Annotated in this window: 99 protein-coding genes, 1 tRNA gene and 3 riboswitches (2 of these 103 running past the window's edge); of the genes, 67 read left to right on the top strand and 33 right to left on the bottom strand. The window is 68.3% G+C overall.

Features of this window, described 5'->3' with window-relative positions; genetic code table 11:
• A protein-coding gene (locus tag ABD848_RS01460; RefSeq protein ID WP_344966432.1) for a beta-N-acetylhexosaminidase crosses the window boundary here: on the bottom strand, positions 1–701 show its 5' end (the start). It extends 886 nt beyond the left edge of the window; 701 of the gene's 1,587 nt are visible here — the first part of the coding sequence; it begins with the start codon at positions 699–701; its stop codon lies beyond the left edge, outside the window.
• A gap of 534 nt (positions 702–1,235) precedes the next feature.
• On the opposite strand from ABD848_RS01460, the gene ABD848_RS01455 reads away from it, so the two are divergent.
• The 4 genes from ABD848_RS01455 to ABD848_RS01440 all read left to right on the top strand — a co-directional run bounded on the left by ABD848_RS01455 (position 1,236) and on the right by ABD848_RS01440 (position 6,566).
• Positions 1,236–2,222: an NAD(P)-dependent oxidoreductase gene (locus ABD848_RS01455; protein ID WP_344966430.1), complete on the top strand. Its 987-nt coding sequence runs from the start codon at positions 1,236–1,238 to the stop codon at positions 2,220–2,222.
• Between the two features lie 59 nt (positions 2,223–2,281).
• Positions 2,282–3,754 (top strand): fused MFS/spermidine synthase, encoded by a 1,473-nt coding sequence (locus tag ABD848_RS01450; RefSeq protein WP_344966428.1) that lies wholly within the window; start codon positions 2,282–2,284, stop codon positions 3,752–3,754.
• Positions 3,755–4,350: 596 nt separating this feature from the next.
• Entirely contained in the window at positions 4,351–5,265 is a 915-nt protein-coding gene (locus ABD848_RS01445; protein WP_344966426.1) for a DMT family transporter, read from the top strand.
• Positions 5,262–6,566: a glycosyltransferase gene (locus tag ABD848_RS01440; RefSeq protein ID WP_344966424.1), complete on the top strand. Its 1,305-nt coding sequence runs from the start codon at positions 5,262–5,264 to the stop codon at positions 6,564–6,566. Before ABD848_RS01445 ends, ABD848_RS01440 begins: the two co-directional genes overlap by 4 nt.
• Positions 6,567–7,048: 482 nt before the next feature.
• Here ABD848_RS01440 and ABD848_RS01435 read toward each other — a convergent pair whose 3' ends face one another.
• Positions 7,049–8,005 (bottom strand): LysR family transcriptional regulator, encoded by a 957-nt coding sequence (locus tag ABD848_RS01435; RefSeq protein ID WP_344966422.1) that lies wholly within the window; start codon positions 8,003–8,005, stop codon positions 7,049–7,051.
• Positions 8,006–8,144: 139 nt separating this feature from the next.
• Here ABD848_RS01435 and ABD848_RS01430 point away from each other — a divergent pair, with 139 nt between their 5' ends.
• A complete protein-coding gene (locus ABD848_RS01430; protein ID WP_344966421.1) occupies positions 8,145–9,455 on the top strand; it encodes a pyridoxal phosphate-dependent aminotransferase in 1,311 nt (436 codons plus the stop codon).
• An 80-nt stretch (positions 9,456–9,535) separates the two neighbouring features.
• Here the strand turns inward: ABD848_RS01430 and ABD848_RS01425 are convergent, their stop codons facing one another.
• Complete coding sequence (locus tag ABD848_RS01425; RefSeq protein WP_344966419.1) at positions 9,536–10,717, bottom strand: glycosyltransferase family 4 protein; 1,182 nt, start codon at positions 10,715–10,717, stop codon at positions 9,536–9,538.
• A gap of 415 nt (positions 10,718–11,132) precedes the next feature.
• Between ABD848_RS01425 and ABD848_RS01420 the strand changes: the two genes are divergently transcribed.
• On the top strand, positions 11,133–11,381 hold the full coding sequence (locus ABD848_RS01420) for a DUF6457 domain-containing protein (RefSeq protein ID WP_344966417.1): 249 nt from the start codon (positions 11,133–11,135) through the stop codon (positions 11,379–11,381).
• A gap of 363 nt (positions 11,382–11,744) precedes the next feature.
• Complete coding sequence (locus tag ABD848_RS01415; protein WP_344966415.1) at positions 11,745–13,166, top strand: alanine/glycine:cation symporter family protein; 1,422 nt, start codon at positions 11,745–11,747, stop codon at positions 13,164–13,166.
• 73 nt (positions 13,167–13,239) lie between these two features.
• Here the strand turns inward: ABD848_RS01415 and thiD are convergent, their stop codons facing one another.
• The gene (thiD, locus tag ABD848_RS01410; RefSeq protein WP_344966413.1) at positions 13,240–14,058 is read right to left on the bottom strand and encodes a bifunctional hydroxymethylpyrimidine kinase/phosphomethylpyrimidine kinase; all 819 of its coding nucleotides are present in this window, start codon (positions 14,056–14,058) and stop codon (positions 13,240–13,242) included.
• A 207-nt stretch (positions 14,059–14,265) separates the two neighbouring features.
• Positions 14,266–15,936 carry an AMP-binding protein gene (locus ABD848_RS01405; RefSeq protein WP_344966412.1) on the bottom strand — a complete coding sequence of 557 codons (1,671 nt, stop codon included), beginning with the start codon at positions 15,934–15,936 and terminating at the stop codon, positions 14,266–14,268.
• Positions 15,937–16,349: 413 nt separating this feature from the next.
• Here ABD848_RS01405 and rocD point away from each other — a divergent pair, with 413 nt between their 5' ends.
• Positions 16,350–17,630, top strand: coding sequence for an ornithine--oxo-acid transaminase (rocD, locus tag ABD848_RS01400; RefSeq protein ID WP_344966410.1), 1,281 nt, complete (start codon positions 16,350–16,352; stop codon positions 17,628–17,630).
• A gap of 109 nt (positions 17,631–17,739) precedes the next feature.
• On the opposite strand, the gene ABD848_RS01395 is transcribed toward rocD, so the two are convergent.
• Positions 17,740–18,843, bottom strand: coding sequence for an SGNH/GDSL hydrolase family protein (locus ABD848_RS01395; RefSeq protein ID WP_344966408.1), 1,104 nt, complete (start codon positions 18,841–18,843; stop codon positions 17,740–17,742).
• 130 nt (positions 18,844–18,973) lie between these two features.
• The gene (locus tag ABD848_RS01390; protein ID WP_344966407.1) at positions 18,974–20,143 is read right to left on the bottom strand and encodes an 8-amino-7-oxononanoate synthase; all 1,170 of its coding nucleotides are present in this window, start codon (positions 20,141–20,143) and stop codon (positions 18,974–18,976) included.
• Between the two features lie 207 nt (positions 20,144–20,350).
• On the opposite strand from ABD848_RS01390, the gene ABD848_RS01385 reads away from it, so the two are divergent.
• From ABD848_RS01385 to ABD848_RS01360, 6 genes are all read left to right on the top strand, one after another.
• Positions 20,351–21,709 carry an adenosylmethionine--8-amino-7-oxononanoate transaminase gene (locus ABD848_RS01385; RefSeq protein ID WP_344966405.1) on the top strand — a complete coding sequence of 453 codons (1,359 nt, stop codon included), beginning with the start codon at positions 20,351–20,353 and terminating at the stop codon, positions 21,707–21,709.
• A complete protein-coding gene (bioD, locus tag ABD848_RS01380) occupies positions 21,706–22,440 on the top strand; it encodes a dethiobiotin synthase (RefSeq protein WP_344966403.1) in 735 nt (244 codons plus the stop codon). Before ABD848_RS01385 ends, bioD begins: the two co-directional genes overlap by 4 nt.
• A gap of 215 nt (positions 22,441–22,655) precedes the next feature.
• Positions 22,656–24,635, top strand: a complete 1,980-nt coding sequence (locus ABD848_RS01375; protein WP_344966401.1) for an acetoacetate--CoA ligase — start codon at positions 22,656–22,658, stop codon at positions 24,633–24,635.
• Between the two features lie 89 nt (positions 24,636–24,724).
• Positions 24,725–25,957, top strand: a complete 1,233-nt coding sequence (locus tag ABD848_RS01370) for a heparan-alpha-glucosaminide N-acetyltransferase domain-containing protein (RefSeq protein ID WP_344966399.1) — start codon at positions 24,725–24,727, stop codon at positions 25,955–25,957.
• 247 nt (positions 25,958–26,204) lie between these two features.
• Entirely contained in the window at positions 26,205–27,311 is a 1,107-nt protein-coding gene (locus tag ABD848_RS01365; RefSeq protein WP_344966397.1) for an aromatic acid exporter family protein, read from the top strand.
• 79 nt (positions 27,312–27,390) lie between these two features.
• Positions 27,391–29,517, top strand: a complete 2,127-nt coding sequence (locus tag ABD848_RS01360) for a catalase (RefSeq protein ID WP_344966395.1) — start codon at positions 27,391–27,393, stop codon at positions 29,515–29,517.
• Positions 29,518–29,567: 50 nt separating this feature from the next.
• On the opposite strand, the gene ABD848_RS01355 is transcribed toward ABD848_RS01360, so the two are convergent.
• Positions 29,568–30,254 (bottom strand): hypothetical protein, encoded by a 687-nt coding sequence (locus tag ABD848_RS01355; protein ID WP_344966393.1) that lies wholly within the window; start codon positions 30,252–30,254, stop codon positions 29,568–29,570.
• A 345-nt stretch (positions 30,255–30,599) separates the two neighbouring features.
• Between ABD848_RS01355 and ABD848_RS01350 the strand changes: the two genes are divergently transcribed.
• Both ABD848_RS01350 and ABD848_RS01345 read left to right on the top strand, forming a co-directional pair.
• Positions 30,600–31,160: a GNAT family N-acetyltransferase gene (locus tag ABD848_RS01350; RefSeq protein ID WP_344966391.1), complete on the top strand. Its 561-nt coding sequence runs from the start codon at positions 30,600–30,602 to the stop codon at positions 31,158–31,160.
• 206 nt (positions 31,161–31,366) lie between these two features.
• On the top strand, positions 31,367–32,164 hold the full coding sequence (locus ABD848_RS01345) for a purine-nucleoside phosphorylase (RefSeq protein WP_344966389.1): 798 nt from the start codon (positions 31,367–31,369) through the stop codon (positions 32,162–32,164).
• Between the two features lie 43 nt (positions 32,165–32,207).
• On the opposite strand, the gene ABD848_RS01340 is transcribed toward ABD848_RS01345, so the two are convergent.
• Complete coding sequence (locus ABD848_RS01340; protein ID WP_344966387.1) at positions 32,208–32,612, bottom strand: cytidine deaminase; 405 nt, start codon at positions 32,610–32,612, stop codon at positions 32,208–32,210.
• A 178-nt stretch (positions 32,613–32,790) separates the two neighbouring features.
• On the opposite strand from ABD848_RS01340, the gene ABD848_RS01335 reads away from it, so the two are divergent.
• The 12 genes from ABD848_RS01335 (at position 32,791) to ABD848_RS01280 (ending at position 45,160) form a co-directional block, all read left to right on the top strand.
• Positions 32,791–35,172 (top strand): phosphoketolase family protein, encoded by a 2,382-nt coding sequence (locus ABD848_RS01335; RefSeq protein WP_344966386.1) that lies wholly within the window; start codon positions 32,791–32,793, stop codon positions 35,170–35,172.
• Positions 35,173–35,278: 106 nt separating this feature from the next.
• Positions 35,279–36,364 carry an acetate/propionate family kinase gene (locus tag ABD848_RS01330; protein ID WP_344966385.1) on the top strand — a complete coding sequence of 362 codons (1,086 nt, stop codon included), beginning with the start codon at positions 35,279–35,281 and terminating at the stop codon, positions 36,362–36,364.
• A 240-nt stretch (positions 36,365–36,604) separates the two neighbouring features.
• The gene (gene egtA, locus ABD848_RS01325) at positions 36,605–37,810 is read left to right on the top strand and encodes an ergothioneine biosynthesis glutamate--cysteine ligase EgtA (protein ID WP_344966384.1); all 1,206 of its coding nucleotides are present in this window, start codon (positions 36,605–36,607) and stop codon (positions 37,808–37,810) included.
• Positions 37,807–39,159 carry an ergothioneine biosynthesis protein EgtB gene (egtB, locus tag ABD848_RS01320; protein ID WP_344966383.1) on the top strand — a complete coding sequence of 451 codons (1,353 nt, stop codon included), beginning with the start codon at positions 37,807–37,809 and terminating at the stop codon, positions 39,157–39,159. Before egtA ends, egtB begins: the two co-directional genes overlap by 4 nt.
• 151 nt (positions 39,160–39,310) lie before the next feature.
• Complete coding sequence (egtC, locus tag ABD848_RS01315) at positions 39,311–40,072, top strand: ergothioneine biosynthesis protein EgtC (protein ID WP_344966382.1); 762 nt, start codon at positions 39,311–39,313, stop codon at positions 40,070–40,072.
• A gap of 11 nt (positions 40,073–40,083) precedes the next feature.
• Entirely contained in the window at positions 40,084–41,061 is a 978-nt protein-coding gene (egtD, locus tag ABD848_RS01310) for an L-histidine N(alpha)-methyltransferase (protein ID WP_344966381.1), read from the top strand.
• Positions 41,062–41,429: 368 nt separating this feature from the next.
• A complete protein-coding gene (locus ABD848_RS01305) occupies positions 41,430–42,038 on the top strand; it encodes a DUF4178 domain-containing protein (protein WP_344966380.1) in 609 nt (202 codons plus the stop codon).
• A 4-nt stretch (positions 42,039–42,042) separates the two neighbouring features.
• Complete coding sequence (locus ABD848_RS01300) at positions 42,043–42,612, top strand: DUF2617 family protein (protein ID WP_344966379.1); 570 nt, start codon at positions 42,043–42,045, stop codon at positions 42,610–42,612.
• Positions 42,613–42,618: 6 nt separating this feature from the next.
• Positions 42,619–42,864 carry a hypothetical protein gene (locus ABD848_RS01295; protein ID WP_344966378.1) on the top strand — a complete coding sequence of 82 codons (246 nt, stop codon included), beginning with the start codon at positions 42,619–42,621 and terminating at the stop codon, positions 42,862–42,864.
• Between the two features lie 27 nt (positions 42,865–42,891).
• Positions 42,892–43,110 carry a hypothetical protein gene (locus tag ABD848_RS01290; RefSeq protein WP_344966377.1) on the top strand — a complete coding sequence of 73 codons (219 nt, stop codon included), beginning with the start codon at positions 42,892–42,894 and terminating at the stop codon, positions 43,108–43,110.
• A 38-nt stretch (positions 43,111–43,148) separates the two neighbouring features.
• Positions 43,149–43,577: a DUF350 domain-containing protein gene (locus tag ABD848_RS01285; protein WP_344966376.1), complete on the top strand. Its 429-nt coding sequence runs from the start codon at positions 43,149–43,151 to the stop codon at positions 43,575–43,577.
• Positions 43,577–45,160, top strand: coding sequence for a polyamine aminopropyltransferase (locus ABD848_RS01280; protein WP_344966375.1), 1,584 nt, complete (start codon positions 43,577–43,579; stop codon positions 45,158–45,160). The genes ABD848_RS01285 and ABD848_RS01280 overlap by 1 nt, the downstream gene beginning before the upstream one ends.
• Positions 45,161–45,191: 31 nt before the next feature.
• On the opposite strand, the gene ABD848_RS01275 is transcribed toward ABD848_RS01280, so the two are convergent.
• From ABD848_RS01275 to ABD848_RS01240, 8 genes are all read right to left on the bottom strand, one after another.
• A complete protein-coding gene (locus ABD848_RS01275) occupies positions 45,192–45,992 on the bottom strand; it encodes an oxygenase MpaB family protein (RefSeq protein WP_344966374.1) in 801 nt (266 codons plus the stop codon).
• A gap of 139 nt (positions 45,993–46,131) precedes the next feature.
• On the bottom strand, positions 46,132–46,557 hold the full coding sequence (locus tag ABD848_RS01270) for an Hsp20/alpha crystallin family protein (protein WP_344966373.1): 426 nt from the start codon (positions 46,555–46,557) through the stop codon (positions 46,132–46,134).
• Positions 46,558–46,652: 95 nt separating this feature from the next.
• Positions 46,653–48,299 carry a BCCT family transporter gene (locus ABD848_RS01265; RefSeq protein ID WP_344966372.1) on the bottom strand — a complete coding sequence of 549 codons (1,647 nt, stop codon included), beginning with the start codon at positions 48,297–48,299 and terminating at the stop codon, positions 46,653–46,655.
• Positions 48,300–49,358: 1,059 nt separating this feature from the next.
• Positions 49,359–49,586, bottom strand: a complete 228-nt coding sequence (locus ABD848_RS01260) for a DUF397 domain-containing protein (RefSeq protein ID WP_344966371.1) — start codon at positions 49,584–49,586, stop codon at positions 49,359–49,361.
• 694 nt (positions 49,587–50,280) lie between these two features.
• The gene (locus ABD848_RS01255) at positions 50,281–50,874 is read right to left on the bottom strand and encodes a hemerythrin domain-containing protein (protein WP_344966370.1); all 594 of its coding nucleotides are present in this window, start codon (positions 50,872–50,874) and stop codon (positions 50,281–50,283) included.
• Between the two features lie 182 nt (positions 50,875–51,056).
• A complete protein-coding gene (locus ABD848_RS01250) occupies positions 51,057–51,716 on the bottom strand; it encodes a TetR/AcrR family transcriptional regulator (protein ID WP_344966369.1) in 660 nt (219 codons plus the stop codon).
• A gap of 105 nt (positions 51,717–51,821) precedes the next feature.
• Positions 51,822–52,589, bottom strand: a complete 768-nt coding sequence (locus ABD848_RS01245) for a thioesterase II family protein (protein WP_344966368.1) — start codon at positions 52,587–52,589, stop codon at positions 51,822–51,824.
• A gap of 108 nt (positions 52,590–52,697) precedes the next feature.
• Positions 52,698–53,213 (bottom strand): anthrone oxygenase family protein, encoded by a 516-nt coding sequence (locus ABD848_RS01240; protein ID WP_344966367.1) that lies wholly within the window; start codon positions 53,211–53,213, stop codon positions 52,698–52,700.
• Positions 53,214–53,333: 120 nt separating this feature from the next.
• Here ABD848_RS01240 and ABD848_RS01235 point away from each other — a divergent pair, with 120 nt between their 5' ends.
• From ABD848_RS01235 to ABD848_RS01175, 13 genes are all read left to right on the top strand, one after another.
• Positions 53,334–54,320, top strand: a complete 987-nt coding sequence (locus ABD848_RS01235; protein WP_344966366.1) for an AraC family transcriptional regulator — start codon at positions 53,334–53,336, stop codon at positions 54,318–54,320.
• Positions 54,321–55,867: 1,547 nt separating this feature from the next.
• Positions 55,868–57,046 (top strand): aminotransferase class I/II-fold pyridoxal phosphate-dependent enzyme, encoded by a 1,179-nt coding sequence (locus ABD848_RS01230; protein WP_344966365.1) that lies wholly within the window; start codon positions 55,868–55,870, stop codon positions 57,044–57,046.
• A gap of 15 nt (positions 57,047–57,061) precedes the next feature.
• Positions 57,062–58,297 (top strand): beta-ketoacyl-[acyl-carrier-protein] synthase family protein, encoded by a 1,236-nt coding sequence (locus ABD848_RS01225; protein WP_344966364.1) that lies wholly within the window; start codon positions 57,062–57,064, stop codon positions 58,295–58,297.
• Positions 58,294–59,187 carry a MaoC/PaaZ C-terminal domain-containing protein gene (locus ABD848_RS01220; RefSeq protein WP_344966363.1) on the top strand — a complete coding sequence of 298 codons (894 nt, stop codon included), beginning with the start codon at positions 58,294–58,296 and terminating at the stop codon, positions 59,185–59,187. Before ABD848_RS01225 ends, ABD848_RS01220 begins: the two co-directional genes overlap by 4 nt.
• A complete protein-coding gene (locus ABD848_RS01215) occupies positions 59,180–60,649 on the top strand; it encodes an AMP-binding protein (RefSeq protein WP_344966362.1) in 1,470 nt (489 codons plus the stop codon). The genes ABD848_RS01220 and ABD848_RS01215 overlap by 8 nt, the downstream gene beginning before the upstream one ends.
• Before the next feature lie 37 nt (positions 60,650–60,686).
• Positions 60,687–60,950 (top strand): acyl carrier protein, encoded by a 264-nt coding sequence (locus ABD848_RS01210; protein WP_344966361.1) that lies wholly within the window; start codon positions 60,687–60,689, stop codon positions 60,948–60,950.
• Between the two features lie 4 nt (positions 60,951–60,954).
• The gene (locus tag ABD848_RS01205; protein WP_344966360.1) at positions 60,955–62,004 is read left to right on the top strand and encodes an anthranilate phosphoribosyltransferase; all 1,050 of its coding nucleotides are present in this window, start codon (positions 60,955–60,957) and stop codon (positions 62,002–62,004) included.
• Positions 61,997–62,806 carry a tryptophan synthase subunit alpha gene (trpA, locus tag ABD848_RS01200; protein WP_344966359.1) on the top strand — a complete coding sequence of 270 codons (810 nt, stop codon included), beginning with the start codon at positions 61,997–61,999 and terminating at the stop codon, positions 62,804–62,806. Before ABD848_RS01205 ends, trpA begins: the two co-directional genes overlap by 8 nt.
• Positions 62,807–62,825: 19 nt before the next feature.
• Entirely contained in the window at positions 62,826–63,200 is a 375-nt protein-coding gene (locus ABD848_RS01195; RefSeq protein WP_344966717.1) for an ectoine synthase, read from the top strand.
• Positions 63,201–63,218: 18 nt separating this feature from the next.
• Positions 63,219–64,361 carry an acyl-CoA dehydrogenase family protein gene (locus tag ABD848_RS01190; RefSeq protein ID WP_344966358.1) on the top strand — a complete coding sequence of 381 codons (1,143 nt, stop codon included), beginning with the start codon at positions 63,219–63,221 and terminating at the stop codon, positions 64,359–64,361.
• Entirely contained in the window at positions 64,358–65,110 is a 753-nt protein-coding gene (gene trpF, locus ABD848_RS01185) for a phosphoribosylanthranilate isomerase (protein WP_344966357.1), read from the top strand. Before ABD848_RS01190 ends, trpF begins: the two co-directional genes overlap by 4 nt.
• On the top strand, positions 65,107–65,835 hold the full coding sequence (locus ABD848_RS01180; protein WP_344966356.1) for a beta/alpha barrel domain-containing protein: 729 nt from the start codon (positions 65,107–65,109) through the stop codon (positions 65,833–65,835). The genes trpF and ABD848_RS01180 overlap by 4 nt, the downstream gene beginning before the upstream one ends.
• 637 nt (positions 65,836–66,472) lie before the next feature.
• Positions 66,473–67,306, top strand: a complete 834-nt coding sequence (locus ABD848_RS01175) for an NmrA family NAD(P)-binding protein (RefSeq protein ID WP_344966355.1) — start codon at positions 66,473–66,475, stop codon at positions 67,304–67,306.
• A 254-nt stretch (positions 67,307–67,560) separates the two neighbouring features.
• Here ABD848_RS01175 and ABD848_RS01170 read toward each other — a convergent pair whose 3' ends face one another.
• The 7 genes from ABD848_RS01170 to ABD848_RS01140 form a co-directional block, all read right to left on the bottom strand.
• Positions 67,561–68,388 (bottom strand): AfsR/SARP family transcriptional regulator, encoded by an 828-nt coding sequence (locus ABD848_RS01170; protein ID WP_344966354.1) that lies wholly within the window; start codon positions 68,386–68,388, stop codon positions 67,561–67,563.
• Between the two features lie 657 nt (positions 68,389–69,045).
• Complete coding sequence (locus ABD848_RS01165) at positions 69,046–69,222, bottom strand: hypothetical protein (RefSeq protein WP_344966353.1); 177 nt, start codon at positions 69,220–69,222, stop codon at positions 69,046–69,048.
• An 872-nt stretch (positions 69,223–70,094) separates the two neighbouring features.
• Complete coding sequence (locus tag ABD848_RS01160; protein WP_344966352.1) at positions 70,095–70,946, bottom strand: alpha/beta fold hydrolase; 852 nt, start codon at positions 70,944–70,946, stop codon at positions 70,095–70,097.
• On the bottom strand, positions 70,943–71,437 hold the full coding sequence (locus ABD848_RS01155; protein WP_344966351.1) for an SRPBCC family protein: 495 nt from the start codon (positions 71,435–71,437) through the stop codon (positions 70,943–70,945). Before ABD848_RS01155 ends, ABD848_RS01160 begins: the two co-directional genes overlap by 4 nt.
• 137 nt (positions 71,438–71,574) lie before the next feature.
• Positions 71,575–73,068 carry an FAD-binding protein gene (locus ABD848_RS01150; RefSeq protein ID WP_344966350.1) on the bottom strand — a complete coding sequence of 498 codons (1,494 nt, stop codon included), beginning with the start codon at positions 73,066–73,068 and terminating at the stop codon, positions 71,575–71,577.
• Positions 73,069–73,084: 16 nt separating this feature from the next.
• Positions 73,085–74,644, bottom strand: a complete 1,560-nt coding sequence (locus tag ABD848_RS01145) for a flavin-containing monooxygenase (protein WP_344966349.1) — start codon at positions 74,642–74,644, stop codon at positions 73,085–73,087.
• A gap of 10 nt (positions 74,645–74,654) precedes the next feature.
• Complete coding sequence (locus ABD848_RS01140) at positions 74,655–75,530, bottom strand: class I SAM-dependent methyltransferase (protein WP_425567375.1); 876 nt, start codon at positions 75,528–75,530, stop codon at positions 74,655–74,657.
• A 521-nt stretch (positions 75,531–76,051) separates the two neighbouring features.
• Here ABD848_RS01140 and ABD848_RS01135 point away from each other — a divergent pair.
• The 3 genes from ABD848_RS01135 to ABD848_RS01125 are packed head-to-tail and all read left to right on the top strand — an operon-like array spanning position 76,052 to position 78,066.
• Positions 76,052–76,315: a hypothetical protein gene (locus ABD848_RS01135; protein WP_344966347.1), complete on the top strand. Its 264-nt coding sequence runs from the start codon at positions 76,052–76,054 to the stop codon at positions 76,313–76,315.
• Between the two features lie 9 nt (positions 76,316–76,324).
• On the top strand, positions 76,325–77,311 hold the full coding sequence (locus tag ABD848_RS01130; RefSeq protein WP_344966346.1) for a 3-oxoacyl-ACP synthase III family protein: 987 nt from the start codon (positions 76,325–76,327) through the stop codon (positions 77,309–77,311).
• Positions 77,308–78,066 carry a 3-oxoacyl-ACP reductase family protein gene (locus ABD848_RS01125; RefSeq protein ID WP_344966345.1) on the top strand — a complete coding sequence of 253 codons (759 nt, stop codon included), beginning with the start codon at positions 77,308–77,310 and terminating at the stop codon, positions 78,064–78,066. Before ABD848_RS01130 ends, ABD848_RS01125 begins: the two co-directional genes overlap by 4 nt.
• A gap of 409 nt (positions 78,067–78,475) precedes the next feature.
• Here ABD848_RS01125 and ABD848_RS01120 read toward each other — a convergent pair.
• Positions 78,476–78,548, bottom strand: a tRNA-Arg gene (locus ABD848_RS01120).
• A 704-nt stretch (positions 78,549–79,252) separates the two neighbouring features.
• Here ABD848_RS01120 and ABD848_RS01115 point away from each other — a divergent pair.
• The 3 genes from ABD848_RS01115 to ABD848_RS01105 all read left to right on the top strand — a co-directional run bounded on the left by ABD848_RS01115 (position 79,253) and on the right by ABD848_RS01105 (position 82,742).
• The gene (locus ABD848_RS01115) at positions 79,253–80,230 is read left to right on the top strand and encodes a cobalamin biosynthesis protein (protein ID WP_344966344.1); all 978 of its coding nucleotides are present in this window, start codon (positions 79,253–79,255) and stop codon (positions 80,228–80,230) included.
• 160 nt (positions 80,231–80,390) lie between these two features.
• A complete protein-coding gene (locus ABD848_RS01110; RefSeq protein ID WP_344966343.1) occupies positions 80,391–81,929 on the top strand; it encodes a cobyric acid synthase in 1,539 nt (512 codons plus the stop codon).
• 312 nt (positions 81,930–82,241) lie between these two features.
• Complete coding sequence (locus tag ABD848_RS01105) at positions 82,242–82,742, top strand: hypothetical protein (protein WP_344966342.1); 501 nt, start codon at positions 82,242–82,244, stop codon at positions 82,740–82,742.
• A gap of 121 nt (positions 82,743–82,863) precedes the next feature.
• Here the strand turns inward: ABD848_RS01105 and ABD848_RS01100 are convergent, their stop codons facing one another.
• A complete protein-coding gene (locus ABD848_RS01100; RefSeq protein ID WP_344966341.1) occupies positions 82,864–83,409 on the bottom strand; it encodes a hypothetical protein in 546 nt (181 codons plus the stop codon).
• A 283-nt stretch (positions 83,410–83,692) separates the two neighbouring features.
• A riboswitch (cobalamin riboswitch) is annotated at positions 83,693–83,821 on the top strand.
• A gap of 70 nt (positions 83,822–83,891) precedes the next feature.
• On the opposite strand from ABD848_RS01100, the gene cobN reads away from it, so the two are divergent.
• Positions 83,892–87,632 carry a cobaltochelatase subunit CobN gene (gene cobN, locus ABD848_RS01095; protein WP_344966340.1) on the top strand — a complete coding sequence of 1,247 codons (3,741 nt, stop codon included), beginning with the start codon at positions 83,892–83,894 and terminating at the stop codon, positions 87,630–87,632.
• Between the two features lie 316 nt (positions 87,633–87,948).
• Here the strand turns inward: cobN and ABD848_RS01090 are convergent, their stop codons facing one another.
• Complete coding sequence (locus tag ABD848_RS01090) at positions 87,949–88,317, bottom strand: hypothetical protein (protein ID WP_344966339.1); 369 nt, start codon at positions 88,315–88,317, stop codon at positions 87,949–87,951.
• A gap of 286 nt (positions 88,318–88,603) precedes the next feature.
• Between ABD848_RS01090 and ABD848_RS01085 the strand changes: the two genes are divergently transcribed.
• Positions 88,604–89,044, top strand: a complete 441-nt coding sequence (locus ABD848_RS01085) for an NfeD family protein (RefSeq protein ID WP_344966338.1) — start codon at positions 88,604–88,606, stop codon at positions 89,042–89,044.
• Between the two features lie 55 nt (positions 89,045–89,099).
• A complete protein-coding gene (locus ABD848_RS01080) occupies positions 89,100–90,206 on the top strand; it encodes an SPFH domain-containing protein (RefSeq protein WP_344966337.1) in 1,107 nt (368 codons plus the stop codon).
• Between the two features lie 81 nt (positions 90,207–90,287).
• Here ABD848_RS01080 and ABD848_RS01075 read toward each other — a convergent pair whose 3' ends face one another.
• Positions 90,288–91,253 (bottom strand): quinone oxidoreductase family protein, encoded by a 966-nt coding sequence (locus ABD848_RS01075; RefSeq protein ID WP_344966336.1) that lies wholly within the window; start codon positions 91,251–91,253, stop codon positions 90,288–90,290.
• A 353-nt stretch (positions 91,254–91,606) separates the two neighbouring features.
• On the opposite strand from ABD848_RS01075, the gene ABD848_RS01070 reads away from it, so the two are divergent.
• From ABD848_RS01070 to ABD848_RS01060, 3 genes are all read left to right on the top strand, one after another.
• Positions 91,607–91,897, top strand: coding sequence for a DUF6504 family protein (locus ABD848_RS01070; RefSeq protein ID WP_344966335.1), 291 nt, complete (start codon positions 91,607–91,609; stop codon positions 91,895–91,897).
• Between the two features lie 116 nt (positions 91,898–92,013).
• Positions 92,014–93,024 (top strand): LLM class flavin-dependent oxidoreductase, encoded by a 1,011-nt coding sequence (locus tag ABD848_RS01065; RefSeq protein WP_344966334.1) that lies wholly within the window; start codon positions 92,014–92,016, stop codon positions 93,022–93,024.
• A 134-nt stretch (positions 93,025–93,158) separates the two neighbouring features.
• Entirely contained in the window at positions 93,159–93,959 is an 801-nt protein-coding gene (locus ABD848_RS01060; RefSeq protein WP_344966333.1) for a GNAT family N-acetyltransferase, read from the top strand.
• A gap of 15 nt (positions 93,960–93,974) precedes the next feature.
• On the opposite strand, the gene ABD848_RS01055 is transcribed toward ABD848_RS01060, so the two are convergent.
• Positions 93,975–94,163 (bottom strand): hypothetical protein, encoded by a 189-nt coding sequence (locus ABD848_RS01055; RefSeq protein ID WP_344966332.1) that lies wholly within the window; start codon positions 94,161–94,163, stop codon positions 93,975–93,977.
• 254 nt (positions 94,164–94,417) lie between these two features.
• A riboswitch (cobalamin riboswitch) is annotated at positions 94,418–94,546 on the top strand.
• 55 nt (positions 94,547–94,601) lie between these two features.
• Here ABD848_RS01055 and ABD848_RS01050 point away from each other — a divergent pair.
• From ABD848_RS01050 to cobJ, 9 genes are all read left to right on the top strand, one after another.
• Entirely contained in the window at positions 94,602–96,704 is a 2,103-nt protein-coding gene (locus ABD848_RS01050) for a putative cobaltochelatase (protein ID WP_344966331.1), read from the top strand.
• A 67-nt stretch (positions 96,705–96,771) separates the two neighbouring features.
• A complete protein-coding gene (gene cobO, locus ABD848_RS01045; protein ID WP_344966330.1) occupies positions 96,772–97,374 on the top strand; it encodes a cob(I)yrinic acid a,c-diamide adenosyltransferase in 603 nt (200 codons plus the stop codon).
• 187 nt (positions 97,375–97,561) lie between these two features.
• Positions 97,562–98,971 carry a cobyrinate a,c-diamide synthase gene (locus ABD848_RS01040; RefSeq protein WP_425567384.1) on the top strand — a complete coding sequence of 470 codons (1,410 nt, stop codon included), beginning with the start codon at positions 97,562–97,564 and terminating at the stop codon, positions 98,969–98,971.
• Complete coding sequence (locus ABD848_RS01035; RefSeq protein WP_344966328.1) at positions 98,968–99,573, top strand: GNAT family N-acetyltransferase; 606 nt, start codon at positions 98,968–98,970, stop codon at positions 99,571–99,573. Before ABD848_RS01040 ends, ABD848_RS01035 begins: the two co-directional genes overlap by 4 nt.
• A 103-nt stretch (positions 99,574–99,676) precedes the next feature.
• Positions 99,677–100,417, top strand: coding sequence for a precorrin-2 C(20)-methyltransferase (gene cobI / locus ABD848_RS01030; protein WP_344966327.1), 741 nt, complete (start codon positions 99,677–99,679; stop codon positions 100,415–100,417).
• Positions 100,414–101,217, top strand: a complete 804-nt coding sequence (gene cobM / locus ABD848_RS01025) for a precorrin-4 C(11)-methyltransferase (RefSeq protein WP_344966326.1) — start codon at positions 100,414–100,416, stop codon at positions 101,215–101,217. The genes cobI and cobM overlap by 4 nt, the downstream gene beginning before the upstream one ends.
• A gap of 16 nt (positions 101,218–101,233) precedes the next feature.
• Complete coding sequence (locus ABD848_RS01020; protein ID WP_344966325.1) at positions 101,234–102,406, top strand: cobalt-precorrin-5B (C(1))-methyltransferase; 1,173 nt, start codon at positions 101,234–101,236, stop codon at positions 102,404–102,406.
• A gap of 1,512 nt (positions 102,407–103,918) precedes the next feature.
• Positions 103,919–105,208, top strand: coding sequence for a precorrin-6y C5,15-methyltransferase (decarboxylating) subunit CbiE (gene cbiE, locus ABD848_RS01015; RefSeq protein ID WP_344966324.1), 1,290 nt, complete (start codon positions 103,919–103,921; stop codon positions 105,206–105,208).
• A 188-nt stretch (positions 105,209–105,396) separates the two neighbouring features.
• On the top strand, positions 105,397–107,136 hold the full coding sequence (gene cobJ / locus ABD848_RS01010) for a precorrin-3B C(17)-methyltransferase (protein WP_344966323.1): 1,740 nt from the start codon (positions 105,397–105,399) through the stop codon (positions 107,134–107,136).
• 106 nt (positions 107,137–107,242) lie between these two features.
• Here the strand turns inward: cobJ and ABD848_RS01005 are convergent, their stop codons facing one another.
• From ABD848_RS01005 to ABD848_RS00990, 4 genes are all read right to left on the bottom strand, one after another.
• Positions 107,243–108,088 (bottom strand): energy-coupling factor ABC transporter ATP-binding protein, encoded by an 846-nt coding sequence (locus tag ABD848_RS01005; protein WP_344966322.1) that lies wholly within the window; start codon positions 108,086–108,088, stop codon positions 107,243–107,245.
• A 310-nt stretch (positions 108,089–108,398) separates the two neighbouring features.
• Positions 108,399–109,145: a cobalt ECF transporter T component CbiQ gene (cbiQ, locus tag ABD848_RS01000; RefSeq protein WP_344966321.1), complete on the bottom strand. Its 747-nt coding sequence runs from the start codon at positions 109,143–109,145 to the stop codon at positions 108,399–108,401.
• A 3-nt stretch (positions 109,146–109,148) separates the two neighbouring features.
• Positions 109,149–109,553, bottom strand: coding sequence for an energy-coupling factor ABC transporter substrate-binding protein (locus ABD848_RS00995; protein WP_344966320.1), 405 nt, complete (start codon positions 109,551–109,553; stop codon positions 109,149–109,151).
• A gap of 3 nt (positions 109,554–109,556) precedes the next feature.
• A complete protein-coding gene (locus ABD848_RS00990) occupies positions 109,557–110,279 on the bottom strand; it encodes an energy-coupling factor ABC transporter permease (protein ID WP_344966319.1) in 723 nt (240 codons plus the stop codon).
• Between the two features lie 34 nt (positions 110,280–110,313).
• Positions 110,314–110,522: riboswitch (cobalamin riboswitch) on the bottom strand.
• 129 nt (positions 110,523–110,651) lie between these two features.
• Here ABD848_RS00990 and ABD848_RS00985 point away from each other — a divergent pair.
• The 5 genes from ABD848_RS00985 to cobT all read left to right on the top strand — a co-directional run.
• Positions 110,652–111,014 carry a 4Fe-4S dicluster domain-containing protein gene (locus ABD848_RS00985; protein WP_344966318.1) on the top strand — a complete coding sequence of 121 codons (363 nt, stop codon included), beginning with the start codon at positions 110,652–110,654 and terminating at the stop codon, positions 111,012–111,014.
• The gene (locus tag ABD848_RS00980; RefSeq protein WP_344966317.1) at positions 111,005–111,649 is read left to right on the top strand and encodes a precorrin-8X methylmutase; all 645 of its coding nucleotides are present in this window, start codon (positions 111,005–111,007) and stop codon (positions 111,647–111,649) included. The genes ABD848_RS00985 and ABD848_RS00980 overlap by 10 nt, the downstream gene beginning before the upstream one ends.
• 91 nt (positions 111,650–111,740) lie before the next feature.
• Positions 111,741–112,667, top strand: a complete 927-nt coding sequence (locus tag ABD848_RS00975; protein ID WP_344966316.1) for a sirohydrochlorin chelatase — start codon at positions 111,741–111,743, stop codon at positions 112,665–112,667.
• Between the two features lie 737 nt (positions 112,668–113,404).
• On the top strand, positions 113,405–114,433 hold the full coding sequence (gene cobC, locus ABD848_RS00970; RefSeq protein WP_344966715.1) for an Rv2231c family pyridoxal phosphate-dependent protein CobC: 1,029 nt from the start codon (positions 113,405–113,407) through the stop codon (positions 114,431–114,433).
• A 254-nt stretch (positions 114,434–114,687) separates the two neighbouring features.
• A protein-coding gene (gene cobT / locus ABD848_RS00965; RefSeq protein WP_344966315.1) for a nicotinate-nucleotide--dimethylbenzimidazole phosphoribosyltransferase crosses the window boundary here: on the top strand, positions 114,688–115,343 show its 5' end (the start). The gene runs 1,921 nt beyond the window's last position; only the first 656 of its 2,577 coding nucleotides appear in the window; it begins with the start codon at positions 114,688–114,690; the stop codon falls past the right edge of the window.

Here is a 115,343-nt window from a genome sequence, read left to right as displayed (position 1 = left end):
CCGACGAGCTCGCGGAGGTCGTCTTGGGTGTAGTACCCCCCGTGGGGGCGGCCGTCGAAGGTGGGAGGCAAGCCGGCGCCCACCTGGCTCTCATGGCGCCACGCCCCCACCTCGGTCAGCCGCGGGTACCGCTTGATCTGCACCCGCCACCCCTGGTCGTCGGTGAGGTGCAGGTGGAGCACGTTCAACTTGTGCATGGCCAGCAGGTCGATGAACCGCAGGAGGTCGTGTTTGGGCATGAAGTGCCGAGCAACGTCGAGCATGCATCCCCGCCAGCTAAAACGGGGCCGGTCGGCGATCCGTACCGGCGGCACGGCCCAGGTGCTCCCGCCTATCGGGGCCCGCCGGTAGGCTGCGGCGGGCAAGAGTTGCCGCAGCGTTTGCGCGCCGTAGAACACACCGGCCGGATCGGTGCCCACGATCGACACCCCCGATCCGGTGGCTGTCAGTTCGTAGCCTTCGCTGCCCAGTCCGGCATCGGGTCTGACCCGCAGGGTGATGTGAGGCCCTTCGCCGTCGGTGACCGGAGCGAGCGCCAGGCCGGTGGCCGCCCCCACCTCGGTTCGTAGCCATTGGGCGGTCGCGGCACAGGCGGCATCGGCGTCCAGCCCCGAACGGTCGGTCAGAGCGGGGCCAGCGCCGTGGCCGGCGACGTATTCCACGGGGCGGGGGAGCAACGACGCCGGCGCGTTTTCGAGCATGCGAGACTCCTTGCGGTCTAGACCAGTTCTCGGTCCTCATGATCGCATCGCATGTTCACAGGGGGTGGTGGCTGTACGGTCTGCGCGCTTCTCGGGTTGACCAGGGGATTCCACAAAAACTGTGATTTGCGTCACGGTAAAGCCTTATCGAACTGTAGCGATGGAGGAGGTAGAAAGGGCTGTGGGAGCCCTCCCATGGGAGCCCTCCCATAGGGTTGCTATGGGGGACAACAGGCGTTTCGAGAGATTGAGTGCATTATGACGGGATCTCCGCAGGGAGGCCCGCGGTTGAAGCACACGAAGGACAGGTGGGGCGCTCGCACTGTGAACGTGCTGATGCACGTGCGGTTACGTGATGAGGTTCTCACCGTTTCCTTACTTTTTGCGTGATCGCTTTGGTAACAGGCGTTCGGTGCTCGAACGGGCTGTGTGGGGGACAGCAGGCCAGTGTCCCCCTCGGGGCCGAGCAGGTAGCTTGCAGAGCTGAGAACAAAGCTTGACCTTAGGAAAGCTTGACCTTGATGGAGGTGGCTCGTGGGTGATCAGACAGTGGTCATCACGGACACCGGAGAGTTCGATCCCGGCCCCGCCGTGGAGCTTCTCACCGACTCGGGATTCACTGTGGATGTGCTGGGAACGACTGAGCGGTCTCGTATCGCCGCCGAGGCACACCGCGCTGTCGTCCTTGTCGTGCACGATGCCAGGATCGACGCTTCGCTGTTGGACCAATTGCCACAGTTGCGCCTGATCGTGACGATGAACCCCGACTACTGCGACATCGACACCGAGGACGCCGAACGCCGCGGGGTGTGGGTCGCCCAGATTCCCGCCGGGATGGACGTCGAACAGATCGCCAACCACGCGATCGCTCTGTCGCTGGCGCAGTTGCGCCGCGTCGCCTCCAGTTCCCACCCCATGACCATGGGAGGCGGCCGTCCATGCGACCTCACCCTTGGCGTGGTCGGCATGGGTGCCGTCGGGTCCCGCGTCGCTGAACTCTCCCGTCCCCTTTTCGGGCGCGTCGTCGGCACCGACGCGCGGACCCGCCTGTGGCCGCAAGGCGTCGACCGGGTCGGCTTTGCCGAGCTGATCGCCATAAGCGATGTCATCTCCCTCCACATGCCCCTCACACCGCGCACTCGGGGCATGATCGACGCCCAAACCATCTCCTGGATGCGCCAGGGGGTGATCCTGGTCAACCTCTCCGCCAACGACCTGATCTCCCGCCCCGACCTGATCACCGCCCTGCACACGGGAAAGATCGCCGGCCTGGCCGCCAACTCCGTACCCGAATGGGAACGGCACGCCAGCGCACGGTGTCCGTTGCGCAGCCACCCCGCGGTGCTGCTCTCGCCCTTTGGCCCGGACCAAACGGCCGAGCACGCCCGGCTGCGGCTGTTGCGGGTGGTACGCAACGTCGTCAATTGGAGTGACCGCGGCATTCCACTGGACCCGGTGCCCCGCGAAGCCAGCCTCCCCTTCGCCGCCGACAACCTTCCCTCCGCGGTTGCTGCCCACTGAGCCCTAGCCCCATGGCTGCGGGGCGTGGCCGGTAGGCCCGCCCCCTTATGCTCGGGCGCGTGAATCGGTTCCTGGCCACGACCGTCGTCATCTTCGCCTCGGCGGTCGTACTCGTGTTGGAAGTCACCGCCACTCGGCTGGTCGCTCCCTACGCCGGCGACACGCTGGAGACCTACACCGCCGCCATTGGTGTGGCCCTGGGTGCGATCGCTGTTGGAGCCAAGCTCGGCGGCGACGCCGCTGACCGATGGCGCCCTGACCGGTTACTCGGCCCGCTGCTGGTGCTCGGCGGTGGGCTGACCATGCTCTCCCGCCCCATCGTGCTGGTCGTGGGGCCGTCGCTGGTGGGCACCGGCCCGTTCGCGGCGCTGCTCCTGGTGGCCTTGGGGATCGCGCTGCCGGTGGCGCTGCTGTCGGCGGTCACCCCGGTCGTGGTCAAGACACAATTGGCCGATCTGCACCACACAGGCGGAATCGTCGGGCGCTTCAGCGCTTGGGGCACGGTCGGTGCGCTCGCCGGGACTTTCCTCACCGGCTACGTCTTTATCGCTGCGCTGCCGGTCTCAGCTATCTTGCTGCTCACGGGCAGCGCGCTCATCGCCTTCGGCGCGTTCTTGCTGTTGCGACATGCTCTGTCGTCTCTTTCCCGCCAGGCCATGGCCGTCCTGGGCCTAACCGTCGTCAGCAGTGGCCTACTGCTGGGGGTGGCCTCACCGTGCGATGCTGAGACGGCCTACTACTGTGCGCGCGTCACCACCGATCCGGCGAACCCCTCGGGGCGGGTGCTGCTCCTAGACGACCTGCGTCACGGCTACGTCGACGTGGCCGACCCCACGCACCTGGAGTTCGCTTACACGCAGTGGTTCGCCGCCGCGATCGCTGCGCGCGCCGGCGAGGCCCCGGTGTCCACGTTGCACATCGGCGGTGGCGCTTACACGATGCCGCGCTGGCTCGCCGCCACCCGCCCCGGCTCCACCAGTCACGTCTTCGAGGTGGACCCCGCTGTCACCGAGCTGGCGCGCTCGCGGCTACAACTGCGTACCGGCCCGCGCCTGTCCGTCAGCTCCGGCGACGCCCGCATCGCCATCACCACCGCCGAAACCGACCGCTATGACGTCGTCATCGGTGATGCCTTCGGGGGATTGAGCGTGCCCTGGCACCTCACCACTCGCGAGTTCCTCGCGGAGATCGAGCGTGTGCTCAAGCCTGGTGGGATCTATGTCGCCAACATCATCGACTACGGCCCCCGCTCCTTTCTCCAGGCAGAGGTCGCTACGGTCGGTGTCGTCTTCGACACCCTCAGCGTGATCGGCCATCGGGCGAGCGACAGCGCCGTCCGTGGCGGCAACCATGTCATCGTCGCCACCGACGGGGCGTTGGCGCGGGGGGAGTTGCGCCGCGCGGTGGCCACGGCCCCCACGCCCGGCCATCTGACCGCGCAGCAGCAGGTCGCCCGCTGGCAACGTCAGGGGCAGGTCCTCACCGATGATTACGCCCCCGTAGACCAACTGCTGACCCCTTACCTCACCTGAGGGGACCCACGCCCGCTCGCGGCTGTGTTTCCCCGAACGGTCGTTTACCTTCCCGTCACGTTGCCTGCGGGCGCTCCCGGTCGCCCGTGGCAGGTCGCAGTCCCGCTGTCCAGGCTCGCACGCCGATCTTCCGCCAGATTTTGAGGAAGTTTTCCCGTGCCACTTTCCGGCTCTTGGGCCAAGCGAAAACTTTGGCGGATATCCACGGGAGGAGGCCGGTGCCCGCCGGCAGCTAGCGGCAACTGAGGTGCGGTGGCTGGGATAGCGTCGCCCTCTGGTGGACATAGCAACACATTGGCAGGCAACGAGATTGACAAATGCCAGGTTGGACAGCGGCGCAAGCGTGGCTCTATCAGCGTTGCGTCGGGTCCGGGCCGGTTGCGACCGGCGGGCGTGCGCGACGGCGTTCGCGCCTCGCGCTGAGGTAGTGCAGCCACCACTTTGGCAGGGGGGACTTCTATATCGCGCCTTTATCCCTGTTCTTCATACGGTTTCCTCGTGCAAGGGCGTCATAGCGACGCCAAGCCGATGAACTGGAGGCGCAGAGTGAGCAAGCACCGCGTCCGTGGTCTCCATCGCGCTCGGGCGTGGTCGGCATGTTGATTTGGGCGATCTGTGTCGCGTTCGCCGGCGCCTTCAGCATGGCGATGGGGTCGGCGTTACAGGAGCGCGACGCCGTGCGCGCGCCCGGACACAGCATCGCTCGGGCGGGGTTCCTGCTGCACCTCGTGCAACGGCCCCGATGGATTCTGGGCACGGTGGCCGCCGGAGCCGGGGTCGGGTTGCACCTGGTCGCGCTGAGCGCCGCGCCGCTCACGATCATCCAGCCCATTGGGGTCACGGGGCTGCTGTTCGCGATCGTGCTCTCGGCAGTGTTCAACAGGCGCCGTGTCGGCTTTGGGCAGATCGTCGCCGGCGGTGCGGTCATGGTGGGGTTGACGGGGGTGCTCCTCCTGTTCCCGCATACTTCCCAACCTCCCGTCATGTCGACCATGACCGGGATCGTCCTCACTGGAAGTGTCCTCGCCGCCGCGCTCCTCGCCTACGTTGTCGCCCATTGGCTCCCGGCCGGGCCTCGCGCCATGCTGCTCGCCACCTTGGGCGGAATCGCCTTAGGGACGACCTCCGCGCTGGCACGGGTCGTGGCCGCTGCCACGGCATCGGACCCATTGGCGCTGGTCAGTTGGCTGACGGTGCTGGCCGGCGTCACCGCGGTCTTTGGCGGACTGCTCCAACAGAACGCCTACCGCACGGGGCACTTCGCCGCGGCCTACGCCACTTTGCTGGTGGTCGATCCCATCACCGGTGCGGGCATTGGCGCCCTCCTCCTCGGGGAGGGGCTGCCTGCGACCCCCCTGACACAGTTGCTGGCTACGGGAGCTGCGTTGCTGGCCATCGCTGGAACAGTGGTGCTGGCTCAGGCCAAAAACCGCAACCCCGAAGCACCCACCGAACCGAGTCAACCTCCTAAAACTGACCTCGTCCACACGACTTCAGGAGAACCGACATGACCGCGCCAACCGAGCGATCCCGCCCCTTTCGGAGTCGATCCGGCTCTCCGGACGGGTCGCGGCGCCGGATACTGATCGGCACCGACACCTATCCTCCCGACGTCAACGGCGCCAGCTATTTCACCTACCGGCTGGCCTCGGGCCTGGCTGAGCGTGGCCATGACGTTCACGTGGTCTGTGCCTCGGCCCATGGCCGCCCTCGGGTCGAGCGCGCTGAGGGTGTCACCCTCCACCGGCTGCGCTCGACGTCGGTGCTGGTGCACCCGACGATGCGCACAGCGCTCCCGTTGGGGGTCACCGGCCATGTGGAACGGCTCATCGCCCGGCTCGACCCGCACGTCGTCCACGCCCAGAGCCACTTCACGATCAGCCGGGCCACGATCCGCCAGGCCCGCGCCGCGGGAACACCGGTCGTGCTGACCAACCACTTCATGCCGGACAACCTTTTCGCCCACGCTCACATCCCCGAGCGTTTCCACACTGTCGTGGGGTCGTTGGCCTGGCGCGACATGGTGCGTGTGGCCTACGAGGCCGACTATGTCACGACCCCCACTGAGCGGGCCGCCCAACTGCTGTCCGACAAGGGGTTTGATCGTCCCGTTGAGCCCGTGTCCTGCGGCATCGATCTTCGGCGGTTCCAGCCGCGCCCCCAGGAACAGCCGGCGGCCCGGGAGCGGCTGGGCCTGCCCGAGCGCGAGACCATCGCCTTCGTGGGCCGTCTCGACGAGGAAAAGCACATCGACGAGCTCATCCAGGCCATGCCGCGCATACTCAACCACCGCGACGTCCAGCTCGCGTTGGTCGGTACGGGCCAGCGCGAGAGTGAGCTGCGGCGGTTGGCCCAATCCTTGGGGGTGGCCGAGCGCGTCCACTTCTGTGGTTTCGTCGCTGACGAGGACCTGCCCTTGGTCTATCTCGCCGCCGACGCTTTCGCCATCGCCAGCACCGCCGAGTTGCAAAGCATTGCCACATTGGAGGCCATGTCGACCGGTCTGCCGGTCGTGGCCGCCGACGCCCTCGCGCTGCCGCACCTGGTGCGTTCCGGCCACAACGGCTACCTGTTCACCCCAGGCGATGTGCCGGAGTTGGCCGAGCGGCTGCTTGAGGTGCTCCAGCCGGGACGCCGCGAGGAGCTGGGCAAGGCCAGTCGGGAGATCGCGCAGACGCACGACCACCAGCGCTCCCTCGACCGGTTCACCGAAATCTACGAGCAGGTCCGACCGGTGCGCCCGAGCGCGCCGCGACGGCGCCCGTTGAGCGGCCTGCCTCAGCACCGGAGAGGCACCGCTATAGCGGCCTGACCTCACGAGACGAATCAGTGGGGAGTCGTGGACAGCCTGCGGGCTCCCCACTCTGCCCCTCACGGTATGTCACTTTCCGTACTTTTTGCGACACGAATTGGTGATATGCCGCTGGTTCGGGATACAGGGAACCGTGTGTGGTTTGTAGGGGAAGCCCGGAGCGGGGCCGTGGAAGCGTTCCATGTGCTCTCCGCCCGGCTGGACAGCCTTGAGGCTCGGGCCCACTCCCGCGAGGCTGTCATGCGGGCACATGAGCGCGACCACGCTGCCCTAAAAAGTCGGGTCGAGACACTGGAAGCTGAGTTGGCCGCGCTTCGCCGGCGGCGGTTGGACGCCTATACGCGCTGGTGGGACGCGCGTGAGGACCGAGACCGTGCTCGCCACATCGCGCGGCGGTTACGCCGGCGCCTAGAACGCAGGCGCCGGTGGAGTCATCTCTTAGGCTAGCTCCGCGCCGGGCGCATGGACCGGCAGACGTACTGTCAGGTGCCCACGGTCCCCAGCTCCGCACCGAAGGTCCGGCGTAGGACCTCGCGGACGTCCTGGGCCGCCGCGTAGATAGCACCCAGCGTGACGCTGATCGCAGGGCGGCGCACGCTGGCGGCGCGGACGACCGCGTAGATGTCGCGCGCGGGGGCGTCTTCGGGCAATGAACGAAACGCCAGCCCCTGCGTACCCGACAGCAGCGCGAGGGAGGGGACGGCGGCGATCCCCATTCCGCGGGCCACCAGGCTGAGGATGGTGCCCAGCCCTTCGAATTCCCACGCCGCGGCCGGTGCCCCGCCGATTCCGGAGAGGAGACGGTCGGTGCCCGCCCGCGACGGTTCGCCCCGCGGCGCCATCATCCACGCCTGGTCACGCAGTTGTCGCAGGTTCACCTCCCGCTCAGACGCGGCCAGTGGGTGGTCCTGCGGTACGGCCAGCACCATAGGGTCGTGCAGCAAGTGGTAGTAGCGCAGTTTGTCGGCCATGGTGTCGGGGCTGCGTCCCGACCAGTCGTCGATGAGCGCGATGTCCACCTCGGCCGTGCTCACCTGGCGCGCTCCGGCGCCTTCCATCCGCTGGCGCAGGACCAGTTGCATCCCTTCGTGTTCGCGCAGACTCTGGGCCAGCGCCGGAGCGAAGGCCACTGCCGCGGTGGGGAAGGCGGTCACGGTGACCCGGCCCAACGCCACGTTCGCCTGCTCTGCAACCACCGATTCCGCCGCTTCGACCATGGCCAGAATCTGTTCCGCGTGCTCGGCTAGCAGGCGGCCCGCATCGGTGAGCTCGGCACTGCGCGCGGTGCGGTCGAGCAGCGGGGTGCCGACCTCTCGTTCCAGCGTCGACAGTTGCTGTGAAACCGCTGAGGCGGTGTAGCCCAGTGAGGCGGCGGTGGCCGCGATCGTGCCCTGGTTCGTGAATTCATGAAGAATCTGTAACCGACGCAGGTCAAGCATAACGTCATCTTAACCTGCCCATAGAAATGATTCGCTTGTACTGATGGAGGTGAGGGGGCAGGCTGTGAGGGTAGCCGGCCATGGCACGCCCGAGCCGGCCGACAACCAGCACCGGACGTATGTGGGGTCGATTCGCACCATGTCTGTCACCGTGTCCGCGACTCTGGCCATGAACGAGGCGCTTGCGGAGCAACGGCGTCGCGGGGTACCCGTTCTACCCACCGGGTTCGGAGAGGCCGGTCTACCCGTGCACCCGACGATGCGCGAGGTGCTCGCAGCCGGCAGCGACCGCAACGCTTACGGGCCGGTGGCCGGCTCCCACGAGTTACACGTCGCGGCGGCCGGATACTGGGAGCGTCGGGGGCTTCCCACCGACCCCGGGCTGGTCGTCGCCGGCCCAGGCAGCAAACCTTTGCTCTACAGTCTGTTGCTCAGCGTGGGGGGTGACGTCGCCATCGCCTCCCCGAGTTGGGTGAGTTACGCAGCTCAGGCGCGGCTGGCCGGTCACCATCCCCTCCTCGTCCCCACACCCCCGGCGCAGGGCGGTATCCCCGAGCCCGACCTGCTCGCCGCGGCCGTCGCTGACGCCAGAGCCGCCGGCCGCGACGTGCGGGCCGTCATCGTCACCACGCCCGACAACCCCACCGGCACCGTCGCCTCACGCGAGACTGTGGCCCGGCTCAGCCATGTCGCCTGCGAACTCGATCTCGTGATCATCTCCGACGAGATCTACCGCGATCTCGTGCACGATCCGCAGACCCGGGTCCACAGTCCGGCCGAGTACGCACCTGAACGCACCGTAGTCTCGACCGGGCTGAGCAAGAGCCTGGCTCTGGGCGGCTGGCGCCTGGGCGTGGCCCGGCTGCCCGACAGTGAGCTGGGCCGGCGGCTGCGCGCCGACATGCTGGGCGTGGCCAGCGAAATCTGGTCGAGCCCGGCTGGGCCGGTGCAGCACGCCGCCGCCTATGCGTTCGCCGAGCCCACCGACGTCGCCGAGTACGTCGCGCGCAGCCGCCGGCTGCACGGCATCGTCGCGCGGGCGGTAACCGATCGCTTTGTCGCAGCCGGTGCCATGGTCGCGGCCCCGCAGGCCGCGTTCTACCTTTACCCCGACTTCGATGCGTGGCGGAGCCGTCTCGCCACCGAGCACGGCGTCCACAGCGGCTCCGAACTCAGCCAGTTACTGCTGCACACCCACGCCATGGGAGTGCTGCCGGCCGCGGAATTCGGGGAGAACGACACCGCGCTGCGCGTGCGCGTGGCGACGAGCATGCTCTACGGCGACACCGACGCCCAGCGCTACAGTGCCCTCGTCGCTGACGACCCCACCGCGCTGCCGTGGATTCGGGGCCACCTCGACCGGCTCGACGAGATCCTCGCCGACATCACCGGCAAGCCCGTACCCAGCGGTGCCCAGTCGTCCGCAGCGGTCTGTTCGCGCGCCGGCTGATCGGCGGGCGCCGTTGCGAAGGCGGCGATAGGGGTGGGGCGGCTCAAGAGCGGAAGGAGTCCCCACCCCTGTCGCCCACGTCAGGCTAGCGACACATCGGCGTTGGAGCCGACGCGGGGCATCGGGGCGCCACTGGGGGCGATCACCGTCCGGTAGTGCTCGATCAACTCGTCGTTCACGCTGTCCCAGGTGCGCTCCAGCACCGAGGCGCGGGTAGCGGCAGCCAGCCGGTCGCGAAGTGCGGGGTTGTGGATCAGCCGTCCGGCTGCCACGCGCAGCTCCCGGACCGAATCCTGGGCGTAGAGCAGCCCGTTGCGCTCGGGGTCGACCAGGTCCAGCGGCCCCCCGGAGGCGGGCGCCACCACCGGTACTCCCGACGCCAGGGCTTCCTGCACGGCCTGACAAAACGTCTCGTCGGCCCCGGTGTGGATGAACGTGTCCAGGCTGGCATAGATCCGGGAGAGTTCGGCTCCGGTGCGCTGTCCCAGGAAGACGGCCTCAGGCAGCAGGCGCTGTAGACGGGCACGGTCGGGGCCGTCTCCGACGATGACGATGCGCACCCCGTTGAGCTTGGCCACGTGCGCCAACAGGTCCACGCGCTTGTCGCGCGAGAGCCGCCCCACGTAGCCTACGATCGCCTCACCGTTGGGAGCCAGCCACTGGCGCAGGGCGTCACTGCGGTGGTCAGGGTGGAACCGTTCGGTGTCGACACCTCGCTGCCACAGGCTCAGTCGGGGAAAATCACGCTCGGCCAGCTTGCGCATCGTGGCGGAGGAGGGGACCAGGGTCCGGTCCACGGCGGCGTGGATTCGTCGCAAATAGGGCCAAAGGACATCAGAGGCGGGCACGCCATAGCGGGAGGCGAACCCCACGAGGTCGGTCTGGAACACTGCGACCGTGGGCAGCGCCCAGCGTCGCGCGACCTCAACCGCGGCGTGGCCCAGCAGTACGGGGGAAGCGAGGTGGACGACGTCGGGGGAAAAGGAGCGCAGGGCGGCCGTTATCACCCGCCGGGTAGGCAGCCCCAGCGAGAAGCTGCGGTACAGCGGCAACGGCATCCCCGGCACACGCAGCACCGGGAAACCGGCGTAGGACACCGGACCCTGACCAGGGGCGCAGATCATCGCCTCGTGGCCACGTGCCGCCAGATGCTCGGCGACACGGCATACGGAGTTCGTTACTCCGTTGACTTGCGGTAGGAACGACTCCGTGACGATGGCGACACGTAGCGGTGAGGCGGAGGGGGCGGAGGCGGAGGGCATGAGTCATCTCCCCAATGAAAGATCGGGGCTGCTCCGGCGCCGATGCCGGACGGGCCGGCCACGGCGTAAAATGCCGCCCCGCTGGGGCCGCCGCCGCGGCCATGGTTGGCGAACACCGTGCGCAAGGAGGGTGGAAGCGCTCGACGTTCGCCGTACCCGACGGTAGGTGGCCGATATGAACCAGGCCGCAGGCGCCGGTGAACTCCCGATAGCGCCTCACCTACCGAGGACGAACCTGCCCGCCTGATATGCCACGATGCCGGTGCGGTCGCAGCCTCGCTTCCGGCGGCCACGCCGGGCACCGCACGGCCCACCCGCCCACGCGGCCACCGCGAAACAGGCCCATCTTCGATCAGTCCGGCAGTCCTCCAGCGGGGCTGGTCGGAACCGCTTACGAACGAATTAGGAGCCAGTGGTGACATTGACCGAATGGGCGCAGCGTGTCTGTGCCGAGTTGGAACTGACCGATCAGCGCGTTGGTTCCGCTGACGTGGACCGGATCTTGGATCTGGCTAAGGACGCCGCACACTCGGTAGCCCGCCCCGCCGCACCGCTAACCACCTACCTTGTCGGTATCGCCGTGGGGCGTGGCGCCGACCCCGAGCGTGCTGCCGCCCTCGTGGCCGAACTGGCCCGCGCGCAGGTTTCCTCCGAGGAGGACTAGGGGAGCGGGGCTCTGGGAGCCGCCCTGGTAGCGCGGCTGCGTCGGCACCGCAGCTCACGGTGGTGGGCTCTGGGCGGCGGGACCCCCCTTGACCTGCGCGGTGCGACGAGGCTCCTCGGCGCGCAAGCCCGCCCCGCGGTGGGTGACCCCTGACACCGTCCTCTGGTCCTCCTGGGGGCGGGGACGCCGCAACAGGGGTGTGGACGAACAGTAACGCGGAAGTGACAAAAAGGTGCGAATCTGACAAGGTGCCCTTCATCGCCTCACAGTGCGTTGTGTCACCGTCATAATCCGCGAACACGTCACCAGCGCACCGTCGGATGACGGTCGGCTTCCCCGCCCATCCACCAAGGGAGATCGGTCATGGAACAACTCCAAAGCACGTTGGACGAGGTGTCCAACATCCTCTGGGGCCCCGCCGTACTCATTCCTCTCCTGCTGCTGACCGGCCTGTTCCTCATGATCAGGTTGCGTTTGTTGCAGTTTCGAGTGCTGTTCCACGCGCTGTGGCTGGCCTTGGTCCGCCGCAGAGAGGACGGCGACGTCAAGGGCGACATTTCCCATTACCAGGCGTTGAGTACCGCGCTCGCGGCCACGGTCGGGGTCGGCAACATCGCCGGCGCGGCGTTGGCCATCGGTGTTGGCGGTCCTGGGGCGCTGTTTTGGATGTGGGTCACCGGCCTGGTCGGTATGGCCACCAAGTACAGCGAGGCCCTGCTGGGGGTGAAATTCCGCCGCAGCGACAGCAAGGGTGAGCAAAGCGGCGGCCCGATGTTCTACCTCAGCCGTGGCCTTGGCGGCGGGCTGGGCAAGACGCTGGGAGTACTGTTCGCTCTGTTCGGCGCGATCGCCGCCTTCGGTATCGGCAACATGACCCAAGCCCACGAGGTCGCTGCCCAATTGCAGAACAACTGGCAGATCCCGCCGTGGATCTCAGGAGCGGTGCTGGTCGTCGTGGCCGCCGCCGTCATCCTGGGCGGCATCAAGAGCATCGGCCGGTTCGCCGCCGCGGTCGTACCGGTGATGATCGTGCTCTACATCGCCGCGACCCTGACCATTCTGGCGGTTAACGTGGGTGAGCTCCCGGCGGCCTTGGCTTTGGTGTTCACCGACGCCTTTACCGGTACCGCCGCCGCGGGCGGCTTCGCCGGCTCGACGATCCTCATCGCCATCCAGTTGGGCGTTTCGCGCGGCATCTTCTCCAACGAGTCCGGCCTGGGGACCGGTGCTATCGCCGCGGCCTCGGCCAAGACCAACCAGCCGGTGCGCCAGGCGATGGTCTCGATGACCCAGACCTTCATCGACACCATCATCGTGGTGACCATGACCTGCCTGGTCATCATCGTTACTGGTGCCTGGACCGCCAACAACGTCGACGACGGCTCGCTGATGACCTCTTGGGCGATGTCGGAGGGGCTGTCGGTCCTCTCTCCCGCGCTGGGGGCGGTCGGTGGCTACACCATCGCGGTGGCCGTCATGGTCTTCGCCTTCACCACGCTGCTGGGCTGGTGCTACTACGGCGAGCGCTGCATGGACTTCCTCTTCGGCCGTGTCGCGGTGGTTCCGTTCCGTCTCGTGTTCGTGCTCATGATCATGGTGGGCGCCACCACCCAGCTCAACATCGTCTGGGGCTTCGCCGACATCGCCAACGCCCTCATGGCCATCCCCAACCTGATCGGGCTGCTGCTGCTCTCGCCGGTCGTGGTCAACGAGACCAAGAAGTACTTCGCCAACCCCGACTGGCGCGATCCCGACGCCGTGCCCGATGTCCGCGTGCCCGTCTGAGCCACTCGAAGCGGGGCGGGGCAACGGCTGGCGCGTGCCGTTGCCCCGCCCTCGTCGCACGATTCGGGCACGCTCAGCCGCGCCCGCCCCACCAGGCATGGAAATGGTGGACAGGTCCCTTGCCATGGCCCACGTCGAGTTCGTCGGCGTGGCGTAGCGCCGCGGTCAGGTACTCCTTGGCCTCGTGTACCGCCTCGTACCAACCGGGGCGCTGGGGCCGCAGCGCCGCCACCGCCGACGACAGGGTGCATCCGGTGCCGTGGGTGTTGTTGGTCGCCACCCGCTCGGCCGCCAGCCGGCGTGCGGCGCCCTCCGGCTCCAGCAGCAGATCGACGCTGCTGGAGCCGTCGAGATGGCCGCCCTTGAGCAGCACCCGTCCCGGTCCCAACCTCAGCAGTTCCTCGCCTTGGCGCGCCATGCTCGCCTCGTCGGCGGCCGGCGGCACGTTGAGCAGTTCGGCCGCTTCGGGAATGTTCGGCGTGATCAGGTCGGCGCGCGGCAGCAGCTCTTCGCGCACCGCCTCGATCGCCTCCGTCGCGAGTAGCCGGTCACCACTCTTGGCCACCATCACCGGGTCCAGGACCACGTTGGGCAGGGCATAGTCGTCGATGGCCTTGGCCACCGCCGCGATAACCCCGGTGGTGCCGAGCATGCCGATCTTGACGGCGTCGACCCGCACATCTGCCAGCAAGGTGTCGAGTTGGCTGGTGACGAACTCCGGCGCCACCTCGTGCACCTCGGTGACCCCGGTCGTGGTCTGGGCGACCAGCGCGGTGATCACCGTCATGCCATAACCGCCAAGCGCGGAAAACGCCTTGAGGTCGGCTTGGATGCCGGCACCCCCACTGGGGTCGGTTCCGGCGATGGACAAGATGTTGTGACTGGTGGACACAGACGTTCCTTCGCTAGCACGACCTAGAGGCAGGTTCACGGGTTTTATCTCAGCCGAAAGGGACTCCGGCACCCCGCGCCCGTATCGGCCACAACGCTAGGCCCTGCCGCCTGCGGTGTCGAGGCCGTACCCGGCTGCCAGGGCAGCGGCGGATCACCTGCCCTGATCCGCCGCTGCTCCAGCCACGAGCGTTGGCACCACCAACGGCTACCCTTTCCCGGCGGTCTCTAAGAGCGGTGCGGGCTCGCGCACCACCGAAGAGGCCCAACGGTAGTCCTGCTTGCCCACGGTCGTGCGTTTGACCTCGTCAACCACGTGGATGCGGCGCGGCACCTTGAAGCCGGCCAGCCGTTGTCGGCAGAACTCGCGTAGCCATCTCTCCGAGAACCGCCTGCCCCGCTCCAGCGACACCACCGCTGCCACGCTCTGGCCGAGCCGCTCGTCGGGAGCGGACACGACGATCGCGTCTTCGATCGCGGGATGGGACTTCAGCGTTGACTCGACTTCTTCGGCGTAGACCTTCTCCCCACCGGTGTTGATGACCGAGGAGCCCCGGCCCAGCAGCGTGATCGAGCCGTCCTCGGCCACGGTGCCGTAGTCTCCCGAGATGACCCAGCGCCGTCCCGTCTCGTCGGTGGGAAACGTCGCCGCCGTCATCGCGGGGTCGTTGTGGTAGCCCAACGGGATGTGGCCGGTGCGGGCGATGCGGCCGACCTCCGGGCTGCCCGGGGGCAGGGCGCGCAGCCGCTCGTCGAGGACGGCCACACTCGTTCCCATGGTGAACCTGCGGTCCGCGCCGTCACTGGTAGGGGCGGTGGCGGCGCCGCACACGCCCGTCTCGGAGCCGCCATAGCTGTCTTTGATGGTGATGCCGGGACGTACCGATCGCCACAGTTCCCGCACGGGCGGCGTGAGCGGGGTCCCGCCGGAGGTCAGCCCCCGCATGCTCGCGCAACGGTGCGGCTGGGCCAAGAGCGCCTCGGCCAAGGGACGGGCCATGACGTCGCCCACGCACTGCACCGTGGTCACCGCTTCGCGGTCGATGAGGTCGAGTACGCGGTGGGCCTCGAAGGTCCGATCGGTGTTGAGGACCACGGTCATGCCGCTGAACAGCATGCTCAGCGCGTTCCACTGGCCGGCTGCGTGCATCAGGGGACCCAGCACCAACATCCGACCACCCGCCGAGTCGCGTGCGCGCTGTCCCAGCTCGCTCGGCGTGGTGATGCGGGCAGTCTTGGGACCTCGCCGCTCCAGCGCCGCGCGAAACAGGTCGACCTGACGCCATATCACGCCCTTAGGCGCACCGGTCGTGCCGCCGGTGTAGAGCAGATATCGGTTCTCGCCACTGGTGACCGGCAGTTCGTGGCCGCTGCGCTCTCCTTGAGCGAGGGCGTCTGCGAAGTCGATACCGCGCAGCCGCGCCGCCCCAGTGCCGTCGTTGAGGAGGAGCACGTGTTCCAGTGCGGGCAGGTTCGCCCGCACCCGGGCGATGCCTGAGGTCAGTCCGTGTTCAGCGATGACCGCGACCGCGCCCGAGTCGCGCAGGACCTGCTCCATCTCGGCGGGCACGTAGCGGTAGTTCACGTTGACGGGCACCGCTCCCGCGCGCCATGCCCCGAACGCTGCTTCCAGCCATTCGGCGCGGTTGAACGCCACGATGGCCACACGGGCACCGTCGGTCACCCCTGCACGGCACAGGTACCGGGCGAGCGCGGTAGCGCGAGCGTCGAGCGCGCCGAAGGACACACGTCGCCGCCCTGCAATGACCGCGGGCCGGTCAGGGATGGCCCGGGCCACTGCGGCGAGCAGTCCCGACAGGGAGAAATCGGCGGCCCTGTCCGAGGTCGGCTCCGCCGTTTCGTATCGCATATCCGTCATAACCGCCTCTTGTCTACGGTCCTACCCCCAAGGGGTGTGAAGACAGATCTTGCAGGTATGGGGCCGATCACGTTAGAGCGGGGGCGGGTGAGCGCGCGGTGGCCGGTAGCCGGTGAATGCCCTGGCGAGCCCCGTAGGCGTAGGTAATGCCGCCGTCGAGGCGCACCCGCACCAAACACCCCCTTAGGTGGGTGTGGGAGAAATCACCCCTTGCTATGTCGGCCTCGCGCGGAGTGGTCAGAGTGTCCTCGCAGCTCACTGCCCCTACGGTCGGGGGCGGCAGCACAGGAGCGGCAGGTGTGGGGTATGCCGCCCGGCCCGCCCCCTCTCCGGGGTGCGCTAGTGCTTCGTGCGTTATTTGCGCGGGTATCTCCACTATCCGAACAACGGTCGATGGTGATCGGAGTAGCTGGATGAGTGACATGCGCAGTCTGGCCCACGCCGCCGGCGGCGGCCCCGAGGCTCCCACGATGTCGACGACCGAGCACATCGCGCTGGCCGAGACCTACTCGGCACACAACTACGATCCGATCCCCGTCGTCATCACCCAAGGCGAGGGGGCGTGGGTGACTGACGTCGAGGGACGGCGCTACCTCGACTGCCTGGCCGGCTACTCGGCGATGAACTTTGGCCACCGCCACCCCGAGCTGATCGCTGCGGCCCACCGCCAGTTGGACCGCCTGACCCTCACCAGCCGCGCCTTCTACAACGACCAGTTCGCCCCGTTCGTGGCTGCGCTCGCCGAGCTGACCGGCAAGGAGCGGGTGCTGCCCATGAACAGCGGCGCTGAAGCCGTCGAGACGGCGATCAAGGTGGCCAGGAAGTGGGCCTACGAGGTCAAAGCGGTGCCCGAGGAATCGGCCAGTGTCGTCGTGGCCGGCGGTAATTTTCACGGGCGTACCACGACCATCGTCTCGTTCTCCTCCGACCCCGACGCCTACACCGGCTTCGGGCCCTACACTCCCGGTTTCCGTTCCGTCCCCTATGGCGACGCCGACGCTGTCGCCGCGGCCATCGACGCCACCACTGCCGCCGTGCTCGTCGAGCCGATCCAAGGCGAAGGTGGCGTCATCGTGCCTCCGCCGGACTACTTGCCCCGGGTGCGCGAGATCTGCGATCGGGAGGGAGTGCTGCTGATCGCCGACGAGGTGCAGTCGGGGCTGGGGCGCACGGGAACCGTACTGGCCTGTGAGCATTTCGGCGTCGTCGCCGACGTCTACGTGCTGGGGAAAGCCTTGGGCGGGGGCATCCTGCCGGTGTCGGCGGTGACGGCCGACACCGGCGTGCTCGGTGTCTTGCGCCCTGGCCAGCACGGCAGCACCTTCGGCGGTAATCCGCTGGCGTGTGCCGTGGGTTACACCGTGGTCCAGATGCTGCGCGAGGGGCCCTATCTCGACCGGGCCCGCCGGCTCGGGGAGATCCTCGCCGCCCGGGTCAAGGAGTTCGTGGGGGCGGGCGCGGTGACCACCCGAGGGCTGGGACTGTGGGCCGGCATCGACGTCGACCCGTCGCTGGCCAGCGGCCGGCAATTGTGCGAGCTGCTGGCCGAGCGTGGCGTGTTGGCCAAGGACACCCACGGTTCCACGATCCGGCTGTCGCCGCCGCTGGTCATCGAGGAAGACGAACTGCACTGGGGCCTGGACCGGGTCGCCGAGGTCCTCGCACGGTTGCGCCGGCGCGCACCCGGCCACTGAGTCCCCGCTACAGCACGTGGCCACCGGTGCCTACGAGCCAGAGGCGAAGCGGAGGCGCTCACCTCTTGCGCCCATCGCCGGTCCTCGCCGCCCGTCCACAAAACAGAACCTAGTCGACCTCGCCTGCCAAGACTTCGGAGCTGGCGCCGTCGACGATCTCGCGCGTGGCGTACAGGTCCCGCCCCGGGCCGGCCTCGACCTGGGCGGCAAGACGTCTGCCCACGGCCTGTTGGCCCGCGGCGGTTGGGTGGAACGTGCTGGTGTCGAGAGTGATACCGTCCTGGAGTTCGCTGATCAGTACCCCGTTGACCCACGGCTCTTCGGTGCCGATCTCGTGTCCGTCAAGAACCTGGTAAGCGTCGACGAACTCCACGCTGCCGACCTGCCCCTCCTCGGCGATCTCGGTGTCGAAAGCTTCGACCGCCTCGGCGAGCTGGTCGTTGAAGCGTTTGATGGTCTCGTTCAGCCACACCTGGTCACTGGCGGTCAACGTGTAGTACATCCCGTTGGGCTCCTGGTCGAACAGCCGCGGGTAGCCCACGACGATGACGCGGGCGTCGGGGGCACGGTCGCGCACCTCGGTGACCAGGCTGTCGAACGTGTCCGCGAACACTGCCATGCGCTCGTTGATCTCGTCCTCCTGCCCCACGCAGGCGTCGGCTTCCAGCAGGGGGACGCGCACCATGCACGTTTTCAGCACCGAGGTGAAGCCGAGGTCGTTACCGCCGATCCCGATCGTGACCAGGGAGGTGTGCCGGTTCACTTGGCCGAGTTGGGATTCTCCCGAGCCCAGCGCCTCCAGCATCGCGGCGCCGCGCTGTCCGCTGCACGCCACCAACGCCAGCGTTCCGGCGAACTCGTAGGATTCGACGAGTGTCTTGGGGTAGGCGTTGTTCGACCGCCAGCAGCCCCCGCTGACGGCGGTGTCGGGGACATAGCGCTCGGCGCCGTGCCCCGATGAGTAGGAGTCGCCCAGCGCGAAGTAGTTCCCCCACGTTGCGGCTTCGACGGGGTCGAGACGCACGCGCCAGTCGGATTCTTCGCCGGGGTGGTCCTCACCCGGCGGTCCCGGTACTTCCTCGCAGCCAATGGCTGTAACGTCGCACCAGGCCCGGTGGAGCGCCTCGCGGGTGACCGGCACCGCCAACACGACGATGCAGCTTACGGCGAGAGTGGCGGCGACGATGCTCACGACCAGGGTTCGTGTGCCCACGTCTGGTTTCCGCACTACGCTGCTCCGGCTCTCCTACTCATGGGTACCCCGCCCAACATTACCGTGGTAGCGGCGTGCGCCTCCCCGGTCGTCTCTCCTGGCACCAGCGGTTCCGCCGGCCCGCCGCCGGCTAGCTGTGTTCGACCACGATCTCCAACGCCCGCTCGACGTCGGCATCGGTGAGGTCGGCACGGGCGGTTAGGCGCAGCCGGGCCCGACCGTCGGGCACCGATGGCGGTCGGAAGCACCCCACCCGTACGCCGGCGGTGCAGCAGCGTTGCGCCCACGTCACAGCGGCGTCGGGGGAAGAAGCGAGCACCGACACCACCGCGGCGTCGGGGGTGCTGGCACGGAGGCCGGCGGCGTTCAGACTCGCTGAGAGGTGGCGGGCGATGGCGCGGACGCGCTGGGCGCGTTCAGGCTCGGCCCGCAGCAGTCGCAGCGCCGCGAGCGCGCCACCGACGGCCGCCGGGGCCAGTCCGGTGTCGAAGATGAACGTCCGCGCGGTCTGGACCATGTGATCGATCACCCGCCGCGGCCCAAGGATCGCACCTCCTTGGGCGCCCAGGGCCTTCGACAGGGTCACCGAGGTGACGACGTCGCCGGCGTTGGCCAGGCCGGCACTGCGCAGGCTCCCGTTGCCGGCCTCACCGATGACCCCCAGCCCGTGCGCGTCGTCGATCAACAGCGCTGCCCCGTGGGCTCGGCAGACCCGGGCAAGGCCAGCCACGTCGGCGATGTCACCGTCCACCGAGAAAACCGTGTCGCTGATCACCAGACGGTGGGGGAGTGTCGCCTCACTGAGCCGTGCCGCCGCCTCCTCCGTATCCCGGTGACCGAACAGCCGAACGTGGCCGCCCGCCGCCTTGGCCAATCGTGTCGCGTCGATCAGCGAGGCGTGGTTGTAGCGGTCGCAGGCCAGCACCGTGCCCGCGCCGCCCAGGCTCGCCACCATGGCGATGTTGGCGGCATAGCCCGAGGAGAACACCAGTGCCGCTTCCGTGCCGTAGAAGTCGGCCAGTTCTTCTTCCAGTTGGGCGTGCAGCGACGTGCTCCCGCTGACGAGGCGAGAACCGGTGGCCCCGGCGCCCCAGTGCGCGGCGGCGTCGGCGGCGGCGCGCACGACCACGGGGTGCCGTGACATTCCCAGGTAGTCGTTGCCGGCCAGGTCCAGCACACCCTCGCGCGCGGGCCGGGGGCGCAACCGTCGGGTCAACCCAGCCGCGGCTCTGGCCTCGGCCGCCGCCTCCAACCAGGAGAAAGGATCGCCCGCCGCCGGTCTGTGTTCTGACGCGCTCACGCCACCTCCGCTCCCGAGATCCCGTCCCGCTTCCACCGGTTTGCCGCGCGCTCGCGGCGAGGACGCCTCGGCTACGGTACGCCCAGCACGCCTTCTTACCCATGCCGCACCCAAGGCGTCATCGTGGGGACACCACAAAGATCGTCGCCGGAATTCTGGGGAAAGCCGCGCTTCGTACCGGTCGTTCGCTTGACACCATAAGGCGGTATGACCTCAAGGACACCGACGACAGCGCGGCAACCGCAGCCGGCCCAGGATGTCACCACTTGGGTGCGCGAGGTGGATCGGGAGCACGTGTGGCACCCCTACGCGACCGTTCCCACCGACCAAGCCCCCTACGTGGTCCGTTCGGCGGCGGGGACCCGGCTCGTGCTCGACGGCCCCGACGGTGTCGAGCACGAGGTCGTCGACGCCATGTCGTCGTGGTGGTCGGCCGTGCACGGCTACGCTCACCCCGTCCTCGACGCCGCGGCGCGCGAGCAGGTGGGGCGGTTCAGCCACGTTATGTTCGGCGGCCTCACCCACGAGCCTGCGGCACGGCTGGCTGCGACACTCGTCGAAGTCACACCCGAGCCGCTGCGCCACGTGTTCTTCAGCGACTCCGGGTCGGTCGCGGTCGAGGTTGCGCTGAAGATGTGCCTTCAGTATTGGCGGTCAGCCGGGCGGCCCGACAAGCGCCGCGTGCTTACCTGGCGCGGTGGATACCACGGCGACACGTTCCATGCCATGTCGGTGTGTGACCCGCAGGGCGGTATGCATGCGCTGTGGGGCGACGTGCTGCCCCGGCAGGTCTTCGCCGACGCCCCACCCGCCGGATTCAACGCCGAGGTCGACGACGCCTACGTGCGGCATGTGGACGACCTTGTCGCTGCCCACGCTACGGAACTCGCCGCCGTCATCGTCGAACCCGTCGTGCAGGGTGCCGGGGGCATGCGTTTCCACCACCCCGGCTACGTGCGGGCGCTACGCGAGATCACCCGGCGTCACGGGGTGCTGCTCATCTTCGACGAGATCGCTACGGGGTTCGGTCGCACCGGCGAGTTGTTCGCCGCTGACCACGCCGGCGTCGCCCCCGACGTACTGTGCCTGGGTAAGGCCCTCACCGGCGGTTATCTGAGCATGGCGGCTACGTTGTGCACCCCTGAGGTGGCCGACGGCATCGCCGAGGGCGAGGTCCCGGTGCTGGCCCACGGGCCCACGTTCATGGCCAACCCCTTGGCGGCGGCGATCGCCCAAGCGTCGGTGACGCTGCTGCTCGAACGGGACTGGCGCGGCGAGGTCGCCGCCATCGAGGAGGGACTGCGCGGTGGTCTCGCTCCGGCCGTGGAGTTGCCCGGCGTGCGCGAGGTTCGGGTGCTCGGCGGGATCGGCGTCATCCAGGTGCACGCCCCCATGGACATGCGAGCCGCGACCGAGGCCGCGCTGCGGGCGGGGGTGTGGCTGCGTCCCTTCCGCGACATGATCTATGCGATGCCGCCCTACATCAGCGACACCGCTGACATCGCGCGTATCGCAGCGGGCATGTGTGCCGCCGCCGAGGCTGTCGCCTCCGGGAGTCGCGCATGAGCGTCCTCGTCGTTACCGGGACGGGCACCGACGTGGGCAAGACCGCGGTGACAGCGGCGATCGCGGCGGCGCACATAGCACACGGGGAGCGCGTCGCCGTCCTCAAACCCGCCCAGACCGGGGCGGCCGGCCACGCTCCCGGCGACATCGATGAAATCGTCCGCTTAGTGCCAGGGGTGACAGGCTGTGAACTAGCCCGCTACCCTGAGCCACTGGCTCCCGAGGCCGCAGCGCGACGCAGCGGTTTGGGGGAGGTCTCGTGCGCGCTGGCCGCGCGCGTCGTTGCGGAGCTGGTCAGGCACTACGACCTGGTGCTGGTGGAAGGCGCCGGCGGGCTGCTGGTGCGCATGGCCGGCGACGGCACCACGCTGGCCGACCTCGCCTCGGCAGTCGCCGCCCCGGTGCTCATCGTCTCCTCCGCGGGGCTGGGCACCCTCAACGCCACAGCGCTGACCGCCGAGGCGCTGCGCAGCCGCGGGCTGGCCTGCCTGGGGGTCGTCATCGGTCAGTGGCCCGCCACCCCGGGCACGGCGGAGCTGTGCAACCTCACCGATCTCCCCGTCATAGCCGGCGCTCCCGTGCTGGGAGCCCTACCCGAAGGCATCACCGGTCATCCGCCCGCCCGATTCGCCGCCTGGGCCACGGCCGGGCTCGCCCCCAGCCTCGGCGGAACTTTTGAGCACACCGCATTCACACAACAGCACACCTCCTGGGGCGCGGTGCGCTCGTGAGGCCGGCTCCCCCGCGTGCCACGCGGCGCATGCTTCGCCCGGTTCGGCGGGCGTTTCCACTGGGATAGCTTGGCGTAACGAAAACGCGCCCCCGGCGGGTCCGCACTCGCGCCCTTTGTTGTTAGATGTTGGGATCGAGAGCCGTATGTGGGCGTTCGTCGCATGGCCCCGGCGGGGCGCCGGCGGCGCCGAGAGTACGAGGAAAGGGCGCGAGAATGTCACAGTTGCCACAGCCGGCGGTGCTCTGGGAGCCTGACCGAGAGCGGCGAGAACGCGCCACCATCACGGCGTTCACCCGCTGGGTCAACGAGCACCGCGCCGTCGAGGCCGAGGACTACGACGCGCTATGGCGCTGGTCGGTGACTGATCTCGACGGGTTCTGGTCAGCCGTGTGGGAGTACTTCGGTGTTCCGGCCGACCGTGACTACGACCAGGTGTTGGCCGACCATGCCATGCCCGGTGCCACCTGGTTTCCCGGAGCTCAGCTCAACTACGCGCGCGCGATCTTCCACGATCGCGATGACGATACCGTCGCGATCCGGCACGCCTCCGAGCTTCGGGTGCTCGGGGAGTGGACGTGGGGAGAGCTCAAGCGTCGCACGGCCGCTATCGCCGCGGGGCTACGCCAACTCGGGGTGGGCAAGGGCGACCGGGTCGTCGCCTACCTCCCCAACCTTGTCGAGGCAGTGGCGGCCTTCTACGCCTGCGCCGCCATCGGCGCGGTGTGGTCCTCGTGCTCGCCCGACTTCGGGGTGCGCGCGGTCACCGACCGGTTCGCCCAGATTGAGCCCAAGGTGCTGCTGGCTGTGGACGGCTACCGCTATGGCGGTAAGGACTTCGACCGCCGTGACGTGGTGGCCCAGTTGCGGGAGCAGTTGCCGTCACTGCACCACACCGTGGTGCTGTCCTATCTGCAAGACGAGCCGGTCGCCGGCGCCCTGTCGTGGGAGGAGTTCGAGGCTGCCGGGGAGGGGGCTCCCCTGGAGTTCACCCCCGTGGAGTCCGACCATCCGCTGTGGGTGCTCTACTCCTCCGGAACCACCGGCCTGCCCAAGGCCATCGTGCACGGACACGGCGGTATCGTGCTTGAGCAGGTCAAAAACCTCAACCTGCACCTTGACGCCCAGGAGAGCGATCGAGTTTTCTGGTTCACCACCACTGGCTGGATGATGTGGAACTTCTTGGTGAGCGTGCTGCTGACCAAGGCCTCCATCGTGCTCTACGACGGCAATCCCGCTCATCCCGACCTTGGCGCGTTGTGGGATCTGGCCGAGCGGGCCGGCGTCACGATCTTTGGCACCAGTGCCGGTTTCCTGGCCACGTGCATGAAGGCTGACCTGCACCCCATGGCCGGCCGTGACCTGTCGGCGCTGCACGCCATCGGTTCCACCGGCTCCCCGCTGTCGCCTGAGGCCTTCGACTGGTGCTACCGCGAGTTCGGCCACGGCCTATGGCTGTTTTCTACCAGCGGCGGCACCGACATCTGTAGCTGCTTGGTCGGCGGGGTGCCCACTCTGCCGGTCTACGAGGGCGAGATCCAGGCCCGTTCGCTGGGTATGGCCGTGGCCTCCTGGGACCCCGAGGGTAACGAGCTCATCGGTGAGGTCGGCGAGCTGGTGGTTACCCAGCCGGCTCCCTCCATGCCGCTCTACTTCTGGGGCGACACCGATGGCGAGCGGCTGCGCGACAGCTACTTCGCTATGTACCCCGGGGTATGGCGCCATGGTGACTGGGTCAAGATCACCGAACGGGGCACCGTCGTCATCTACGGCCGATCCGACTCCACCATCAACCGGGGTGGGGTCCGTATGGGGACCAGCGAGATCTACCGCAGCGTCCTGGCCATCGAGGAGGTGACCGACGCGCTCGTCGTAGACGTGCCCCAATCCGACGGTGGCTCGCGCATCGAGTTGTTCGTGGTGCTGCGCGAGGGCGCCGAGGTCGACGATGAGCTGGCGCGCCGCATCGCCCGCGGTATCCGGCAGGACTGCTCGCCCCGCCACGTCCCTGACGGCATCCGCGCGATTTCTGAGGTGCCGCGCACCTTGTCGGGCAAGGTGCTAGAGGTCCCGGTCAAGCGCATCCTGATGGGGGAGTCGGCCGACCGTGTGGCTAGTCGTGACTCACTGGCCAACCCGCATGCGCTCGACTACTTCACCGAGCTCGCGGCTCCTTCGGCGTCGTCGGCCTCCTGATCTCGTCCCTGCCCGTGGTTGGCGGTTACGTCCCCTCACGGGCAGGGATGTGGGTAAAAATCACCGCAAGACGCCATAGCCTGGACGGCGTGTCACAGCAGACGCCCAATAGGGCAGTGGAGGACGCCGTCCCCGCCGGCGCGCGCATCGTCGGAATCGACGTCGCCCGGGCGCTGGCGGTTTTCGGCATGTTCACTGTCCATCTCGGCGTGGGCGCGATCGGCCTGCTGCCCGACGACCCCGCCGAGATCGTGCACGGGATAGCCCGTGGCCGTTCCTCGGCGCTGTTCGCGTTCCTGGCCGGTGTTTCCCTGGCTTTGGTGTCGGGCCGGTCACAGCCGCTGGCGGGTCAGCCGCTGCACCGCCTGCGACTGCGTCTTCTGGTGCGCGCGACGATCCTGATCGTGCTGGGCGCGCTGCTCGACGTGCTCGGCACCCGCGTCGCCGTGATCCTCGCCTACTACGGCGGCTACTTCGTCCTGGCCTTGCCGCTGCTGCGGCTGCGCGCTCCCGCCCTGGCCGCGACCGCAGCCGCGATCTGGCTGGTCGGCCCGCAGGCGTCGTTTGTCCTGCGCGGGCTGCTGGGGACGAGCGACTACCCACAAAGCTCCGTCGACGGCCCCCTTGACTTCTTACTGACCGGCTACTATCCGGCGTTCACCTTCATGGCTTTCGTGGTCGCCGGTATGGCGGTGGGCCGGCTCGACCTGAGCGCGGGTCGGGTCCGCGCGTGGCTGGCCGGCGTTGGTCTCGGTCTGGTCACGTTGGGCTATGGCGGCTCGTGGCTGGCGCTGCACCCGCTCGGTGGGCTGGAGCGTCTCACGCACGCCCTATCGCCGGCAGCGGCGGCGGGCCAAGCCCAGACCGACCTTGCTTACCAGCAAATGGTGCGGGAATGGGTGAGCGAGCAGATCGGCTCCCTGCACGGTCGCGTGCCCACCGATACACCGCTGTGGCTGCTGGTCGCCTCGCCCCACAGCGGCACCTCCTTCGAGATCGCCGGCGCGGTCGGGGCCGCGCTGCTGGTGCTCGTGGCCTGTCTGGTCGCCGCCGACTTCCTCGGCGCCGTGTGCTACCCCCTGGCCGCGGCAGGTGCAATGGCGCTGACTGTCTACGTCGGCCATATCGTCGTGATCGCCCTGATCGGGGCGGCCCCGGAGGACACCGCGCCGTTTCGGCTGGAGTTGTTCCTCGTTGGGGCCTTGGCCTTCGCCACGCTATGGCGGCTCCTCTTGGGCCGCGGCCCCCTGGAACGCGGAGTCAGTTGGGCCTCGACCGTGGCCGCTGACGCCGCCGCCCCACCGGACCAGCCCCGCCGCTGAGGCTCTCCATTCGCTGATCCCCGTCGATGGGCAACGCGCAGCCTCGCATGATCGACCAAGACAGCGGTAAGAGGCTGGGCGAGGCGCTCGTTGCAGCAGAAGGGGGATCGATCGTATGGGGGCAGTGCGCGATGCACGGCACTCGTGGCGGGACGTATTGCCCTCCACTCTCACTCTCGCTCGCTTACGGGCGGCGTTGGTCCGGGCGGTCAGGCACGGCGGCTACGAGCGTGACACGCTGCTTTTCTTGGGCAAAAGCACGCTGGCGGCCACGGTGGCCTGGTTCGTCGCCCATCAGCTCCTCGGCGCGCAGTCGCCGGCGTTCGCGCCTTTCTCCGCGGCACTGCTGGTGCAGGTGAGCGTCTACCGTTCGGTGACCCGGTCATTGCAGTACGTTCTCGCGGTCGTGCTGGGGGTGGCCGTTCAGGCCGTGCTGGGATTTCTCCTGGGGCCGCGGCTGTGGACGTTCGCGTTGGTGGCCCTGGCGGCGCTGGCGATCGGTCGCTGGCGCACGCTGGGTCCCCAAGGCGACCAGGTCGCCACGGCCGCGTTCTTCGCCTTCTCCGCGTTCACCGTTGTCACCTCCCTTGACGGGCGCATCGCCCAACTTGGCAACGTCATCATGCTGGTGCTGGCGGGCAGCGCCATCGGAGTGGTGACCAACCTGTTGGTGTTTCCGCCGATGCGGCTGCGCAGCGCCGAGTACGGCCTCACGACGCTGGCCCGCGCCACAGGTGATCTCGTCGACGACGTGGCCACGCGACTCCACGAGGGGGTGCCCGACAGCGAGACCACCTCTTACTGGCGCTACCGGGCCCGCCTCCTGGGCGGCACGGTCGAGCAGGCGCGCTCGGCGGTGCGAACCGCCGAGGAGAGCGTCTGGTACAACCCGCGGGTGATGCTTCGCCGCTACCGTAACCGCACCTCGGTCGCCGGCTACGAGGCCGCTACCAATGCGCTGGGCCGCGTCGTGGGCCAACTCGAATCGGTCACGCGCGCCCTGCACCACGGCCGGGAGGCCGCGACGGGGGCCGAGACGGGCTACGTGCGGTTCCTGCGGGATTACGGTGCTTTCCTCGCCGCCGTGGACGAGGCGATCGAGGTGCTGGCTTCGCTGAGCCAGGAGCGGCTGCGAGACGATATCGGTGAGCTCGACAGCCGGGTCCAACGGGCGCGCGAGCACGCCGACCGGTTGGCCACGGCGGCGCGGGGCAGCGCATTGGGTCCCGACGAGTACGCGCAAGCCTACGGCACCTTGCTCATCGAGGCTTCCCGCTTCCTCGACGAGCTCTCCTATGCCCACTCCGCGTTGTCCCAAGGGTGGGAGGCCCAGGGGTGGGAAAAGTTCCGATGAGCGCTGTTTCGGCGATGGCGTCCCCGGTCAGTCGGTGAGCTAGAAACACACGTCATCCCGGGCGAAGTGAGGCATTGCCATGGCTGAACCGTCGGGTGGTTCTGAGCGCGCAGTTGACAAGGACCGCCAGCTCGATTCCGTACGTAAAGACTCCCAGGGTGCCCTCAGCACCAATACCGGAACGCGCGTCGACGACACCGACAACGCTCTCCAGGCCGGTGAGCGCGGCCCGACCCTCATGGAGGATTTCCACTTCCGTGAGAAGATCACCCATTTCGACCACGAGCGTATTCCCGAGCGTGTGGTCCACGCGCGCGGTGCCGGCGCCTACGGCTACTTCCAGCCCTACGCTTCGCTCTCCCACTATACGCGCGCCCACTTCCTCAGCGACCCTTCGGTACGCACTCCCGTATTCGTCCGGTTCTCCACCGTCGCCGGGTCGCGGGGCTCCGCCGACACCGTCCGCGACGTACGCGGATTCGCCACGAAGTTCTATACGGCCGAGGGAAATTTCGATCTCGTCGGAAACAATATCCCTGTCTTTTTCATTCAGGACGGTATAAAATTTCCTGATTTCGTGCACGCGGTTAAACCTGAGCCGCACAATGAGATCCCGCAGGCGCAATCGGCCCACGACACCCTGTGGGACTTTGTGGGGCTCCAGCCCGAGACGATGCACATGATGATGTGGCTGATGTCGGATCGGTCGCTACCGCGCAGCTACCGCATGATGCAGGGCTTCGGGGTACACACGTTCCGCCTCGTCGACGCGCAAGGGCGGGCGACCTTCGTGAAGTTCCACTGGCGACCGCTGCTGGGGACGCACTCCCTAGTGTGGGACGAGACCCAAAAGATCGCCGGCAAGGACCCCGACTACAACCGTCGCGACCTGTGGGAGGCGATCGAACGCGGCCAATACCCCGAGTACGAACTGGGGATGCAGTTGATCCCCGAATCCGACGAGTTCGCCTTCGACTTCGATCTGCTCGACGCCACCAAGCTGCTCCCCGAAGAGCAGGTGCCGGTGACACCGGTCGGCAAGATGGTGCTGGACCGCAACCCCGACAACTTCTTCGCCGAGACCGAGCAGGTGGCGTTCCACACCGCTCACGTGGTGCCCGGCATCGACTTCACCAACGACCCGCTGTTGCAGGCCCGTAACTTCTCCTACCTCGATACCCAGTTGATCCGGTTGGGTGGGCCGAACTTCCAGCAGTTGCCGGTCAACACGCCGCTGGCCGAGGTTCACAACAACCAGCGCGACGGCTATGGCCAGCACCGCATCCACCGTGGCCAGACGAGCTACTTCGACAACTCCCTGGCAAGCGGGTGCCCCTACCTGGCCTCGTCACAGGGAGACGGCGCCTACACCCACTACCAGGAGCGGGTCGACGGGGTGAAGATCCGCAAACGCAGCGAGAGCTTCCACGACCACTACTCCCAGGCCACCCTGTTCTACAACAGCCTGGCTGACTGGGAGCGCGAACACCTGGTGGCCGCGTTCCAGTTCGAGCTGGGCAAGTGCGAACACACCCACGTGCGCGAGCGTGTCGTGGCGCGCCTCAACAACGTCGACCATGGTCTGGCCACCCGGGTCGCCAACGGGGTGGGCGTGCAGCCGCCGGCCGAGGAGTCGACCCCCAACAATGGCCGCAGCTCGCCCGCGCTGAGCCAGGCCAATACCACCATGGACACCATCAACACCCGCCAGATCGCGGTCTTGGTCGCCCACGGTGTCGAGGCGGCCGGAGTCACGGCGTTCCAGGAGGCCATGCGCCAGCGCGGCGCCGTCGTCGACGTTTTGGCGCCCGCGGACGGGACGGTGACCACCTTCGAAGGAGCCACGCTGTCGGTGGACCGCGCCATCACCACCGTGGCCTCGGTCCTCTACGACGCCGTCGTGGTGGCCGGAGGCGTGCGGTCGGTGGCGATGTTGGCCAGCGACGGCTACGCCACCCACTTCGTGGCCGAGGCGTTCAAACACGCCAAGCCGGTCGCCGCGATCGGGGCGGGCGTGGATCTTATCGGGAGCCTGCCGATCCCCAAGTTGCGCATGGCCAACGGTGAGAGCGGCGCCGCCGTCAGCGACCAAGGGTTACTGACCACCCGTGACAGTGAGCCCGGCTCCGCCTTCAACGAGGAGTTCGCGCGCCTGCTGTCCCACCACCGCATCTGGGAGCGCGACATGGCGCCGGTACCGGCGTGAGTGAGCTGCCCACCGGCGCGCGGCCCGGCTAGCCAGTCGGGGCGGTTACCTCAGTGCTCGGGCTGCGCGTACCGTCCGATGTGCGAAGCCGTGCGGTCGCGGTGCTCCAGCGTGTTGCTGGTCGTGCGCGTCTGCACCCGCATGAGCCGGCGGGCGTCGTCGGCTGCGGCGCGCGCCACCTCAGGGCGGGCCGCCTGGCCGCGCCGGGACTCCTCGGTGGGCATTCCCAAGTCGTCGGGCAGCCCGGCCTGCCCGACGATCCGCATCTGCGAGGTCTCTTGGGACAGTGAGGGGCGGATGTCGCCAGAGGGCGTCTTCCACTTGCGAAGCCGGTGCTCCAGCCACTCGATGCCCTGGTACCCCTCGCCTTGAGGCCAGGCCACCCCGTCGGGCCGGTAAGCCAGGGCGTGCAGCAGGTCGGCCACGGTCCAGCCGGCGGAGAAGAACCGTGCGGCCTCGTCGCGCAGCCCGGGGAAGGTGACCCCGCGCAGCGAGGAGTCGCGCCGGCGCAGCAGTTCGCACGCCCGGTGCACGTCGCTGCGGGTGTAGACGGGGCGGCGCAGCGGATCGGGCTCGGCCGGGTGGAGCACCTCCTCGTCCACGGTGACGATGACCTCGCCTTCCCGGGTGTCCCAAATGCTGATGCGCTCGCGTGGCCAGCCTTGCGACTCGGCCAGGTCAGTGGCCAGCCGTCTCAGCTCAAGTGCGTCGTCGGAGCGGATACGCAGTTCTGCCATCACCAGTTCCCATCTTTTCCGCGCTCAGAGCGCGCGTGTTGGCCCCAGGGTAAGCACTTCGGCCGACAACACTGGCGAGCAGCTACGGCGTGCCGACTGATTCACTGTTTCGATGGGCGTGGCAAGATGGAATCCGAGGTTTTAACGGGCTATAGAACCGTTATTCGTTTCTAGTGGTTTGTGGGGGGTTTGTGGCTTTCCGGAGGCGCGCAACCGGGCGCCCCGCCCGGAGGGGGCTTCCGTCGGCACATGGTCCTCATCCCCAGCTTCCTCCGATAGCCTCCCAGAACAGTGCGGAAAGGACACCGGCCGCAGGTCACACCGGAAAACGTCAGAAGGTCGACCATGAGCCACAGCGGCACCGCCACCGTGTCACGAGCCGCCCACGCTGAGATCGCGCTGTTGCGTCTCGACAGCGACTCCCCGCGGGTCACCGACCTGCGTGCGGCCGTGCTCAAGCTGCGGTTGGCACCGGGACAGACACGCTACAGCGGGCAAGCGGCCACGACACTGCCTCGTGCCGACGCCGACCCCAACCGCACCCCTTTCGCGGTCACCCGCGCAGGCGACGCCGTCGGGTTCGGCATCATCGACCGCGTCGGCAACCTCGGCGAACTCACCGATGACCCCGCCCGCGCCACGCTGTTGCGCGCGTTCTACATCGACGCGCACTGGCAGCACCGCGGTATCGGTCGCGCCGCCTGCCGTGCGCTCGCCCCGTTCGTTCATGACCTCGCCCCTGAGGCCACCGATATCGTGCTCACCGTCAACGAGGGCAACTCCGTCGCGCTGCGCGCCTACACCGCCGCCGGCTTCATGGCCACGGGCCGGCGCTACCTCGGCGGCGACGCCGGGCCACAGTTGGTACTGCGCAAGCCCATCACCTTGACCTCCCCCTCGTCCTGACAGGCGAGGGGTCCCGGGCCCCACGCGGGGTGGGTGGGCGGCGGGTTCTGCGCTTCACGGCTGTCCGCCTCACCGAGGCGGGGTCTTACGTGATCGCCACGAGAACCGCCGCTAGGCTGTTTTCGACGCCGACCATCGCCGCCGAGCGACTCCCACGACGATCATGGCCGCCCCCACCGAAGTGGCGCAGCCCCGAAAGGTGCCTGGTGCCCCCCACTGCTGACGAGACTGCCAGACGAGCCGCCGCCGCCCTGCGGGAACGCACAGGAGCCGACTCCTACGACAGCGCGGTGGTGCTGGGCTCGGGGTGGGCGCCGGCCGCCGACGCGCTCGCAGCCACGGGCGAAGAGATCCCCTTCGACGAGCTGCCCGGCTTCGTCCCTCCCGGTGTCGAAGGCCATCGGGGCCACGTCCGCCACGCAGTTGCCGCCGGAGGCCACACCTTGGTCTTCTTGGGTCGCACCCACCTCTACGAAGGCCATACGCCCGAGACCGTGGTCCACGGAGTGCGCACCGCCGTCGCCGCAGGGGCCTCGACCGTCATCCTCACCAACGCCGCCGGCGCGCTACGTCCGGACCTGGCCGTAGGCCAGCCGGTTCTCATCAGCGACCATCTCAACCTCACGGCCCGTTCCCCCCTCGTCGGCCCCGCCTTCGTCGACCTCAGCGACACCTACGCCGCCACGCTGCGCGCTCGCGCCCGCGAGGCCGATCCCACGTTGGCCGAGGGGATCTACGCGGCCATGCCCGGACCCCACTTCGAGACACCGGCCGAAATCCGCATGCTGCGGGCTATGGGGGCCGATCTCGTCGGTATGTCCACCGTGCTTGAGGCCATCGCGGCACGCGCGGCCGGCGCGCAGGTGCTGGGACTGTCCTTGGTCACCAACCCGGCCGCCGGTGTCACTGACGCCCCCGTGGACGCCGCAGACATCATGGCGGCCGGCCGCAGCGCGGCCCCGGAAGTGGGGCGGCTGCTCGCATCGATCCTGGCTCGGCGGTGACCGGCGGTAAGCACGAGGCGAGCTAGGAGGCGCTACCGCCGCGTCAGTCGTGTCGCGTGAGGTCGTCGGGGCCAAAGGCGTGGGGCAGCACGCGCTCCAGCGTCATGACTCCCTCGGGTGTTGCCAGCAGCATCGTAGGACCGCCGTGTTCCCACAACAGTTGACGACAGCGCCCGCACGGCATCAACACCGCGCCGTCGCCGGACACACACGCCAGCGCCACCAGCCTCCCGCCGCCATCGGCGTGCAAGGCTGAGATCAACCCACACTCGGCGCACAGCCCCAGCCCGTAGGAAGCGTTTTCCACATTGCAGCCGGTGACCAGCCGCCCGTCGTCCACCAGACCCGCCGCCCCCACCGGGAAGCCCGAGTACGGCGCGTAGGCCCGGCGCATGGCGGCCGTCGCCGCCGTACGCAGGCGCTCCCAGTCCACATCGAGTTTTGCCATCGACGTCTCCCTTCCCCCCGTTGCCGTTGCTTGCGCGTTTCCCCGGCGCGGTGACCCCCCACAGTCACCGCAACCACCTCTAGTCGACTCATGCCCCTCAAACCCCGGCGTTGGGATTTAGCCACGGGGGTTGCCGGGTAGGGGAAGCTAGTTCGTATTGTCTGTCGGGAGGCTAGATATGACCGGTACCACCGCGGCCCCAACGGTGAATTCCCAACTTGACCCCGCTGACCTGCATCGAATCCACATGTACTGGAGGGCTGCCAACTACCTCTCCGTTGGTCAGATCTACCTGCTGGACAACCCCCTGCTACGCGAACCGTTGCGCGCCGAGCACATCAAACCGAGAATTCTGGGTCATTGGGGAACCACCCCCGGGCTCACCTTCATCTACGCCCACCTCTCCCACCAGATCAAGCGGCGCGGTACTGAGATGATGTGGATCGTCGGTCCCGGGCATGGCGGTCCCGCCGCCGTCGCCACTGCCTGGCTCGACGGCACCTATACCGACGTCTATCCCGCCGTGTCCCAAGACGCCGAGGGCATGCGCCGGCTGTTTCGCCAGTTCTCCTTTCCTGGCGGCGTCCCCAGCCACGTTGCCCCTGAGACGCCCGGATCGATCCACGAGGGCGGGGAACTGGGGTATGCGCTCTCCCACGCCTACGGGGCCGCCTTCGACAACCCGGGGCTGGTCGTGCCGGCCGTCGTGGGTGATGGCGAAGCCGAGACCGGGCCATTGGCTGCGAGCTGGCTCTCGAGCAAGTTCATCGACCCCCGTCGCGACGGCGCCGTCCTCCCGATTCTGCACCTCAACGGCTACAAGATCGCCAACCCCACCGTTTTGGCGCGCATCCCCGAAGCCGACCTCGTGGCGATGCTGCGCGGCTACGGCTACGAACCCCATATCGTCGCCGGCGACGACCCCGCGACCATGCACCACAGCATGGCGGCCACGCTCGACACGGTCCTCGACCGCATCGACGCTATCTGGCACGGCGCTCGCTATGAGGGCATCGTGAGCGACATCCGCTGGCCGATGATCGTACTGCGCACCCCCAAGGGCTGGACCGGGCCACACGAGGTGGACGGCGTGACCGTCGAAGGGACATGGCGCTCCCACCAAGTGCCGTTGAGCGGGGTGCGCGACAACCCCGAGCATCTGCGGCTGCTCGCGGAATGGATGCGCGGCTACGGACCCGAGGAACTGTTCGACGCGGTCGGCGCTCCTACACCTGAGACCACGGCACTCGTCCCCGAGGGGCAGCGGCGGATCAGTGCCAGTCCCCACGCCAACGGCGGACTGTTGCTCAAGGACCTCGTTCGCCCCGACTTTCGTCGCTACGCCGTCGACGTGGCCACTCCAGCCAACCACACAGCTGAGGCCACCCGGGTGCTGGGCGGCTACCTGCGCGACGTGATGCGCGCCAACCCCACCAACTTCCGGATCATGGGACCCGACGAGACAGCGTCCAACCGGCTCGACGCGGTCTTCGAGGCCACGGCCCGCAACTGGAACGCCCACCTGCTGCCCTCCGACACCGATCTCGCGCCCGACGGCCGGGTGATGGAGGTCCTCAGCGAGCACCAGTGCCAGGGCTGGCTGGAGGGCTACCTCCTCACCGGCCGGCACGGACTGTTCAACTGTTACGAAGCCTTCATCCACATCGTGGATGCGATGTTCAACCAGCACGCCAAGTGGCTCAAGGTCACGCGCCACCTGCCCTGGCGCCGTCCCATCCCGTCGCTGAACTATCTGCTCAGCTCGCACGTGTGGCGTCAGGACCACAACGGGTTCACCCACCAGGACCCCGGTTTCATCGACCACGTCCTCAACAAGAAGTCCGAACTCATCCGGGTCTACCTGCCGCCCGATGCCAACACCCTGCTGTCGACGATGGACCACTGCCTGGCCTCGCGCGACTACGTCAACGTGGTCGTCGCCGGTAAACAGCCGGGGCTGACCTATCTGCCCATGGACCAGGCCATCGCCCATTGCACACGCGGCCTGGGCATCTGGGATTGGGCCAGCACCGACGCCGGCACCGAGCCCGACGTGGTGCTGGCCTGCGCCGGCGACATCCCCACTATGGAGACGCTGGCCGCCGCCGACCTGCTTCGGCGCCACCTGCCTCACCTGCGGGTCCGTGTCGTCAACGTCGTCGACCTCATGCGGCTCCAGCCCGCTACCGAACACCCCCACGGCCTCAGCGATCGAGACTTCGATACGATCTTCACCACCGACAAGCCGATCATCTTCGCCTTTCACGGCTACCCATGGCTGATCCACCGCCTCACCTACCGCCGTCACGGCCACCCCTACCTGCACGTGCGCGGCTTCAAGGAAGAGGGCACCACGACCACCCCCTTCGACATGGTCATGCTCAACGACCTCGACCGGTTCCACTTGGTCATGGACGTCATCGATCGGGTGCCCGGTCTGGGCGAGCAGGCGGCGCACCTGCGCCAGCACATGGCCGATGAACGGCTGCGGTGCCGCGCCTACACCCGCGAGCACGGTGCCGACGCGCCCGACATCCGCGACTGGGTGTGGCCCGGCTAATCCGGTCCACCAGAGTGCCCGCCGGCCTCCGGCGGCGCGAGGACGTACTGCTCGCCGGGCGGGACGGGCGAGTCCCCTCCCGCCCTCTGAGAAGGATGGCCCCACCATGCGCGTACTCGTCGCCAACACCGGGTCGAGCAGTGTCAAGCTGCACCTGCTCGGCCCCGCCAACGACCTCATGGCCAGCAGGGACTTCGACATCACCGACGGCCGGGTCGATCCCGAGGACGTGGCTGCGGCCTTGGCCGGCCTCGGCGAGATCGACGCGGTCGGCCACCGCATCGTCCACGGCGGGGAGAAGTTCCACGCTCCCGTGTTGGTGGACCAGCAGGTCATCGACCATCTGGGGGAACTCACCGATCTCGCGCCGCTGCACCAGCCCAAGGCGCTGGCCGCCCTCGCCGCGCTGCGGCGAGAACTACCGCGAACACCGCAGGTGGCCTGCTTCGACACCATGTTCCACGCCACCCTGGCTCCGGAGGTCACCACCTACGCCCTGCCCCACCACTGGCGACACCGCTACGGCCTGCGCAGGTACGGCTTCCACGGCCTCTCCCACGCCTACGCTGCCCGCCGCAGCCAAGAGATGCTCGGCGCTGACCCGGGCCGCCTCGTGGTCGCCCATCTGGGAGCGGGGGCGTCGCTGTCCGCGGTGCGCCACGGTCGCTGTGTAGACACCACCATGGGGTTCACGCCCCTGGAGGGGCTGGTCATGGCAACCCGTAGCGGAGACGTCGACCCGGGGTTGGTGCTGTGGCTGCTGGATCGCCACGGCCTGGACCTCGACGAGCTCAGGGCCGGTCTGCAATGGCAGGGCGGACTGATGGGACTCACCGGAACCGCCGACATGCGCGAGGTTTTGGAGCGCGCCGGCAGCGGTGAGGCCGAGGCAGCGTTGGGGCGCGACGTCTACCTGCACCGGCTGCGGGCCAAGATCGCCGCGATGGCCGCCGCCCTCGACGGTCTCGACACGCTCGTCTATACCGGCGGTGTCGGTCAGAACGCCCCGCAGGTGCGCGCCGGTGCCGCCCAGCGGTTGGGGTTCCTGGGCGTGACCATCGACGTCGCCACCAACGACAGCGCCGCCCCCGACACCGAGGTCACCGGCGCCGGCGCGCGTGTACGCACCCTGGTCATCGCCGCCCGAGAGGACATCCAGATCGCCGACCACGTCCGCGACCTGCTCACCTGATTCGGGGCGTCCGCAACCTGGGCATCCCGTAACCGTTCCGCGGGTGTCACGCTGGCGTCACCGCCACCGGGATACCGTTTCCCGATGGCCGAAAGCGGCCGGAAATCCGTTGTCGCACTGCAAAAACACGCAGATCCACCGCACCGCTGCCGCTGGCTCATTCGTTTCCCGGGCGTTTCGGGAGGATTCTTCTCCCTCCAATTAGGGCAGAGACCTATTCGTGTCCAGATAGGGGGCCCGATGGAGCATCTGACCAAAGCCGACGTTTACAACTACGTCAACGGCATCTGTTTCAAGACCGGCCCGCCCGGCCGTGTAGGAGCCGAAACCGAATGGCTCATCGTCGATCCCGCTCGTCCTCGCGCGCCCGTCCCGCTCGAACGCCTCACCGCTCTCGTCGACGACGCCGGCCCGCTGCCGGCCGGTAGCACCGTCACCTACGAACCCGGGGGACAGCTCGAACTCAGCTCCCTCCCCTGCCAGGGTCCAGCGGCGGTTGCCACGGCCCTGTCTGCTGACCTGGAGCACATCACCGCTTGTCTCAACGACGCCGGGCTACGGCTGCACGGTAACGGTCTTGACCCGTACCGGTCACCCGAACGCCAGCTCACGCTGCCCCGCTACGCTGTGATGGAGCGCTATTTCGACAGCGCCAGCCCCACCGGGCGGACCATGATGTGCAGCACAGCATCCCTACAGGTCTGCCTCGACATCGGAGCCGACACCGCCGACGCGGCCCGACGCTGGCGGCTCGCCCACCGGCTCGGACCGCTCTTCGTCGCCGCCTTCGCCAACTCTCCCCTCTGGCGCGGCCGTCCCACCGGCTGGAGCTCCACGCGCTGGGCGGTGTGGTCGGCCATCGACGCCTCTCGAACCCGCGCCCCCACCTGCGACGATCCCGACGGGCCCGCGGCCGACTGGCTGCGCTACGCACTGCGGGCCCGCCTGATGACAATCCGGCGCGACACCGCCCCCTGGATCGTCGATCCTGGCCTGCGGTTCGGAGATTGGCTGGTCAACGGCCACCCGCAGCGTCCCACCATCGACGATTTCGCTTACCACCTCACCACGCTGTTCCCACCGGTGCGTCCGCGTGGGTGGTTGGAACTGCGCATGATCGACGCGCTTCCCCAACAGTGGTGCTCGGTTCCTATCGCTGTGGCCGCCGCGCTTATAGACGACCCGGTCGCCGCCGACATCGCCTACGCCGAGACCGAACGTCTGTGCAGCGGCGGCGTGCCAGGGCGCGACGTGTGGCTCGCCGCCGCCCGCCACGCCCTCGCCGTCCCCACGATCGCCGAGTCCACCCGCGCCTGTTTCGCCGCCGCTGCCGCCGCCCTGCCCCGTCTGGGCGCGGCCGACCTCGTTGCCGCCGTCGACGACTACCGCGCACGCTTCGTCGAGCAGGGGCGCTGCCCCGCTGATGAACAGTTGGGAGACCTATGAACCCCGGCCACGGCACCGACAACGACCGTTTCCAGCACCACCGGCTCAAGGAACGCATCGCCGCTGAACTCGACGAGGTGCGCCGCCGCAGTCACGTCCTCACCCTGGAGTCCCTCGACGAAAGCGAACTGGTCGCCCAGCATTCGCCCTTGATGTCGCCGCTGGTCTGGGACCTGGCCCACGTGGGCAACTACGAGGAGCAGTGGTTGGTCCGCGCCTCGGCCGGCCAACAGGCACTGCGCCCCGACATCGACGTCCTCTATGACGCCTTCGAGAACGCCCGCGCCGACCGCGTGCACCTGCCCCTGCTCTCTCCCAAAGAGGCCACCGCCTACAACGCCGACGTGCGCCAGCGGGTTCTCGACGCCCTGGACCACGCCGATCTCGGGGCAGGTACCTCGCTGCTGGCCGGCGGGTTCGTCTACGGCATGGTCATCCAGCACGAACACCAGCACGACGAGACCATGCTGGCAACCCATCAACTCCGCAAGGGCGAGCCGGTGCTGCCCGGCATTGACGCCACGGCCGCGGCCCTGCCCGGCGCCGCCCCCACCGCGCCGGAGGTGCTGATCGAGGCCGGCCCCTTCACGATGGGCACCGACGACGATCCGTGGGCCTACGACAACGAGCGCCCGGCCCACACGGTCGACCTGCCCGCTTACTGGATCGACACCGCTGCCGTCAACAACGCTGACTACCTGCTGTTCATGGCCGACGGTGGCTATGACGAACCCCGCTGGTGGAGTACGGCGGGCTGGGAATGGCGCACGCGCTCGGGCAAGCGCGCCCCGGCCTTTTGGCGCCACGAGGCCGGCCAGTGGTTGCGCCGCCGTTTCGGCCGAGTGGAGCCGGTGCCGCCACAGGAGCCGGTGCAGCACGTCTCCTACTACGAGGCGCAGGCCTACGCCACGTGGGCTGGCAAACGACTGCCCACCGAGGCCGAGTGGGAAAAGGCCGCCCGCTACGACCCCACGACAGGAGCCTCCCACCGGTTCCCATGGGGCACACACGAGCCCACACCCCACCACGCCAACCTGGGGCAGCGGCTGCTGCGGCCCGCACCCGCCGGTGCGTTTCCCGCCGGCGCCTCGCCTCACGGGGTGCATCAGCTCATCGGCGACGTATGGGAGTGGACCGCCACCGAGTTCCACGGCTACCCCGGGTTCGCGGTGTTTCCCTACCCGGAGTACTCGGAGGTGTTCTTCAACGCCGGCTACCAGGTGCTGCGCGGCGGCTCTTGGGCCACCCACCCCAGTGCGACACGCTCGACCTTCCGCAACTGGGACTTCCCGATCCGTCGCCAGATCTTCACCGGGTTCCGGTGCGCGCGCGACGCGGAGCCGAGGTGAGCCGGGTGCCCTCATCCGCCGAACCACAGGCCGCAGCACCACGCCGACTCGCTGCCGCCGGGCGCACGCCAGCCGTGCCCACCCTCACCTCGACGACGTTTCCGCTCCCACCGCGCCCGCACATAACCGACTGGTTGAGGAGGCAGCGCTGATGTGCCGGCATGTGGCCTACCTGGGTCCGCCTCGCACCCTGCACGAACTCATCTACGCGCCGCCGCACTCCCTGCACACGCAGTCCTACGCGCCGCGCGAGCAAACCCACGGCACCGTCAACGCCGACGGGTTCGGAGTGGGCTGGTTCGACCCCGACACCGGAAACGGTGAGCACACAGCCCCGGCGGCGCCGCTCCGCTACCGCAGAGCCATGCCGATATGGGCCGACACCTCTTTCGCCGACACCGCTCGGGCGGTGCGCTCGGGCTGCGTTGTAGCGGCGGTGCGCGACGGCACCGTGGGCTTTCCCGTCGACGAGTCCTGCGCGCAACCCTTCCGCGGCGACAACCTGCTGTTCAGCCACAACGGCGCAGTCTCGGCCGATGAGGCGGTCACCCGAGAACTGGCGGCGCCGCTGCCCAGCGAGGTCGTGGACGCCCGCGCCCCAGTGGACTCCGCCCCCCTGTTCGCTATGGCCATACGGCTATGGCGCGACGGCCAGCCGTTGGGGCGGGTGCTGAGCGAGGTGGTCGGGGCCGCCCGCGCGCTTTCGCCGGGACGCTACAACCTGCTCGCTTCCGAAGGCGCGACACTGGCCGCCACCGCCTGCGGCGACACGCTCTACGTCCGCGACACCGAGGAGGCGGTGATGCTCGCTTCCGAGCCTTGGGACAGTGACCCGGCGTGGCAGCGGGTCCCTGACGGATCGCTGATCACCGCGAGCCCGGGAGCCGTCACTGTCACCGCCCTCGACCACTAAGGAATCCAGACGTGACCAACGCCGCGATCCGCATCGACCGTCACCTCACCGCCGACGACCTCGCCAAGACCCTGCGCCGTGACGTCCACGACGGGTTGACCGCCAGCCCCAAGGAACTCCCGCCCAAGTGGTTCTACGACGAGCAAGGCAGCGCGCTGTTCGAGCGCATCACCGAGCTCGACGAGTACTACCCCACCCGCAGCGAGCGCGCCATCCTCACCCGGCGCGCCGCCGAGATCGCCACCGTCACCGGGGCCGACACACTCGTGGAGTTGGGGGCGGGCTCGGGGGAGAAGACCCGACTCCTGTTGGATGCGCTGCACGCTGCCGGAAACCTGCGCCGTTTCGTGCCTGTCGACGTCAGCGGCGACTTCCTGGCCGAGGCCGCTGAGCGCATCGCCGCTGACTACCCCGAGACGGTTGTCCACGCGGTCATCGCCGACTTCGAGCGCCACCTCACCCTACTCCCGGCCGAGGGACGGCGGCTTGTCGCCATCTTGGGCTCCACCATCGGCAACCATCCGCCTCAGCGGCGGCGTTCCTTGCTCACCGACCTACGCGCCACCCTCACCCCCGACGACCGTCTCCTGGTGGGGATGGATCTGGTCAAAGAGCCCGCCCGGCTGCGAGCCGCCTACGATGACGCCTCCGGTGTCACCGCCGAGTTCAACCGCAACGTGCTGCGTGTGCTCAACCGCGAACTGGGCGCCGATTTCGCCCCGGGCGACTTCGCCCATCTCGCGGTTTGGGACGCCACGGCCGAGTGGATCGAAATGCGGCTGCGCGCCCAGCGCGACGTGTGCGCCCGCGTGGAGGCCCTCGACCTCACCGTCGACTTCACCGCAGGGGAGGAGATGCGCACCGAGATCTCCGCGAAGTTCCGTCCCGAGACCGCACGGGCCGACCTGGCCGCTGCCGGCCTCGCCCTCGAACACTGGTGGACCGACCCCGCCGGCGACTTCGCGCTCGCTTTGGCCCGCCCCGACTAAGGGGCCAACCGGCTGCCCCACCACAGGCTGGCGGTGCTTGCGGCGAGCAACCGCCAGCCTGTGGCCCAGGGGCGCGCTCGTAGGCCAGCCACACCTGGCACCTTTTCCCTAGCGGGAGGGGGCACGCGCGGCCGTCACGGTCGCGGACTGGGGCAGCACCTGCCAGTCGCCGTCTGCTGCGGCAGTGTCGTACATGGCCCCACTCCGCCACCTCCGGAGAAACGGGCATATTTCGCGTCCACTCCCTCGGAACCCAAATGACATAGCCGCCGTCCCATGGGCTGTAATCAACGGTCCACTTTTGGCGGGTATGCTCTTCCGGCCAGGCGGAGTCCGCAACGTCAACCCAGGAAAACGGGGGTCATGCCATGGGCAGGTTAGCGCTGCTTGTGATCATCGTGGTGCTCATCGCTGTGGTGATCTATCTCTGGCGCTCCAGGCGAAAGCCCAGCAGTGACGCGGCGAGCAGCACCACTTCCTCCTCGTCCGCGCCCAAGGACCCCTTCGCCGGCGTCGCCGAGATCCACGGCGATCCCACCACCCTCAAAGCCGGTGACATGCTCGACTTCGGCACCGAGCGCAGTTGGATTCGCGGCACCCTACGGTTGAGTGAGGGCGGCTCGGTGTGGGCCGAGCACTTCCTGGAGGTTGACGAGGGACGGCGCTGGCTCTCCGTCGAGGAGGACCCCGACGTGCAGATGGTGCTGTGGACGGGGCGCCCCGAACTGGAGTTGACCCCCCACAGCGACACCATCGAGCTCGAAGGGGTCCGCTACCGTCTCGTCGAACGCGGAACCGCCACCTACCGCTCCGAGGGGACCACTGGGCTGCGTTCCCAAGGCGGGATGGACTACGCCGACTACGAGGGCCCCGACGGCAAGCACCTCGCCTTCGAGCGCTTCGACCACGGCGGGTGGGAAGCCAGTCTGGGCACCTCGCTCAACGAGGGCGACTTCACCATCTACCCCGGGAGCTGAAGCGGTGCGAGCGACCATCACCGCCCCCTTCGTCGACACTCGGGCCGCCGACCTCGTATGGACCCTGGACTACGACCTCGCGCCGGCCCTGGCCCTCCACCCCCTCCACCTCGCGGACACGACCGTGGAACTGCGGGTTCTGGGCGCCTCCCACCAGGTCGTCGTCAGAGGCGAGGCGCCAGACGCCGAACCTTTGGTCGAGACCGTGGCCTGCCTGCCCGACGTTCCCGGCGGGCTGCCCGCGCGCGCCACCCCTCGCCTCCCGCGTACCTGCGGCGTCGACTCCTACGACTTCCGTTCGGCCGTGACCACGCCGGACGATTTCGCCGCCCGTGCTCGTGCCCTGTACCACGAGCTCGACGGCGACTCTCGCGGGCTCGTGGTCGCCTTTCCGGGCCACCCGCTCGCCCTCACCGGTGTGCGCGCCGAGACCCGCCCCCAGCCCCTGGGACGGTCCCAAGCGCACGTCGTCTCCTGGCAGACCTGGCACGCCTACCCCCAAAGCGGCGAGATCGTGGAGACGACCACCTCACTCACCCTGCGCACCCCTTTTGATCCCCACCGGGAGCCCTGATTCCCTTTGAGCAAAGAATCCTCCTCCACGTCATCCGACGTCACGAAGAAGCTCATCGTAGTGGTGGGCATCATCCTGTCCTTCGTCCTCTTCGTTGCCCTCATCAGCGCCTGTGACGATGACGAGTACTACGAGAGCGGCTCCTACAGCCGCTACGAGGATGACGACGACGACTTCGACCTCGACATCCACGTCGGCGGCAAGAAGAAGGGCAGCTCCCACCGCGGCGGCGGTCCCGGCTGGGGTAAGTAGCCGCAGCGCTCCTCCACATCACACAGCATGTCCACATCCGATGAGAAGCGCATCGTCGTTCCCGGCTGCATCATCTCGTTTTCCCTGGGGCTGATAGTTCTTCTGTCCATCGTGCAGGAGCTGACCTGTCCCGGCCCCGCCGAGGTACGTGCAGGAGCCGAGTACAACGAGGCTTGGTGCGCCGGCAGCAGCGGCGACGCCGTGAAAACAGGCCATCGGGGCGGTGGCCCCGGGGCCGGCAAATGAATTCCCCTAGATTCACCCCCACTACCAATGAGGACGACATGAACGTAGCTGACCTGCTTTTCAATATCGGTGCCAGCCTGGCCTACGGCATCGTCGGCACGATCCTGATGGCGCTGGGATACGTGGTCGTGGACCTGCTCACCCCAGGCAAGCTCCACGAGCTGATCTGGACCCAGCGCAACCGCAACGCCACCCTGGTGGTAGCCGCCAACACCATCGGCGTGGCCATCATCGTCGCGATGGCGATCTTCGCCAGTGAGAACGGCCTGGCCATGGGGCTGATCAGCACGGCCGCCTACGGCCTGGTCGGTCTGGTACTCATGGCCGTGTCGTTCTTCATCCTCGACATGCTCACCCCCGGTAAGCTCGGCGCGGTCATCGCCGAGGCCGAACCGCACCCTGCCATCTGGGTCAACGCCAGCGCTCACATCGCCGTCGCACTGGTCGTGGCCGCGGCGATCTCCTGATGGCGGACACGCTCTCGACGGCGACAGCCCCGGGGGACCGGGACGAGCCGGAACGGCTGCCCGTGCGGCCCCGACTCGCCCGGTTCCTCGTGCTGTTCGCCGTCTTCGTATGCGCGGCCTGTGGGCTGGTCTACGAGTTGGCCCTGGTGGCGCTGGGCAGCTACCTGCTGGGCAACACCATCGTGCAGGCGTCGGTGGTGCTGTCGGTCATGGTCTTCGCCATGGGCGTGGGCTCCCTGGCCTCCAAGCGGCTCACTCGCCGGCCGGCGTTCTACTTCGCCGTCGTCGAGGGGCTGCTGTCCCTACTGGGCGGGCTGTCGGTGCTGCTGCTCTACACCGCCTTCGCGTGGTTCTCGCTCTATCAGCCCGCTTTGGTGGTCATCGCGTTCCTCCTCGGCGCTCTCATCGGAGCCGAGATCCCGCTGCTGATGACCCTGATCCAGCGCATCCGTAGCCAGGAGGCGGCCAGCGCCGCGGCCGACCTGTTCGCCGCCGACTACGTCGGTGGGCTGATCGGCGGGTTGGCGTTCCCGTTCCTGCTGCTGCCGGTGTTCGGACTGCCGCAGGGGGCGCTGGCCGTCGGTATCCTCAACGCGGTCACCGGCATGGCCGTCGTGCTGTGGCTGTTCCGCCGCGGCCTGGCCCGCAAAGCCCAAGCCCTGCTCGCCGGTGGGCTCGCGGTGGTCCTGCTGGTGCTGGCGGCGGCGTTCGCCTACTCGGGCACTTTCGAGGTCAGCGCGCGCCAGGCGCTGTACCGGGACCCGATCATCCACGCGCAGCGCTCCGATTACCAGGAGATCGTCCTCACCCGCGACGGGCCGGACACGCGCCTCTTCCTCAACGGCGATCTACAGTTCAGTTCACTGGACGAGTACCGTTACCACGAGGCGCTGGTCCACCCGGCGATGCGCGGAGAGCACGACGACGTGCTCATCCTCGGCGGCGGTGACGGTCTCGCGGTGCGAGAGATCGTCGGCTATGAGGACGTCGAGCACGTCACGCTCGTCGACCTCGATCCCACGGTGGTAGAACTGTCGCGTAACCATCCCGACATCGCTGAGCTCAACGAGCACGCTTTTGAGGATGAGCGGGTCGACGTCATCCCCACCGACGCCTTCAACTGGCTCCGCGACAACCGGGAAAAGTTCGACGTCATCATCAGTGACATGCCCGACCCCGATAACGTCGCCACGGCCAAGCTGTACTCGGTGGAGTTCTACACCCTGGCCAAGCGCGCCCTCGCCGAAGGCGGCCGGCTCGTTGTCCAAGGCGGCTCGCCCTATTTCGCCGCCAAGGCCTACTGGAGTGTGGGCGAGAGCTTGCAGGAGGCGGGCTTCGAGACGACTCCCTACAACGTCGATGTCCCCAGCTTCGGCAACTGGGGGTTCTTCCTCGCTCAGTCCGGCACTTCCCCCAAACTCGCGCTGCCGGCCGACCATCCGGTTACCCGGTTCCTCGACGCGGCCACGTTGCGGGCGGCCAAGGTGTTCCCCAAGGACCGGCGCGCCACTGACTCGCTCCCCTCAACTCTGCTGCATCCGCGCATCATCGATTACCACACCGGCGCCTGGGTGAGCTACTAGACACTTTCCTGCGGCGACGCGGCCCACGGGTTCATCTGGCCGCTCGACGGCGGGGGCGCCGTGCGCGACGACGCAGGTTCCACAGGCACACGGTAAGCGGAAGTCGGCGCACGGCCAGCGGCAGGAGCGGGTTGATGCGAGCGACGGTCGCGAACAGCGCGCGCAGCGCTCCCTCGTGGCGCGGTCCCCACCTCAGTCCATACTGGGTGCGTAGCTGGGACGGCAGCAGCCCCGTGGCCACGAACAGTTGGAGGGCAGCGGCTGGACGCAGCAGCCGGTTGCGGGGGTAGCGCAGTTGCCGTACCAATTCGCGCGCCTGGTCGGTCACCCGTAGTTGGGCGAGCATGTCCTGCCAGTAGGCGACGAACGCCTCCCGCGAGGCCGGCCACATCTGTTCAGGACAGCCCAGCGCCGTGGCTAGCACCGCGTATTGTGGGTGGGCCTCTTCCACGGTTTCGGCAGGTAGCTGGTGGAGCGCGCGTTCGGTCACGCGCAACGCGCCGTCGTAGAGGGTGGCGGCCACCCACACTTGCAGTTCGGGGTCCAGGGAATCGTAGCCGGGACCGGAGATGCGACCGTGGGCCGCGCGCACCGCCCGGCCGACCCGTTCGGCTTCGTCGCGCGTACCGAAAACGACGGCGTAGACGTAGCTCAGCGTGCCGTTGAGTCGATCCAAGGGACGGTGGGCGAAGTCGCTGTGCTCGTAGACACCTTGCGCCACTTTGGGGTGCGCGAGCTGCATGAGGATCGCGTAGCCCGCAGCCAGCAGCACCGCCCCCTCTTGGCCGATGGCGCGAATCGCGGCGTCGTCCTCGAACAGCCCTCGATCCATACGATCAGCATAGAAGGGTGACATAGGGTGAGGCTTCCCGTTTCGCGCGACCGCTCACTCCCACACCCTGTACCGGACAACCGTGGTCCGGCCCAACGACCGCTTCCCCAGGCCGGACCACCGTTGTCGCGCGTTACCGTTAGCGTTTCTTGCTGTTGCTCTGTACCTGGATCACCGAGGGGCCCGACGCGCCCGCGCCGCCCCGCACGGTGACCTCCAGCAGCCCTTCGTCGAAGCGGGCGCTGATGTCGTCGTCATCGATCCCTGAGGGGAGAACAAATTCTCGACGGAACCTGCCCCGGAAGCGTTCGCTGGTGTAGTAGATGACGTCGTCGGCGTCCTCGCCACGCCGCCGCTCGCCGTCGATGTCCAGGTAGCCTCCAGAGAAGGAGACCTCCACGTCCTCGGGCTGGACCCCGGGAAGCTCGGCCTGGATCACGAGGTCGTTACCGCGAGCGAAGATGTCGGTCGTGGGGCTCCACGCGTCGGCGTGCCCTCGTGGCTGTGCCTGGCTCCCGGTCTCGATAGTCGACATGTAGTCGGCGATCCGGTTCATCTCACTCATGACGTCTCGGACGCCGCGGAACGGATTGCCCCGGTGTCTGTTGGATTTTCTGTCCGCTCGCTTCTCTGCTGCCACCGACTAACCTCTCATTCCTCTCACTTCTCGCCGGATTCGGACGTGTTGCCGGAGCCCGACGCGCCTGCGGAACTTGCTCCCGTGGCCGCCGCAGCGGTGCTCTCGCTACCCCTTTGGGGCGTACGTGATGTGCCCTTTCCGCCGTCTGCGCTCTCGCGCACCAGCGAGGCCGCCATGGGCATCTGCGCCGACGGGTGCTCGGTTCGCAGCGCCTTGAGTAGCCCGGCACACACCAGGATCAACACGATCGCGAATGGCAGACCGGTGGTGATCGACGCCGATTGCAGCGCGCTCACCGCTGCCGATCCGCCTACGACGAGCAGCACGATCGTCACCAGGCCCTCGGTGACCGCCCAGAAGAAGCGCTGTAGCTTGATCGGGTGCGGGTCGCCGCCGTTGGTGAGCATGTCGACCACGAGCGAGCCCGAGTCCGACGATGTGGCGAAGAACAGCACCACGACGACGAGCGTGAGGACAGAGGCCACCCCCGAGAGGATGCCGGGGATGGGCAACTGTTCCAGCAGCACATACATCGCCTGGTCGGCGGACTGTTCGGAGATGCCGGCACCGCGCAGTTCGTAGAAGATGCCGGAGCCGCCGAACACGCTGAACCACACGATCGAGGCGCCCACCGGAGCGAACAGGGTGCCGGCGATGAACTGGCGGATGGTGCGGCCTTGGGAGATGCGCGCGATGAACATTCCCACGAACGGCGACCACGCGATCCACCAACCCCAGTAGAACAGGGTCCAGCCGGCCTGCCAGGCGGCGGCGTCGGGCTGGTTGCTGACGTCGAAGATCTGGAAGCTGCTTTCGACGATGTGCTGTAGGTAGTACCCGGTGTAGTTGGACAGCCCGGTGAGGATGAACAGCGTCGGTCCGACGATGAACACGAACACCATCAGCGCCGCTGCCAGCCATAGGTTGATCACCGACAGCCGGCGGATGCCCTTGTCGATGCCCAGCATCACACTGGCCACCGCGACCGCGGTGATGGCGGCGACGATGAGGATCTGGGTCAACCCCGTGTTGGGGAAGCCGAACAGGGTGCTCAGACCGGCGTTGATCTGCGTCGTTCCGATACCCAGCGAGGTGGCCAGCCCGAACAGGGTGCCAAAGACCGCCAGGATGTCGACGATGTGGCCCGGCCACCCGTAGATGCGGTTGCCCAGGAACGGGTACAGCGCCGACGCCGGCCGCATCGGCAGTCCCTTACGGAAGTGGAAGTAGCCCAGCGCCAACCCGAGCACGATGTAGATCGCCCACGGGTGAACCCCCCAGTGGAACAGGGTGTAGTTCATACCCTGGGTAGCCGCCTCCGCGGTCCCCCCTTCACCGATGGGCGGGCTCATGGTGTGGGTGACGGGTTCGGAAACCCCGTAGAACACCAGCCCGATCCCCATACCGGCCGTGAACAGCATCGCGAACCAGGCCACGGTGCCGAACTCTGGGCGGGAGTTGTCGGGGCCTAGCCGTATGTTGCCGAAGCGGCTGAACAGCAGCCACAGCACAAACACCAGGAAGCCCGTGGCGGCCAGGATGTAGAACCAACCAAGGTAGGTGGCGATAAAGTCAAGGATTGCGCCCGCTCCGTTGCTGACCGCCTCCGTGAAGAGGACGCCGCCAACAAGGAATACGAGAATGACCCCCGCGGCTATGAAGAACACCGGGGGATTGGTGTGTTCCTGGATGTAAGCTCTTAACCGATTGATGTCGACTCCTACCCGCGCTTGCCTCTCGCCGGAGCAGGTGGCGCCCCCTGTGAAGTGGAAGGCCGTAAAGGCTCCGGCGACCTGGTCATTTCGCGGCGGACCGGCGCATGGACGCGCTATGGTGGCCTTAGGCCCGTCCAGCCCGTCGGTCCCCGTATATCCTTTGACTCTAGGTTGGTTCGGCGCACGACTGAAGTTTCGGATTTCCAATGGTTGTCAGATGTTGACTTCGCCGTGTGCAAACCGATGTGTGCATGAGTCAATAAAACAAAAAATATGAAGTATTACGCTTTAGATCCTTTTTGTGCTGCTTTGCGTGATGCTTTGCCTCTTTTCTGTGATGTGAGTCATATCCGGCTGTCGCGTTGCCGCTCACCGTGGGCCTACCCGCGCGGTAGCCCTCGCGTGCAGCCGCGCCACATCCGGCGATCCTGCCAGCGGCCGACCATACCTGACGGGTCGCTGACCGCCCCAAGCCGCCGGGGCTCTCCGCCGTCAAACAGGCTTTCTTATCACTGCCACAGCTTCGCGAACGTAAACCGGTCAATGTGTATTTACCGGTCACGTGCCGTTATCGGGTGCACCGGCGGTGCGTTGCGCAGTCGCGCCAAGCTATGCCGAGCCTCACCCGGCGACAAGAAAGGGGGCCGTCCCCAGAGCGCCCTCTCCTGGCTAGGTGAGATCGACGGAGGCGGGGGAGGGCCGGAGCCCCGATCCTTCAGGCGGGAGGAGCCGCCCCACGGCGACGACCACATTTAGTTGACCGCTTCTCGATTGCTCCGTAGTCCTTGACCCTCTGGCGCGGTGCCGCCGCGGGAGCCGACGAAGTGGGAGAGGCAGCACCGGCCGTGCAGTACGACAATCACCACCGGTCACACCGCGATCGGCGGCCCTCCCTCCTCCCGCGTTCCCGACCTCTCAGGACAGATCATCTAGCCCAGCGGTCTCCCTGGGGGCGTCGGCCAGAGGCGGCACCTGCTAAGGCGGCGTCACCTCTGGCGGCGCCCCGTTCACCTAGAGGTCGAACTCTCCGGCTTTGGCGCCGGCGAGGAATCTACGGAAGTTCTCCAGCGGCGTGAGCACGATGGCCGCGGAATCCACGTGCGCCGGGTCGTCGATCTCCACGATTCCCACTGTGTCCTCGGCGACGGCGATGTACACGCAACTCCCGCTCGATCCCGAGAACGAGGACTTCTGCCACTGCCCTTCGACTCGTGCCCGGAACTCTGCTTCAGCGAGCATAGAGTGCGCCTTCCTGTCTCTTCTCTGATGCGTTTCAGAGTTTTTCGGAGTGTTTTACCCCAGATTTCGACTTTTTCAGCATGCTGAAAACCGAGATTGTCGCTGTCGCCCGCGTCATTGCACGGCGCGTCTGCTGCGTGCCTTCCGTGTTCGCCTGCTCAACGCGCTGGCAGCTTTCCTACGGCGGTCCGCGCTGTACCGTATGGTGCCTGTGAACGAGGGGGAGCTTTCGCGGTATCTTGCGCAGGAAGGCGGCTAACAGCTCCGCTCACTCTCAGCGTGGGGCCGGAGAATGCAGCGGTGGATCGCCGGAAAGCGGCCAGTTGCACCGTCGCCGCGTCGCACGAAGTGTTGTCATATCCGCAGTTCGCCGGTGTTACGGAGTTGCGAGGGCAGTCCCCGCCGCCTTGCGTGTCGAAGAAGATGACACAGGCAAGGCATGTCGGGTTGCCGCGTTCTCCGTCAAAAGCTCAGTAGAAACGAGACGCTGTCCTGTCGTCCCAGAAAGCCGATATTGCAACCGGTCACAGCTCTTCCCATGCCCGTTTATTTCCAGGGTGACCTGCGAATTTCGTCTTATTCCGAAAATCTTTGCGGCGCACGCCCGGGTTTGGCGACCCCTTGTGGCGCGCGCCGGCTCCTAGCGCTTCGCAATATCCCTGGAACCGAAAGTCCCGGGCTAGGGCCAGACCACTTAGATTTGCAGTCCCAACCGGTCGATAGGGGCCACGAGTTCGCTCTCCTCGTAGTCGAGGTGGGACAGCAGCATGTCGGCCAGCAACTCCACGGCCCGGTGCACCCCGTCCAGCCGTGCCGGATCTTGGATCATCTCGACTAGTGCGGCGTCGAGACGGCTGAGCGCGGCGGCGATGATCTCGTGTTCTTGCTCCAGGCGTCCCAGAACCGGCGCCAGCGTCTCCTGTGCGGCCTTGAGGTGGACGAACATGTGCTCGTCCTCGATCGTGTGGTGGGTGGCTAGCACCCGGCAATAGGATGCGCAGAAGCTCCCCAGCGTCCAATAGTTCTGCCGCATGGTCAGTTGGTTGATCATCGAGCGCGCGACCGCCGGATCGCTGTGCCCGGCCATCACCCGTTCGAAGGCGTCTTGAAGCTGGCGTAGCTCCTCGCGCAGGTGGTCGTGGATGCGCACGAGCCGCTGTCCCGCTTCACCGGCCTGGTAGCGACCCTCGCCGTTGGATACCCGGGGGCGGGTTGTGTCGTCCAGCGAGCCATCGGCGCGCACGATCGCTTCTTCCCGTCGGGTGGCGGCGGGGTCGACATCAGTCAAGGTGGGGGCCTTTCCTGCGGGAGTACTCCTCACGACCGCACGTGACCGCAGTCCCGGTGGCAAGGCGGTGCACAGTGCGACAACCCGGGATGCTGGACTGGGGAAACGTCGTGAATCGGTCGCTTTGCCCAGTTTAGCGGCGTATTGTGGGTCGCCGGTCCTGGCCTGCTCTTCCCCGCTGATCAGCGAGAACCGAGTGTCGAGGCGCTCCGCGTCGCCTGATTCCCGGCCGCATCGCCGCAGGGGCCGGCTTGCTCTCGCGGAACCGTTTCAGCATCTGTGTTCAGCCGGTCAAACATGTCGTCGACCAGTTCCTCGGGGCTGGTCTGCCCCGCGGGCCGTGGTGAGACGGGCTCCGCGAGCGTAAGGTCCACGGCTCCGTGAGCGAGGGCGAGTACCAGCGAGGCGAGACGCTTGCAGTCGCCCTCAGGAAGCAGCCCCGCCCGTTGGTCGGCGGCCACCACTTCGACCAGCGCCGTTCGCGTCGCGGTGACGGCGTCATCGAGCTCCTTGGACCGTTGGGTCCACGCGCCGAACACGAGCTTGAAACGCGCCGGGTGAGCCAGAGCCCATGCCACATACCCCTGCATTACTGTGCGCAGCGTAGCCGTCGAACTCCGGTGGTGGTGGCCTGCCTCGGCGATGGAGGCGCGCAGTTGCTGTAGTTCCTGCGCGGCGACTGCGGCGAGCAGTTCTTCCTTGGAGGAAAAGTGTTTGTAGGGGGCCATGTGCGACACGCCGGTCAGTCGGCCCACCTCGCGCAGTGTGACCGCGTCGAGTCCTCCCTCGTCCATGAGCCGGGTGGCCGACGCGATAAGGGCGTCGCGCGTGCTCTGGGTCATCACGCCATCATATAAGGTAACCTTCTGTTGTTAGCGTAAACCGCGATGGCGTGGCGATCCGTGCTCCCCGCCTCCAGGCCCGTTGCCCGACGATCGGCTCCTCTGTCACTCCTGGGGCAGGTGGAGGTTGCGCCCTGCCTCCGCGACCACGCATTGGGCGAATTCGGCGAATCGTTCGCCGAGGAAGTAGAAGTGCCCGCCGGAGAACTCACGTTGCCGAAACGAGTGGGTGGTCTCCCGCCGCCACCCCGGCATGCCCGCTAGCGGCGCCCATTCGTCGTCCGTGCTGGCGAACACGGTCAGCGGGCACGTGAGAGCGTTCCGGTCGGGGGGCTCGATATAGCTCTCCACCAGCCGCAGGTCGCTTCGCGCGGTCCGTAGGAAATGGTCACGCAGGTTCGGTATAGCCGTGAGGCGCTCCCGATCCATAGCTCCCATCCCACTCAATTCGTCCAGGAGCGTTTCGTCGTCGAGGCGGTGCAGATGACCCGTTGGACGTGGACCGTAGTCCGGGGCGACCCTGCCAGAGACGCCGACCCACACCGGTGGGGTTCCCCTGGCGCACAGGTAGCGGCCCATTTCGCTGGCGATGACGGCCCCCAGGCTGTGCCCGACTAGGGCGATCGGAGCGTCTAGCCAGGGGTCGATGTCGGCAGCGACCTCGGCCAGCAGATGGTTCATGCTCGCCGGCTCCGAGCGCCGCTGGTTGGTTCCACGCCCCGGCATGTCGAAGAGCAACAGGTCCCAGTCAGCGGGCAGTTCCTCGCTCATGGGGAGGTACATCGTCGCCGACCCACCGGCGTGGTGGAACATCGCCAATCGCAAAGTGGGCTGGCTGACGCTGTTAGGGCGGCGGAAGGGAGAGGGGCTCACCGGGGGGCCTCCTTGAGTCATCATCCCGGTCGGTTCCGGTGGGCACGGATGAGCAAGCCGGACTGTGCGGCGGTCACACCCTGGGATATTCGAGTCTGGTGAGGCGGATTACCACCAGATCAGCGTCTGGCCATGACCCTCGATGAGCAGCGCCCAGCACAGGCAGCCGAAAGCGGCCAGGGACAGCAAGGTGCGCACCACGTTCCACCTGATCCACGGGTCCTCGAAGCGCCGGCGTACCGCCGCCGGGTTGCCGATACGTTCAGGGGCGCCGGCCGCGTCGAGCTCGTTGTTGAGCGAGATGTTGAAACGGCGGGTGACAAAGATCGTCACAATGTAAATCACCAAAGCGCCGCCGAGAGGCCACAGGATCGCTCCGCCGTCGTCCAGTGCATACAGCACGATCGCCACCCCAGTGAACGCCAGCGCGCCGACGAAGCTCAGCGCGAACCAGCCGTTGAGGATCGCCCGGTTGATCAGTTGCATCACGGTTATGAAGGTCCGGTCATCGACCCGGCGCAGCGCGAGCATGACAGAACATGCGTAGGCGTAGAAAAGCCCCGCCACCAGGCCAGTGGTGATCGTCGCGGCTATCAGCACGCCCCCACGGAACAGTTCCGCCATCGCAACTCTCCTAACGAGATTCCACCCTCATACTGCTCTGCCGTCAGTGAATCCGTGGGCGACAAGATTTTCCATAGCTGGACAGCTCTTATCCATGTTTGAGCGTCTACACTCAGCCGCATGGATACACTAACCGGGCTCTTGGACGGGCCAAAGGCCCGTGGAGCGTTCCTGCTCCGGTCGATCCTGAACCCGCCCTGGGCGCTGCGCGTTGAGGACCAAGCCCCGCTTGCTCTGGTGACGATGGTACGTGGCCAGGCGTGGGTTATCCCTGACCACGGGGCAGCCGCGAGGTTACACCCCGGAGACGTTGCCGTGATCCGGGGACCCGACCCCTACGTCGTCGCAGACGACCCGGCCACTCCCATCGAGGTCGTTATCGGCCCCGGACAGCGTTGCACGAGCAACGACGGCAAAGATCCCGTCCGGACGATGGGGTTGGGGGTGCGCACCTGGGGCGACAGCCTCAACGGTTCGACGGTCATGATCACCGGCACTTACCAGATGCACCGCGAGATCGGCCAACGGCTGTTGCGGGCGCTGCCAGGACTGCTCGTGCGCCCTGCTGAGGCCGGCGACGGCACACTCATCCCCCTTCTCGCCGCCGAGATCGTCAAGAATGAGCCGGGGCAGGAACTGGTTTTGGATCGCCTTCTCGACCTGCTGCTGGTCAGTGTGTTGCGGTCTTGGTTGGCTATGCCGGGAGCCGGCGCGCCTGCCTGGCATCAGGCCCAGCAAGACCCGATCGTGGGGCCGGCGCTGCAATTGCTGCACGATGACCCCGCCCACGACTGGACAGTCGCTAAACTCGCCACCAAGGTGGGCGTGTCCCGCGCGGCCTTGGCACGCCGATTCACCAGCTTGGTGGGGGAACCTCCCATGACCTACCTGACTGGCTGGCGGCTCGCCCTGGCAGCCGACTTGCTGCGCGAGTCCGACGCCACGATCGGCACGGTAGCCCGCCAGGTCGGCTACGGCAGCTCCTTCGCGCTCAGTGTCGCCTTTAAACGGGTGCGCGGAGTCAGCCCCCAGGAGCACCGCAAGCGTGCGATGGCTGGCCCGCCGCTGGTCAGCGCCCAACCGGGAGCCGTCGTCCTACAGAGCTAGGCGCATGGGCCGAGCCAGCTAGCCAGACCCGCACCGGACGCAGGCGGAGGAGGAGACATCCGTCTGCCGTGGCCTGCTGTGACAGCGCCGGGCCACCGCATTTCGGCGCCGGGGAGCCCTTGGCTTCACCGACCACTCGTTCGACGCCGACTTCGGCGAACCCGCCGCGGTGGCCCTCGGCAAGGGGAATGGGGAGTGGTCGAGTGTCGGTGCTGGGGTGGTGGGGTGACGGGCGGTAGCGGGAGGCGGCGACGGCGGGCGGTGGGTGGCGCTGGGTCGGTTCCGCGGCGCGGGCGGCGGGAGCCATACCGAAGGGGCAGCGACGGCTGGCTGGGGCTGGAGGTGGTGGGGGGCCGGCCGGTGGGGTTACCGGAAGTAGCGGGGGATGGGGGCAGGGGCGGCCGGGGTGGGGGAACGAAATATCGCCCTTATCTCGCCTGATAAGACAGCAAAGACACGCCCTGCATTCAGTGTTGGGGGGCCACTGAACGTGCAAACGCGCCACGATTGACCCTACAAAAGCGACAAACAGCTTATATCGTACAGCGGAAGCGATGCGAACATCCAAAATGCGAGATGTTCGTTTAAGAATAAACATTCTCCCTAGTCCGAAAAGCGACATAGCAGAACGAATTAGACGCGAACGAGCCGGTGGCTGCGTCTAACGTTGCCGTGACCACGACGAGGGTGCCCACTGAGCGTTCCTGATCCGCAAGAACCATCAAGCGACTCCCAGCGATTACACCGCGCCCCCTTTTTTTCGCCCCACCCGGCCGCCCTCCTCCGCCCAGACCACTCCCCACCCCACCGGCCGGCCACTACCCCAAGACGCCCCCGCCTCCTCGTCACGACCTCCGCCACCCACACCCCGAAACCGATCAGGTGCCCGCTCCACCCGCTGCTCGCCCTCGGCGCCTCCCGCTACCGCCGGTCACCCCAGCGCAGCACCGCCACCAGGTCACCCCCACCACTTCCTCTTTGCTGCTTCGGTGAGCGCCACCCCCAACGAGCCGACCACTAAACCGGTGCCCCCACCCACCCAGCCAGCCGTCGCTGCCCCTTCGGTATGGCTCCCGCCGCCCGCGCCGCGGAACCGACCCAGCGCCACCCACCGCCCGCCGTCGCCGCCTCCCGCTACCGCCCGTCACCCCACCACCGATACTCGACCACTTCTCCCCCGCCTTCGCTGTTCTCCCCGCCCCTGCCCAGCCGACCTGCTGCCTGCCTCGCCCCTGTGCCTCATCCCACCTGTGGTGGCGTCTCCTCCGCGTCCCCCACAAAGCAAGACAAATGTTGCGCCCGCCTTGCGCGGCCCGCCGTAGGAATGTGTTGCGCATTCGCGTTGAGTCCCGACGAGACGAGCTCAGCGGAAATGTCGGCGCGTGGCCGGGCAGGGGCCGACCACCCGGTGAAGGCAACTGACCCAGCCATTTCACGGATCGCAACCGCGCTCCGGATCGCTCAAGAACGTGGATGAGGAGACGCACGTGAACGCATCGGAAGGATGGCAACGTCTCGAATCGAGGCTAGAGGCGATAGACCGCCGCGTGCGATCGCTCGAATCGGACCCGAGCCGCCGCAACAGCTTCATCCCCTACATAGTCGATCGCGACAGCCCCTACACCAACGTCGACGGCCAGTACCCCGACCACGACGGTCAACCCCTCCTGATGATGTCGGGTTACAGCTACCTCGGGCTCGGCGGGGATGAGCGGGTCGTCGAGGCGGCCAAGGCCGCGGTCGAGCAGTACGGCACCGGCACCCACGGGGTGCGTGCCCTCGCCGGCTCGATCCCGCTGCACCGGGAGTTGGAGGCCGAGCTGGCCCGTCTCCTCGGCCGCGAGGAGGCGCTGGCCTTCGGCTCGGGCTATGCCGCCAATGTCGGCACGATCGGCGCCCTGTGCGGTCCCGGCGACACGATCCTGATCGACAAGATCGACCACGCCAGCATCGTGGACGGTTGCCAGCTCAGCGGCGCCAAGGTGACCCGATTCCGCCACAACGATCCCGGCCACCTCGACCGGCGGTTGCAGGACTCCGACGACTCCGGGCTGCGCCTGGTGATCGTCGACAGCGTCTACTCCATGGACGGCGACATCGCCCCGCTGCCGCAGTTGCGCGAGGTCTGTGACCGGCATGGGGCGCTGCTCATGGTCGACGAGGCCCATGCGCTGGGCGTCATCGGCCGTTCCGGTCTGGGCATCGAGGACCACTTCGACTACGAGCACCTGGTTGACATCAAGCTGGGAACCCTCTCGAAGGGCATTCCGGCAACCGGTGGCTGGGTCGTGGGCTCCAGCCGGCTCATCCAGCACCTCAAGTACGCGGCCCGGCCGTTTTTGTTCTCAGCGGCGCTGGCTCCCGCCCAGGCGGGTGCGGCGCTGGCGGCGCTGCGCATCTTGGAGAGCGAGCCCGAGCGCGTCACCCACATCCAAAACGAGGCCGCGCGCTTGCGCGCCATCCTCAATGAGGCCGGCCTCCAGACCGGCCTGAGCGAGACCGCTGTCATCCCTCTCATCGCCGGTTCGGACGAGGGCGCCTACGACTTGGCCACCGCGTGCCGCAAGGCGGGGGTGATCGGTATCCCGGTCGTCTCGCCCGCCGTGCCCACCAGTCTGGCGCGGCTGCGTATCGCGGTCACGGCCAATCACACCAAGGCCCACATTGACACCGCGGCCGAGGTCTTCATCAAGGCCGCTCGCGAGTGCAACCTGATCGAGGCCTGAGGCCGGGAGCCCTGAATGGTCACCTCACCTAGCAACCCGGTCGTCATTACCGGTATGGGGGCGGTCACCCCGGCGGGGTGCACCCTGACTGACTTCTGGTCGGGGCTGCGCGCGGGCCGGTCGACGGCCGCGCCGCTGACCCACATGGATCTCAGCCAGCACCAGGTGCGCTTTGGTTGCCGGGTCCACGGCATTGACCACGCTGATCTGCTGTCGGCCAAAGAGGTCCGCCGCATGGACCCCTTCGCCCACTACGGCACCGTCGCTGCGCTGACCGCCCACCGTGACGCCGGCTCGCCTGCTCCCGATCCCGGCCGTACGGCGATCGTGGTCGGTAACGCCGTCGGTGGCAGGTGGACCAGCGACGAGGAGTCGCGTAACTACACCGAGTTCGGCCCTAAACGGGTCAACCCGTTGATGCCTCTCATGACCATGCCCAACGCGGTTGCGGCGCTGCTGGCTATGAAGCTGGGATGGCAGGGGCCGGCCCTGTCGATCGCCACCACCTGCGCCAGCGGTGTCGACGCCGTCGGTCAGGCCATGATGCTGCTGCACACTAATCAGGCCGATGTGGTGCTTGCCGGCGGAGCCGAGTCGACCCTCACCCCTGTCACACTCGCCGGCTTCGGCAACCTCAACGCCGTCTCCACGCGCAACGACGCCCCCGAGTTGGCCTCGCGTCCCTTTGACACCGACCGCGACGGCTTCGTGATGGGGGAGGGCAGCGGGTTCTTCGTCCTCGAACGCCTCGACGACGCTCGGGCGCGCGGCGCCGTTCCCTACGCCGTCGTCGCCGGCTACGGCGCCAGCACTGACGCCTATCACCTGTCTATGCCCCGCGACGACGGTGCAGGGGCCGTCGCTGCCATGTCGGCGGCGATCAGCGACGCCGGCCTCGTCCCCTCCGACATCGTCCACGTCAACGCCCATGGCACGTCCACGCCTCACAACGACCGTGCCGAGGCCACCGCGTTGCGGAAGCTCTTCGGCCCTGACGGGCCGCCGGTGACCTCAATCAAGGGCGCGATCGGACACCTGATCGGGGCTGCCGGAGCGGTCGAGGCGATCGCGACCGTGCTCGCCATGCGCGAGACCGAGGTGCCTCCCACAGCCAATCACGCACAACTCGAACCCGGAATGGAAATCGACGTGGTCCACAACGAACCACGCCCGATCGCATCGGGGCCGGCGCTGTCGAACTCGTTCGGCTTCGGCGGTCACAACGCTTGTCTGGTGGTGACCCCCCTGTGACCGAATCACCCACTGTCCTGGGAACCCGCCCTGCGCCTGAGGTCGTACAGGCCCCTACGGCAGCGGGGATGGCCGCCTACCGCGAGGTGGTCCGCTCCGCTGTGACCGCGACCCAGTCGGCCGCTCAACAGTCCCAGCCCTCACCTGTGCAGGTGTTCGTCCTCGCCTCGCACCGCGCCGATCAGACAGTGCGGGCCCTGGGGGCCGAGGCCGAGCAGACTCCCACGGTCGTGCATCTGAGTCAGGAGATCTGGCTGCAACGCCCCGTCCAGCCCAGTGAGCAGATCACGATCGAGCTCGACGTGCTGGGCGCGCGCCGCGACGCTCGCGGGGCGCGCCTTTCGCTGCGGTCCGTGCTCACCGGTGCCGGCGGGCAGGCGCTGGCCGAGCTGGTGACCGGTGTGCTCCTGACGGGGGTCACGATCGAGCCCTTCGGCGAGATCCCCACCTCCGCCGCGCCCACTGGCGGGACCGCCGGCGAGTCGACGGTCCTGACCCGCGCAGTCCCGGCTGAGATGCCGCCGCGCTACGCCGACGTCTCAGGAGACGACAACCCGATCCACCTCGACACCGAAGCGGCCCAGGCGGCCGGATTCCCCGGGGTCATCGCCCACGGTATGAGCGTGATGGCGCTGATCTGCGAAGAGGTGATCGATCGCTACGCCGACGGCGATGCCGAGCGCGTCCGCGGGGTGGGCGGGCGGTTCTCGCAGCCCGTTCTGCCTGAGGAGTCGCTGGAGATCGCGCTCACCCCCGACGAAGACGGCCACGTCGTGCGGTTCTCCTGCAAGACCCCGCGCGGCCCGGCGATCAAGAGTGGGTGGGTCGAGATCACTCCCGCCCAGCCGGCGTCCGCGGCCACGGAAGAGAAGCAGGTCGGCGATGTCTGAGGCCATCGACTGCTGTGCGGCCTTCGTCGCGCACGCCCAGCGCCGGCCGCAGGCTCCCGCGCTGGTGTACAACGGCCAGGAAATCAGCTACGGCGATCTTTACGACATGGCCCGGCGGCAACAGGCCCGGCTGGAGCAGCTTCCCGCCGATCCCGCCGAACCCGTCGGTATCGCCGGCAAGAAGTCACCGGCGGCGGTCGCGCTGATTCTGGGCTGCCTACTGGCGCGTCGCCCTTTCCTGCTCCCGTCGGCCACCCTCGGCGAGCAGTTGTTGGGGGAGCTGTTCAGCCAGGCCGGGTGCCGCCACGTCCTCGTCCCCGACGCTGCGGAGCAGTCCCCGGCCGCCTCCTGGGAGATCGAGACCGGCGCGACGCTGCCCCTCCCGGAGGGGGCGGGCGAGATTTCGTTCATGTTGACCACCTCGGGGTCGACCAGTCTGCCCAAGGTCGTCCCGCTGGGCCGCGACGCCGTGAACAACTTCATCGGGTGGGCGGGGGCCGCGTTCAACATCCAACCCGGCACGACGGTGCTCAACTACGCCCCCCTCAACTTCGACCTGTGCCTGCTCGACATCTGGACGACGCTGGCGCACGGGGGACGTGTCGTGCTGGTCGACCCCGACCGCGCCGCCGACGGGCGTCACCTGTTCGACCTGCTCGCCACCTATCACGTCCATGTCGCGCAGGCCGTCCCGATGTTCTACGGGCTGCTGCTTGAGGCCGCCCAGCGGTTCGAGCAGAGCTTCGAGGGCGTCGAGCACGTGATGTTCACCGGCGACGCCGTTCCCGAGCACACGCTGGCCGAGCTGCCTCACCTGTTCCCCAAGGCGCGGTTCCACAACATCTACGGCTGCACTGAGACCAACGACAGTTTCATCCACGAGATCGACCCCACAGGCGCGCTGGCCACACCCTTGCCCATCGGCACGCCGCTGCCGGGCGTCGACGCGGTGATCGTCGGTTCCGACGGAACGGTGCTCGAGGGGGAGGGGGACGGCGAGCTGTACGTCTCAACCCCGTTCCAGTCGGTCGGCTATCTCGACCCGGCTCGCCGTGCCGCCGCGTTCGTCTCCCACCCGCAGGGCGACAATAACCGTTCGTACTTCCGCACCGGTGACCTCGTCCACCGCGATGCCAATGGCCGTGTCCACCTGGTGGGGCGCAGCGACTTCCAGGTCAAAGTGCGCGGCGTGGCCGTCAACACCGCCGAGGTGGAACGGGTGCTGCTGGAGCACCCCAGCGTGCTCGAAGCGGCGGTGCTCGCCCAACCCGACTCCGTGTACGGCCGCCGGCTGGTCTCGGCTGTGCGGCGCGCCCCCGACAGTGGCCTCAACAGCCTCACGCTGCGTGGCCACTGTGCGCGGCACCTTCCCCAAGCGGCTATCCCCGCCCAGCTACGCATTGTCGACGATCCACTACCCAAAACCCCGACCGGCAAGGTCGACCGCAACTTCGCCGTGTAACACCCAACGATCGCCGAGAGTTCACAGAAAGAGCGCCATGAGCCACGAAGCCGCCATCAAACAGTTCGTCATCAAGGAGTTTCTGCCTGACGTCAGCCCGGATGAGCTCAGCGCCGACCACGACTTGTTCGGCGGGGGCGTCATCGACAGTCTTGGGCTGCTGAAGCTGATCGCCTGGATCGAGGACCGCTTCGAGCTGTCGGTCGACGACAGCGCCCTCAACCCCGACAACTTCCGCAGCGTCGCCGCCATCGACGCCTTCCTTACGCAGGCCACCGATCACAAGGTGGCGGGGGGCTAGTCCCGTGACCGACGTACTCACCACGCTGCTGGGCCGGCGCTCCAGTGTCGAGCGCGCGGCCTGGCGGTCGTTTTGGGATCGGCTGTCCGAAGGCGAGGTCGACCGGAGTGAAGCCGCCGCCGTGCTGGCCTCGTTGACCACCGCGCTGCCCGACCCCGAGACGCTGCACGCTTTCTTGGCTTCCCTCGATGAACGGCGACCCGAGATCACTGAGCGCTGGCCCACCACGGTCAACATCGTGGGGACCGGCGGCGGGCCCGAAACCTTCAACATCTCCACAGCCGCTGCGTTCGTCGCCGCTGCCATGGGAGTGGGGGTCGTCAAAACCGGGTCGCGTGCCTACAGCAGCACTTACGGTTCGATCGACCTGCTCGACAAGCTCGGTGTCCAACTGACGCGCTCACACGAGCACACCAGGGAGACGTTGCAGCGTTTCGGCATCGCCTTCGCCGGGCACTTCGTCTACCCCACTGAGTTGACCACCCTGGCCAGGCGCCTGGCTCCGATGAGTCTGCGCCCCTTCGGGCGTTTCCTCAACGCCCTGGGCCCCTTCCTCGCGGCACTGCCGGTGACCGCGCAGGTCACCGGCGTCTCAGCCAGCGCACCACTGGCCGAGCTGCGCCAACTGGCGGCCGGCGTCGATGACCGCACGATCTGGCTATGCGGTAATGACCTCGGCGCCGACGAACTCATCGGCTTCGCCGACAACGTCATTCACCCCAACGGCGGCGACGAGAAGATCCAGCTATGGCCGGGCAGGTTCACTTCGGAGACCGGCACCCTCGCCGACCTGCGCCAGGCCGACGCCTCCGAACCGGTCGTCGACTTTTTCGTGCGGATCATCTCCGGCGAGGTCAACGAGGTGGCCACCGAGACGGTCTGCCTCAACGCGGCTGCGCTGGCCGTAGCCAGTGGCCATATCGACGACTGGGCTACGGCGATCGCTGCCGCTGAGCAGGCCGTGCGCAGCGGGGGCGCGCGTGAGCTCCTCGACCGGATGCGTTCGCAGGGCCAGGAGGCGGCCCCGCTCTCAGCGACGGTGTCCCATGGGTGAGTTCTTCACCCAGCGCCGTGCGGGCGAACCGGGGCTGGCCCTGTTCCTCAACGCCGGCGATCCGCCGCTGGCCGCGTTGACCGACGTCGTGCTCATGCTCGACGAGTGCGGTGTGGACTGCCTAGAGCTGGCGGTGCCCTTTCCCGACTCCGTCACCGACGGTCCGGTCATCCGCCGCTCGGCCCAGCGGGCGCTGGCCAACGGCGTGGGACTCGACGAGGTGCTGACCTTCATCGCCACGGTAGGCCCCCAACTGCGGCGGCTGCGTATCGCGCTGCTCGCCGACTGGAGCCACACCCTCAAGCACCGCTCCCTGGCCACCGTGGTCGGCGAGATCGCCGACTCCGGTGCCGACGGTCTACTCGTCCACGCCCTGCCACCGCGGTTGCGAGCCGACTACTACGCGGCCACCGCCGCCGCGCGGTTGCCCATCGTCACCACCTGCTACCACAACAACTCCACCGCCGAGGTCATGGCCGAAGCCGCAGCTCACGCCTCGGCCTACCTCTACCTCGTGGCCCGCTACGGGCGCAGCGGCAGCGCCCCCAGCGGCGGCTACACCGGGCTCGCCGACACCGTCGCGACGCTGCGCGCCCACACCACCGCTCCCATCGCGGTCGGGTTCGGTGTCCGGACTCGGGAGGACGTGCTCGCGGTCGGCTCCTGCGGCGCCGATGCCGCGATCGTCGGCTCAGCCGTAGTCGCCCAGGTCGAGAACGCTGTCACCGACGGCGCCGACGTGGTCGCCGGCCTCCGCGGCTTCGTCGGCTCCCTCCACCCTTCTGCTGAGACGCTCACCTGACGGAAAGCCGGTGCTCACCATGATCATCCGCAATATCGAAGACGTGAAGACAGTCGATTGGGGCAACGGCCTGAGCCGGCGCTTCCTCCTCGAAGCCGACGGTGTGGGCTACACCCTCACCGACACGGTCGTCTGGGCCGGGACCAAGTCCAGATTGGAGTACCGCAACCACCTCGAAAGTTGTTACTGCGTCGAGGGCTCCGGCGAGGTCATCGAACTCGACGGAACCGCCCACCCTCTCACCCCCGGGGTGCTCTACTCCCTCAACAACCACGACCCGCACTTCCTCGTAGCCGCCCCGCACGAGGACCTGCGTCTGGTGTGCGTGTTCTCGCCGGCGCTACGCGGCGACGAGGTGCACAACCTCGACGGAGCCGGATTCTCGGCGTACTAGTACTGAAGGCGGTTGACCGTGATCGAATGGAATGCCGACCAGGTGGCGCTGCGCGAGGGAGTCGCCCAATGGGGCGCCGACCTCAGCGCCGACCACATCGAGCGTGACGAGGAGGGCACCTTCTCCTGGGAGAAGTGGCGGCTCGTCCAGCAGTCGGGCATCCTCGGCCTGCCCTTCGACGAGGAGTGGGGCGGCCTCGGCCAGGATCTGCTCACCACGATGTACGTCCTCGAAGGGTTGGGCGAGTACTGCCGCGACGGCGGGGTGAACTTCTCGGTAACCGCCAGCATGGCCAGCACCGGTGTCTCACTCCAGCGTTTCGGCTCCGACGAGCTGCGTAAAACGTATCTGCCAGGGGTCTGCTCGGGCGAGACGATCGGCGCCCACGCCATTACCGAGTCCGAGGGCGGCTCCGACGCGACGAGCATGCTCACCCGCGCCGAACGCGACGGTGACCACTTCGTCCTCAACGGCAGCAAGACGTTTGTCAGCAACGGCCCCGTGGCCGACGTATTCGTGGTCTATGCCAGCACCAACCCCGAAGGTGGTCCACTGGGCATGACCGCCTTCCTCGTCGAACGCGACACTCCGGGCTTCGAGATCGGCGCCCCGGTCAAGAAGATGGGGCTGCGCACGGCACCGCTGAGCGACCTCTTCTTCGACGGCTGTCGGGTGCCGGCCTCCCAGGTCGTCGGCCGGGTCGGCGGTGGCTTCCTGGTCCTGGACTACGTGATGAAGCGCGAGATCCTGTTCTCCTTCATCGTCAACGTCGGTGAGATGCAGCATCGGCTTGAGCGCTGCATCGATTACGCCAAGACCCGCACCCAGTTCGGTAAGCCGATCGGGGCCTATCAGGCGGTGGCCAACAAGATCGTTGACATGAAGATCAAGCTGGAAACCTCCCGCAAGTGGCTCTACGACACCGGGCAGCGACTGGCCAACGGCGACAACGTCACCGTCGACATGGCTATAGCCAAGCTGCTGACCAGTGAGAGCAATGTGGCATCGAGCTTGGCCGCCGTACAACTCTTCGGCGCCAACGGCTACATGGCCGAGTACGGGATGGAGAAGGAAGTGCGCAACGCGGTGGCCGGCACGATCTACTCGGGCACCAGCGAGATCCAGTACAACCGGATCGCGTCAATGTTGGGCCTGGGATGATGGTCACCCCCGACACCGAGGGTTGGCCCGCGCAAGCGCGCCGCGGGTCACCTTCGGCGCCGCTCCTCAAGGTCTGTGGCGCCACGACACCAGCCGACATCGAACTGCTGGCCCAGGCGGGCGCCGATCTCGTCGGCCTGTGGCTGGGGGTCCCCGACGGCCACGCCGAGCTGCCCCTGCCCCAGGTGGCCGCCCTCGCCTCGGCCGCTCGCGCCACCGGCTGCCTCCAGCCGGTGCTGGTCACCTTCAGCGCAGACACCGACTTCTTGCGTCACGTGGTGGAACACACCGGTATCCGGTGGCTACAACTGCACGCCTACCAGCCGCCTCCCGTGATCAAGACGCTGCACGCCGCTGTCCCCGGGCAGCTCACCATCGTCAAGACACTGCACCTGCGCGGCGGCACCTGCGTGGAACGTCCGTTCACCGCAGCTTACGAACGAGCCGGCACGGATCTGTTCCTCCTCGACACCGTCACTGACGACGGCCGCGTCGGCAGCACCGGCCAGCAGTTGCCCGCCCCTGACGTCTGCGCTCTCGTCGACGACACCACCTTGCCGTTCCTACTCGCCGGCGGCATATCGGCGCGCAACCGCGCCGACTACGACAGCGTTGCCGGGCACCCTCGGTTCCGCGGGATCGACGTCGATACCGCGGCACGCGATGAGCAAGCCGAATTCGAGGCAGCGAGCGTTTCCGACCTCGCGCGCGCCTGGCGTACCGCTCGACACCATGAGGAGGTCACTTGAGTTCGCGGTTCATCGATTCCCTGCTGAGCGCTGACCGTCCGCTGATCATGGAGGTTAAGCGGCGTGACGCCCACGGCAACGACCTCTTCGAGGGGCGCTCGGTCGCCGATGTCGTCGCCGACTTCGAGGCGGTCGGTTCCCCTTGTATCTCCGTGGTGACCGGGCGGTGGTTCGGCGGCACCGGGGACATGCTCCGCGAGGTCGTCGAGGCTACCGATCGTCCCGTGCTCCAGAAGGACTTCATCACCCGGCGCGACCAGTTGCACAGCGCCAAGAGCTTGGGAGCCTCAGCCGTGCTGCTCACGGCTGCGCTGCTGCCCGAGTCGAGTATGGGCACCCTGGTCACCACCGCCCTTTCCCTGGGGTTGACGCCGTTCGTCGAAGTGACAACTGAGCACGAGATCGCGGCCGTCCCCGAGGCCGACGCCTGCGTAATGGCCGTGAACAACAAGGACATCACCGCCAAGGAGCGCGACCTTGGCGATGTTGAGCGCAGCCTGGGGCTCCTACCGAACCTGGAGCGCAGCGGTACCCGCTGCCCGGTCAGCGCCAGCGGCATCGATCGCCCCGAGGTTGCGGCTCGGCTGCTCGGCGCCGGCTTCGCCGGGCTGCTGATCGGAACGTCGCTGCTGCGCAGCCACAGTCTCCCGGATTGGCTCGCCGCGTTCGACGAGGCCCGCCGCGCCGGCGCGGCCGAGTCGCTCTCCCCGCTGCCTCCTGCCTGAACACTGCCCGCCCTTCCCCTCGCGGCTCGCACGGGACTCGGCCCCAACGATGGGCGACTCGGCCGGCAGGTGAGCGACTCGTGGGGCCACTACCGGTTGGCGGCCGGGGAAACCGTTGGGGCCTCGCCCCGGCCCCGGCCGTCTTCGTGCGCCGCAGCGCCAGGGGTGCTCCTCTGCCGAACAGCCGCGGTTCATTGCGGGCTCCCCTGGCGTTGGTTGCTGAGTCGCTCACTGCGGCTCTCCACAGCGGGAGGATGTTCGCTTTTCTCTGCCTATGTCTGAGACGCTCGCAATAGCCGTTGTGTCTGAGTTGTGGCAATGGTGGTCGGTGAGGCTCGCTGCATCAGCCCCGTACGCGGCTGGTTCTAGCGATACCCACAGCCCGTCTCGTAGGCCCTGACGTGTTATGACGCCGTCTTCTGGGGTTTGCAGCGCCTCCCACGACTGCCACGGCCGCGATGGAGCTTCTCGCGGCAACGGGGCGGCAGCGCCAGAGTCCACGGCGCGGCCTCACCCCACCGCCTCACCTCAACTGATTCCGCCGCTCCCATACATACGACTGAGTACAGACGATAGGACATGCATATGAGTCTTTCAGCTATGGCTAGTATCAACGCTCAGCGGTTTGAATGAGGATATGGCTGAACAGAGCACGCAAGAGGCGGCGAAGCCCATCCTCGTCATCGGCGGCACCGGCAAGACCGGTCGCCGAGTCGCGCAACGTCTCAAAGCCCGCGATGTGCCCGTACGCATCGGTTCGCGCTCCGGTGAGCCCGCTTTCGACTGGCAGGACCAGACCACCTGGCAGCCCGTGCTCCAGGGCGTGGGCGCGGTCTACATCACCTACTACCCCGACCTGGGGTTTCCTGGAGCGGCCGAGGCGATCGGTGCCTTCGCCAAGCAGGCGGTGCGCAGTGGCGCTGGGCGTCTGGTGCTGCTGTCGGGCCGCGGCGAGGAGCAGGCCCAGGTCAGCGAGCAAGCGCTCAAGGACGCCACTGACGACTGGACAATCGTGCGCGCCAGTTGGTTCAACCAGAACTTCAGCGAGAACTTCCTGCTCGAACCGGTGCTCAGTGGGGAGATCGCCCTACCGGCCGGCGATGCGGTCGAGCCGTTCGTTGACGCCGAGGATATCGCCGACGTCGCCGTGGCCGCGCTTACCGAGGAGGGGCACGCCGGCCACCTCTACGAGCTTTCCGGGCCGCGCCTGTTGACCTTCGCCGACACGGCCGCTGAGATCTCCGCGGCCCTCGGTCGGCAGGTGCGCTACGTTGCGATCACCGCCGAGCAGTACATAGACGTGCTCGCGGAGAACGGCGTCCCCACGGAATTCGTCGAACTGTTCACCACCACCCTTGACGGCCGCAACGCCCACCTGACTGATGGGGTGCAACGAGCCTTGGGCCGCGAGCCCCGTGACTTCCGCGACTATGCGCGCGAGACCGCAGCCACCGGTGTGTGGAACGTGTGACCTCACCCCGGAGAACTTGGCTCCGGTCGCAGCTACATCCTGCGATCGGAGCCAAGTGACGACGGACGGAACCCGCCCCCGGCCATTGCAAGCGTCAGGGCCACTGCGCGGAAGAGAACCCTCGACGCCAGGTGGACCCCAGTCCTCTCCTCCCGGATCTGACAGTCCGAATATCGTCCGTCGCTGTGATCTTTTCGACGGCGGCTGCCGTCGGTTCTCTCAGGTGGAGTACGCCCCGAGAAGGTCAGGAGGTCTTATGCCACGGCGCCGCATCGACTACACGGCAGCAGAACTCGCTCGCTATCGCGGCGTGCCTCTGGCCACGGCTCTTCCTCAGGGCTGCGGAGAAGCTGGAGAAACGCCTTCTGGGTCTCTGGGGCTGGTTCGATCCCCAGCTCCTCGGCCAGGGTCCTACGCAGTTCGTGGTAGGACCATAGCGCCTGCGCTCGGTTGCCCGCGGCTGCGTGAGCGGTCATCCGGCACCGGTGCGCGCTCTCCCGAAGCGGGGCCCGCCGCACCGCCTCGTCGGCAAAACGCAGGGCGTTGCGCTCGTCTCCCAACCCCGAAGCCGCCAGGCTGGCGGTTTCCAGCCCAGAGACCAGCGAGGCCTCCACGCGCTCCCGTATGCTATTGACCCATTCGCTGTCATGGTCGGGCAGGAACGGACCCTGGAGCGAGGCGGTGGCCGTCGTCGCCAGCCGCTGCGCTTCGGCCAGCGCTCCCGCGGCGAACGCCTGGTTCGCCTTGCCGATCGCTTCCTCTGCGAACTCCAGATCTACGGTGGTGTCGGTAGGTAGGCGCAGGAGGTAGCGTCCTCCTTGCGCGACGAGAGGTGGCTCATGCGTGGGCTCGGGATGGGAGACGAAAGCCCGCACGCGACTCACCACGCTCCGCAGCGCCGAGGACCACGTGTCGGGCAACTTTCCCGGCCAGACCGTGTCCGCGAGCTGATCGCGGTTCGTGCCGCTGGCGCGTTCCAGCGTCAGCCGTGCGAACGCCACTTGAGCTTGTGCGCTTGAGAGGTGCCGATTCGGAGCACCGTCGCACTCGATCATGACGAGACCTATGAGTTTGATCAGCAAGACGAGACTCCCGATGTAACCGGCTCTCTACCAGCGGATGAGCAAAGGCTTCCCTTCATCGCTCCGTCCTTACCGGCCGCGTTGCTGCCAACGGCCAGTGAGATCGGGTCGTTGCTGCTCACACCGTCCTGTTCAGCCCGAACGGTGATCATCCGATAAAACTGAGAACTTCTCACCTCGTTCAACGTTTCAATCCTCAATAGATCGTCAGCGATGGAACTGAAACGATAAGGCGGGTTTCGCGGAACCTCCGTAGCATTGGGGTGGCGCTTCATTGTGGCTGGTCCTGGGGCTCGCATCGCCGCGGCGAGGCCACCAGCACGAGGTGGCATCAAATGTAATGGTGGCTGGCGTCCACAAAAGCTCTTCGCGAACCGGTTTTCGTGGTGACAAAAGACGTCTCATCGTTCCGTGTCGGACGTACATAGGATCGACATTAACCACGTTCAGTCAGGTATCATCACTCTTTGCGTTTTTTGCTGGAGGGGGGGTGGGGGGTGGATTTGGTGGCGGTTGCAGGAGGAGGTGATGTAGGCTGTTCATGTTCTATTTAAATAAAAGTTGTTCACGTGAAATGGAATGAAGCCATCCACGGCGGCGGGTGGATTGTGAGATCATTAGTGACGGTAATAGTTTCTGGGTAAGATGTGCAATGGGTTAATGCATGATGGTGATCATCTTTTTCCTGACCGACAACATCGCTGCTAGCTTGCCCGCACCATGCCCGGATGCGCCCGCCTCCCTCATCCATGGCATTACGCCGGACAGATGAGGATGGCGCTTCGGTGTGCCGTATGGAAAAACGGGAATGGCATTCGGCGGCACGGCGGTCACACCCCTGCTCCCTGCTGATGCCACACCACATTCACACCTAGCGGAGCCGGGGCGAACAGGACAGCCCCTAAATCCCTGATGAGCTGCCGTTATGCGTGCTATGCCGCTCGGTGGCCAGGCTCGGCGTGCCAGATGCGAACCGGCGCGGCCTCGACGCCATCTAGCCCCGTTGGGGCTGGGGTGCGGCTGGAGAGGATCTCGCGAACTCTTCTCCTGACGTTGTCAAGGAAGCGCGAGTATCGTCAGCCATAACTCATCCCCGCGCGGCTGGTGTATCGCTAATAGGTGCCGCAATACCAAGGCGCCGGAACGGGAACCTGACCTTCACTTGTCTCGGCTTACCTTGATGCTTGTTCGGCCTGTAGCAGCGCCGCACGGAGGTGATTCTAATGGTTGTGTGGGAGAGATCTCCCTGTCCTATGACTCTCCTTTGGTAGGGAATGCGGAGAGAGTGTCAGAATCTTGTGCTAGGGGGTGGCTGCGTGTTCATATCACACTTTTCCCACGGATAGTTTGGTCGTGTTCCGGACTTTTGTCAATGCGACGATAGGGGTGTTCCTGTAAGGGTAGTATGAATTTTATTTCCCGTAACCGGAAGGTTCGTTCCGGGATGGGAGTGGACAGGTGTTAGTTGTACGCTCAACAGTTTTGTTGTCGCTGGCCAGCGAATGTCTATATAAAGGACAAAGCGGGCAAGTTTCTTTTTTGGTTGTCTTTGCGGCAAAACAAGAGGAGTCGCCCGTATGGTCGCTGTGCCCCGGGGGCTGCCGCCTTTTCCCACGGAGGCGCGTGTGTACCCGGTGTTCCCTAGCGTGTCCTCCTCAGGGGCCGTTAGGTGTTGCTCTCCTGGCGCCGGCGTCCCTTGTGGTGGGCTAGGGAGAGGCCAGTTCCACAACGGCTTGGGCGACCCGCTCGGGTCTCTCCAACGGCAGCATGTGCCCGGCATCGGCGAGGCGTTCGTAGTGGGCGTGCGGCATCGTCTGGGCGATCACTTCACCCAGGTGGGGCGCGATGACCTTGTCGACCTCGCCGGAGAGCACCGTGGTCGGTACCGTCACCGCCGCCAGCCCCCTGCGTAGGTCCATCCCGCGTGAGCAGCGGAAGCAGGCGGCACGCACCTGTCCCGGCGTGCCGGCGAACATGCGCCGGTTGACCTCCAGCGCGGGGGCGTCGATGTCGTTTCCCATGGTGTGGCGCAGCATGCGTCTGCCCAGCCACGGCCGGGCCAACGCCCACGAGAAGAGCGGGTTGCCCATCATGCGCACCTCGCCCTCGCTGGTGTCTTGGTCATGGGCCGCGGTTCCCAGCAGCAGCATCCCCCGCAGTCGCGCAGCGGCTGCGGGCACGTCGGCGGTCGCGTAGGCCATGGCGGCGAAGCCGCCTCCGGAGTGTCCGGCAAGCACAGCGTCGGTAGCGTCCACGTGGTCCAGGACCGTCGCCAGGTCACGGCCGAGCCGCTCGATGCCGATCGGTTCGCGCCCCAGGGTCGAGGCGCCGTGGCCGCGCTGGTCGTAGAGCACACTCGTGTACCCGGCGTCAGCGAGAATATCGACGACCCTGCGCCACATCCCGCGGTTGGCGGCCCACCCGTGGGCGAGCACGACCGTCGACCCGTCGCCCGGCGCGGGGGGACCGACCACGGTGAGTGCCAGCCGGGCGCCGTCATCGGTGGTGAGGGTGCGCGTCGCCGTTTCGGCCGTCCAGTCGTCTGCGGGCAGGTTCATCCCTGGCTCCGTTCAGTCGTGCGCTCCTCGCTGAGGAGGGTGTTGAGGTTGGCAAATGCCGCCTGGGTCGCTTTCGAGTGCTGTTGGCCGATGTCGGCGATCCGGTCCAAGAGCCGGACCCACCCGTGCGGGCTCACCTGGAAGTGCATGGCCAGTCGGGTGCTCTCGCCGCCGTTGAGCGGGGTAAGGGTGAACTCTCCCGAGCCCTGGAACACCCCTTCGACATAGTCGGTGGTCAGCCGGGCGCCGGGCTCGACCGCGCGGGTACGCGACAAAAACCGCAGCTTCGGCCCGCCCTTATCGACTCCGTTGGGATGGACGGTCACCCAGACTTCCCCTCCCACCTGGTCGGGGGGAACGTCGTTGGGGGCGAAGGTGTTGTGCGGAACCCACCAGCGGGCCGCCCCCTTCAGTTCGGCGATGAGCGCCTCCCAGACCTTCTCAGGTGGGGCGGCGATAACCGCTTCGTCGATGATGTCGTACCTGTGCAACAGAAGCCTCCCTAGAGGTGGCAGGGGAGATGAGGCCGGCCACGACCTTTCCAGCCCCAGCGCAAGCTAGGCGCAAAGCGGGAGCAGGGACCGCACGATCCCTGCTCCCAGGAGCTCTCGGTCATGTTCGACCGGCTTTAGTCGAAGAAACCCTGACCGGGGGTGAGCACGTTGAAGGGGTCATAGCGCCACTTCGCGAGGCGCAGCATCCCCCACTGCCGACCGAAGTGCTTCTGCCAGTCGTCGCTGTCCATGTCAGGAACCGCGCCGACCAGGTAGCGCTTGGCGCCAAGCTTGACGGCTTCGTCGTAGAAACGGCGGTTCTGCTGGAGCATGCCCTCAATGCCCGGGTCGTTGGGGAAGGGGAACCGCAGCAGGTCGAACAGGTAGAGGACCTCTTCGTCGGGCCGTGCGAAGAGGGGGCAGGTCAGCTTCGACGCCTTGAAGGGATACAGTGCCGTAAAGCCCACGCCCAGGTCAGCCGGAGTCAACTCGGGCAGGACCACCGAGTTCATGAACTCGCGGGTCTTGGAGCCGGGCAGGACCATGCTGAGCCAGGGCTTGGGCTCGCCCCAGTACCCGTTGTTCTTCAAAAACGCCTCGAAGGGCATGATCCGGTAGACCCAGTCGTGGTAGCCGTAGTCGGAGATCTGGGCCTCGGCGCGGTTGTCGCTCAGCCCCGACAGCAGCTTCTCCTGGTTGGGCTTGTCCGAGGAGTAGTGGACGCCGATCTGGATCTTGTAGCGCCACCCCGAGTCGTCGTCCTTGCGGATGAGTTCGCCTTCTTGGAAGTCGAACTGACCCGAGCTCATGACCTTCTCCTGGTCGGCCATGTAGGTGCTCAGGTCGTCATAGAACAGGTCGAAGACGAGAATGCGGCTGGGGGCGGGGACGAGCTTGACCTTGGCGCGCACGATGATCCCGCACTGTCCGCCGCCGGCCAGCACCGAGCGGAACAGCCAGCGCCGCTCGTTGTCGGAGGCGGTGACCCGGCGACCGGTGCCGGTGACGACCTCGATCTCCTCGACCGTGTCGCACATCAGCCCGTGCTGCTGCGGGTTGCCACCGATGCCGCCGACGCTGATCACGCCGCCGATCGACAGGTGGGGGTAGTCGGGCAACGACGGCGGGGTTAGGCCCTCGGCCAGGGCGGCGTCGGTGAGCTGGGCCCAGGTCACGCCAGGGCCGACCACGGCGTGGTCGGAGCCGATGCTGTGGATCTTCGACAGCCCTCGGGCATCGATCGAGATGCCGCCGGGCACCGCCGCCTGGCCATAGCTGGAGTGGGACTCGAAGTCCGCCTCGGTGCTACCGCTTTGGCCGTTGACGGCGATCTTGAGGTCGTTCCAGTAGGTGTACGTGACCATCTTCTCCACGTCGCGCTCCGAGTTGGGGCGCAGCACGGCGTGGGGTTTCCAACTGGTCAGCTTCCCAAAGTCCGACGAGAAGTTGCCGGCCGACCCGGGGGAGGTCTCCAGCGTCCCGTCGAGCTGCGGCACTGGGGCGACGTCGGTGGTGTCGGCGCTGGCTGCGGTGACCCACGACTGGTTCAGCGCGCTCCAGCCCACCACGCCCGCCGTACCGACCGTCATACCGCGGACGACGGTACGACGGCTCACTTCACTGCTCATCGAGCTCTCCACCTGATTACTGGTTTGTCACTGGTTGCTTGGCGCGCTCGCCCGCGTTGGACGAGATCGCGACCTGGTACGACTGCAAGTCGAAGCGTTTGGTCTGGCCTCGGAACCGCCAGGTGTAGGTCGGCCAGATCGAGGGGTTGTGTCCGCTGGCGTCGAGGTACCAGCTCTTGCAACTGCCGGCGTTCCACACCGACCTGTTCAACCGGGAGTCGAGCCATTCGTTGTAGCTCGCCTGCGCCTCTGGACGAACCTCCACGCTGGACAGGCCCCGCTTGTCCATCTGCTTGATGCAGTCGAGTACATATTTGATCTGCGCCTCGATCATCACAGTCTGTGACGAGTGGCCGAGGGCGGTGTTGGGGCCGAGAAGCATGAACATGTTGGGGAACCCGCTCACCGTCGTGCCCTTATGGGCCGACATGGTGTGCTCCCAGGCGTCGCTGAGCTTGACCCCGTTGCGTCCCCACACCCGGTGAGCAAACGGGCGGTCGACCGCCTGAAAGCCGGTGCCCAGGATGATCGCGTCGATCTCGCGCTCGGTGCCGTCGGTCGTGGTGATCGACTTCGGCCCGATCTGGCTGATGCCGGTGGTGATGACGTCGACGTTGGACGAGCACACCGCCGGGTAGTAAGTGTTGGAGAACAGCAGCCGCTTGCAGCCCATGATGTAGTCCGGGGTGAGCCGGGCCCGCAGTTCGGGGTCCTTGACGCTCTTCTCCAGGTGGCTGCTGGCCATGGTCTGCATCCGCCGCATTACCTTGGGGCGCGCCATGGCGAAGGCCAGAACCTCGCGGCCCCACATGTTGAAGCCGCGCCGGAACCGCTGGTAGCCCGGCAGGTGGCGCAACATCCAGCGCTGCACGGTGCCGTTGGGCTTGTCGGGCTTGGGGCCGATCCACGGTGGCGTCCGCTGGTAGAGGTCGAGCCGTTCGACCTCAGGCTGGATCTTGGGGACGAACTGGATGGCCGAGGCGCCCGTGCCGATGACTGCCACCCGCTTGCCCGAGAGGTCGTAATCGTGGTTCCAGCGGGCCGAGTGGAACATCGTCCCCTCAAAGTCCTCGATACCGGGGATCGAGGGAACCGAGGGCTCGCTCAGGTAACCCGTCCCCGTCACCAGCAGTTGGGCGGTATAGGAGCCCTGGGAGGTCTCGATGTGCCAGCGTCGCGTGTCCTCGTCCCAGTTGGCGCTGAGAACGTCGTGGCCGAAGCGGATGTAGGGGCGCACCCCGAAGCGGTCGGCGCAGTTGCGCAGATAGGCGTAAAGCTCGTCCTGCTTACCGAAGGTGCTCTTCCACTCGGGGTTACGAGCGAAGGAGAACGAGTACAGGTGGGCCATCACGTCACACCCACAGCCGGGGTAGGTGTTGTCACGCCAGGTCCCCCCGACCTCCTCGGCCCGCTCGAAGACGAGAAAGTCGTCAATCCCCTTCTGCAACAGCCGGATGGCCATCCCCAAGCCCGAGAATCCGCTGCCGATCACGGCTATACGCAGGTCACGAGTGGAGGGACGGTCGCCCCTGCCCTCGCGGCTCTCGTTCGGTACGACCTCACTGATATTCGCCACGACGGCCTCCTCAGTCGCGCCGCGCCAAAGTGACGCGGAAGTTGTTGAAGTGCTTGTCCTCAAGCAGATAGGCGAAGATGTCCAGGTAGCGCTCGAAGCGCTGCACCACCGCTTCGCCCTCCATCGCCACCGCCTCGTCGCGGCGTTCGGCGAGGCGCTGTAGCCACGCCCGGCAGGCACGGCTGAACGAGAAGGGCTCGTTGCGGATCTCGACCACCTCGAACAGCCCCTCGGCGGCCAGAGCGAGCTCGTGCAGGTGCGGGATGTGGCACCCCTCGAACTCCTCGCGCTGCAAAAACTTGAGGTCGTCGATGACTTGACGATCCAGCTTCGGCTGCTCGACCGTCATGGTGTGGAGCACCATGCGCCCTTCAGGGCGCAGGAACGTGTGGCACTGCTTGAAAAAGGTGCGGAACTGCCGGGTGCGCTCGCGTGGCGGCAGCGAGGAGTGGACGAAGTGCTCCAGCGCGTTGATGCAAAACGCCGCGTCGTAGGCGCCGACGGCCTCGTGGTCGGCCCAGCTCTCCACGCGGGTCTCGATCTTCGGGTTACCGATACCGGCGATGTAGTCGGCCTGGGTCCGGCTCAGCGTCAGCCCCACCGCCTGCTCAGCACCGTGAACGGTGGTCACACGGTCGGCCATCGTGCCCCAGCCGCACCCGATGTCCAGCACCCGACTCGCGTTCGCAGCGTCGGTCAGTTCGACAAAAGCGTCGAGCTTGCGCTCCTGAGCCCGATCGAGGCCCTCGTAGAGGTCCTCACCCTCCTGCCAGTAGCCGCCGGAGTACATCATCGTCGGTCCCAGCAGCAGGCGATAGAACTCGTTGCTCACCTCGTAGTGGTGTCTGATCGCCTCAATCTCGGGATTGACGGGCCCAGTTGCCACCTGTGTCATCTCTGCAGCTCCGTTCCTGGAAAACTCATCGAGCAGTAGGCAATCTTGCGGATCGCAAGAGATGTGCAAGACAGCCGCACGCGCCCCCGTGACGTGCGGTGATCCTGTTTCTGTTTTTGGGCAAGGGCGGCGAGGACAGGCGGTGGGCGCACGCGGGTGAGCGCCTCTGCTGTCGCCCCCGCGGGCCGGCGAGATCGCGCAGCGATCGAGGCACGAGCCGACGACGAGCACCCCAGCCGTTCGAAAAACAGAACCTGCGCTCGCGCGACCGCCGCGCCGGTGGCGCCACCGCGTCTCGCTGTGGGGCTGCCTGGGATGGCCGTTTTCCGACCGGCCGCCGTTCTCCGGGAGTCACGTCGCCGCCACACCCGGTCTGACCGCTTGTCCGTCGGCGATGTTGCGCGTTCGTTGCGCGCACCGAAGTTTCATGCCTGCCAGGAAGTAGGACACGCCCCTGGGAGCGGATCGGTCAGCTACCGGCCCTCCCAGAACGGTTACGAGGAGCCAAGCTCATGGAACTGCCCACGGTTGAGGACATGGCGAGCCAGTTGCAGGCCGTGTCGGGTGCCGAGAACGTCGACGTCGACGCCGCTCTGCTGCACATCGCCGACATTGACTCGCTGGACCTGATGGAGTGGCTGTACGGCTTCCAGAACCAGTACCCCCACATCCCCGCCGACGAGTCGCTCTTTGAGTCGATGGACGACTCGACCACGCTGCGGACCGTCCACGAGCGCATCCTGGCGCTGGCTCCGCAGCAGACCTCCCAGACTTAGGGAGAGGTCGTGAACGGCTTCGATATCACCGGGTGGGGCTCCGCCGTACCCGAGCGCGTCGTCAGCAGTGTCGACCTCGCGCAGCGCTTCGGGGTGGACGAGGACTGGATTGTCAGCCGGTGCGGGATTCGTGAACGACGGGCTGTGGACCCTGGGCAGACGACCGCCTCCCTGGCTGTCGACGCCGGGCGGCGGGCCCTGGAGCGGGCGGGGATCAGCGGCGAGGACGTCGCTCACCTCATCGTGGCTACGGCCACCCCTGAGCAGCCCTCGCCGGCTACCTCGGCTTTCGTCCACCACGATCTCGGCATCGCCGGTAGCGCTCACGACGTCAACTCCGAGTGCTCGGGTTTCATCTATGCGCTCATGACGGCGTCGGCCCTGATGAAGATCGACCCGCGCCCGATCCTGCTGATCGGTTCCGACACCCACACCCTCACCGCCAACCCGCTCGATCGCGACCTGAGCATTCTCGTCGGCGATGGGGCCGCTGCCCTGGTGCTTGAGCCCAGCCCCGATGAGCGGGTGCTGTCGTGGAACCTTGGGGCCGACGGCTCATGCACCGACAGCCTGAAGGTCGTGGCGGGGGGCAGTCGGATGCCGCCCACCGAGGAGACGGTGCGTCAGGGGCTGCACTACGCCAAGATCAACGGTAATGAGATCTACCTCAACGCGGTGCGCTACACGGTCCGCAGCGTGCGGGCCACGTTGGAGTCGGCCAAGGTGGCGGCCGAAGAGGTCGATCACATCGTTCCCCACCAGGCCAACATCCGCATCATCAACTCGATCGTCAGTCATACCGGTCTGCGTCCGGAGCGGCTGGTCACGAATCTGGAGCGCTACGGCAACACCGCGTCGGCCTCGATCCCCCTCGCGTTGGCAGAGGCGCTCGACGAGGGGCGGGTTCACGACGGTGACCTGGTGCTTTTGGCCGGCTTCGGTGCCGGTATGACGTGGGGATCGGTCCTTCTCGAATGGGGGGCGGTGTCGAAATGAGCAGCGACAATCAGGTGGGTGGTCCTCGCCCCGAGCAGCCGGTCGTCCTCGTCACGGGGGCCTCAGGCGGGCTCGGTCAGGCGCTGGCCATGGAGTTCGACTCCCTGGGCTGCCGGGTGGCGGTGCATTACAACAGTGCCGAGGCCCAGGCCCGTGCTGTCCAAGAGAAGCTCCACAACGACTCTGTTCTGGTCACCGGCGATGTGGCGTCCTGGGATGCCGTCACCGAGATGTACGAGCGCATCTCCGAGCACCTCGGAGCCATCGACGTGCTCGTCAACAATGGCGCTATCCGCAAGGACTCGCTGATGGCCATGCAGTCGCCGGAGTCGTGGCGGCAGGTGATCGAAACCAACCTGCTGGGGACCTTCCACACGACTCGGGCCGCCATCCCGGCCATGCTGCGCAAGCGTTGGGGGCGCGTCATCAACGTCGTCTCGCCCTCGGGACTCATCGCCACGTCCGGCCAGACGGCGTACTCGGCGTCGAAGGCCGGGGTCATCGGCATGACCCGGACCCTGGCCGCCGAGTGCGGCCGTCGAGGGGTGACGGTCAACGCCCTCTCACCGGGCTTCATGGAAACCACCATGACCAAGGACCTCTCCGCCAAAGCCACTGACGCGATCAAGGACAAGACGCCGATTCCCCGCTTCGGCGTCCCCGAGGAGGTGGCGCGCAGCGCCGCTTTCTTCCTCGACAGTGACTACATGACGGGGCAGGTCATCAGCATCGACGGTGGGGTTTCCATCACCTGACCGCCATTGCGTCCACGCACGGTGGCCGGTACGCCCGCGGGCGTACCGGCCACCGCGGTGTTTCGGCTCCAAAGCCGATGACCACCCTGGGCTCTACGTCGACACCGACGCCGCCCCCTTGCGCCGCCTGGAACCGCTCGCGCCTGCGCAGACATGGTCCCGCCGGAAAGGGCGCGTAAATGAGGAGCTCCCGTGACCCCGGGAGCGGAGTCAGCAGTGCGCCGTACTGGAGCTGTTGGCGCGTGCTCGGTGGAGTCCGCCGGTATGCCAAAAGCCGCCCTGCGGGAGTGCCACGAGACGAGGTGATCGGGAGCTCCTGCGAGTTTTCGCAGGTTCTGGGCTGTCAGGTTGGCTGTCAGCCGAGCTCGCCTCGTTCTCCGGAGGCGGAGAGGCGCGAGGTTAAGCAGGGTGCACCTGGCAGGATTCGAACCTGCGACCGTCGGATTAGAAGTCCGGTGCTCTATCCACTGAGCTACAGGTGCCGTACTCATTCAATTGTGCGCTTTCCGGCGCCGCCAGTGACGCCCGGCGTGGGACGCAGGGCATGGCCGCGAGGGAGAGCGCCAGCGGCGACAGCACTGTCGCGCTGGGAGGTATGGCCGGTTGGCCATTGTGGCGGAGCGAGTTCAAGACCGCCCCTAGGGTGACATTGTAGGGTATTTGGAAGATGTCGCCCATGATTGGGCAAAATCGTACCAACTACGGTCATTCGTAGTTGCATCTTGTTAGCACGCACTCTCCGCCAAAATGGCCGCTAGTGTCGCCGCACGTAACGTTACCCGCGATTAACTCCCGAAGCGGTGCACGTCAGGGGCGTTTCGTGAACTCACGCACGTGGCCACCCGGTCGATATGCCGGGCGGCCACGCCCAGTGTGTGTTCAGTGGGCTACCAGGTCCACCACACGCCGCTGGTGATGAGCATCTCGACGATGAAGAATGTAACGATCATCGGGCTCCCCTCCTCTCCTCTCAGGCTCAGTAGAGCTACTAGGGGGAGGCTTTAAGGGGGCGTCTCATTTCTCTACGTATACATCCGGTGACCTGTTGTAGTCAATGCCCTTTCTTTCCCGGTGAGCGGCGCACGTACCGGTCCGTTCCACCGCTTCCCCTTGCCGGCTTCGACGGCTTCGACCGTATTCGTAGGCTCTGCATCGGGTTGGGCCAACTGGCCACTACCGTGATGCCGTGACAACGAACCGATCCCGGCCACACGCCCGCCCTCTCGCGCTGGGCCTGCTGCTGGGCGCGGCCCTCGACCGCGTCGTGCCCGATCCTCCCCGAGGACACCCCGTCGCCCTGTTCGGTCGGGCCGCCGGGGCGCTGGAAGCACAGCTCCACGCACCCACCCGCGCTCGCGGCGCCACCTTCACCGCCTTGGCTCTCACCCCTGTGGTCGCTCTTGGTGTAGGTGCCGAGAGCGATCCCCGGCCGTGGCGCCGCGCCGCGGTCACCGGCCTGGCCACGTGGGCTGTGGTGGGCGGCGCCATGCTCGAACGCGAGGCCCTCCTCCTGGCTGGGGAGTTGGAAGCCGGTGACCTTCCTGCGGCCCGGCGCCGGCTCCCTCACCTGTGCGGGCGCGACCCTCGCGAGCTCGACCCCGCCGACTTGGCCCGTGCCACCGTGGAGTCGGTCGCGGAGAACACCTCCGACGCGGTCACGGCCCCCCTGCTATGGGGAGGTCTCTTCGGGGTGCCCGGCCTCCTTGGCTACCGGGCCGTCAACACACTCGACGCGATGGTGGGTCACCGCGGCGACCGCTACGAGCGCTTCGGTTGGTGCGCCGCCCGCCTCGACGACGTGGCCAATTGGGCGCCGGCGCGGCTGACGGCCGTGCTGGCCGTAGTGGCGGCTCCGCTCGTCGCGGGCTCGCCGGTCGCGGCGCTGCGGGCGTGGCGCCGCGACGGTCACCACCACCCCAGCCCCAACGCCGGTCAGTGCGAGTCCGCCTTCGCCGGAGCGCTGGGGGTACGACTGGGCGGAACTAACGTCTACGGCTCCCGGATCGAGCACCGGCCCGATCTCGGTGAGGGGCGCCAGCCCGAGACCCGCGATATCCGTCGCGCGGTGCGCCTGGCCCGCGCCGTCGGGCTTGGGGCAGCCGCGGCGAGCGCGCTGCTCGCTTTGGTCACGGCCTCGCGTCGCCCCCGTCGCCGCGGACCTTAGGGCCGTCCTGGCCCACGGCCCACGGCCCACGGCCAACGGCCGTGCGGGAGCGGCGGGGCCGTGCCGCACGCCCCCGGGCGCACCCCAGTAGTGCGCGCCCCCGGTAACCTCGGTGCGGTGCGCGCCCCGACCACGGGGCGTGCCGCGGGAGGAGGCAACCATGGGGGCGGCCGACGTCGCCGGGACAGCGGGCGCACTGCTCGTCGCCGGAACCACATCCGACGCCGGCAAGAGCGTCGTCGCGGCCGGGCTGTGCCGCTGGCTGGCACGCAAGGGAGTGCGCGTCGCACCGTTCAAAGCGCAGAACATGTCGCTCAACTCTGTCGTCACTCCGGGGGGTGCCGAGATCGGGCGGGCGCAGGCCATGCAGGCCGCCGCCTGTGAGATCGACCCCACCCCCGCCATGAACCCGGTCCTGCTCAAGCCCGGTGGTGACCGCACCAGCCAGGTGATCGCCATGGGCCAACCCATCGGCGAGGCCGACGCCCTCAGCTACCACGGCTACCGTGACCGCCTGCGCCAGATCGCCGTCGACGCGCTCGCCGAGCTACGCGCCAGCTACGACGTGGTCATCTGTGAGGGGGCCGGCAGCCCCGCGGAGATCAACCTGCGCGCCGGCGATATCGCCAACATGGGGCTCGCGCGGGCGGCCCATCTGCCGGTCCTGCTCGTGGGCGATATCGACCGGGGCGGGGTGTTCGCGGCCATGCACGGCACCCTGGCGCTGCTTGAGCCCGCCGACCAGGCCCTCATCGCCGGTTTCGTCATCAACAAGTTCCGCGGCGCGCCCGAGTTGCTACAGCCGGGGCTGGACATGCTGCGTCGGCTCACCGGCCGGGCAGTCCACGGTGTCCTTCCTTGGCTGGATGGGCTCTGGTTGGACGTGGAGGACTCGCTGGGGTTGAGCGTCGACCGCGGCCCGACGCGGGAGCCGCTGGGGGAGGAGACCCTGCGGGTGGCGGTCGTGCGCCTGCCTCGCATCAGCAACTTCACCGACATCGATGCGCTCACCGTCGAACCCGGCGTGGACGTGCGCTTTGCCACCACGCCCCACGAACTCGACGACGCCGATCTCGTCGTCGTGCCGGGCAGCCGTGCCACCGTCGCCGACCTCGGCTGGCTGCGCGAGCGCGGCCTGGACGGCGTCCTTGCCCGCAGGGCGGCCGTGGGGCGGCCCGTGCTGGGCATCTGCGGCGGTTATCAGATGCTGGCCCACACGATCAGCGACGACGTGGAGTCCGCCGCAGGTGACGTGGACGGCCTCGGGCTGCTCCCCACCCGCGTGGCGTTCATGCCAGACAAGACTTTGGGACGCCCCACCGGTAGCGGCTACGGCCACCCGGTCGACGCCTACGAGATCCACCACGGCCGCGTGGAGATCGACTGGGAGGACGCCGCGGCCCCCGAGCCGTTCCTCGACGGGTGCCGTCGAGAGGCGGTCTGGGGCACCACCTGGCACGGGGTGCTGGAGAACAACCAGTTCCGGCGCGCTTTCCTGGCCGACATCGCCCACTGGGCCGGACGACGCTTCGTGCCCGCGCCTGACACCGACTTCGCCGCCGAACGCATGGCCCGGTTGGATGCGCTGGGCGACCTCGTCGAAACCTACATGGACACCGACGCCCTGTGGCGACTCATCGAGCACGGCGCCACTTCCGGGCTTCCAGTGGTTCCCCCTGCCGGGGTCCCGAGCCCCTGACGGCGGCACACGAAACCGGCCCCCGCCCGGCGCCCTCATCTGGCGACCGCAGCGCCCCGACGGAGAACTTTTCCACAGGTTCGCGCAGCGCTCTCCTCGCCACCGAAAGCGGTACCTAACGTGGAGGGAGCAATCGCGGTCACGGTGAGAATCACGTGGGGCCGCACCGGTGCAGCGTGAGCGGTGCGGGTGGAGTGTTGTCGATGGAAGTTCCCACGCAATGACGGCGCCGCGTGCGTTGCCTCAGCCCGCCAGGCTGCCGGCGGGCGGGGCGTGCCCTGCTTTGCCACCTTCCGAGAGGGAAGAGATCCGATGGACGCCGTCACCGTACACAGCACCGATTCCGCTGCCAACGAAACCGACCCACAACACCACATCACCCTGGCTCTCGATCCCGCCATCCACGCCGATCTGCGGCAGGCGGCCGGCGCGCAGGGGATCGAGGCCTATCTGCGTATGTTGCTCCTACGGCACAGCCGGTGGAGCGACACCCGCACCTGGCTGGCCGAACTGGAGGCCACCTACGGTCGGTTGCCCGCTGAGGCGCTGGAGGGCATCTACCGCAAGGCGTTGGGGATGCCGCGTCGACCCGCCGATGGGAAGCGCTCGGTCACCCTTGTGTTCGACGCCGCGGAGTTCGCCGCCCTGTCCACTTTGGCGGGGGAGCGGCCAGTGGCGCCGTACGCCCACGAAGTGCTCAGGAGCTATCTGGACGCTCACGCTGCCGACGGTGCCGGCGCGGCCAGCGGTGAGGACCTCACGAGCACACCCACCCCCAGGGTGACCCGATCCGCTGTATCGCATACCGACTAAGAGCCACCGCCCTCGGTCAGCGCGGTGGGCACGCTGTGGTGAGCCGATTCTCACCGTTTGCGGTCAGCGCGGACCCAACCTGCTGGATTGGTTGTCCCGCCGCGCTGACCGGGGCTTCCTCTCACGCCATGCTCGCCAGCGAGCGCACGTGGTTGAACTGTTGGTGGACTTGGTGGATCGTCCCTTGACTGCGAACCGGGATATGGGTGGTGTGAAAACGTTCACCGCTGCGCACCGAGACCTGGATGCTTCCACTGACGGTCGTCTCCTTGGCCAGCAGGAATAGCAGGCTCAGCGCACAGGTCATAGGCATGAGGATCAGGCCCAGCACCAGGCCCCACGTGGCCATCCGCTGCTCGATATAACTCATGTCGTTGATACTCCACACGCTGCCCCGCAGCGGGAACCTCCCCGAAGGGGTGTTGATCTCGTGCTCGGTCACGGTGATGTCGCCGAGCACGGCCAGCGTCTGACCTCCGCTGGGCGGCGGGGTCTGATACCCGGGCGGCGCCTGCCAGCCACCGGTTTGAGCCGTGGGGTTGTATGGCACCATCCCCCCAGCCGGATGCCCGCCTGAGGGGTAGCCCGGATGGGAGAACGGGTCAGGGGTGGGGGGCTGCTGCGGATACTCAGGCTCTGGCTCGGAGGGTTGGGGGTAGTGCGTCATAATTCGATTCTCCCCCATCCCCCCGAACGTTGACGGAGATTGACACCGCCGCGGCGCCACCGGGCCGGTACCGGCCACGCTCGGACCGTCCGTGCCGGCAAGACCGATCCGGCGAGGGGCATTCCATCAAATCCTCCTGAGGGGACCACGGCGCTGCCCACCTCGGTAGCCCCGGTGTCGGAGCGCTGTGGTACGAGGGGCCCGCTCGGTGTGGATGTGGCCGAAGTTAACACGGCTGTTCTGCCCCACAGCGGCCTCTGCGAAGATAGGAGGCGACGACGCGAAGGAACACGGTGTGAATCCGTGGCTGTCCCGCAACTGTCATGGGGGAGTCCGTTCCACATAGGGCCACGCCCGGGCCTGTCCCCGGGGGGAAGGCGGGGGCGGACGGCGATCCCGAGCCAGGAGACTTCGCGGCGTCGCGTACGAGTTTTCCGAAGTCACGGGGCGCGGACCCCGACACGGGAGTTTAAGGACCACGTGTGGCTACGATCCTGCTGTTGTCCACTGCCGACACCGAACTGCTCGCCGCCCGGGCCGCCGATGCCGGCTATCGAACCGCCAACCCCGCCCGCACCGACCCCGACGCGCTGACCGAACTGCTCTCGGGAGCCGATATCGCCGTGGTGCGGCTGCTGGGCGGGCGCGAGGCGTGGCCGGAGGGCCTGGCGCGGCTGCGGAGCTCCGGCGTCCCGCTCGTGGCCCTGGGGGGCGAGTCCGCTCCCGATCCGGAGATGATCGCGATGTCGACGGTGCCCGCCGGCACCGCCACCGACGCCCATGCCTACCTGCGTGAGGGCGGTGTGGGCAATCTGCGCGAGCTGGCCCGGTTCCTCTCCGACACGGTGCTGCTCACCGGCGAGGGCTTCGAGCCGCCCGAGCACATGCCCGAGTACGGTGTCCACGGTGAGCGCGCCCGCGCCGATGACCGCCCCACGGTGGCCGTCATCTTCTACCGCGCCCACGAACTCTCCGGCAACACCGCCTTCGTCGACACCCTGTGCGACCGCATCGAAGCCGCTGGCGCCAACGCGCTTGCGGTGTTCTCCGGCTCGCTCCGGGGCCTGACCCGCCAGAGCCACCCAGGCCTGTTCGAGCTGCTGGGCCAAGCCGACGCGATCGTCACCACCGTCCTCGCGGCGGGGGGCTCCGTGGCTGCCGACGCCTCGGCCGGCGGCGATGAGGACGCTTGGGACGCCGGCGCGCTCGCCGAGCTCGACCGCCCCATCCTGCAAGGGATGGTGCTTACCTCCACACGTGAAGCGTGGCAGGCCTCCGACGCGGCGCTCACCCCGATGGACGCCGGCATGCAGGTCGCCATCCCCGAGTTCGACGGCCGGCTGATCACCGTGCCGTTCTCGTTCAAAGAGACCGACCCCCACAGCGGGATCGCCACCTACGCCCCCGACGAGGAGCGCGCTGCGCGCGTCGCCGCCATCGCCGTATCCCACGCGCGGCTGCGCTGGGTGCCTCCGGCGCAGCGCCGTCTCGGACTCGTCCTCTCCTCCTACCCCACCAAGCACGCTCGCGTGGGCAACGCCGTGGGCCTCGACACCCCCGCCTCCGCCGTGCGGATGCTGCGCGAACTCACCGCCCGCGGTTATGACCTGGGCGACGACGACACTCTCTGGCGTCGTCCCGCCCCAGATGAGGACCGTCGTGACGACGATGGCGACCCCCTCATCCACGCGCTCATCAACGCCGGTGGTCACGACGTGGAGTGGCTCACCGAGGAGCAGCTCGCCGCCGCCACCTGCCGCGTGCCCCTAGCCGACTATCAGCGCTGGTTCGACGCGCTGCCGGCCGAGCTGCGCGAGTCCGTCCGCGGCCACTGGGGCGAGCCGCCGGGGGAGCTCTACGTCGACGACAGCTCCGGCGAACCCGAGATCGTGATCGCCACCCTGCGCTTCGGCAATATCGTGCTGTTGATCCAACCCCCGCGGGGTTTCGGCGAAAACCCCATCGCCATCTACCACGACCCCGACCTGCCGCCCTCCCACCACTACCTCGCCGCCTACCGCTGGCTGGAGACCCCACCCGAGCAGGGTGGGTTCGGCGCGCACGCGGTCGTCCACCTCGGCAAACACGGCACCTTGGAATGGTTGCCCGGCAAGGGACTGGGATTGGCGGCCGAGGACGCTCCCGACGCCGTACTCGGCGGGCTGCCCATGATCTACCCGTTCATCGTCAACGATCCCGGTGAGGGCACCCAGGCCAAGCGTCGCGCCCACGCCACCGTCGTCGACCACCTCGTCCCCCCCATGGCACGGGCCGACACCTACGGCGACATCGCCAAGCTCGAACAGCTACTCGACGAGTACGCGCTGGTCAACGACCTCGACCCCGACAAAGCGCCCACGCTGCGCGCCCAGATCTGGACCCTGATCAAGGCGGCCGAACTCCACCACGACCTGCACACCGACGAGATGCCGGGCGAGGACGAGTTCGACGACTTCGTCATGCACGTCGACGGCTACCTGTGTGAGATCAAGGACGTGCAGATCCGCGACGGCCTGCACGTGCTGGGGGCCGCGCCGGTGGGGGAGGCGCGCGTCAACCTGGTTATGGCGGTGCTGCGCGCCTCGCAGGTCTGGGGCAACCGCACCGGTGCTCTGCCCGGCCTGCGCGCCGTACTGGCCGGGCACTTCTCGCTGGATGAACAGGCTCTGCTGGCCGATCCCGGCGCTCGCGTCGATGTTGCCAAGGGGCTCACCGCGCTCGCCGAGGGGCCGGCGCGCACCGCCTCCGACGCCGTCGATCTCATCGACACGCTCGCCCGCCGACTCGTCGAGGGTATGGAGGAGACCGGCTGGGTCACCGACAAGGCTGGCACTGTGGTCACCGAGGTGTTGGGCGAGAGCAGCGGCCTCGGTGACGCCGTGCGCGTCCTGGAGTTCGCCGCCGAGGAGGTGGTGCCGCGTCTGGCGGCTACCGGCGGCGAGATCGACGCCGTGTTGCACGCCCTCGATGGCGGTCACGTACCGGCCGGCCCGTCGGGCTCGCCCACCCGTGGCCTGGTCAACGTGTTGCCCACGGGCCGCAACTTCTATTCGGTCGACCCCAAGGCCATCCCGGGGCGCAATTCCTTCGAGGTGGGCCAGGCCCTCGCCGACTCGCTGATCCGGCGCCACCTCGACGACACCGGCGACTACCCGCGCTCGGTGGGGTTGACCGTGTGGGGTACCGCCGCCATGCGCACCCAAGGCGACGACATCGCCGAGGTGTTCGCGCTGCTGGGCGTGCGTCCCACGTGGGACGACGCTTCGCGGCGGGTCACCGGCTTCGAGATCGTGGACCTGGCGGAGTTGGGGCGGCCCCGTATCGACGTCACCCTGCGCGTCTCCGGTTTCTTCCGCGACGCCTTCCCACACGTCATCCAGTTGGTCGACGACGCCATCACGGCGGTCGCCGAGCTTGACGAGCCCTTGGAGAGCAACTATCCGCGGGCCCACGCGCTGGCCGACCACGGCGAGCACGACGACTGGCGCCGTGCCACCACCCGCATCTTCGGCTCCAAGCCAGGGGCCTACGGGGCGGGTTTGCTGCCGCTCATCGACGCCCGTAACTGGCAGGACGACACCGACCTCGCCGAGGTGTACGCGGTGTGGGGCGGCTACGCCTACGGGCGCGGGCTCGACGGCCACGAGGCGCGCGCCGACATGGAGTCGGCGTTTCGCCGTATATCCGTGGCGGCCAAGAATCAAGACACCCGCGAACACGACATCGTCGACTCCGACGACTACTTCCAGTACCACGGCGGCATGGTGGCCATGGTGCGCAAACTCACCGGCAGCAACCCCGCCGCCTATGTGGGCGACTCCGCCACTCCCGACCAGGTGCGCACCCGCACCCTGACCGAGGAAACCCGCCGCGTCTTCCGGGCCCGTGTGGTCAACCCCCGGTGGATGGCGGCGATGCGCCGCCATGGCTACAAGGGCGCTTTCGAGATGGCCGCGACCGTGGATTACCTGTTCGGCTACGACGCCACGGCCGGTGTGGTCGACGACTGGATGTACACCAAACTTGCCGAGTCCTACGTCTTCGACAGCGAGAATCGCGAGTTCCTACAGAACTCCAACCCATGGGCGTTGCGCGGCATGACCGAACGTCTACTGGAGGCTGCCGACCGCGAACTGTGGAGCGAGCCCGATCCGCAGGTGCTCGAACGGCTGCGCGAGACCTACCTCCAGCTCGAAGGTGAATTGGAAGGCGGCGAGGAGTGACCTGGCGGGGCGCGGCAGCTAGCTGCCGCGCCCCGCCAGGGGAGAACGCGACGCTCGGGGCTCAGACGAGGCCAGCCAATGGTTGGGGGCTGCGAGCCGCGGCAGTCACCGACCTCGGCTCTGCTCGGCTCCCTCGACCGCGCCGGCCCGTTCCGTGCAGACCGTGCGCAGGGGATGGCGCCTGCGCGACAGCGGCGATGGCTCCGGGACGGCGCGCGGATTCGGTCAGGAGACTGCGGCGGTGGAGTACCGCAGGGCCTGCATCCCCCGCCGCTCAGGCCAGTGCGCCGCTGCGACCTCCCTTATCGGCCGGGACTCATCCGTTTGCGCGCGACGGCTCTACGGCGGTGGCCGCGAACCAGTCCAGGATCTCCTCGGGGGTGCCCACCTCGTGCCCCCGCAGTGCCGGCCCGTTCACCGGCCCGGCACTGGCAGGAACCCGGATGTCGAGCATCACCGTGCCTTCGACGGTCGGCGTGAGGGTGAAGTCGAAGAATCGGCAGCACTGTTTCTCTTGGACCAGTGGGCTGATGTCCAAACCGTTGTCGGTGGCCAGCATCAGGCGCAAGTGCTGTGGGCTCACCCGTTCGGTGGTGCGGGCCGCCGCTAGGAGGGCGCGGAAACCCTCCTGCTGGGCGGGGACCAGCGAGGGATCGATGGTGCAGGCGAGGGGTTCGGTTGCCATGATCGTCTCCTTGGCTGTTCGCGCCGTTACGGCTGCTGTGGGGCGACGTGACACTCAAGTTAGGGCTGTACCCAGGTACGGGATGCAACCGTCGTCGCCGTTGTGCCGCCGTTGGAAACCGCAGCCGAGCACCACCGGTCCCGCCGGCACATGGCGGTGACGCCGTGTGGTTCCTCGCGAACGGCCGGGATCGTTATCAACAGCTCCATCGGGTGGTGTGTGCTTTGCCATATGCCTTGGGTAGGTTTATGGGTACCCGCCACCACTGGACGGGAGGCCGAACGCAATGCCGGTATGGATTCTGTGGTTGGTAGCGGCCGTGGCGTTGGGAGTCGCCGAGGTCTTCACCTTGACCTTGTCGCTGGGACTCCTCGCCATCGCTGCTTTGGTTGCTGGTGTCTTGGGGGCGATTGGGCTCGGACCTCTCTTCCAGGTCCTGGCGTTCTCCGTGACAGCCGCCGCGGGTCTGGCCTTCGTGCGCCCCATCGCTCGTAAGCACCTCTACCAGCCACCTGCGACGCGCTCTGGTGTCGATGCCCTCGTCGGACAGTCGGCGGTGGTGATGGAGGAGGTCACCGTCGACCACGGACGCATCAAGCTGTCCGGCGAGGAGTGGTCGGCTCGCTCGTTTGACGAGACCCAGGTCATCCCGGCGGGGGCCCGGGTCGACGTTATGGAGATTGAAGGGGCCACCGCTCTCGTCTATCCCAGAGAGGCGCTGCCGTGACTGTCGTGAGCCGTGATTCGGGCCGCGCCCTCGCACCCGTTAAGGCTGGAAAGTGATGTTCGGGATGGAGATTCTGTTCCTCGTCCTCGCGATCATCGTGATCGTCGCCGTCGTATCCACCGTGCGGATCGTGCCGCAGGCACGCGCCTACAACGTCGAGCGGTTCGGTCGCTACCTGCGTACCCTCAACCCGGGCCTGAACTTCATCATCCCGGGAATCGACCGCGTCAACACCAAGTTCGACCTGCGCGAGCAGGTGTTCTCCTCGCGTCCGCAGCCGGTGATCACCGAGGACAACCTCGTCGTCAACATCGATACCGTCCTCTATTACCAGATCACCCACGCCAAGGCAGCCGCCTATGAGGTCGCCGACTATCTACAGGCCATCGACCAGCTCACCGTGACCACGCTACGCAATGTCATCGGCGGCATGGACCTGGAGCGCACGCTGACCTCACGCGAGGAGATCAACTCGCGGCTGCGCGGGGTACTCGACGACGCCACCGGCAAGTGGGGAATCCGGGTCAACCGGGTCGAGATCAAGGCGATCGACCCGCCGCCCACCATTAAGGAGGCGATGGAGAAGCAGATGCGCGCCGAGCGCGACAAGCGGGCGGTCATTCTGCACGCCGAAGGTGAGCGGCAGTCGAAGATCCTCACCGCCGAAGGTGCCCGGCAGCAGTCGATCCTGGAGGCCCAGGGTGAGCAGCAGGCCGCGATCTTGCGTGCCGACGGTGAGGCCAAGGCCGTCGAGCGCGTCTTCCAGGCCGTGCACGCCAACAACGCCGACTCCAAGCTGCTGGCGTACAAGTACCTGGAGACCCTGCCCAGCCTGGCCAACGGCGAGGGCAACACGTTCTGGGTCATTCCCGGGGAGCTGACCCAGGCAGTGCACAACCTCAGCCGTGCCTTCTCCGGTGAGGAGGAGCAGGGTCAGCGTCCGGCGGCCGAGGCCGACGGTCACGGTGAGAGCGAGACCGGTTCGCACGAGGCTGAGGTGCCACAGCAGCTCACCTCCGGCGACCCTCTCCAGCAGCAGTCGGCTATGGCCGCCGCTGACGAGGCCGCCGAACGCGCGGCCGAGGCGGTGGCCGACGCTCGGGCCGAAGCCGAAGCCGCGGCCGGCCCCTCCGCGAGCTCCGAAACCTCCCAGGAGACGTGAGGCCGCCACCGGCACGCTTTGGCGTTCGCGCCCGGAGGGGTCGACCCCTCCGGGCGCGAACGCGGTCGGCGCCGCTGCTGGTCAGAGCAGCAGCAACTTGCCGGTGGTCCGGCGGGCGGCCAGATCCGTGTGGGCCTGAGCGGCCTCGCTCAGGGGGTAGCGGCCTCCCACCCGCACCTCCAGGTCTCCGGCGGCCACCAGTTCGAAGACGTCGGCGGCGCGCTGGAGGAGTTCGCTGCGTTGGGCGATGTAGTGCCCTAGGCTGGGCCGGGTCAGATACACCGAGCCGGCCGTGTTGAGCCGTTGCGGGTCCAACGGTGGCACCGGGCCGCTGGCTTGGCCGAACAGGGCGAGGACGCCGCGCGGGCGCAGGCTGGCCAGGCTCGCCTCGAACGTGTCGGCCCCGACTCCGTCGTAGACCGCGGCCACCCCTTCACCGGCGGTCAGGTCGGCCACCGCGTCGGCGACATCGGCCTCGGTGTAGCGGATGACGTGGTCGACGCCGGCGGCCCGCGCCTGCTCCTCCTTGGCTCGCGTGGAGACGGTTCCGATGACGCGCCCGCCGCGCAGCTTCGCCAGTTGCGCGATCAGCAGCCCGGTACCACCGGCGGCCGCGTGTACGAGTACGGTGTCGCCGGGCTGGATGGGGTAGGTCGAGTGCGTTAGGTACTGCGCGGTCATCCCTTGAAGCAGGGTCGCCGCCGCCTGTTCGGACGTCACTTCGTCGGGGACGGGCGCCACCCGGTTGGCCGGGACGACTGCCCGGTCGGCGTAGGAGCCGGGGTGCATCACCCACGCGCAGCGCTGGCCCACAGCAAGCTCGTCGACCGCTGCCCCTACCGCGCTCACGGTGCCGGCGCCTTCCACCCCCGGCGTGAAGGGGGTTGCTACGGCATAGGCGCCCGAGCGCTGGTAGATGTCGATGAAGTTCACCCCGCGGGCCTCGATGTCGATGCTCACCTCCCCCTGGCCCGGCGTGGGGGCGGCCGTCTCCTTGAGCCGCATGACCTCGGGCTCTCCCGGTTCGTCGATGACGATGGCGCGCATGTATCTCTCCGTATTCACCTGATCGAGCTGCTGCCGCGTGGAAGCGCCCGCACGCCTGCCGGGGCGTGCACCCTTCAGCAGACGCTTGAGCCGCGGCGGTCTTCTCCTACCGTGCCTTGCCTGCGGGACCGCTTCCCGCCGCCCCGCCTGTGGCCGTCGACAACCGGTGAGCGGTGGCTGCTCCCGTGGTGGATTCGGGCGAGCACAGCGGTGGTGGACATCGCTTGGTGGCCCCTGTTCGACTATAATGGGAACACGTGTTCGAATTACGCCTGTTCTTCCCCGCGGGCGCAGCACGCGCATCGGTCATCCTGACGGAGCCCCAGCGCGTGCGTCATCGGTAGGGAGGCTTGGTGAGTCGGAGCTACGGTGCGCCCATCACGGTCGGTCAGCAACAGGGGCGCCCGGTGCGCTTCACATGGGAGGGACGGATTTACACCGTGCATCGCATCATCGACCACTGGGTCGCGCTGCGGTCCCAATGGTCCCCCGAGAGCCAGGAGCGAGCCCCACGGCGCCGCTGCTGGCGCGTGCAGGCGGGAGTGGGCTCCAGCTACGGCGTGTACGAGCTGTATCACGATCTTGCCCTCGACGAGTGGCGGGTCGCGCGGGTGGCGCTGCCGCGCTCCCCGCACCCCTGCTGACCCCTGAAGCCTCGCTCTCCCGCGGGTGCAGGGGTGGCGCGGAATCGCGGGCGCGCCCGTGGCGTTAACGCCACGGGCGCGCCCGCCCGCCCCCATCCCCCAAAGGAGTCACCGCTATGGTCAAGGCCTCCGTCCTCGACTATGTCCTCAGCCCTCCCGAGTTGAGCGCCCACGAGGCTCTCAACGAGGTCGTCGACTCGGCCGTGCTCGTCGAGCAGTTGGGCTACGAACGTCTCTGGTTCTCCGAGCACCACAATTCCGCCGGTCTGGCGTGTAGTGCGCCAGAGTTAGTCATCGGGCGCGTAGCGGCGGCCACCCGCCACATCAGAGTGGGCGCGGGTGGGATCATGCTGCCCAATCACGCTCCGCTGAAGGTCGCCGAGGTCTTCAACACACTGGAGGCCATGTTCCCGCACCGCATCGACCTGGGGCTCGGTCGCGCTCCGGGAACTGACGGCACGACGGCACTCGCGCTGCGCGGCTCCCGCGAAGCCGTTGCCAAGGTCGACTTCGCCGACATGGCCCAGGAGCTCTTCGCTTTCCTCAGCAACGGGTTCCCAGCGGGCCACCCCTTCTGTGAGGTGACAGCCGCGCCGCAGTTGGTCACGCCGCCGCACGTGTGGATGCTGGGTTCCAGCGACTACGGCGCGACCTACGCTGCCGCCCACGGCTTACCGTTCTCGTTCGCCCAGCAGATCAACCCCGACTACACCGTGCCCATGCTGCGGCGCTACCGCGACCACTTCCGCCCCTCGTCACGGCGGTCCACCCCTTACAGCAGCTTCTCGGTGATCGCGTTTGCCACCGAGGACGCCGAGGAGGCAGAGGACTTCGCCGCGTTCTGGGCGTTGCAGATGAGCAAGGTGCGCTCCAACGGGCGCACTCCCACCTCTATGGCTCAGGCCCGCGAGTTCCGCTCTGACTCCCATTATCAATTGACCCGGCGTTCCATGGCTGACCGCATGTTTGTCGGCCAACCCGCCGAGGTCGCCCAGCGGGTACGGGCTGTTGCTGAGCAAGCTCACGCCGACGAGGTCGTCATCGCCACCCCCATGCCCGTGGCCGACGCCCGCAGGCGCAGTTTCGAGTTGTTGGCCGTCGAGTTCGGGCTCAAGCCGCGTGACTGAGACCGCTTCTCGTCACACGAGGCTCTCTGCCCCAGCGACCGGCCGGTGGCCACTGCCGGCCAGCGTCGCTCGCAAGCCCGGGGTTTCGGGGAAATCCGCCGTAGCGCGAAACCACGCTCGCTAGTGTTGAGCAAATGATGGAGCACCTGGGGTGGGCGGTGGAGGACACGATCGCCGGGTTCTGGGCTCTCGGCGGCGAGACACGTACCCTCAACGGGGCGCGGTTGATCCGTAACCGCTTGGCACCTCACGTCGCCTACTGCAACGTGGTCACCGGCCTCGTGGCCAACGGTTCTGGGCAGGTCCGTGCCCTCCTCGATGACGCGGTGGAGTGGATCGGTACCGCGGCCGAGATCTACGTCGGTCCGCGCACCAGCAGCGCCACGGAGGCCACGTTGCTACTGGAAGGGTGGTCGCCGTCGCAGACCCAGGTGGAGATGGTGGCGACGGACGTGATTCCGGCCCCACGGCGCCGACCCGCCGAAATCCGCCCCGCCCGCACCAGCGAGGATTGGGCGTGCCTGGAAGCGTTGTTTCGGATGGACCACGACGAAGAGGCGCGCGGGGCCGGCACGGCGCTACGGCCGATCGAGTACACCACTGAGGCCGTCACCGCCCGACGTGTCAAGCTGCCCAGCGTGGCCTACTGGATCGCCCGGTGCGAGGGGCAGCCGTGTGGCTTCTTCGCCTCGTGGGCCCGTCCCGGCGCAACCATGGCCATGGTGGAGGACCTGTTCGTCCACTCCGAGTTCCGAGGCCGCGGTGTGGCAACCCAGTTGCTGCACCATGCGGTCACCCAAGCCCGCTCGCGCGGCATCCGGCCCGTACTGATCCGGGCCGACGCCGCCGACTGGCCCAAGAGTTTCTACGCTCGTCTTGGTTTCCGGCCGGTGGCGGTCACCCGTTATTACGCTTGGCCGTCGCGGACACGGTGACCACGTCCGGTGGGCTCACTCCTGCCCGCGGTGGACCGCCTCCAGGGTGGCGAAGGTGTTGAATTCGCTGGGCTTACCCGTCTTCTCGTGGGGGTGCCGTTCCTCGGAGGAGTCGTGGGTGGGCGGGTGCGCCGCGGCGCGTTCGTCGCCGATCTCCTGCCGGGGGAGCCGGGACTCGCGGTGTTCGGTGGTGTCGTTAGGCATGTTTGGTCGCCTCGTAACTGTCGCGATGGGGGAATGTCGCGTTTTGGGGATACCCACACGCAATTGGTCTACACCACATGCTGGCGTGGATCGCCGAAACGCCGCCGGATACGGGCCTCGGCGCGCAGGTCGTGGCGTTACCGGCCCCCGGGGCGCCGTAAGCCGCCCCACCGGGCCTGCTATCCGACCGTGATGTGTCATCCTGGGACACGGCGCCGAGCCGGTGAGCCTCCCTCACGGACCCCACCGGCTCGCAGGAACCCGGTGAGAAGCCGGGGCGGTCCCGCCACTGTGACCGGGGAGCGACCCCGCCACCCAACGCCACTGCCGGTTCGCCGGCGGGAAGGCAGCGGGGGAGCGGCGATCCGGGAGCCAGGACACTGCGCGGCGCTATGACCAACCCCAACGGGCGTGGAGACCCGGACGGAAAGGAAACCCGTGAGCGCTGCCGCTCGCTACCCCTTCAGCGCGGTCGTCGGCATGGACGACCTCAAGCTCGCCCTCATCGTCAACGCCGTCTCTCCCTCGGTGGGCGGGGTGCTCGTGCGCGGTGAGAAGGGCACCGCCAAGTCCACCATCGTGCGCGCTCTGGCTGCCCTGCTGCCGGACCTCACCGTCGTCACCGACTGCCGTTTCTCCTGCGATCCGGCTGACCCCGACCCCGAGTGCCCTGACGGTCCGCACGACACGTCCGCACCCTCGCACGTCCGCCCCTCGCAGTTGGTGGAGTTGCCGGTGGGTGCCAGCGAGGACCGGCTCGCCGGATCGTTGGACATCGAGCGGGCGCTGACCGAAGGGGTCGCGGCGTTCGAGCCTGGACTGCTCGCCGCCGCCCACCGCGGCGTGCTCTACGTCGATGAGGTCAACCTGCTCCACGACCACCTTGTCGACCTGCTCCTCGACGCCGCGGCCATGGGCACCTCGCACGTCGAGCGCGAGAGCGTCTCGGTACGCCACGCCGCCCGCTTCCTGCTCGTGGGCACCATGAACCCTGAAGAGGGGGAACTGCGGCCCCAGTTGCTGGACCGCTTCGGCCTCACCGTCGAGGTGGCCGCCACCCGCGAGCCCACCGAACGCGCCGAAGTGGTGCGGCGCCGGCTGGCCTTCGACGCCGACCCTGAGACCTTCGCCGCCGGTTTCGCTGACCGGGAAGCCGACCTCGCCGCCCACATCCGCGAGGCGCGCAAGCGCCTACCCGACGTTGTCCTCACCGACGCCGCGCTGCGGCAAGTCACCGCCGTCTGTGCCGCTTTCGAGGTCGACGGCATGCGCGCCGACCTCGTTACCGCCCGCGCCGCCATGGCCCTGGCCGCTTGGCGCGACCACGTCGAGGTCAACGCCGACGACGTGCGCGACGCGGCGCGCTTGGCGCTGCCGCACCGCAGACGGCGCGACCCCTTCGACGCTCCCGGCCTCGACGAGGACCGGCTACAGGACGCGCTCGACCAGGCCGGTGATGCTGACCCAAAAGACCCTGACGACCCGCCGGAGGGCCCCGAGGGGGGACCCGGCGGTGACAGCGACGGCGGCTCCGGCGACTCCCCGCCCACCGAGGCTCGTCAAGACGCCCCCGAGTCGGGCGCGCCGACCGACCGGGACACCACCGAGGAGCCCGAACCGGCCCAGGACAGCGCCCCCACCCCGGCACGGGGCCGGCCCCAGCCCTCGGAAGAGTCCACTGGCCAGCAGGAACAGGCCAACGGCGAGGGGCCCGCTCCCCAGGACGCGGCGGCCGACCCCACCGAGACCTACCGGCCGCGGCTGTTTCGCGTCTCGGGGATGGGGAGTGGAACGCCGGGGCGGCGCTCCCGCGCCGAGACCCCCTACGGCCGCACGTCTGGAGCGCGTGCTCCCCACCAGCGCATCACCACCCTGCACCTGCCCGCGACCCTGCGTGCCGCCGCTGTGCACCAGCGCGCCCGCGGTCGCAGCGGCCCCGGCCTCGTCCTCGCCCGCGGCGACCTGCGTGAAGCCGTGCGCGAAGGCCGCGAAGGCAACCTCGTCCTGTTTTGTGTGGACGCCAGCGGTTCGATGGCGGCCCGCCAGCGGATGCGCGCCGTTAAGGGGGCCGCGCTCAGCCTGCTGCTCGACGCATACCAGCGCCGCGACAAGGTCGGCATCGTGACCTTCCGCGGTGACGGCGCTGACCTCGCGCTACCGCCCACCTCGTCGGTCGAGGCGGGCGCACGGCGCCTGCGTGAGCTGCGCACCGGGGGCCGTACTCCGCTCGCGGCCGGTCTGCTGCGCGCCGCCGAGGTGCTGCGTGTGGAACGGGTACGCGACCCGCGCCGCCGCCCGCTGCTCATCGTCGTCACCGACGGTAAAGCCACGCACGGCGGCGTCGATTCGGCACTGCGGGCCGGCGCCTGGCTGCGCGCCCAACGAGTGGAGGGTGTCGTCGTTGACTGCGAGTCCGGGCCGGTGCGCCTTGGACTCGCGGCCCAGCTCGCCGGCGAGATGGCGGCCACCCCCGTTCGCCTTGACGAACTCGGCGCCGATGCGTTGGCCGGACTGGTGCGCCACACCCGCAGCGCCGCCTGACCCCGGCGCCCGCCCCGGAAACCACCACGGACCCGACTTTGACCTTTCAGTAGGGGAGAGAACCACCATGCCGCAGGGCAAGCCCGCTTACGTGCCCGACGACGGGCTGACCACACGCCAGCGCCGCAACCGGCCGCTCGTCATCGTCCACACCGGCGCGGGCAAGGGAAAGTCCACGGCTGCGTTCGGCCTGGCCACCCGCGGCTGGGCCCAAGGGTGGGACATCGGGGTGTTCCAGTTCGTCAAGTCGGCCAAGTGGCGCATCGGTGAGGAGAAGGCACTGCGCGTACTGGGGGAGTCGGACGAGGGCGGCAACGTCACCTGGAACAAGATGGGGGAGGGCTGGTCGTGGATTCAGCGTCCCGGAACCGAGCAGGACCACGCCGCCGACGCCGCTGAGGGCTGGGCCCAGATCAAGCGCGACCTCGCCGCCGAAACCTACCGACTCTACGTCCTCGACGAGTTCACTTACCCCATGAAATGGGGATGGGTCGATGTCGACGACGTCGTGGCCACCCTGCGGGAGCGTCCGGGCGCCCAGCACGTGATTATCACCGGTCGTGACGCCGATCCGCGCCTGACCGAGGCCGCCGACCTGGTCACCGAGATGACCAAGACTAAGCACCCGATGGACACCGGGCAGAAGGGCCAGCGCGGAATCGAGTGGTGATCGCCGCTGCTCAGAATCCACGTTCCACAGGAGTACTATCGGCGATCCCTGGGTAGCCACGGCGGGCGCGGCCCCGTGCCGCCGCGCCCGCGACCCAGCGTCGGCAACGGCGCCACACTGTGGCCCGTCCAGTGCTGCCAGCCACCGCTCAACAGGGGAGGAGGAGGGCGTGCGGCCAGTTCCACGTGTGGTGATCGCCGCTCCGGCGTCGGGGAGCGGCAAGACGACGGTGGCCACCGGCGTCATGGCCGCTTTCGCCGCGCGCGGCACCACGGTGTCGGGGCACAAGGTCGGCCCTGACTACATCGACCCCGGCTACCACGCTCTGGCCACCGGAAGGCCGCCGCGCAACCTCGACCCTGTGTTGTGTGGTGAGGACGGCATCGCCCCCTTGTTTGCTCACGGGGCCCACGGCGCCGACATCGCCGTGATCGAAGGGGTCATGGGGCTCTTCGACGGCGCCGCCGACCCTTCGCCCTTTCCCGGGCCCGGGGACTTCGCCTCTACCGCCCATGTGGCCGCCCTGCTGGCGGCCCCCGTCGTCCTCGTCGTCGACGCCGCGCGCACCAGCCGTTCCGTTGCAGCCTTGGTGCACGGCTTTTGCACCTTCGACCCGCGGGTGCACGTTGGCGGCGTCATCCTCAACGGCGTCGGCTCGCCTCGTCACGAGGAACTGCTGCGCACCGCCATGGCCGATACCGGTGTCGAGGTGCTCGGTGCGATCCCGCGCCGCGACGCGGTGGCCGCCCCCTCGCGGCACCTTGGTCTGGTGCCGGCCGCCGAGCGAGCCACTCCAGCCGGCAGCGCCGTGGCCGAACTCGGGGAACTGATCGGCTCCTGCTGTGACCTCGACGCCATCACCGCCCTCGCCCGCGGTGCCGGAGCGATCACCACCCAGCCGTGGCGCCCGGAGGAAGCGCTCGCCGCCGCTGCCCCCAGCGGTGATGCGGCTCTCGCCACCGTCGCTCCCTCCGTCGAGCCGCCGCTGCGCGTCGCGGTGGCGGGCGGTCCCGCGTTCACCTTCTCCTACACCGAAAACACGGAACTGCTGCGCGCCGGTGGCGCCGAGGTCGTCACGTTCGACCCGCTCCACGCCCAGACGCTGCCCGAGGCCACCTCAGGTCTGGTCATCGGCGGCGGCTTCCCCGAGGTGCACGCCGCCGACCTGGCCGCCAACGTGCCGCTGCGCGCCGCCGTGGCCCAAGCGGCTCGCCGCGGTACCCCCATCGCCGCCGAGTGCGCCGGGCTGCTCTACCTGTGCCGCAGTCTCGACGGTGCGGCCATGTGCGGGGTCCTTCCCGCCCACGCCCACATGAGCGAGCGGCTCACCCTGGGCTACCGTCGTGCCGTGGCCCCCGCGGACTCCCTGCTGGCGCGAGCCGGTACCCGCGTGCAGGGGCACGAGTTCCACCGCACCGCCGTCACCCCCGCCCACGGTGACACGCCGGCCTGGCAGTGGAGCGCAGCGGGGCCGGAAGGGTTCGCAGGCCCCACCCTGCACGCCTCCTACCTCCACCTCAATTGGGCCGGAGCGCCCCGCATCGCCGCACGCCTGCTCGACGCCGCGCGTGCGCACAACCGGAAACAACGCACATGAGATCCCACGACATGCTGCTTCCGGTGGTCATTTTGGAGACCGATCGGCTGACCCTGCGCGCCTTCACCGAAGCCGACATCGACCCGCTCCACCAGGCCGCCACTGATCCGCTCACCCAACGGTGGATTCCCCTCCCGCGGCCCGGCGTGGCCTATACCCGCGCTGACGCCGAGGAGTGGTGCACCACCGGGGCGCCTTCGGCGCGCGTCAGCGGCGACGGCCAGCAGTGGGCCGCCATCGAAAGCGACACCGGGCTGTTCGTGGGCTCCTTTGGGCTCAACCGCACGCTGTGGACTTCCCGCATCACCGAGATCGGCTACTGGGTCGCGCCGTGGGCCCGCGGTAACGGCTACGCTCCCGAGGCGGTCGTGGCGATCACCCGATGGGTCATCGTCGAGCAGCGCTTCGAGCGCGTCGAGTTGAAGGCCGCCACCGCCAACACCGGCTCCCGCCGGGTCGCCGCCAAAGCCGGATTCACCTACGAGGGCATCGAACGCAACGCCATGCGCCTGCACGCCGGCCGCTCCGACCTCGCAGTCTACAGCGTGATCCCCGCCGACCTGGACCCGCCGCGGCACCAGCGTGACCTGCCGATACCCTAATCGGCGGTAAACGCCAGCGACACGCCCCGACCGTTGGCGCGGCGACGACGATGAGGTCGACGCCCGCCGCCTCCCCGGACAACAGCGACGAAAGTGTGGTGGGATGGTAGCGAGCAGACGCCTGATCGGCGTCGGTGTAGGCCCCGGTGACCCAGAACTGGTCACGGTCAAGGCCGTGCGCCGAATGCGCGAAGCCGACGTGGTCCTCGTCCCGGTCATGGCCCTCGACGAGCCCGGCCGAGCCGAGGCCACGGTCCGCGCCCACGTCGAGGCCGAAACCGTTGAGCGCGTGGTCTTCGCCCTCAACGACCGCGGTGGACGCAGCCAACGGCGCCTCCGTGCCTGGGAAGAGGCCGCCCGCACCGTCGCCGCCCACTTCGAGCGGGGCGCCGCGACAGTGGCCTTTGCCACCATCGGCGATCCCAACGTCTACTCCACCTTCACCTACCTCGCCGACACGGTGCGCGAACTCGTGTCCGACGTTGAGATCGAGACGGTGGCCGGTATCACGGCGATGCAGGATCTGGCCGCGCGTTCGGGGACCGTTCTCGTGGAGGGCCGCGAACCGGTGACGCTGCTGCCGGTCACTCACGGCGTCGAGCAACTGCGCAGCGCACTGGCCGGCGACAGCACCGTCGTCGCCTACAAGTTCGGCCGCTTCGCCGACGAGGTGATCCAGGCGCTCGCCGACACCGACCGGCTCGCCGACGCCGTCTACGGGTCCCGCTTGGGGCTGGCCGATGAGGACATCGGCCCGCTGGAGCACCGCAGCGGCGAAGAGCTCCCTTACCTGTCCACCCTGATCGCCCCCGCCAAGCGCAACGGCCGAGGAGGAAAACTGTGAGCGGAAAAGTCACCTTCGTAGGGGCGGGCCCCGGCGCCGCCGACCTGCTCACCATCCGCGCCGTGCGCGCTATCGAAGCCGCCGACGTGGTGATCTGGGCGGCCAGCCTCGTGCAGGCCGAGGTCCTTGACCACGCTCGGCCCGACGCTGAGATCGTTGACTCGGCCAAAGTGCCTATGGAGGAGGTACTGCCCTACTACAAGCGCGCCGCCACCGACGGGGTGCGGGTCGCCCGCATCCACTCCGGTGACCCCGCCCTGTGGGGCGCGGTACAGGAGCAGCTCGACCGGTGCGCCGAACTCGGCGTCCAAACCGAGATCATCCCCGGAGTGGCGAGCTTCAGCGCTGTGGCTGCCCTTGTGGAGCGGGAGTTGACGATCCCCGAAGTCGCCCAGTCGGTCATCCTCACCCGGCTCGGCGGCGGCAAAACCCCCATGCCCGAAGGGGAGGATGTGCGCGCCTTCGCCGAGCACGGCACCACCATGGCGCTGTTCCTCTCCGCGGCGCGCTCCGGCCCGTTGCAGCGCGAGCTGCTCGCCGGCGGCTACCCGCCCGACACCCCGTGCGTGGTCGCCTACCAGGTCACCTGGCCCGAGGAGCTCGTGCTGCGCTGCCGGTTGGAGGAGTTGGAGGACACTATTAAGGAGAACCGGCTGTGGAAGCACACCCTCGTCCTCGTGGGGCCGGCTCTGGAGGCGTCGGGAACCCGGTCCCACCTCTACCACCCCGGCCACTTCCACGGGTACCGCAAACCCGACCGGCAGGCGCGCCGGGAGCTACGGCGCGCCCGGCAGTCCTGACCTGATCCGGTTCGCCATGACCTCCCAGCCCGAGCCCACACCGGCACCCGGCCCTGACCCTCGCGAACCCGACATGCCGCGCACGATGAAGGTGCGGCAGAAGGCACTGCGCACTGGCTGGACCACCGGCACCTGCGCTTCCGCTGCCGCCAAGGCCGCGACCGAAGCACTGCTCACCGGCCGTGAAGTGCCTGTCGTTGAGGTGGCGTTGCCCTCGGGGCGGCGTGTCACCTTCGCCACCGACAGTTCTGGCCCGCTCTCGCGTGACCGCGCCGAGGCGGTCGTGGTCAAAGACGCCGGTGACGATCCCGACGCCACCAACGGAGCCCACATCACCGCCACCGTCACCCGACGCTCAGAGCCGGGGATCGACCTCGACGGCGGCGTAGGAGTCGGCGTGGTCACCCGGCCCGGGCTCGGCTTGGAGCTGGGTGGCCCTGCCATCAACCCGGTGCCGCGCGAGATGATCCTCCAGGCCGTATCGGAGGCCACCGCCGGACACGAGCAGGGCTTGCGTGTGGTCATCAGCGTTCCCGAAGGCGAGAAGATGGCGCGCAAGACCACGAACGCGCGTCTGGGCATCCTCGGAGGGATTTCCATTCTCGGCACCACCGGGATCGTGCGCCCTTTTTCCACCGCATCGTGGCGCGCCAGCGTCGAGCAAGCCGTCTCGGTCATGGCAGCCCAGCGCGAGAGCACCCTCGTGCTGTGCACCGGTGGCCGCACCGAAAAAGGCGCGATGGAACGCTATCCCGACCTGTCTCGGGTGTGCTTCGTCGAGGTCGGTGACTTCACCGGCGCCGCCCTGCGCAGCGCGCGCGAGGGCGGGCTGACCAGGGTGGTTTTTGTGGGGATGGCCGGCAAGCTCACCAAGCTCGCCGCGGGGGTGCTGATGACCCACTACACCCGCTCCAAGGTCTCCACCGAGCTCCTCGGTGAGATCACCCGCTATGTCGGTGGTGACGACGGCGTGGTGCAGCGCGTCGGCGCCGCCAACACCGGTCGCCACGCCTACGAGCTGTGGGAGGAGGCCGGCCTGTTGCGCCCGGCCGGGCAGGAGCTGTGCCGCCGGGTGGTCGAAGTGCTGACCCGCTTCACCGAGGGCGCGTTGGAGGTCGAGGCGGCCATGGTCGACTTCACCGGCAAGAACGTGGTGGCCGCCTACCCGCCCGACAGTCCCGATGGCTGACCCCCCGCTTTGGTCCCCAGGGGCCGCGCTGTGGCTCCCGTGGTCGGAGCGCCGCATGCCCAGCGGATGTAGGGATGGTTGTTGTTGCGAGGGCGTGGGGTTCCCGTGGCTCGTGCCTCGATCACTGCGCGATCTCGGCAGCCGAAGGTGGGCGGTATCCAGGGCGGGTGCCACCACTTCCCTCGGCCACAAGGAGACGGTTCCGCGAACAGGCACGCCGCCCCGGTCTTGTGTGCGGACAAGAGGGGCCAGGGGCCCTATGTGTCCGGAAAACAAGGGTCACCATCGTCTCCTTCCGGCCGCTAGCGGCCTCCTCCCAGAGCATCGAAACCCCAAAACGGCAGAAAAACCATCCCAGCCACTCCAACTTTCAGGGAGCCGTGCCCTCCCAGGCTGGCGAGATCGAGGCACAAGCGAACGGCGCCACCTGCCCACTTTCGGCTTGACAAACTCAGAGAAACACCCCCCCGGAAGGATTGGTCTGTGGAGAGTTTGTGGGGTTTTTCGTCGCTCGTGCCTCGATCGCTTCGCGATCTCAGCAGCCGGGGGTGGGTTGTGTTCGAGGTGGAACGGGTGCCACGACGGGGGACTTGGGGCCGGCGTGGAGCCACCACCGCAACAGGGCAAACAGGCGTGGGGCGGGCACTGCGAGAGGGCAGCCGGGGGTGGGGCGGCTCGGCGGGTTCCGGCGTGTTCTCAGCCACCGCCCCACCGAGACACCGCCCCGCCGGCGTATCCCCCACACCAGCGGCATCCGGCACAACGGCGATGTGTCAAAGACACAGCGCCCCCTTTTTTTCAAGGCTGCCGAGATCGCGAAGCGATCGAGGCACGAGCGGACGGAGAACACTCCCACCCCGGACACATATCGGACCCCCACCCCGGCGCGACAAACCCACAGAAACACCCCCCGGAAGCCGGGGCTCGGGGCGGTGGTCACGAGGAGAGAGGAGAGACACCGGGAGGCTTGCAGGTCGCTGGGGTGAGCTGGGGCGGATGACGTCGGCGGCGAGGGGCAGCCCAGAGCCGCCCGTGCGACGATATCGCCGTGCGGCCCCACCTCGCCGCGGACCTGCCGCCCTCTCATCTCGCCGTCCCGACCAGCGCCCCTACCGTCGCGGTGCGGGGCCGGCGGGAAAGAGCAGGGCACGGGCCGGGCATCGGCGGGGACAGCGTGTTCGCCGCCACCGTTGCGCAGGCGTGTCCCGGGACGTTGCCCCAGGCCATCTTGGTTGTGGCGGCTCTCGGTGCCCCACCCTGCGTGCGGGGGCCGGGGCGGGGTCTGCGATCCTGGACAGTTGTGATCAAGACTGATGCCGGCGCGTGCGTTGTGACCGGACCCACCGTTCGCCCCGTGATGTCCACGAAGGAGACGAAGGGCGGGGCAGTGCCGCTGTCCGGCCGGTGCACGCCCGGCGTCGTCCGCACTCCAGCGGGCGCGACCCCGGTCCGCCACGTCCGTCCCCGGCAGCGGCCCCGCCGCCACGGCCGGCGGGTAAGAGGCGGTGCGTCGTGATCACCGTCATCGGGTTGGACGGCGGCCCGCTGGCGCCCGAAGCTCAGGCGGCGCTGGCCGAGGCCACCTGCGTCGTGGGTGCGGCGCGCCACATCGACGCTGTAGCGGTACCCGAGAGGGCGCGCCGCCTCACGCTGGGCCGGCTCGACGTGGCCGTGGCCGAGGTGGTGGCCGCTACCGGTCCCGTTGTCGTGTTGGCCTCAGGCGATCCCGGTTTCTTCGGCATCGTGCGCGCGCTGCGCGCGGCCGGCGCCCATCCTCGGGTCCTCCCCGCGGTCTCCTCAGTGGCGCTGGCGTTCGCCCGTATCGGCTTGACCTGGGATGACGCCCTCGTGGTGTCGGCCCATGGCCGTAACGACAGCGGCCGTTCGGCGCGGCGGGCCCTCGCCGCGGCTCTGGGGCATTCCAAGGCCGCGATTCTCACCGCGCCCGGTCACGCCGAGCCCGAAGCGTTCCTCCCCGCCCTTGGCGATGCTGGACGCGACGTCTACGTGGCTGAGTGCCTGGGCACGCCCCAAGAGCGCGTGACCCACGTGGCGGCGGGCGCCGACCTCCCCGCGGCCGGCCCCGGCACCAGCGCAACCGAGGAAAGCCCCCCGGGAGCGTGGCGCCACCCCAACGTCGTGCTCGCGGTGCGCCCCGACCGGCGGATCGCCCCCGCTATGGGGTGGCTTCCCGGTCATCAGGGCGCCCCCGACGGGTGGGCGCTACCGCCGGAGCGCTTCGAGCACCGCGCCTCGATGATCACCAAACCGGAGGTGCGCGCCGTCGCGCTCGCGCGGCTGGCGCCGCGCCCCGGCACGGTGGTCTGGGATATCGGGGCCGGTAGCGGGTCGGTAGCGGTGGAGTGTGCGCGCTTCGGCGCGCGTGCCATAGCGTTCGAGCGCAACGACGACGACTGTGCGCGCATCCGCGCCAACGCCGCCACCCACGGCATGGAGGTGGAGGTCCGACCCGGTGACGCGCCCACCCAGATCCGCACGGCCCCGCCCCCACTGCCTCCCGACGCCGTCTTCATCGGCGGGGGCGGTACCGAGGCGGTCACGGCCGTCCTCACAGCGGGCCGGCCCGCGCGGGTCGTCATCGCCTTGGCCGCGCTCGACCGGGTGCGCCCGGCCTATGACGTGCTCATCGAGCACGACTACGAGGTGGCGGGAACGCAACTGCACGCTTCGCGGTTGGCTGCGCTGCCCGACGGGTCGTTGCGCCTGGCGGCGACCAACCCGGTCACCCTGCTGTGGGGCTACAGCTCCGGCGGTGCGGAGGGGCCGGACGAGTCGGGGTGAGGCCGCGGCTTGTTGAGGGCGGGCCCAGGGGCTCGCTCTCTCGTGCGCTGCTACCGGTGGGTGTGACCCCACCAGAGCGGCGCGCACCACATTGAGTTGGGGCGGCGCTAAGGCCGCCGCGTCGATCCCGGGCCGCGACTGTGGCCACCGCGCCGGTCGACGGCGAAGGAGCAACGAGAAAGGTAAGTATGGGCGCAATCGGTGTCGTAGCCGTAACGGCGGCCGGGCGGGCCGTGGGCGAGCGGCTTCGGGCGGTATGGCCCGACGAGGTCGAGGTTGTCACCGCCGACCGGCCGGCCGAGGCCCTCCAGCGCGCGTTTCGCGACAGCGACGCCGTCGTCGCCTTCGTGGCGGTGGGGGCGACGGTGCGGGTGCTGGCGCCGCTGATCGGTGACAAGACGACCGATCCCCCGGTGGTCTGCGTCGATGAGGCGCTGCGCTACGCGGTGCCCGTGCTCGGCGGTCACTATGGCGCTAACACCCTCGCCCACCGGCTCTCCAAGACGCTCGGCTGCACGGCTGTGGTCACCACCGCCAGTGACAGCGTGGCCGCCACACCGTTGGATTCCTACGGTGCCGATCTGGGCTGCTCGGTGGCTGACCCCGCGCCGCTGGCGCGCGTGGGGGCGCGGCTGCTCTCGGGCGAGCCGGTCCGCCTCGAAGGCACGCGGGAGTGGCCGTTGCCACCGCTGCCCCCCAACGCCGCCCCTGAAGTCACCGAGCCCGGCGCTGCGGTCATCCGGGTCGATGACCGCACCGACACCGTCGTCACCGCGTCCGCGGACACGCTCGTCTACCGCCCGCCCTCTCTGGTCGTGGGCGTGGGGGCGGCACGTGGCGTCTCCGCCGCCGAGGTCACCGAGTTGATCGAGGCAGCCCTCACCGATGCGGCTCTTGCCGGCGCCAGCGTGCGCTGTGTGGCCACGGTCGACCTCAAGGCTGACGAGAGCGGGATCGTCGAGGCGGCACGGCAGCGGGGATGGCGATTGCGCGCCTTTCCCGCCGCCGACCTCGCCGCCATCGACGTTCCCCACCCCAGTGAGCTCGTCCGTTCCGAGGTGGGAACTCCCAGCGTCGCCGAGGCCGCCGCGCTGCACGCCGCGGCACTCGACGGCCGCAGCGCCGAACTGGTCGTGGCCAAGCGCAAGTCTCCCAACGCCACCGTGGCCGTGGCCAGACTCCGGCCGCGCGGCCGGCTGTGTGTCGTCGGTCTTGGCCCGGGCGCCCGCGACCTCACCGCCCCCCGCGCGCTCGCGCAGTTGCGCCGCGCCAGCGTCGTGGTCGGCCTCGACCAGTACATCGACCAGATCCGTGACCTGCTTGCACCGGGGACCCAGGTGGTGGCCAGTGGGCTTGGCCAAGAGGAGGAGCGGGCGCGCACCGCTGTCGAGCAGGCGCGCGCCGGCGCGGCCGTGGCCCTCATCGGCTCCGGAGACGCTGGTGTGTACGCCATGGCCAGCCCCGCGTTGGACGCGGCCGGCACCGACATCGACGTCGTGGGGGTTCCCGGCATCACCGCCGCCGTGGCCGCCGCCCACCTGCTCGGTGCTCCGCTCGGCCACGATCACGCTTACATTTCCCTGTCGGATCTGCACACTCCGTGGGAGGCCATCGAGCGCCGGGTGCGTGCCGCGGCCGAGGGCGACTTCACCGTGTGCTTCTACAACCCGCGCAGCCGCAACCGCGACTGGCAATTCCCCCGCGCCCTGGAGTTGCTGGCCGCGCACCGGCCTCCCGAAACCCCCGTCGGCCACGTGCGCAACGCCGCACGCGACGGTGAGCGTGTCACCGTGACCACACTGGCCGACATGCTCGACGGCGGGGCGGCCGAGGTGGACATGTACACAGTGGTCGTCGTGGGCAGTACGGCCAGCCGGATCGTGGCCGGTCGGTTCGTCACGCCGCGCGGCTACCGGTGGAAGGAGTGACTGGCCGGCTGGCCTGCTCCGCTGGCCGCACCGGGGCCGCCGGCCGGGACGGGCGGCCGGCGGCCCCGGTGGCGTGACGAACCGACCGGCCATGGCCATCCTCGGGTCAGCCCACGGTGCGGCGGGCCAGTTCTTCGGGCGTGACCGGTCCGGGTTCGCCCTCGGCCAGCAGGCCCCCCGCACGCAGCGCTTGGGCCACGGCCGGTCCCCAGGCAGGGCGCAATTGGGCGGCGGCCAGCAGGTCGGCATCGGCCAGGATTGTGCGCGCCGGTCCCGCCCCGACGATCCCGCGGTGTAACAGCAGCACCCGATCGGCCCACCGGTAGGCCAGGTCCACGTCGTGGGTGGAGACCACGAAGGTGGTGCCCGACGAGGCCCGCAGCTCCTCCAATGTCTCCAGCAGCGATTCCACCCCGGCCGGGTCGAGGCCGGCCGTGGGCTCGTCCAGGATCAACACCTGCGGCCGGATCGCGACCGCGCCCGCGAGCGCCACACGCTTGCGCTGGCCGTAGGAGAGCAGGTGAGTGGGGTGGTCGGCGAGGTCGGTGATGCCCAGAGCCGCCAGCGCCCATGCCACGCGCTCGCGCGCCTGCTCGGTCGCCAACCCCTGGTTGAGCGGGCCAAACGACACGTCCTGGGCCACGCTGGCCGAGAATAGTTGGTCGTCGGGGTCTTGGAAGACGAGTTGGACTCGGCGGCGTAGCTCACTGAGCCCGCGCCGGTTCGCCTTCACTGGCCCCTCCGCCAGCGCCACGGCCCCCGTTGTGGGGGTGAGGCTGCCCGAGAGCAGGCGCAGCAGGGTCGTCTTCCCGCCGCCGTTAGGGCCCAGCACCCCCAGCACCTCACCGGCGTGCACCTCGACGTCGAGGGAGGTGAACACCGGCTCGGAACCGTTACTGTCGTAGACGTAGCTCAGGCCCTGTCCGGCCAGCACTATCGTTGCCGCTGTCACCGCGACTCCCGCGGGAGGCGCCGGCTCTTGGCCCTTCCCGGCACGAGGGGGGTGCACAGCGGGGCCAACGGCACCACTCTCCGGCCGTGGTGCGGGGGCAGGTCAGGTCCGGGGGCGGGGCCTGTCGCCCCGGACGCTTCGGCGTGTGATTTCCGTGTGGCAGTGACCGGGCAGAGCGACGACACCCTCCGAGGGCCCCTGTTGGGTGGCGCGGGCACGCGCTCGGGGGCGAGGGCTAGGTCGGGCGTTCCCACCGGCGGGCGTTGCGTCGGTGGGGGCGGCGAGGCCCGCGTCACGACTCGTGGAGAGCTCACCCCATCATCCTCCATGTCAAAGCTATGGCGGCGACGAGCAGCGGCGGCAGCGCGGCCACCGCCACCGAGGCGGCCCGCAGGGGCGTGGCGTCGACGAGCACCGTGAGGTCCCCGGTGTAGCCGCGGCCCGCTAGCCCCTGCTGCATCCGGCGTGCCCGGTCGAAGGAACGTACGAAGATCGCCGCGCCCAGCGATCCCACCGAGCGAATCCACGAGCGCCACGTCTCGTGGCCCAGCCGTCCCGCCTGTGCGGTGTGCACCCGGTGTGCGGTGTCCAAGATCACGAACAGCATCCGGTAGATGAGCGAGGTCACCTCCACCAACGCCGGCGGTAGCCCCAGCCGCACCAACCGCGGCAGCACCTCGGCCAGCGGTGTGGTGAAGGCGAACAGCAGTTGGCAGCTCAGCGCCGCTGCGGCGCGCCCGCTGATCTCGGCGGCCCGCTGCCAGCCCCCGGGAGCCCACGCCACCAGCCCCTCCGGGCCGCCGACGCTGACCAGCAGCGTAGCCGCACCGGTGAGGATGAACAGCAGCGGGGCTCGGGCCGAGCGGGCGAACGTGCGAGGCGCTACCCTCGCCGGCCCGAATGCCGCCACCAGCACCACGAGTGCGGTGATGGCGGCACCGGGCCAGGGGGGTAGTGCCAGCGCGCACACGGCCAGCCCGCCGCAGAAGGTCGCCTTGACGGCAGGGTGGAGCCGCCGCCAAGGGCTGCGGTAGGCGGCGGCGTCGATGCGCAGCACGGGTCAGGGCCGCTCGATGCTGGGCTCCTGGCCGGTGGGCGCCCCCTGTGGCGCGTCGGCGCTGTGTTCGCGGGCGAGGCGGTGGCGGGTGCGCACCACCCCGAAGTAGTAGCCGATGATGCCGGCGCCGATGGCGGCCTGTAGGGCGAAGACCCCCGACTCGATCTCGCCGGAGGGCAGTTCCAACACGGGGGAGAACCACGCCTCGTATCCGGGGTCGTTGGCCATGATGGCCTCTTCGCCTTGACCGTCGGCGCCGGTGAAGGGCTCGGCCATGTCCGAGCCCACGCCCAACGCCACCGGCAGAACCGCGATGAGGGCCACCGCCAGCAGAATCACCCAGGTCATCCAGGGGTGCGGGCCGCGCTCGCGGCCGGTCTTCGGGGCGGCCTCGTTCTGCTCACCCATGGCTCAGGCCCCCTTTCCCGCGGTCGCGGTGACCTCCGGCGCGCCACGGTGGCGCAGCACGCCCAACCGGAGCAGCTCGCTACGGCCCACCTGCATCAGCAGCCGGACGATGACGACGGTCACCAGGCCCTCGATAACGGCGATGGGGATCTGCGTGAGGGAGAAGATCGCGGCGAACTTGGCGAACGCGCCGGGGAAGCCGCTAGTGGGGTCGGGGAAGGCCAGCGCCAGTTGCAGGCTGGTCACCGAGTAGGTGCTCAGCGAGGCCAGCGTAGCGCCGAAGAAGACCGCAAGGCTCAGCGAACTCGTCTCTCCCATCGACGCGGTCGCCGACCGCGTCAACCGGTAGGCCCCGTAGCCGACCCACGGTCCGACCACGGCCATCGAGAACACGTTGGCTCCGAGTGTGGTCAGCCCGCCGTGAGCCAGCAGTAACGCCTGGAACAGCAGGGTGATCGTGCCTAACACCGCCATGATGGGGGGCCGGAACAGAATCGCGCCCAACCCCGTACCGGTGGGGTGGGCGCTGCTTCCCGTCACGGAGGGGATCTTCAGCGCCGACAGCACGAAGCAGAAGGCGCCGGCCGCGCCGAGTAGGAGTTTGCTGTCGGGATCGGCCCGCACGGTCCGGGTCAGTGAGTAGACGCCGTGGACGACGAAGGGAGCAGCGGCAACGGTCCAGGCAACCGCGTGCACCGGTGGTAAAAAGCCTTCTGCGATATGCATGGCGAGAAGACCAACCCTCCAACACCTCGTGGACGAATCGTCAAGCGCCGCGGCCGGTCTCCTGGCTTACGGGTCAAGCGCCGCGCACCGGCCTTCCCAAAGCGTCACCGCTTCAGTGGCCTGAGCTCTCCGGTGCGCGCCGACATACGACGCGCCCGGCGGTGGTTGGCTTCCCGATCACAGTGGCGAGGGCCACGCCGGAATCGCACCGGCTTCCCGATCACCGCGACCCAACGACAGTACGGGGGATGCGAATCGGTCGCAATGGTGCCCCCTCCCTGGTGAGCGGCCTTGATGGTCCGGATACCGTCGTGACGTGTCTCGAGAAGGCGGTGTCGCACCCGGTGCGAGCAGCGATTCCCGATAGGCTGAGTGGGGTTCGCTAACGATCCGGTCACACACGCTCACGCCGGTTGGGAGGAGTTCGTGAGAGAGGCAGAAGCGCCGGTCGCGGTCACCGCGACCTGCACGGCTTGTGGAGCATGCCTGCTCACCTGCCCTGAGCACGCCCTCCGGCCCACCGGTCGGCACGACCGCCCGCTGGACGTGCTCGTTACCCACTGCACCGGATGTCTCGAATGTGTTGAGGTATGTCCAGCCGACGCGATCATCGTGGCAAATGCCACGCTGGACCCACTATCGGTCACCGCGCCACACGCCGAGCACATGTCCGATTCCAGTGCCAGTGCCCGGCCGCAGCAACACCCACGATCCCGCCGGGGGGCATGTCCGTGAATCGCCAGGTCCATCCCATCGAAGCGGAGTCCTACTCGATCCTGCGTTCCCGGGTCGATCTGTCCCACATGCCGCCGTTCAGCCGGGCGGTGGCCGAGCGCGTGATCCACGCCAGCGCCGATCTGGACTACGCCACCGACCTCGTCATCGACGACGCTGCTGTGGCCGCGGCCGTCGAGGCCCTTGCCAACGGTGCCCCCATCATCACCGACGTCGCTATGGTGGCTTCCGGCATCACCGCCCGACGGACCCTGTGCCGCATCTCCGACCCCATCACCACCCGTCTCGCTCGCAGCGCCGGGATTACCCGCTCGGCCGCGGCGGTGCGGCTCGCCCACTCCGACGCCGGTCCCGGCGCGGTATGGGTGGTGGGGTGCGCCCCTACGGCGCTGGAGGAGATCATCGCCCGGCGGGTACGGCCCGCGCTTGTTATCGGCCTCCCGGTAGGGTTCGTCGGCGCGGCCGAATCCAAGGCGGCGCTCCGTGACAGCGGGCTGCCCCAGGTGAGCAACATCTCCGAGAAGGGTGGGTCCGCCGTCGCTGCCGCGGCCGTCAACGCCCTGCTGTACGGGCCAGACGGCACAGGTGTGACCAGCGACGCCGATGACACTTCGGCCGCTGGCGCCGTGGAGTGAGCCGCGCTCCCGGGCGCGCTTGGGCCGACGCGCAACGTCGCGCGCCGTCCCCATTTCGCCAATCCCCTCAGTTCCCACCGAAAGGACCTCGATGAAGCCCCCTCTGCTGCTGGTCGGGCACGGCACTCGCGACCCTAAGGGCGTGGCCGACTTCAACGATTTTGTTGGTCGGCTGCGGGGTCGGCTGGATGACCGCGACGTCTCAGGTGGATTCATCGAACTCTCGCCGCCACCCCTCACCGACGCGGTCGGTGACCTCTATCAGCGCGGACACCAGCGGGTCGTCGCTGTTCCGATGATGCTCGTGGCCGCCGGGCACGCCAAGGGCGACATCCCGGGCGCGCTCGCCCGAGAAAAGGAGCGCCACACCGGCTTCGACTACGCCTACGGGCGTCCGCTCGGTCCACACCCCACGCTGCTGCGCCTGCTGGCGGAGCGTATCGACGAGGTCCTGGGCACCACGCCCGAGAGTGACCACACCGCCGACGCGGCCACCTCGGAGACCGCCGTGCTGCTGGTCGGTCGGGGCTCCACCGACCCCGACGCCAACGCCGAGGTGTGCAAGGTGGCCAGGCTGCTCCAGGAGGGGCACGCTAAGCAGCGTGGCGTGGGTTTCGTCGAACCGGCGTTCATCTCGCTGGCATGGCCCAGCGTGCCCGAGGGCTTGGAGCGCATCCGCCGTCTCGGCGCCCGCCGGATCGTGGTCCTGCCGTACTTCCTGTTCTCCGGGGTGCTGCCGGACCGGGTCGTGGACCAGTCGCACGAGTTCGCCGCCCAGCACACCGATCTCGATGTGCGCTGCGCTCCCGTCATCGGTGACTGTGACGGCCTGGCCGACATGATCACCGAGCGCTATGACGAGGCGCTAGCCGGCGATATTCGCATGAACTGCGACACCTGCGTGTACCGCATCGCGTTGCCGGGCTTCGAGGACAAGGTGGGCATGGTCCAGACCCCGCACCACCACCCCGATGACCCCGCTCACGGCCACGGCCACGGCCACGGGCACGGGCACTGAACGAGGGGGCACTCTGTGCGCGGTCGCCCCGCCGCGGCCGGGAAACGCCCCCCGGCGGCGTTCGCGAAGGCTTCCGCGGTGCTGTGGTGTCCTCGTCGCCTCGCGGACACGGACGGTTCGCTCATAGCACGCGTGGCCGTGGCCACAGGCGATGCCCCGCTGCGACGGGCTCTCCCGCACCATCGTCGGCTCTGGCCAGCGGCGATCGGGCAGGTGCCGCAGCGCAGCGGGGTGTCCGCTATCGGCCGCGACGTCGGTCGTGGCCCCGCTTCCGGGCTCCCGCGCTTTCCCGTGTTCCGTCAAGCTGCCGATTGCGCAGCGATCGAGGGCACACGAGCCAACACCGCCGTTCCCACCGCCACCGGCCAGCCGCGTAACCCCCGCAAGAGCGAAAAGCACCCAAGAGGCGCGGCCGGCGAGCCCCCTGTCAAAAACAGCACCCAGCAACCCGGCATCGCGTGGTCACCTACCTCACGCGCTCGCGTGACCACCGCCCCACACGTGGGCTGCGGAGGGTGAACATGCAGCGCAGCAACCCCGGTGCCGGTGGGGATCGGTGACAAGAGGCGAGGCGAGTGAAACACAAGCGGACGTAACGGCGTAGAGTGCGTGCCTGGTATGAGAGTTTTGGCCGATACGTGCAATGAGTGGTGGAGGGAAACATGAGCGCGGGTGGCGTTCCCGGCGCTGACAACGCCCATGCACATGCGCTCCCGCCCGTGGATCTCCACTCGGCGATGGCCACAACCGGCGGTGACGTTGACCTGCGGCACCACGGCGACGCCGACACCGCTCCCGGGCTCGTCGACTTCGCGGTGAACGTGCGCCCAGGGACCCCACCGTCCTGGCTGGCCCAACGCATCGCCGCCTCTGTGGGTGACCTTGCCGCCTACCCTGACCCCGGCCCCGCCCGCCGGGCTGTGGCCCACCGCCATGGCCGCTCTGCGGACGAGGTCCTGCTCACAGCGGGTGCAGCCGAGGCGTTCGTGCTGCTCGCCCGTGTCCTGCGGCCCCGCCGGGCCGTGGTGGTCCACCCCCAATTCACCGAGCCCGAGGCGGCGCTGCGCGCAGCCGGCCACGAGGTCGACCGGGCGATCCTGCCCCCCGATTTCACCCTCGACCCCGACGCGGTTCCGCCCGAGGCTGATTTGGTCATGGTCGGTAACCCGACCAACCCCACCTCCGTGCTGCACCCTGCCGCCACCCTGGCCGAACTAGCCCGTCCGGGGCGGGTCCTGGTCGTCGATGAGGCGTTCGCCGACTGTGTGCCCGGAGAGCCCGAATCGCTTTGCACTCGCGATGACCTGCCCGGACTCGTAGTGGTGCGTAGTCTCACCAAGACCTGGGGGTTGGCGGGGCTGCGCGCCGGCTACCTGCTCGCCCCGCCAGACCTGGTCCGGCTGCTAGCCGACGCACAGCCGCTATGGTCGGTCTCGACTCCGGCGCTGGTGGCGACGGTCGCGTGTTCTTCCCCGCCCGCGCTCGCCGAGGCCGACGCCTGGGCGCGCGGCCTCGCCGAGCACCGTGCCGACCTCGCCCGCCGACTGGACGAGATCGGGGTGGCGGTCACGCCGGGAGCCAGCGCCTCCTTCCTGCTGGTGCGCGTCCCCCACGCCGAACGGCTGCGTGCGGCCCTGTTGGAGCAGAAAATAGCTGTGCGCAGGGGAGATACCTTTCCCGGCCTCGGCGCTGACTGGCTGCGGGTAGCGGTACGCGACACCGAGAACAACGCCCGCCTCGTCCGGGCTCTGGCAGAGTTGCTGTGAGTCCGGCGACCGGCGGGGACCGCGCCCGGCGCGGCGGCGCGGCGTGGCGGCAGGGGAGTCACGGGGGAAGCGCGCGGCTGTCACGCGGTGATGCCGCTATCGAGCGCACCGATGGGACACGACCGCGGCCCCACCACCCGGCACGGGAGCGGTGCGCCGGCAGTGGCCGGTAACGCCCGCGCTCACGTCCCTGGGGCACTCGGCCGCCAGGTAGGCCCACGACCGACGATGGATCGCGAAGCGAGAGGATTCCCATGACGGGTGACGAGCACCGCCGCAACCGGCGCGGCCGGAACCCAGACGACGGCACCAGCCACTCCAGCGACCAGGACAACCGCGGCGACAGGGGTGAGCACGCCTCCCCGCAGTCGGGGGCGCACCGTCCAGGCGCCTCCCGATCCGCCTCCGACGCCGGCCACTGGGAGACGATCGCCTACGGTCACACCTCCGGCGGTGGGCTCCTTGACGACCTTCCCGAGCAAGGCCGCGGCACGGGACCGCTCTCTCCCCCCTCCAGCGGTCAGGCCCAGGACTCCGCTCCAGGCCAGGAGCGTTCCAGCTCAGCGGGGGCACCCACTTCGCAGCGCCCCAACCCTTTCCAATCCCAGCCCTCGCCGCCGCGCTCCACCGCCCGCTCCGGCTCGCCGCGGGCCTCCGCCGTGGCGACTCCTCCCACCGCCGAGGCCGAGTCCGGGCCCACCTCCGGCTCCTCCCACACCGACGGTGCCCTCCAGCATCCGCCGACAGCCTCGACCGTCGCCGGTCACTCCGACCGGCCCGACCAGCAACAGAACACGGAACACACGTTGGAACCGAATGTCATCCCCTTCCGCGGGGCCGGCGCTGCCCGTCCCCAGGGGAACGCTCCAGAACCGGCCGGTGACGACCACTCCACCACCGGTGCCGCCGG

Source organism: Salinactinospora qingdaonensis, assembly GCF_039539445.1.
Lineage (GTDB): Bacteria > Actinomycetota > Actinomycetes > Streptosporangiales > Streptosporangiaceae > Salinactinospora > Salinactinospora qingdaonensis.
This window is presented reverse-complemented; position numbering and strand designations above follow the sequence as displayed.

Coding starts and splice junctions, on each gene's coding strand:
- ABD848_RS01445 (WP_344966426.1), top strand. CDS start 4,351: ATGTTGATTTGGGCGATCTGTGTCGCGTTCGCCGGCGCCTTCAGCATG.
- ABD848_RS01440 (WP_344966424.1), top strand. CDS start 5,262: ATGACCGCGCCAACCGAGCGATCCCGCCCCTTTCGGAGTCGATCCGGC.
- ABD848_RS01435 (WP_344966422.1), bottom strand. CDS start 8,005: ATGCTTGACCTGCGTCGGTTACAGATTCTTCATGAATTCACGAACCAG.
- ABD848_RS01430 (WP_344966421.1), top strand. CDS start 8,145: ATGTCTGTCACCGTGTCCGCGACTCTGGCCATGAACGAGGCGCTTGCG.
- ABD848_RS01425 (WP_344966419.1), bottom strand. CDS start 10,717: ATGCCCTCCGCCTCCGCCCCCTCCGCCTCACCGCTACGTGTCGCCATC.
- ABD848_RS01415 (WP_344966415.1), top strand. CDS start 11,745: ATGGAACAACTCCAAAGCACGTTGGACGAGGTGTCCAACATCCTCTGG.
- ABD848_RS01405 (WP_344966412.1), bottom strand. CDS start 15,936: ATGACGGATATGCGATACGAAACGGCGGAGCCGACCTCGGACAGGGCC.
- rocD (WP_344966410.1), top strand. CDS start 16,350: ATGAGTGACATGCGCAGTCTGGCCCACGCCGCCGGCGGCGGCCCCGAG.
- ABD848_RS01385 (WP_344966405.1), top strand. CDS start 20,351: ATGACCTCAAGGACACCGACGACAGCGCGGCAACCGCAGCCGGCCCAG.
- bioD (WP_344966403.1), top strand. CDS start 21,706: ATGAGCGTCCTCGTCGTTACCGGGACGGGCACCGACGTGGGCAAGACC.
- ABD848_RS01375 (WP_344966401.1), top strand. CDS start 22,656: ATGTCACAGTTGCCACAGCCGGCGGTGCTCTGGGAGCCTGACCGAGAG.
- ABD848_RS01360 (WP_344966395.1), top strand. CDS start 27,391: ATGGCTGAACCGTCGGGTGGTTCTGAGCGCGCAGTTGACAAGGACCGC.
- ABD848_RS01355 (WP_344966393.1), bottom strand. CDS start 30,254: ATGGCAGAACTGCGTATCCGCTCCGACGACGCACTTGAGCTGAGACGG.
- ABD848_RS01350 (WP_344966391.1), top strand. CDS start 30,600: ATGAGCCACAGCGGCACCGCCACCGTGTCACGAGCCGCCCACGCTGAG.
- ABD848_RS01340 (WP_344966387.1), bottom strand. CDS start 32,612: ATGGCAAAACTCGATGTGGACTGGGAGCGCCTGCGTACGGCGGCGACG.
- ABD848_RS01335 (WP_344966386.1), top strand. CDS start 32,791: ATGACCGGTACCACCGCGGCCCCAACGGTGAATTCCCAACTTGACCCC.
- ABD848_RS01330 (WP_344966385.1), top strand. CDS start 35,279: ATGCGCGTACTCGTCGCCAACACCGGGTCGAGCAGTGTCAAGCTGCAC.
- egtA (WP_344966384.1), top strand. CDS start 36,605: ATGGAGCATCTGACCAAAGCCGACGTTTACAACTACGTCAACGGCATC.
- egtB (WP_344966383.1), top strand. CDS start 37,807: ATGAACCCCGGCCACGGCACCGACAACGACCGTTTCCAGCACCACCGG.
- egtC (WP_344966382.1), top strand. CDS start 39,311: ATGTGCCGGCATGTGGCCTACCTGGGTCCGCCTCGCACCCTGCACGAA.
- ABD848_RS01305 (WP_344966380.1), top strand. CDS start 41,430: ATGGGCAGGTTAGCGCTGCTTGTGATCATCGTGGTGCTCATCGCTGTG.
- ABD848_RS01290 (WP_344966377.1), top strand. CDS start 42,892: ATGTCCACATCCGATGAGAAGCGCATCGTCGTTCCCGGCTGCATCATC.
- ABD848_RS01285 (WP_344966376.1), top strand. CDS start 43,149: ATGAACGTAGCTGACCTGCTTTTCAATATCGGTGCCAGCCTGGCCTAC.
- ABD848_RS01280 (WP_344966375.1), top strand. CDS start 43,577: ATGGCGGACACGCTCTCGACGGCGACAGCCCCGGGGGACCGGGACGAG.
- ABD848_RS01275 (WP_344966374.1), bottom strand. CDS start 45,992: ATGGATCGAGGGCTGTTCGAGGACGACGCCGCGATTCGCGCCATCGGC.
- ABD848_RS01270 (WP_344966373.1), bottom strand. CDS start 46,557: ATGAGTGAGATGAACCGGATCGCCGACTACATGTCGACTATCGAGACC.
- ABD848_RS01260 (WP_344966371.1), bottom strand. CDS start 49,586: ATGCTCGCTGAAGCAGAGTTCCGGGCACGAGTCGAAGGGCAGTGGCAG.
- ABD848_RS01250 (WP_344966369.1), bottom strand. CDS start 51,716: ATGACCCAGAGCACGCGCGACGCCCTTATCGCGTCGGCCACCCGGCTC.
- ABD848_RS01240 (WP_344966367.1), bottom strand. CDS start 53,213: ATGGCGGAACTGTTCCGTGGGGGCGTGCTGATAGCCGCGACGATCACC.
- ABD848_RS01235 (WP_344966366.1), top strand. CDS start 53,334: ATGGATACACTAACCGGGCTCTTGGACGGGCCAAAGGCCCGTGGAGCG.
- ABD848_RS01225 (WP_344966364.1), top strand. CDS start 57,062: ATGGTCACCTCACCTAGCAACCCGGTCGTCATTACCGGTATGGGGGCG.
- ABD848_RS01215 (WP_344966362.1), top strand. CDS start 59,180: ATGTCTGAGGCCATCGACTGCTGTGCGGCCTTCGTCGCGCACGCCCAG.
- ABD848_RS01210 (WP_344966361.1), top strand. CDS start 60,687: ATGAGCCACGAAGCCGCCATCAAACAGTTCGTCATCAAGGAGTTTCTG.
- trpA (WP_344966359.1), top strand. CDS start 61,997: ATGGGTGAGTTCTTCACCCAGCGCCGTGCGGGCGAACCGGGGCTGGCC.
- ABD848_RS01195 (WP_344966717.1), top strand. CDS start 62,826: ATGATCATCCGCAATATCGAAGACGTGAAGACAGTCGATTGGGGCAAC.
- trpF (WP_344966357.1), top strand. CDS start 64,358: ATGATGGTCACCCCCGACACCGAGGGTTGGCCCGCGCAAGCGCGCCGC.
- ABD848_RS01175 (WP_344966355.1), top strand. CDS start 66,473: ATGGCTGAACAGAGCACGCAAGAGGCGGCGAAGCCCATCCTCGTCATC.
- ABD848_RS01160 (WP_344966352.1), bottom strand. CDS start 70,946: ATGAACCTGCCCGCAGACGACTGGACGGCCGAAACGGCGACGCGCACC.
- ABD848_RS01150 (WP_344966350.1), bottom strand. CDS start 73,068: ATGAGCAGTGAAGTGAGCCGTCGTACCGTCGTCCGCGGTATGACGGTC.
- ABD848_RS01135 (WP_344966347.1), top strand. CDS start 76,052: ATGGAACTGCCCACGGTTGAGGACATGGCGAGCCAGTTGCAGGCCGTG.
- ABD848_RS01125 (WP_344966345.1), top strand. CDS start 77,308: ATGAGCAGCGACAATCAGGTGGGTGGTCCTCGCCCCGAGCAGCCGGTC.
- ABD848_RS01110 (WP_344966343.1), top strand. CDS start 80,391: ATGGGGGCGGCCGACGTCGCCGGGACAGCGGGCGCACTGCTCGTCGCC.
- ABD848_RS01105 (WP_344966342.1), top strand. CDS start 82,242: ATGGACGCCGTCACCGTACACAGCACCGATTCCGCTGCCAACGAAACC.
- ABD848_RS01100 (WP_344966341.1), bottom strand. CDS start 83,409: ATGACGCACTACCCCCAACCCTCCGAGCCAGAGCCTGAGTATCCGCAG.
- ABD848_RS01090 (WP_344966339.1), bottom strand. CDS start 88,317: ATGGCAACCGAACCCCTCGCCTGCACCATCGATCCCTCGCTGGTCCCC.
- ABD848_RS01085 (WP_344966338.1), top strand. CDS start 88,604: ATGCCGGTATGGATTCTGTGGTTGGTAGCGGCCGTGGCGTTGGGAGTC.
- ABD848_RS01080 (WP_344966337.1), top strand. CDS start 89,100: ATGTTCGGGATGGAGATTCTGTTCCTCGTCCTCGCGATCATCGTGATC.
- ABD848_RS01075 (WP_344966336.1), bottom strand. CDS start 91,253: ATGCGCGCCATCGTCATCGACGAACCGGGAGAGCCCGAGGTCATGCGG.
- ABD848_RS01065 (WP_344966334.1), top strand. CDS start 92,014: ATGGTCAAGGCCTCCGTCCTCGACTATGTCCTCAGCCCTCCCGAGTTG.
- ABD848_RS01060 (WP_344966333.1), top strand. CDS start 93,159: ATGATGGAGCACCTGGGGTGGGCGGTGGAGGACACGATCGCCGGGTTC.
- ABD848_RS01055 (WP_344966332.1), bottom strand. CDS start 94,163: ATGCCTAACGACACCACCGAACACCGCGAGTCCCGGCTCCCCCGGCAG.
- cobO (WP_344966330.1), top strand. CDS start 96,772: ATGCCGCAGGGCAAGCCCGCTTACGTGCCCGACGACGGGCTGACCACA.
- ABD848_RS01035 (WP_344966328.1), top strand. CDS start 98,968: ATGAGATCCCACGACATGCTGCTTCCGGTGGTCATTTTGGAGACCGAT.
- cobI (WP_344966327.1), top strand. CDS start 99,677: ATGGTAGCGAGCAGACGCCTGATCGGCGTCGGTGTAGGCCCCGGTGAC.
- ABD848_RS01020 (WP_344966325.1), top strand. CDS start 101,234: ATGACCTCCCAGCCCGAGCCCACACCGGCACCCGGCCCTGACCCTCGC.
- cobJ (WP_344966323.1), top strand. CDS start 105,397: ATGGGCGCAATCGGTGTCGTAGCCGTAACGGCGGCCGGGCGGGCCGTG.
- ABD848_RS00995 (WP_344966320.1), bottom strand. CDS start 109,553: ATGGGTGAGCAGAACGAGGCCGCCCCGAAGACCGGCCGCGAGCGCGGC.
- ABD848_RS00990 (WP_344966319.1), bottom strand. CDS start 110,279: ATGCATATCGCAGAAGGCTTTTTACCACCGGTGCACGCGGTTGCCTGG.
- ABD848_RS00980 (WP_344966317.1), top strand. CDS start 111,005: ATGTCCGTGAATCGCCAGGTCCATCCCATCGAAGCGGAGTCCTACTCG.
- ABD848_RS00975 (WP_344966316.1), top strand. CDS start 111,741: ATGAAGCCCCCTCTGCTGCTGGTCGGGCACGGCACTCGCGACCCTAAG.
- cobC (WP_344966715.1), top strand. CDS start 113,405: ATGGCCACAACCGGCGGTGACGTTGACCTGCGGCACCACGGCGACGCC.